This window comes from Roseateles sp. P5_E1 (assembly GCF_054049335.1).
Map to the genome: position 1 here is coordinate 1 of NZ_JBFUMN010000008.1, position 114,788 is coordinate 114,788.

Annotated in this window: 92 protein-coding genes, 7 tRNA genes and 3 pseudogenes (1 of these 102 running past the window's edge); 71 read left to right on the plus strand and 31 right to left on the minus strand. The window is 67.2% G+C overall.

Going from position 1 to position 114,788, the window contains the following annotated elements:
* A pseudogene (locus ACXJKJ_RS10020) lies at positions 1-1,544 on the minus strand (hypothetical protein); the annotation flags it as partial.
* Between the two features lie 318 nt (positions 1,545-1,862).
* Complete coding sequence (locus ACXJKJ_RS10025) at positions 1,863-2,519, minus strand: GntR family transcriptional regulator (RefSeq protein WP_457325842.1); 657 nt, start codon at positions 2,517-2,519, stop codon at positions 1,863-1,865.
* Between the two features lie 83 nt (positions 2,520-2,602).
* Between ACXJKJ_RS10025 and scpA the strand changes: the two genes are divergently transcribed.
* Genes scpA through ACXJKJ_RS10075 form a run of 10 tightly spaced genes read left to right on the plus strand, consistent with a single transcriptional unit; the run spans position 2,603 to position 13,221 of the window.
* Positions 2,603-4,777 (plus strand): methylmalonyl-CoA mutase, encoded by a 2,175-nt coding sequence (gene scpA / locus ACXJKJ_RS10030; RefSeq protein WP_457390005.1) that lies wholly within the window; start codon positions 2,603-2,605, stop codon positions 4,775-4,777.
* 44 nt (positions 4,778-4,821) lie between these two features.
* Positions 4,822-5,205, plus strand: a complete 384-nt coding sequence (locus ACXJKJ_RS10035) for a GNAT family N-acetyltransferase (RefSeq protein WP_457390006.1) — start codon at positions 4,822-4,824, stop codon at positions 5,203-5,205.
* Positions 5,202-6,164, plus strand: coding sequence for a methylmalonyl Co-A mutase-associated GTPase MeaB (gene meaB / locus ACXJKJ_RS10040; protein ID WP_457390007.1), 963 nt, complete (start codon positions 5,202-5,204; stop codon positions 6,162-6,164). The genes ACXJKJ_RS10035 and meaB overlap by 4 nt, the downstream gene beginning before the upstream one ends.
* Positions 6,161-6,556: a VOC family protein gene (locus tag ACXJKJ_RS10045; RefSeq protein WP_056196607.1), complete on the plus strand. Its 396-nt coding sequence runs from the start codon at positions 6,161-6,163 to the stop codon at positions 6,554-6,556. The genes meaB and ACXJKJ_RS10045 overlap by 4 nt, the downstream gene beginning before the upstream one ends.
* 6 nt (positions 6,557-6,562) lie before the next feature.
* On the plus strand, positions 6,563-8,095 hold the full coding sequence (locus ACXJKJ_RS10050) for an acyl-CoA carboxylase subunit beta (RefSeq protein WP_457390008.1): 1,533 nt from the start codon (positions 6,563-6,565) through the stop codon (positions 8,093-8,095).
* The gene (locus tag ACXJKJ_RS10055) at positions 8,092-8,382 is read left to right on the plus strand and encodes a helix-hairpin-helix domain-containing protein (protein WP_457390009.1); all 291 of its coding nucleotides are present in this window, start codon (positions 8,092-8,094) and stop codon (positions 8,380-8,382) included. Before ACXJKJ_RS10050 ends, ACXJKJ_RS10055 begins: the two co-directional genes overlap by 4 nt.
* Before the next feature lie 11 nt (positions 8,383-8,393).
* Entirely contained in the window at positions 8,394-10,439 is a 2,046-nt protein-coding gene (locus ACXJKJ_RS10060) for an acetyl-CoA carboxylase biotin carboxylase subunit (protein ID WP_457390010.1), read from the plus strand.
* A complete protein-coding gene (locus ACXJKJ_RS10065; protein ID WP_457390011.1) occupies positions 10,432-11,637 on the plus strand; it encodes an FAD-dependent oxidoreductase in 1,206 nt (401 codons plus the stop codon). The genes ACXJKJ_RS10060 and ACXJKJ_RS10065 overlap by 8 nt, the downstream gene beginning before the upstream one ends.
* Positions 11,637-12,734, plus strand: a complete 1,098-nt coding sequence (locus ACXJKJ_RS10070; protein ID WP_457390012.1) for a hypothetical protein — start codon at positions 11,637-11,639, stop codon at positions 12,732-12,734. The genes ACXJKJ_RS10065 and ACXJKJ_RS10070 overlap by 1 nt, the downstream gene beginning before the upstream one ends.
* A 13-nt stretch (positions 12,735-12,747) precedes the next feature.
* A complete protein-coding gene (locus ACXJKJ_RS10075) occupies positions 12,748-13,221 on the plus strand; it encodes a VOC family protein (protein WP_056196628.1) in 474 nt (157 codons plus the stop codon).
* Between the two features lie 13 nt (positions 13,222-13,234).
* Here ACXJKJ_RS10075 and ACXJKJ_RS10080 read toward each other — a convergent pair whose 3' ends face one another.
* A complete protein-coding gene (locus ACXJKJ_RS10080) occupies positions 13,235-14,467 on the minus strand; it encodes a YIP1 family protein (RefSeq protein WP_457390013.1) in 1,233 nt (410 codons plus the stop codon).
* Between the two features lie 304 nt (positions 14,468-14,771).
* Between ACXJKJ_RS10080 and ACXJKJ_RS10085 the strand changes: the two genes are divergently transcribed.
* The 24 genes and pseudogenes from ACXJKJ_RS10085 (at position 14,772) to ACXJKJ_RS10200 (ending at position 36,467) form a co-directional block, all read left to right on the plus strand.
* Positions 14,772-16,109: a hypothetical protein gene (locus ACXJKJ_RS10085; RefSeq protein WP_457390014.1), complete on the plus strand. Its 1,338-nt coding sequence runs from the start codon at positions 14,772-14,774 to the stop codon at positions 16,107-16,109.
* Between the two features lie 84 nt (positions 16,110-16,193).
* Entirely contained in the window at positions 16,194-17,087 is an 894-nt protein-coding gene (locus tag ACXJKJ_RS10090; RefSeq protein WP_056196636.1) for a LysR family transcriptional regulator, read from the plus strand.
* Entirely contained in the window at positions 17,084-18,496 is a 1,413-nt protein-coding gene (gene leuC / locus ACXJKJ_RS10095) for a 3-isopropylmalate dehydratase large subunit (RefSeq protein ID WP_457390015.1), read from the plus strand. The genes ACXJKJ_RS10090 and leuC overlap by 4 nt, the downstream gene beginning before the upstream one ends.
* 2 nt (positions 18,497-18,498) lie before the next feature.
* A complete protein-coding gene (gene leuD, locus ACXJKJ_RS10100; protein WP_457390016.1) occupies positions 18,499-19,146 on the plus strand; it encodes a 3-isopropylmalate dehydratase small subunit in 648 nt (215 codons plus the stop codon).
* Position 19,147: 1 nt separating this feature from the next.
* Positions 19,148-20,242: a 3-isopropylmalate dehydrogenase gene (gene leuB, locus ACXJKJ_RS10105; RefSeq protein ID WP_056196644.1), complete on the plus strand. Its 1,095-nt coding sequence runs from the start codon at positions 19,148-19,150 to the stop codon at positions 20,240-20,242.
* An 85-nt stretch (positions 20,243-20,327) separates the two neighbouring features.
* The gene (gene asd, locus ACXJKJ_RS10110; protein ID WP_457390017.1) at positions 20,328-21,440 is read left to right on the plus strand and encodes an aspartate-semialdehyde dehydrogenase; all 1,113 of its coding nucleotides are present in this window, start codon (positions 20,328-20,330) and stop codon (positions 21,438-21,440) included.
* A 339-nt stretch (positions 21,441-21,779) separates the two neighbouring features.
* The gene (locus tag ACXJKJ_RS10115; RefSeq protein WP_457355772.1) at positions 21,780-24,296 is read left to right on the plus strand and encodes a FimV/HubP family polar landmark protein; all 2,517 of its coding nucleotides are present in this window, start codon (positions 21,780-21,782) and stop codon (positions 24,294-24,296) included.
* Between the two features lie 55 nt (positions 24,297-24,351).
* Positions 24,352-25,134: a tRNA pseudouridine(38-40) synthase TruA gene (gene truA, locus ACXJKJ_RS10120; RefSeq protein WP_056196647.1), complete on the plus strand. Its 783-nt coding sequence runs from the start codon at positions 24,352-24,354 to the stop codon at positions 25,132-25,134.
* A pseudogene (locus ACXJKJ_RS10125) lies at positions 25,131-25,709 on the plus strand (phosphoribosylanthranilate isomerase); the annotation flags it as partial. The gene truA and the pseudogene ACXJKJ_RS10125, both read left to right, overlap by 4 nt.
* A gap of 72 nt (positions 25,710-25,781) precedes the next feature.
* Positions 25,782-27,044, plus strand: coding sequence for a tryptophan synthase subunit beta (gene trpB / locus ACXJKJ_RS10130; RefSeq protein ID WP_056196653.1), 1,263 nt, complete (start codon positions 25,782-25,784; stop codon positions 27,042-27,044).
* Positions 27,041-27,844, plus strand: coding sequence for a tryptophan synthase subunit alpha (gene trpA / locus ACXJKJ_RS10135; RefSeq protein WP_056196656.1), 804 nt, complete (start codon positions 27,041-27,043; stop codon positions 27,842-27,844). The genes trpB and trpA overlap by 4 nt, the downstream gene beginning before the upstream one ends.
* A 1-nt stretch (position 27,845) precedes the next feature.
* Entirely contained in the window at positions 27,846-28,718 is an 873-nt protein-coding gene (gene accD / locus ACXJKJ_RS10140) for an acetyl-CoA carboxylase, carboxyltransferase subunit beta (protein WP_056196658.1), read from the plus strand.
* 72 nt (positions 28,719-28,790) lie between these two features.
* Positions 28,791-30,101: a bifunctional tetrahydrofolate synthase/dihydrofolate synthase gene (folC, locus tag ACXJKJ_RS10145; protein WP_457390018.1), complete on the plus strand. Its 1,311-nt coding sequence runs from the start codon at positions 28,791-28,793 to the stop codon at positions 30,099-30,101.
* Positions 30,102-30,116: 15 nt separating this feature from the next.
* Positions 30,117-30,887, plus strand: a complete 771-nt coding sequence (locus tag ACXJKJ_RS10150; RefSeq protein ID WP_457390020.1) for an SPOR domain-containing protein — start codon at positions 30,117-30,119, stop codon at positions 30,885-30,887.
* Between the two features lie 6 nt (positions 30,888-30,893).
* Positions 30,894-31,436 (plus strand): CvpA family protein, encoded by a 543-nt coding sequence (locus ACXJKJ_RS10155; RefSeq protein ID WP_056196668.1) that lies wholly within the window; start codon positions 30,894-30,896, stop codon positions 31,434-31,436.
* An 11-nt stretch (positions 31,437-31,447) separates the two neighbouring features.
* Positions 31,448-32,959, plus strand: a complete 1,512-nt coding sequence (gene purF, locus ACXJKJ_RS10160; protein WP_056196671.1) for an amidophosphoribosyltransferase — start codon at positions 31,448-31,450, stop codon at positions 32,957-32,959.
* A gap of 11 nt (positions 32,960-32,970) precedes the next feature.
* Positions 32,971-34,197 (plus strand): O-succinylhomoserine sulfhydrylase, encoded by a 1,227-nt coding sequence (locus ACXJKJ_RS10165; RefSeq protein WP_457355786.1) that lies wholly within the window; start codon positions 32,971-32,973, stop codon positions 34,195-34,197.
* Entirely contained in the window at positions 34,194-35,597 is a 1,404-nt protein-coding gene (gene gltX, locus ACXJKJ_RS10170) for a glutamate--tRNA ligase (protein ID WP_457390021.1), read from the plus strand. Before ACXJKJ_RS10165 ends, gltX begins: the two co-directional genes overlap by 4 nt.
* A gap of 76 nt (positions 35,598-35,673) precedes the next feature.
* Positions 35,674-35,749: transfer RNA gene (locus tag ACXJKJ_RS10175), tRNA-Ala, on the plus strand.
* A gap of 49 nt (positions 35,750-35,798) precedes the next feature.
* Positions 35,799-35,874 (plus strand) — tRNA-Glu (locus ACXJKJ_RS10180).
* A 52-nt stretch (positions 35,875-35,926) separates the two neighbouring features.
* Positions 35,927-36,003: transfer RNA gene (locus ACXJKJ_RS10185), tRNA-Asp, on the plus strand.
* A 75-nt stretch (positions 36,004-36,078) separates the two neighbouring features.
* Positions 36,079-36,154, plus strand: a tRNA-Ala gene (locus tag ACXJKJ_RS10190).
* 48 nt (positions 36,155-36,202) lie between these two features.
* Positions 36,203-36,278: transfer RNA gene (locus tag ACXJKJ_RS10195), tRNA-Glu, on the plus strand.
* Between the two features lie 112 nt (positions 36,279-36,390).
* Positions 36,391-36,467: transfer RNA gene (locus tag ACXJKJ_RS10200), tRNA-Asp, on the plus strand.
* 483 nt (positions 36,468-36,950) lie between these two features.
* On the opposite strand, the gene ACXJKJ_RS10205 is transcribed toward ACXJKJ_RS10200, so the two are convergent.
* Together ACXJKJ_RS10205 and ACXJKJ_RS10210 are read right to left on the minus strand one after the other, a co-directional pair.
* Positions 36,951-37,040: transfer RNA gene (locus tag ACXJKJ_RS10205), tRNA-Ser, on the minus strand.
* 50 nt (positions 37,041-37,090) lie between these two features.
* Complete coding sequence (locus ACXJKJ_RS10210) at positions 37,091-37,465, minus strand: hypothetical protein (RefSeq protein WP_056196681.1); 375 nt, start codon at positions 37,463-37,465, stop codon at positions 37,091-37,093.
* A gap of 77 nt (positions 37,466-37,542) precedes the next feature.
* Between ACXJKJ_RS10210 and ACXJKJ_RS10215 the strand changes: the two genes are divergently transcribed.
* The gene (locus tag ACXJKJ_RS10215; RefSeq protein ID WP_056196685.1) at positions 37,543-38,259 is read left to right on the plus strand and encodes a helix-turn-helix transcriptional regulator; all 717 of its coding nucleotides are present in this window, start codon (positions 37,543-37,545) and stop codon (positions 38,257-38,259) included.
* 286 nt (positions 38,260-38,545) lie between these two features.
* Here the strand turns inward: ACXJKJ_RS10215 and ACXJKJ_RS10220 are convergent, their stop codons facing one another.
* Together ACXJKJ_RS10220 and ACXJKJ_RS10225 are read right to left on the minus strand one after the other, a co-directional pair.
* Positions 38,546-39,463 carry an SPFH domain-containing protein gene (locus ACXJKJ_RS10220; RefSeq protein ID WP_056196690.1) on the minus strand — a complete coding sequence of 306 codons (918 nt, stop codon included), beginning with the start codon at positions 39,461-39,463 and terminating at the stop codon, positions 38,546-38,548.
* A 30-nt stretch (positions 39,464-39,493) separates the two neighbouring features.
* Positions 39,494-39,922, minus strand: a complete 429-nt coding sequence (locus ACXJKJ_RS10225; protein WP_457390022.1) for an NfeD family protein — start codon at positions 39,920-39,922, stop codon at positions 39,494-39,496.
* Positions 39,923-40,043: 121 nt separating this feature from the next.
* Here ACXJKJ_RS10225 and ACXJKJ_RS10230 point away from each other — a divergent pair, with 121 nt between their 5' ends.
* A complete protein-coding gene (locus tag ACXJKJ_RS10230; RefSeq protein WP_457390023.1) occupies positions 40,044-42,317 on the plus strand; it encodes an Orn/Lys/Arg family decarboxylase in 2,274 nt (757 codons plus the stop codon).
* 82 nt (positions 42,318-42,399) lie between these two features.
* On the opposite strand, the gene fabI is transcribed toward ACXJKJ_RS10230, so the two are convergent.
* Positions 42,400-43,182 (minus strand): enoyl-ACP reductase FabI, encoded by a 783-nt coding sequence (gene fabI / locus ACXJKJ_RS10235; RefSeq protein ID WP_457390024.1) that lies wholly within the window; start codon positions 43,180-43,182, stop codon positions 42,400-42,402.
* A gap of 250 nt (positions 43,183-43,432) precedes the next feature.
* Between fabI and rimP the strand changes: the two are divergent.
* The 21 genes and pseudogenes from rimP to ACXJKJ_RS10340 all read left to right on the plus strand — a co-directional run.
* Positions 43,433-43,939, plus strand: a pseudogene (gene rimP / locus ACXJKJ_RS10240) (ribosome maturation factor RimP); the annotation flags it as partial.
* 116 nt (positions 43,940-44,055) lie between these two features.
* Complete coding sequence (gene nusA / locus ACXJKJ_RS10245; protein ID WP_457355792.1) at positions 44,056-45,534, plus strand: transcription termination factor NusA; 1,479 nt, start codon at positions 44,056-44,058, stop codon at positions 45,532-45,534.
* Positions 45,535-45,580: 46 nt separating this feature from the next.
* A complete protein-coding gene (gene infB, locus ACXJKJ_RS10250; RefSeq protein ID WP_457390025.1) occupies positions 45,581-48,583 on the plus strand; it encodes a translation initiation factor IF-2 in 3,003 nt (1,000 codons plus the stop codon).
* A gap of 101 nt (positions 48,584-48,684) precedes the next feature.
* Positions 48,685-49,065, plus strand: coding sequence for a 30S ribosome-binding factor RbfA (gene rbfA / locus ACXJKJ_RS10255; protein WP_457390026.1), 381 nt, complete (start codon positions 48,685-48,687; stop codon positions 49,063-49,065).
* Positions 49,058-50,014, plus strand: a complete 957-nt coding sequence (gene truB / locus ACXJKJ_RS10260; protein WP_056196710.1) for a tRNA pseudouridine(55) synthase TruB — start codon at positions 49,058-49,060, stop codon at positions 50,012-50,014. The genes rbfA and truB overlap by 8 nt, the downstream gene beginning before the upstream one ends.
* 24 nt (positions 50,015-50,038) lie before the next feature.
* Positions 50,039-51,862: a translational GTPase TypA gene (gene typA, locus ACXJKJ_RS10265; RefSeq protein ID WP_056196714.1), complete on the plus strand. Its 1,824-nt coding sequence runs from the start codon at positions 50,039-50,041 to the stop codon at positions 51,860-51,862.
* Between the two features lie 103 nt (positions 51,863-51,965).
* The gene (locus ACXJKJ_RS10270) at positions 51,966-52,838 is read left to right on the plus strand and encodes a DMT family transporter (protein WP_457326210.1); all 873 of its coding nucleotides are present in this window, start codon (positions 51,966-51,968) and stop codon (positions 52,836-52,838) included.
* Positions 52,835-53,950 (plus strand): enoyl-CoA hydratase/isomerase family protein, encoded by a 1,116-nt coding sequence (locus ACXJKJ_RS10275; protein WP_457355797.1) that lies wholly within the window; start codon positions 52,835-52,837, stop codon positions 53,948-53,950. Before ACXJKJ_RS10270 ends, ACXJKJ_RS10275 begins: the two co-directional genes overlap by 4 nt.
* A gap of 86 nt (positions 53,951-54,036) precedes the next feature.
* Positions 54,037-54,618, plus strand: coding sequence for a lectin-like protein (locus ACXJKJ_RS10280; protein WP_457325510.1), 582 nt, complete (start codon positions 54,037-54,039; stop codon positions 54,616-54,618).
* Between the two features lie 120 nt (positions 54,619-54,738).
* Positions 54,739-55,692: a tRNA dihydrouridine(20/20a) synthase DusA gene (dusA, locus tag ACXJKJ_RS10285; RefSeq protein ID WP_457390089.1), complete on the plus strand. Its 954-nt coding sequence runs from the start codon at positions 54,739-54,741 to the stop codon at positions 55,690-55,692.
* A gap of 50 nt (positions 55,693-55,742) precedes the next feature.
* Positions 55,743-57,197: a serine hydrolase domain-containing protein gene (locus ACXJKJ_RS10290; protein WP_457390027.1), complete on the plus strand. Its 1,455-nt coding sequence runs from the start codon at positions 55,743-55,745 to the stop codon at positions 57,195-57,197.
* The gene (locus tag ACXJKJ_RS10295) at positions 57,194-58,147 is read left to right on the plus strand and encodes an MBL fold metallo-hydrolase (RefSeq protein ID WP_457390028.1); all 954 of its coding nucleotides are present in this window, start codon (positions 57,194-57,196) and stop codon (positions 58,145-58,147) included. The genes ACXJKJ_RS10290 and ACXJKJ_RS10295 overlap by 4 nt, the downstream gene beginning before the upstream one ends.
* A complete protein-coding gene (locus ACXJKJ_RS10300; protein ID WP_457390029.1) occupies positions 58,122-58,712 on the plus strand; it encodes a methylated-DNA--[protein]-cysteine S-methyltransferase in 591 nt (196 codons plus the stop codon). Before ACXJKJ_RS10295 ends, ACXJKJ_RS10300 begins: the two co-directional genes overlap by 26 nt.
* A 15-nt stretch (positions 58,713-58,727) precedes the next feature.
* A complete protein-coding gene (locus ACXJKJ_RS10305) occupies positions 58,728-59,960 on the plus strand; it encodes a DEAD/DEAH box helicase (RefSeq protein WP_457390030.1) in 1,233 nt (410 codons plus the stop codon).
* 3 nt (positions 59,961-59,963) lie between these two features.
* Positions 59,964-60,452 carry a CYTH domain-containing protein gene (locus ACXJKJ_RS10310; protein ID WP_457390031.1) on the plus strand — a complete coding sequence of 163 codons (489 nt, stop codon included), beginning with the start codon at positions 59,964-59,966 and terminating at the stop codon, positions 60,450-60,452.
* 229 nt (positions 60,453-60,681) lie between these two features.
* Positions 60,682-63,126 (plus strand): TonB-dependent receptor, encoded by a 2,445-nt coding sequence (locus ACXJKJ_RS10315; RefSeq protein ID WP_457390033.1) that lies wholly within the window; start codon positions 60,682-60,684, stop codon positions 63,124-63,126.
* Between the two features lie 175 nt (positions 63,127-63,301).
* Complete coding sequence (locus ACXJKJ_RS10320) at positions 63,302-64,879, plus strand: ABC transporter substrate-binding protein (protein ID WP_457390034.1); 1,578 nt, start codon at positions 63,302-63,304, stop codon at positions 64,877-64,879.
* An 8-nt stretch (positions 64,880-64,887) separates the two neighbouring features.
* Positions 64,888-68,097 carry a response regulator gene (locus ACXJKJ_RS10325; RefSeq protein WP_457390035.1) on the plus strand — a complete coding sequence of 1,070 codons (3,210 nt, stop codon included), beginning with the start codon at positions 64,888-64,890 and terminating at the stop codon, positions 68,095-68,097.
* Between the two features lie 105 nt (positions 68,098-68,202).
* Positions 68,203-68,757 (plus strand): hypothetical protein, encoded by a 555-nt coding sequence (locus ACXJKJ_RS10330; protein WP_457390036.1) that lies wholly within the window; start codon positions 68,203-68,205, stop codon positions 68,755-68,757.
* Positions 68,758-68,874: 117 nt separating this feature from the next.
* On the plus strand, positions 68,875-70,950 hold the full coding sequence (locus ACXJKJ_RS10335; protein ID WP_457390037.1) for a TonB-dependent receptor: 2,076 nt from the start codon (positions 68,875-68,877) through the stop codon (positions 70,948-70,950).
* Positions 70,951-71,108: 158 nt separating this feature from the next.
* Positions 71,109-72,179, plus strand: coding sequence for an asparaginase (locus ACXJKJ_RS10340; RefSeq protein WP_457390090.1), 1,071 nt, complete (start codon positions 71,109-71,111; stop codon positions 72,177-72,179).
* A gap of 99 nt (positions 72,180-72,278) precedes the next feature.
* Here the strand turns inward: ACXJKJ_RS10340 and ACXJKJ_RS10345 are convergent, their stop codons facing one another.
* Positions 72,279-73,271 carry a recombination-associated protein RdgC gene (locus ACXJKJ_RS10345; protein WP_457324421.1) on the minus strand — a complete coding sequence of 331 codons (993 nt, stop codon included), beginning with the start codon at positions 73,269-73,271 and terminating at the stop codon, positions 72,279-72,281.
* 104 nt (positions 73,272-73,375) lie between these two features.
* A complete protein-coding gene (locus ACXJKJ_RS10350; protein ID WP_457390038.1) occupies positions 73,376-74,026 on the minus strand; it encodes a DsbA family oxidoreductase in 651 nt (216 codons plus the stop codon).
* A 107-nt stretch (positions 74,027-74,133) separates the two neighbouring features.
* Here ACXJKJ_RS10350 and yghU point away from each other — a divergent pair, with 107 nt between their 5' ends.
* Genes yghU through ACXJKJ_RS10380 form a run of 6 tightly spaced genes read left to right on the plus strand, consistent with a single transcriptional unit; the run spans position 74,134 to position 79,611 of the window.
* Positions 74,134-75,015 (plus strand): glutathione-dependent disulfide-bond oxidoreductase, encoded by an 882-nt coding sequence (yghU, locus tag ACXJKJ_RS10355; protein ID WP_457390039.1) that lies wholly within the window; start codon positions 74,134-74,136, stop codon positions 75,013-75,015.
* On the plus strand, positions 75,012-75,641 hold the full coding sequence (locus ACXJKJ_RS10360; RefSeq protein WP_457390040.1) for a glutathione S-transferase family protein: 630 nt from the start codon (positions 75,012-75,014) through the stop codon (positions 75,639-75,641). The genes yghU and ACXJKJ_RS10360 overlap by 4 nt, the downstream gene beginning before the upstream one ends.
* Positions 75,642-75,677: 36 nt before the next feature.
* Positions 75,678-76,016 carry a hypothetical protein gene (locus ACXJKJ_RS10365; RefSeq protein WP_457390041.1) on the plus strand — a complete coding sequence of 113 codons (339 nt, stop codon included), beginning with the start codon at positions 75,678-75,680 and terminating at the stop codon, positions 76,014-76,016.
* Between the two features lie 60 nt (positions 76,017-76,076).
* Positions 76,077-76,502 carry a hypothetical protein gene (locus tag ACXJKJ_RS10370; RefSeq protein WP_457390042.1) on the plus strand — a complete coding sequence of 142 codons (426 nt, stop codon included), beginning with the start codon at positions 76,077-76,079 and terminating at the stop codon, positions 76,500-76,502.
* Positions 76,499-77,992, plus strand: coding sequence for an RAD55 family ATPase (locus ACXJKJ_RS10375; protein ID WP_457390043.1), 1,494 nt, complete (start codon positions 76,499-76,501; stop codon positions 77,990-77,992). The genes ACXJKJ_RS10370 and ACXJKJ_RS10375 overlap by 4 nt, the downstream gene beginning before the upstream one ends.
* Entirely contained in the window at positions 77,989-79,611 is a 1,623-nt protein-coding gene (locus ACXJKJ_RS10380; protein WP_457390044.1) for a diguanylate cyclase domain-containing protein, read from the plus strand. Before ACXJKJ_RS10375 ends, ACXJKJ_RS10380 begins: the two co-directional genes overlap by 4 nt.
* A gap of 59 nt (positions 79,612-79,670) precedes the next feature.
* Here the strand turns inward: ACXJKJ_RS10380 and ACXJKJ_RS10385 are convergent, their stop codons facing one another.
* The 7 genes from ACXJKJ_RS10385 to ACXJKJ_RS10415 form a co-directional block, all read right to left on the minus strand.
* A complete protein-coding gene (locus ACXJKJ_RS10385) occupies positions 79,671-80,651 on the minus strand; it encodes a succinylglutamate desuccinylase/aspartoacylase family protein (protein ID WP_457390045.1) in 981 nt (326 codons plus the stop codon).
* Complete coding sequence (locus ACXJKJ_RS10390) at positions 80,648-81,499, minus strand: PIG-L deacetylase family protein (RefSeq protein WP_457390046.1); 852 nt, start codon at positions 81,497-81,499, stop codon at positions 80,648-80,650. Before ACXJKJ_RS10390 ends, ACXJKJ_RS10385 begins: the two co-directional genes overlap by 4 nt.
* A 268-nt stretch (positions 81,500-81,767) precedes the next feature.
* Positions 81,768-82,652, minus strand: a complete 885-nt coding sequence (locus ACXJKJ_RS10395) for a DMT family transporter (protein ID WP_457390091.1) — start codon at positions 82,650-82,652, stop codon at positions 81,768-81,770.
* A gap of 2 nt (positions 82,653-82,654) precedes the next feature.
* Positions 82,655-83,815, minus strand: coding sequence for an esterase-like activity of phytase family protein (locus ACXJKJ_RS10400; protein WP_457390047.1), 1,161 nt, complete (start codon positions 83,813-83,815; stop codon positions 82,655-82,657).
* 55 nt (positions 83,816-83,870) lie between these two features.
* Entirely contained in the window at positions 83,871-85,187 is a 1,317-nt protein-coding gene (locus ACXJKJ_RS10405; protein ID WP_457390048.1) for an aminotransferase class III-fold pyridoxal phosphate-dependent enzyme, read from the minus strand.
* 36 nt (positions 85,188-85,223) lie between these two features.
* Positions 85,224-86,141 carry a DMT family transporter gene (locus ACXJKJ_RS10410; protein ID WP_457390049.1) on the minus strand — a complete coding sequence of 306 codons (918 nt, stop codon included), beginning with the start codon at positions 86,139-86,141 and terminating at the stop codon, positions 85,224-85,226.
* Positions 86,138-86,920, minus strand: coding sequence for a ferritin-like domain-containing protein (locus tag ACXJKJ_RS10415; protein WP_457390050.1), 783 nt, complete (start codon positions 86,918-86,920; stop codon positions 86,138-86,140). Before ACXJKJ_RS10415 ends, ACXJKJ_RS10410 begins: the two co-directional genes overlap by 4 nt.
* Before the next feature lie 50 nt (positions 86,921-86,970).
* On the opposite strand from ACXJKJ_RS10415, the gene ACXJKJ_RS10420 reads away from it, so the two are divergent.
* The 4 genes from ACXJKJ_RS10420 (at position 86,971) to ACXJKJ_RS10435 (ending at position 92,833) form a co-directional block, all read left to right on the plus strand.
* Positions 86,971-87,495: a gamma carbonic anhydrase family protein gene (locus ACXJKJ_RS10420; protein WP_457390051.1), complete on the plus strand. Its 525-nt coding sequence runs from the start codon at positions 86,971-86,973 to the stop codon at positions 87,493-87,495.
* On the plus strand, positions 87,492-88,451 hold the full coding sequence (gene hslO / locus ACXJKJ_RS10425; RefSeq protein ID WP_457390052.1) for an Hsp33 family molecular chaperone HslO: 960 nt from the start codon (positions 87,492-87,494) through the stop codon (positions 88,449-88,451). The genes ACXJKJ_RS10420 and hslO overlap by 4 nt, the downstream gene beginning before the upstream one ends.
* A gap of 140 nt (positions 88,452-88,591) precedes the next feature.
* Positions 88,592-92,182 carry a hypothetical protein gene (locus ACXJKJ_RS10430; RefSeq protein WP_056196798.1) on the plus strand — a complete coding sequence of 1,197 codons (3,591 nt, stop codon included), beginning with the start codon at positions 88,592-88,594 and terminating at the stop codon, positions 92,180-92,182.
* 189 nt (positions 92,183-92,371) lie between these two features.
* The gene (locus ACXJKJ_RS10435; RefSeq protein ID WP_056196801.1) at positions 92,372-92,833 is read left to right on the plus strand and encodes a hypothetical protein; all 462 of its coding nucleotides are present in this window, start codon (positions 92,372-92,374) and stop codon (positions 92,831-92,833) included.
* A 3-nt stretch (positions 92,834-92,836) separates the two neighbouring features.
* Here ACXJKJ_RS10435 and ACXJKJ_RS10440 read toward each other — a convergent pair whose 3' ends face one another.
* The 12 genes from ACXJKJ_RS10440 to mutS all read right to left on the minus strand — a co-directional run bounded on the left by ACXJKJ_RS10440 (position 92,837) and on the right by mutS (position 106,792).
* The gene (locus ACXJKJ_RS10440; RefSeq protein ID WP_457390053.1) at positions 92,837-93,352 is read right to left on the minus strand and encodes an AAA family ATPase; all 516 of its coding nucleotides are present in this window, start codon (positions 93,350-93,352) and stop codon (positions 92,837-92,839) included.
* A gap of 136 nt (positions 93,353-93,488) precedes the next feature.
* Positions 93,489-94,097, minus strand: coding sequence for a nicotinamide riboside transporter PnuC (gene pnuC, locus ACXJKJ_RS10445; protein WP_457390054.1), 609 nt, complete (start codon positions 94,095-94,097; stop codon positions 93,489-93,491).
* Entirely contained in the window at positions 94,097-94,390 is a 294-nt protein-coding gene (locus tag ACXJKJ_RS10450) for a septum formation initiator family protein (RefSeq protein ID WP_056196809.1), read from the minus strand. The genes pnuC and ACXJKJ_RS10450 overlap by 1 nt, the downstream gene beginning before the upstream one ends.
* Before the next feature lie 3 nt (positions 94,391-94,393).
* Complete coding sequence (gene eno / locus ACXJKJ_RS10455) at positions 94,394-95,680, minus strand: phosphopyruvate hydratase (protein ID WP_056196812.1); 1,287 nt, start codon at positions 95,678-95,680, stop codon at positions 94,394-94,396.
* Positions 95,681-95,778: 98 nt separating this feature from the next.
* Positions 95,779-97,041, minus strand: a complete 1,263-nt coding sequence (locus tag ACXJKJ_RS10460; RefSeq protein ID WP_457390055.1) for a DUF3999 family protein — start codon at positions 97,039-97,041, stop codon at positions 95,779-95,781.
* Positions 97,022-99,679: a DUF2339 domain-containing protein gene (locus ACXJKJ_RS10465; RefSeq protein ID WP_457390056.1), complete on the minus strand. Its 2,658-nt coding sequence runs from the start codon at positions 99,677-99,679 to the stop codon at positions 97,022-97,024. The genes ACXJKJ_RS10460 and ACXJKJ_RS10465 overlap by 20 nt, the downstream gene beginning before the upstream one ends.
* A 5-nt stretch (positions 99,680-99,684) precedes the next feature.
* On the minus strand, positions 99,685-99,972 hold the full coding sequence (locus ACXJKJ_RS10470; protein WP_457390057.1) for a DUF1330 domain-containing protein: 288 nt from the start codon (positions 99,970-99,972) through the stop codon (positions 99,685-99,687).
* Positions 99,973-99,979: 7 nt separating this feature from the next.
* Positions 99,980-100,837, minus strand: coding sequence for a 3-deoxy-8-phosphooctulonate synthase (gene kdsA, locus ACXJKJ_RS10475; protein WP_457390058.1), 858 nt, complete (start codon positions 100,835-100,837; stop codon positions 99,980-99,982).
* A 3-nt stretch (positions 100,838-100,840) separates the two neighbouring features.
* A complete protein-coding gene (locus tag ACXJKJ_RS10480) occupies positions 100,841-102,472 on the minus strand; it encodes a CTP synthase (protein WP_457390060.1) in 1,632 nt (543 codons plus the stop codon).
* 58 nt (positions 102,473-102,530) lie between these two features.
* Positions 102,531-103,334, minus strand: coding sequence for an alpha/beta fold hydrolase (locus ACXJKJ_RS10485; protein WP_457390061.1), 804 nt, complete (start codon positions 103,332-103,334; stop codon positions 102,531-102,533).
* Positions 103,335-103,406: 72 nt separating this feature from the next.
* Positions 103,407-104,225 (minus strand): substrate-binding periplasmic protein, encoded by an 819-nt coding sequence (locus tag ACXJKJ_RS10490; RefSeq protein ID WP_457390062.1) that lies wholly within the window; start codon positions 104,223-104,225, stop codon positions 103,407-103,409.
* A gap of 5 nt (positions 104,226-104,230) precedes the next feature.
* Positions 104,231-106,792 (minus strand): DNA mismatch repair protein MutS, encoded by a 2,562-nt coding sequence (gene mutS / locus ACXJKJ_RS10495; RefSeq protein ID WP_457390063.1) that lies wholly within the window; start codon positions 106,790-106,792, stop codon positions 104,231-104,233.
* Between the two features lie 362 nt (positions 106,793-107,154).
* Between mutS and ACXJKJ_RS10500 the strand changes: the two genes are divergently transcribed.
* Positions 107,155-108,225, plus strand: coding sequence for a porin (locus tag ACXJKJ_RS10500; RefSeq protein ID WP_162247777.1), 1,071 nt, complete (start codon positions 107,155-107,157; stop codon positions 108,223-108,225).
* Positions 108,226-108,311: 86 nt separating this feature from the next.
* On the opposite strand, the gene ACXJKJ_RS10505 is transcribed toward ACXJKJ_RS10500, so the two are convergent.
* Together ACXJKJ_RS10505 and ACXJKJ_RS10510 are read right to left on the minus strand one after the other, a co-directional pair.
* On the minus strand, positions 108,312-108,626 hold the full coding sequence (locus ACXJKJ_RS10505; RefSeq protein ID WP_056196838.1) for an energy transducer TonB: 315 nt from the start codon (positions 108,624-108,626) through the stop codon (positions 108,312-108,314).
* Between the two features lie 226 nt (positions 108,627-108,852).
* Positions 108,853-109,782, minus strand: a complete 930-nt coding sequence (locus ACXJKJ_RS10510) for an inositol monophosphatase family protein (RefSeq protein ID WP_457390064.1) — start codon at positions 109,780-109,782, stop codon at positions 108,853-108,855.
* 108 nt (positions 109,783-109,890) lie between these two features.
* On the opposite strand from ACXJKJ_RS10510, the gene ACXJKJ_RS10515 reads away from it, so the two are divergent.
* The 3 genes from ACXJKJ_RS10515 to ACXJKJ_RS10525 form a co-directional block, all read left to right on the plus strand.
* Positions 109,891-110,628: an RNA methyltransferase gene (locus ACXJKJ_RS10515; RefSeq protein WP_082532618.1), complete on the plus strand. Its 738-nt coding sequence runs from the start codon at positions 109,891-109,893 to the stop codon at positions 110,626-110,628.
* Positions 110,629-110,668: 40 nt separating this feature from the next.
* Positions 110,669-111,445 carry a serine O-acetyltransferase gene (gene cysE / locus ACXJKJ_RS10520; RefSeq protein WP_056196844.1) on the plus strand — a complete coding sequence of 259 codons (777 nt, stop codon included), beginning with the start codon at positions 110,669-110,671 and terminating at the stop codon, positions 111,443-111,445.
* 160 nt (positions 111,446-111,605) lie between these two features.
* Positions 111,606-114,788, plus strand: partial view of a ligand-binding sensor domain-containing protein gene (locus tag ACXJKJ_RS10525; RefSeq protein ID WP_457390066.1) — the 5' portion only. 48 nt of this gene lie beyond the right edge of the window; 3,183 of the gene's 3,231 nt are visible here — the first part of the coding sequence; its start codon is at positions 111,606-111,608; its stop codon lies off the right edge, out of view.

Genomic DNA, 114,788 nt, shown 5'->3' on the forward strand with positions numbered 1-114,788 from the left:
GCCGAGCCCAGGGCGGCGATCTGGGCGGTGCCCAGGGCCGTCATGTCGCCGGCCGTCAGGCCCTTGACCTGGGCCGTCGTCAAGGCGGCGATCTGGCCCGTCGTCAGGGCGCCCACCTCGTCCGAGGTCAGGGTCTGGATCTGGTCGGAGGAGAGGCCGCGCAGTGCGGCGGTCGTGACGGCGCGCAGGTCGGCCGTCTCCATCGTCGGCAGCTGGTCGGACGTCAGCGCGCTGAACTGGGCCGAGTTCAGAGCGGCGAACTGGGTCGAGCCCATCGCGTTGAGGCTGTCCGTCGTCAGGTGGCTCAACTGGGCGGTCGTCAGCACGGCGACCTGGGCGGTGGAGAGCTTGTTGAACTGGTCGGACGAGAGGCTGTTCAGGTCGTCCGTGTTCAGCGTGCGGATCTGATCGGTGGTCAGGGCATTGATCTGGCCGGAGCTGAGGGCACGCAGCTGGTCGCTGGTCAGCCCGTCCAATTGGGTGCTGGTGAGAGCGCGCAGGGCGACCGTCGTCAGCGACTTCATGTCGGCTGCATCGATGGCGGACAACTGGTCGGTGTTCAGCTGCGCGACCTGGGCCGCGCTCAGCATCGCCACCTGGGCAGTGTCCAGGGCCGTCATGTCGCCGGCCGTCAGACCTTGCACCTGGGCCGTGGTCAGCGCGGCGATCTGGCCGGTCGTCAATGCGCCCACCTCGTCGGAGGTGAGGGTCTGGATCTGGTCCGAACTCAGGCCGCGCAGCGCCACCGTCGTGATGGCGCGCAGATCGGCGCTCTCCATCTTGGGCAGTTGGTCGGAGGTCAGCGAACCGACCTGCAGGGAGGACAGGGTGGCGAACTGCGCCGAGCCCATCGCGTTCAGGCCATCCGTCGTCAGATGGCTGAGTTGGTTGGTTGTCAGCGACTGCACCTGGGCCGTGCTGAACTTGTTGAACTGGTCCGACGTCAGGGTGTTGAGGTCGTCGGTGTTCAGGGTGCTGACCTGGGCGGTGGTCAGCGCGAGGATCTGGCTGGAAGACAGGGCGCGCAGCTGGTCGCTGGTGAGGCCGTCCAGCTGGGTGCTGGTCAGGGCGCGCAGCGCGGCCGTGGACAGGAATTTGATGTCCGCCGCTTCCAGGGCCGACAGTTGGTCCGTCGAGAAGCCCTTGGCCTGCGTCGAGCTCAGGGCGCCGACCTGGGCGGTGGTCAAGGCCACCATGTCAGCGGCATTGAAGCCCTGCAACTGGGCGGTGCTCAATTGCAGGATCTGGCCGGTGCTCAGGGCCTGCAGCTGGTCGGTCGTCAGGACGCCGATCTGGTCGGAATTGAAGCCGCCGATGGACGCGGTCGAAATGGCGCGCAGGTCCTCGGTCTGGAAAGCGCGCAGTTGGTCGCTGCTCAAGACAGAAAGGCCGCTGGAGGTGATCACAGCGGCCTGTACGGTGGTCAGCGCAATCAGCTGGTCGGTGCTGAAGGCGGCCCAGTCTTCGGTCGTGAAATCCCGGATCGACGTGGTCGTGAGGCCAGGGATCTTGGAGACCGGAATGAAGGGGACGATGCTTGCCATGGTTGTACCTGCTGTGCTGACGGCCACGCCCTCATGGAGGTGGCGGCTTGCAACCCGGGGCAGCCGGCCAATGCCGTGGCACGGCCGTATCCCTAGATTTCAAGTGCTTCGATCGGTTATCGGGCCGGCCCCGCTTGACTTGAGGAACAAAGTCTCAAATCGGCCGGAATCAACCCGAACCGAGGCCGCCGCCCACGGCCCGAACACCCGGACCGGGGGTGGTTTTCCCAGTAATTGCCATGCTAGTAAGGACTTAGCGAAGCCACACGCCGATAAGCGCGGGCTTTCGGTGGCAGTTCACGCACCGCCCGTCTGCCTTCACAAAGCTGTCTGGGTGGCGCTCAGTCCGTTACAAAAATGGGCCGTGACAAGCTGCCTGCAGGCTTGCGCATCGCGCGCAAGCAGCGCTTGGACGATGGCGCGGTGTTCCTCCAGCGACTCCGCCAGCCGTCCCTCCCGGAACAGCGAATGGTGGCGATTGAGCTTCATCAGCCGCCGCAAGTCACCGACGATCTGCAGCCGCCAGCGGTTGCCGTCGATCTCCAGCACACGCAGGTGGAAGCGTTCGTTGGCGGCGAAGAAGGCGTCCCGGTCGGGCAACGCCTCCTCCAGCGCGCGATGCAGTTCGCCGAGTTCGTTCAACTCGGCATCCGTCGCCCGAACACAGATTTCGGCGGCGGCGTCACTTTCTAGAAGGGAGAGCAGTTGGTAGGCTTCCCTGACGTCCCGCTCGCTCATCTCCGTCACATAGGCGCCGCGCCGAAGCTTCATCGTTACCAGGCCCTCGGAGGCCAGCACCTTCAGCGCCTCGCGCATGGGCGTGCGGCTGATACCCAGCTCGGCGCAGAGCTTGAGCTCGTCGATCCACGACCCCGGCTCCAGCTCCCGCGCCAGGATCTGCTGGCGAAGGCGGTCGGCCACCTGCTCATACAGAGCCGAGGCGGCGAGGGGGGCGTGGTCGAGGGAACCGGGCATGGCGGCCGAGTGTAGCGATTCTGAATTCATAATTATGAATAATCAGTCGGCTAAGATGCCGGCCCAGTTACAGGAGAGTTTCGATGTCGGACGACAGCCGCGCCGGGGACGCCCCGGAGTTCAAGACTGCCACGCTGGAGCAATGGACCAAGGCCGCCGCCAAGTCCGCTCCGGGCGGTGACGTGGCGGCACTGAACTGGGTGACGCCCGAGGGGCTGACGGTCAAGCCGCTCTACACCGCCGCCGACGTGGCCGACCTGCCGCACGCTGACACGCTGCCCGGCTTCGAGCCCTTCCTGCGCGGCCCGCAGGCGACGATGTACGCCGCCCGGCCCTGGACGATCCGCCAGTACGCTGGCTTCTCCACCGCCGAGGAGAGCAATGCCTTTTATAGAAAGGCACTCGCCGCCGGCGGCCAGGGCGTGTCGGTGGCCTTTGACCTGGCGACCCACCGCGGCTACGACAGCGACCATCCCAGAGTGACCGGCGACGTTGGCAAGGCCGGCGTGGCCATCGACTCGGTGGAGGACATGAAGATCCTGTTCGACGGCATCCCGCTGGACAAGGTGTCGGTCTCGATGACCATGAATGGGGCCGTGCTGCCGGTGCTGGCCGGCTATGTCGTGGCGGCGGAAGAGCAGGGCGTGTCGCAGGACAAGCTGGCCGGGACCATCCAGAACGACATCCTCAAGGAGTTCATGGTCCGCAACACCTATATCTACCCGCCGGAGCCGTCGATGCGCATCGTCGGCGACATCATTGAGTACACGGCGCGGGAGATGCCCAAGTTCAACTCCATCTCCATCTCGGGCTATCACATGCAGGAGGCGGGCGCCAACCAGGCGCTGGAGCTGGCCTTCACGCTGGCCGACGGCCAGGAGTATGTGAAGACGGCCATGGCCAAGGGCCTGAGCGTCGACGACTTCGCGCCGCGCCTGAGCTTCTTCTGGGCCATCGGGATGAACTTCTATCTCGAGATCGCCAAGATGCGTGCGGCGCGGCTGCTGTGGACGCGCATCATGAAGAGCTTCGGCGCGACCGCGCCTAAGAGCCTGATGCTGCGCACCCACTGCCAGACCTCGGGATGGAGCCTGACCGCCCAGGACCCGTACAACAACGTGGTGCGCACCACCATCGAAGCCATGGCTGCCGTGTTCGGCGGCACGCAGAGCCTGCACACCAACTCGCTGGACGAGGCCATTGCCCTGCCCACCGAGTTCAGCAGCCGCATCGCGCGCAACACCCAGCTCATCATCCAGGAAGAGACCCACATCACCAGCGTCGTCGACCCCTGGGCCGGCAGCTACATGATGGAAAAGCTCACCCAGGACATGGCCGACAAGGCCTGGGAGATCATCGAAGAGGTCAATGCCCAGGGCGGCATGATCAAGTCGGTGGACTCAGGCTGGGCCAAGCTGAAGATCGAGGCGAGTGCAGCCGAGAAGCAGGCGCGCATCGACTCCGGCCAGGACGTCATCGTCGGCGTCAACAAGTACAAGCTGGCCAAGGAAGACCCCATCGACATCCTCGACGTGGACAACGTCAAGGTGCGCGACGGCCAGATCGAGCGCCTGAACCGCATCAAGGCGACGCGCGACACCGCCGCCGTGCAGGCCGCACTGGCCGCGCTGACGCAGGCCGCGGAGACTGGCGAAGGCAACCTGCTCGACCTGGCCATCAAGGCCGTGCGCCTGCGCGCGACGGTGGGCGAGGTGTCCGACGCGCTGGAGGCCGTATTCGGCCGCCACCGTGCCGACACGCACAAGGTGAGCGGCGTCTACGCGGCCGCCTACGACTCGGCCGAGGGCTGGGCCAAGCTGCAGGAGGAGATCGCGGCCTTTGGTGACGAGCAAGGCCGCCGCCCGCGCGTGATGATCGCCAAGCTCGGCCAGGACGGCCACGACCGTGGCGCCAAGGTCGTGGCCACCGCCTTTGCCGACCTGGGCTTTGACGTCGACATCGGCCCGCTGTTCCAGACCCCCGAGGAATGTGCCCGCCAGGCCATCGAGAACGATGTCCATGCGGTGGGCATCTCGACGCTCGCGGCCGGCCACAAGACCCTGGTGCCGGCCATCATTGCCGAGCTGAAGAAGCAGGGCGCCGACGACATCATCGTCTTCGTCGGCGGCGTCATCCCGGCCCAGGACTACGACATGCTGTACGCGGCGGGCGTGAAGGGCATCTACGGCCCGGGCACGCCCATTCCGGCCAGTGCCAAGGACGTGCTGGAGCAGATCCGCGCCCAGGTGGCCGCCTGATGACGCCGACGCTGGCGCCTGTTACTGACGCTGACTTCGAAGCCATGCTCAGCCTTCGCATCGAGGCGCTGCGCGAGAGTCTGGAGCGGCTGGGCCGCTTCGACCCCGATGTGGCGCGGGCGCGGCTGAAGAGCCAATTCCGGCCCGAGTGGATGCAGCACCTCGTCGTGGACGGCGAGCGCGTCGGCTACTTCACCGTCGAGCCGCGCGAGGGCGAACTGCGGCTGCATCACCTCTATCTGCGGCCCGCCGCGCAAGGGCAGGGCGTGGGCGCCTGGGTGCTCGACCAGATCAAGTCGCAAGGCCTGCCGATCACGCTGGCCGCATTGCGCGAGAGCCGCGCGAACGAGTTCTATCGCCGCCACGGCTTCAAGGTGGTCGAGGAACAGGACTTCGACATCGAATACCGCTGGGAGACCGCGGCGTGAACCTGGCCGACCCGCTCAAGGCCGGCGACCGCCGCGCGCTGGCCAAGGCCATCACGCTGATCGAGTCCACCCGGGCCGATCACCGCGAACAGGCCGATGCGCTGCTGACGGCGCTGATGCCCGCCACAGGCGGCGCGCTGCGCCTGGGCATCTCCGGCGTTCCGGGCGTGGGCAAGAGCACCTTCATCGAAGCCTTCGGCATGTTCCTGCTGGAACGTGGCCACCGCGTGGCGGTGCTGACGGTGGACCCGTCGAGCACCTTGTCCGGCGGCGCCATCCTGGGCGACAAGACGCGCATGGAAAGGCTTTCCATGGACCAGCGCGCCTTCATCCGCCCCAGTCCCAGCAGCGGCACGCTGGGCGGCGTGGCCGAGAAGACGCGCGAGGCCATGCTGCTGTGCGAGGCGGCGGGCTATGACGTCGTCATCGTCGAGACGGTCGGCGTCGGCCAGAGCGAGACGGCCGTGGCCGGCATGACCGACCTATACCTGCTGCTGCAACTGCCCAACGCGGGCGACGATTTGCAGGCCATCAAGAAGGGCGTCATGGAACTGGCCGACTTGGTCGTCATCAACAAGGCCGACCTGGACGACGTGGCCGCCACGCGTGCCCAGGCCCAGATCACGTCGGCGCTGCGCCTGCTGCCCACCCATGCGCACGCCACGCAGCGCGTCATGAAGATCAGCGCGCTGAAGGCCGATGGCATAGCGCCCGTGTGGGACGCGCTGACTGCACTGCGCACAGCGAGTGAAGGCAGCGGCGGCTGGGCGGCCAAGCGCCGCGAGCAGTCGCTGGCGTGGATGTGGGCGCGCATCCAGTCGGGGTTGAAGCTGGCCTTCGTCACGCATCCCGGCGTACAAGCTCAACTCGACGCCGCCACCGCGGCCGTGCGCGAAGGTCGCACGCCGGCCTCCACCGCGGCACGCCAGTTGTTGGCCACCTTCAGGAGCAACCCATGATCACCGGCCTGCATCACATCAATCTGCGCGCACCCGCCGAGCTGCTTGCAGTGCTGCGCGATTTCTACCGCGACGTGCTCGGCCTCGAGCAAGGGCCGCGGCCGGACTTCGACAGCCCAGGCTACTGGCTCTATGCCAGCGGCCACCCGGTCGTCCACCTGTCCACGCAGCGGGCCAATGAAGCGGTGCGCGGCCCGGTGAACCCCGCCGCCCCGACGACCTACGACCACACGGCCTTCTTCGGCACTGACCCGGTGGGCACCGCGGCGCATCTGCGCGCGCTGGGCGTGAGCTTCCACGAGTCCCGCTCGCCCGTCACCGGCCAGCACCAGTTCTTCTTCCAAGACCCCGCCGGTAATGGCGTGGAGATCAATTTCCCGTTCGAGGGTTGAACCCATATGCAAGACATCCTGCAAGCACTCGAAGCCAAGCGCGCCCGTGCGCGGCTCGGCGGTGGCGAGAAGCGCATTGCCGCCCAGCACGCCAAGGGCAAGTTGACGGCGCGCGAACGGCTGGAGCTGCTGTTCGACGAAGGCAGCTTCGAGGAATGGGACATGTTCGTCGAGCACCGCTGCGTGGACTTCGGCATGCAGGACAACAAGATCCCCGGCGACGGCGTCGTGACCGGCTACGGCATGATCAACGGGCGCCTGGCCTTCGCCTTCAGCCAGGACTTCACGGTCTTCGGCGGCGCGCTCTCCGAAGCCCATGCCGAGAAGATCTGCAAGGTGATGGACCAGGCCATGAAGGTCGGTGCCCCGGTCATCGGCCTGAACGATTCGGGCGGCGCGCGCATCCAGGAAGGTGTCGCGTCCCTGGGCGGTTATGCCGACGTGTTCCAGCGCAATGTGATGGCCTCCGGCGTCGTGCCGCAGATCAGCATGATCATGGGCCCCTGCGCCGGCGGCGCGGTCTACTCGCCGGCGATGACCGACTTCATCTTCATGGTGCGGGACAGCAGCTACATGTTCGTCACCGGCCCCGAGGTCGTGAAGACCGTGACGCACGAGGAAGTGACCGCCGAGGAACTGGGCGGCGCCACCACGCACAACAGCCGCAGCGGCGTGGCTGACCTGTCGTTCGAGAACGATGTCGAGGCGCTGTTGATGCTGCGCCGCTTCTTCAACTACCTGCCGCTGTCCAACCGCGAGAAGGCGCCATGCCGCCCCAGCGGCGACCCGGCCACGCGCCTGGACTATTCGCTGGACACGCTGGTGCCCGAGAACGCCAACAAGCCCTACGACATCAAGGAACTGATCCTCAAGGTCGTCGACGACGGTGACTTCTTCGAGCTGCAGCCCGACTACGCTAAGAACATCGTCACCGGCTTTGCGCGCATGGAAGGCCAGACGGTCGGCATCGTCGCCAACCAGCCGCTGGTGCTGGCCGGCTGCCTGGACATCAAGAGCAGCATCAAGGCCGCGCGCTTCGTGCGCTTCTGCGACGCGTTCAACATCCCGGTCGTCACTTTCGTCGACGTGCCCGGCTTCATGCCTGGCACCTCACAGGAGTACGGCGGCATCATCAAGCATGGTGCCAAGCTGCTGTATGCGTACGCCGAGTGCACGGTGCCCAAGATCACCGTCATCACCCGCAAGGCCTACGGTGGCGCCTACGACGTGATGGCCTCCAAGCACCTGCGCGGCGACGTCAACTTCGCCTGGCCCAACGCCGAGATCGCCGTGATGGGCGCCAAGGGCGCGGTGGAGATCATCTTCCGCGAGGACAAGGGCGACCCTGCCAAGCTGGCGGCCCGCGAGGCCGAATACAAGGCCCGCTTCGCCAACCCCTTCATCGCCGGCAGCCGGGGCTTCATCGACGACGTCATCCAGCCGCACGAGACGCGCAAGCGCATCTGCCGCAGCCTGTCGATGCTGAAGGACAAGAAGCTGGAGAACCCGTGGCGCAAGCACGGGAACATCCCGCTGTGAGCAAGGCAAGCTGCGCCGCTGAAGCCAAGCGCCTCACCGACATCCCCAACATCGGCAAGGCGATGGAAGCCGACCTGATCGGCCTGGGCATCGCGACGCCCGCAGACGTGAAGCGCATGGACCCGATGAAGACCTACGACCGCCTGCGCGACCCGATGGGCCAGCGCCATGACCCCTGCGTGCTGGATACCTTCATGGCTGCCCACGATTTCATGAACGGCGGGCCTGCCCAGCCGTGGTGGCACTTCACCGAACAGCGCAAGAAGCTGCTCGCGAAAACGAAATAACGAGGCACCTCATGTTTACCAAGATCCTGATTGCCAACCGGGGTGAGATCGCCTGCCGGGTCATCGCCACGGCAAGGAAGATGGGCATCGCTACCGTCGCCGTCTATTCCGAAGCCGACAAGGACGCCCGCCACGTCGACCTGGCCGACGAGGCCGTGCTGCTCGGCCCCGCGCCGTCGCGCGAGAGCTATCTTGTCGCCGACAAGATCATTAGCGCCGCCAAGCAGACGGGTGCGCAGGCCATCCACCCCGGCTACGGCTTCCTGTCCGAGAACGAAGAGTTCGCGCGTCGCGTCGAGGAGGAGGGCCTGGTCTTCATCGGCCCCAAGCACGGCTCCATCGCCGCGATGGGCGACAAGATCGCGTCCAAGAAGCTGGCGACCGCGGCCGGCGTCAACACCATTCCCGGGCACAACGAACCCATCCTGTCGGCCGAGGAGGCCGTGGGCATCGCGGCGCGCATCGGCTACCCCGTCATGATCAAGGCCAGCGCCGGCGGTGGTGGCAAGGGCCTGCGCGTGGCCTTCAACGACAAGGAAGCCTTCGAGGGCTTCACGTCCTGCCGCAACGAGGCGCGCAACAGCTTTGGCGACGACCGCGTCTTCATCGAGAAGTTCGTCGAGGAACCGCGCCACATCGAGATCCAGGTGCTGGGCGATTCACAGGGCAGCGTCGTCTACCTGTGGGAGCGCGAATGCTCCATCCAGCGCCGCCACCAGAAGGTCATCGAGGAGGCGCCGTCGCCCTTTATCAGCGAGGCCACGCGCCGCGCGATGGGAGAGCAGGCGGTGCAACTGGCAAAGGCGGTGAACTACCAGAGCGCCGGCACGGTGGAGTTCGTCGTCGGCAAGGACCAGGGCTTCTACTTCCTGGAAATGAACACGCGGCTGCAGGTGGAGCACCCCGTCACCGAGTGCATAACGGGGTTGGACCTCGTCGAGCAGATGATCCGCGTCGCCGCCGGCGAGCCGCTGTCATTCACGCAGGAGCAGATCAAGCGCGAAGGTTGGGCCATCGAATGCCGCATCAATGCGGAAGACCCCTTCCGCAACTTCCTGCCCAGCACCGGCCGCCTGGTGCGCTACCAACCGCCCGAGACGACGATGACGCAGGCCGAGCCGCAGCGCTTTGGCGTGCGCGTGGACACCGGCGTCTACGAGGGCGGCGAGATCCCGATGTTCTACGACTCGATGATCGCCAAGCTCATCGTGCACGGCCGCGACCGGGCCGAAGCCATCGCCAAGATGCGCGAGGCGCTGAACGGCTTCGTCATCCGCGGCGTGTCCAGCAACATCCCCTTCCAGGCGGCGCTGCTGGCCCACCCGGACTTCGCGACCGGCAACTTCAACACCGGCTTCATCGCCCAGCATTACGCCGGCGGCTTCAAGGCCGAGGATGTGCCGCATGACGACCCGCTCTTCCTTGTCGCGCTGGCCGGCTTCATCCGCCGCAAGGCACGTGAGCGCGAGGCCGGCATCAGCGGCCAGTTGCGCGGCCACGAGGTGCAGATCGAGCACGACTACGTTGCCGTCGTCAATCTCGGCGCTGGCCACAGCGAGCGCCATGCGCTGCACATCAGCGAATACGCGGGCGCGCTGGGCGAGGCACGCGTGCAGGTGGGCGGCAAGGACTACCGCATCGTTTCCAGCTCCCGCCTGAACGATGTGCGCATCACCGGCACCGTCAATGGCCTGGCCTTTACCGCCCAGGCTGAGCGCGGCACGGCGAAGAACCCGCTGGCCTATCGCATCCACCATGGCGGCCTGTTGATCGAGCTGACCGTGCTGAGCCCGCGCGCGGCCGAATTGCAGACGTTGATGCCCTACAAGGCACCGCCGGACACCTCCAAACTGCTGCTGTCGCCCATGCCCGGGCTGCTCGTGCACCTGGCTGCGCAGGTCGGCCAGACGGTTCAGGCCGGTGAGCGGCTGGCGGTCATCGAGGCGATGAAGATGGAGAACATCCTGACCGCCGCGCAGGACGTGACCGTCGCCGAGGTGTTGGCCAAGCCGGGCGAGAGCCTGTCGGTAGACCAGCCCATCCTGCGCTTTGCCTGAATCCGTCGCCATCGTCGGCGCCGGTGTCGCCGGCGCGGCCGCAGCGATTCGTCTGGCCGAGCGCGGCGTCGCTGTTGATCTGTACGAGGCCGTGCCCGAGCCCAAACCCATCGGTGCGGGCCTGCTGCTTCAGCCCACCGGCCAGCGCGTGCTCACGGCCATGGGGCTGCTGGACGAGGCGCTGGCGCTGGGTACGCGGGTAGACCGCTTGTTCGGCGACACGCCCTCGGGCCGCGCGGTGCTGGACATGAGCTACCGGCGCTTCCATCCTGAGGCCTATGGCCTGGGCATCCAGCGCGGCGCGCTGATGGGCATGTTGTGGAAGCGGGTGCGCGAGCTCGGCGTCCGCTGGCATTGCGGCGCGCTGGTTGAAGGCTTCGAGCAGGACGAGGCCGGCGTCACCTTGCGTTTGTCCGGCGGAGCCAAGGCTCGCCATGCCGCGCTGATCCTCGCCGACGGCAGCTTCTCCAGGCTGCGCGAAGGCATGAAGGTCAACCAGCATGCGCGCGCCTTTCCCTGGGGCGCCGTCTGGACCGTGCTGCCGGCGCCGCCTGGTTTCCCTCAGATCGAGCTGCGCCAGCGCTTCCGATCGGCCTCGCAGATGATCGGCCTGATGCCGGTCGGCAGGGCCGATCACGCCGATGGCGCACGAGGCATCAACCTGTTCTGGAGTCTGCCCGTCGCCGAACTTGAAGGTTGGCGCGAGCGCGTTGGGCTGGATCGCATCAAGCAGCAGATGGCCGAGCTCTTTCCCGACGTCTTGCCGCTGCTGGCCGGCCTGCGCGATGCCGGGCAGTTGCGTGAAGCCCGCTACGCCGATGTCCACATGGCGCGCTGGCATGACGGCCGCGTGCTGGCCATTGGTGACTGCGCCCATGGCATGAGCCCGCAGCTGGGGCAGGGCGCCAACATGGCGCTGATCGATGCGCACGAGCTGGCGAGCGAGGTCGGTGGCGACTGGCCCGGCGTGTTCGAGCGCTACGGCCGCCGCCGCCGCGCCCACCTGCGCTTCTACGGTCAGGCCAGCAAGGGCCTGACGCCGATGTTCCAGTCCCACGCCGTCCTGGCGCCCTGGTTGCGCGACCGCTTCTTCGGTTGGGGCGGGCGACTGCCCTATGTCCACCAGCAGTCCATCGCGGTGCTGGCCGGCTACAAGACCGGCTGGCTCTGGGGGCGGCTCAAGCTGGCCGGCTGCTGATGCGCTTCGGCCTGTTCGCCCATCTGCGTGTGCTGCGGGCCGCGCTGGCGCCGCTGCGCCAGCGCGGCTTCGGCAAGGCCCAGGCGCTGCTGTGGCAGTTGCCGGCGGCCGTGCTGCTGCGCGCCTGGCGCGCACTTGCCCAGCCCTGCAATGCGGCGCTGCTGAGCGGCACTGCCGGCGCGCGGCGCTGCGCCGAGTTCCAGCAGCGGCTGCCGCAAGACGGCCGGCCGCGGCTTTACGTCATCGTGATGCCGCAGACGCTGCATTTCCTGCAGCCCAGCCTGAGCCTGCTCGTGGACAGCGCACAGCTGGTGCTGCTGACGAACGGCGCCCGGCGCTGGGAACGGCAATGGCTGGCGCGGCGCTTCCCGACGCTGCCCCTGCATGTGCTGCCGACGCTGCCGGCGTCCAGTGCACCGCATGGCGCGGTCGTCAGCCTGCTGCTGCGCACCGAGGGCGCCAGCTTCGGCATCCTCGACCATGACGCCTACGTCTTTGACGGCGGCCTGTTGCCGCGCTTGCTGCCCACGGGGCGGGACAGCATGGTCAGCTGCTTCGAGGCCCGCAGCGAGGGGACCGGCCTGGCCTACCCGCTGACGCATCTGCTCTTCCTCAACGCCCCGGTGCTGCGCGAGCTGATGGAGCGCTGGCAGGTCGACGCGCGCTTGTACCGTCGCGCACCGGCCTCGGTGGCCGAGCCTTTTGCACAACTGCATCTCGGGCCGCGCAGCTACCTGAAGCCCTACCAGGGCTTCTTCGACACCCTGCACGTGCTGCTGATCGTGGCCCAGGCAGAGGGCTGGACGCCGCGCTTCGTGCCCATGGCCAGCGAGGCGCCGGTCTGGCATGTCGGTGGCACCAGCATCGGCAGCCACCACACCAAACCGCTGTTCGCCCTCTACCTGCACCTGCGCTTCCTGGAACTGGTGGGCGACGAGACGCTGAGCCGCCGCTACGCTTTCATGGCGGCACCGCTGACCCACTCCGATGAGGCGCTGCAGCGCTGTATGCCCGGCGATGCCGGCTGGCAAGGATTGCCCATCGCCTTGGCCCTTCTGGACAGGCTGCAGCAGCGCCTCCAGCCCCCCACAACCTGACGCGAGTCACGCCATGACCCAAGCCACGCCCCGTCCCTTCCAAGTCCTCGGCCTGCAGCAGATCGCCATCGGCGGGCTGGACAAGGACAAGCTGCGCCGCCTGTGGGTGGACCTGCTGGGCGTGCCGGTGACCGGCAATTTCAAGAGCGAGCGCGAGAACGTCGATGAGGACATCTGCACGCTGGGGCAGGGCGTGCATGCCGTCGAGGTGGACCTGATGCAGCCGCTGGACCCGGAGAAGAAACCGGCCGTGCATGCCACGCCGTTGAACCACATCGGCCTGTGGGTGGACGACCTGCCAGCGGCCGTGGCTGCCATGACGGCGCAGGGCGTTCGCTTTGCGCCCGGCGGCATCCGCAAGGGCGCGGCCGGTTACGACATCTGCTTCATCCACCCGAAGAGCAACGATGAGTTCCCCATCGGCGGAGAGGGCGTGCTGATCGAGCTGGTGCAGGCACCGCCCGAGGTGATTGCAGCACTGGGTTGAAAGGCGGCTGCGCTCAGCCGGGCTGGCGCGCTGTGGTGGCGAGCTTGTTGAGGTCGACGCCGCTGATGACGCCGCGCAGCTGGTCGATGCCGACCTGCTCGCCCTTGGCCTCGACGATGACGCCGTTGGGCAGCAGCACCGACATCTCGGCGTGCGAGCCATCCTTGCGATAGTCCTCGCGCACCGTGCGGTCGCCCTGCTTGAACACGCGCTCGATGCGGCCATCGGCCTCCTTGTCGAGCGTCATGTTGGCCCAGCCGGCGAGGTTGGCCATGCCGGCGAGGCTGCCCATGTCGGTGATGTCCAGGCTGATGGACTTGTCGCCATTGCCATAGCGGGCCCGGGCGGATGACGAGTTGATGCCGATCGCGCCGCCGCTCTGGGCCTCGACACTGGTGCGCTTGAAGTCGCCGAGAGTCTCAGGCAGCAGCGCCTTGAGGTCCGCGGCCGGCATCGGCTTGGCCCCCCCGGTCGCACCCGTCACAGCGCCCATCATCTCGCTCAGCGCCTTGCCCGCTGCAGCGCTGTCTCCCTTGGCCTGAGCCTCCTCCATGCGTTTGCCCAGCGCCTCCATGCGCTTGGCGGCCGCGTCCATCTTGCTGGTGTCGAGGGTGACGTCGCCGCCCGGGCCCTTGAGCGTCACCGAGCCGCTACCCTGATGCCCGCCGCCCCAGCTGCCCATGCCGAGTACTGCGCTGCTCACCGCGCCCACCACCAACCCGGCCACGATGCCCGCCACCACGACCACGGCGGTGTAGCCGGCGGACTTCTCCGGCGGGTTGCGCATCAGCACTGGCAGCCCGAGGTAGATGAGGTAGATCGAATAGAGCCCGCACAGCAGGCCCAGCACGCTCAGCGAGGGCAGGAGCTGGAACACCCCGCCCACGAAGCCCGCCGTGCAGCCATACGCCACCAGCTTGAGCGCGGTCAGGGGGTCGGGCGTGCCGCCGAAGGTGGGCGCCAGCGCGTTCACCAGCAGCGAAAGCAGGTAGACCATGCCCAGCGACAGCACATAGCCCACCACCATATGCACCAGGCCGCTCACGAAAGGCACGCGGAAGCTGATGCCGAAGCCACCCATTCCGATCACCGACATGCCGATGAAGCCCGCCACCGCCGGTATCGCCGCCAGGATGAGCAGCCATTCCTTGTACAGGGACTGCACCGTGGCGGTCTCCTGGGCGATCTGCGGCCAGGTGTCCTTGGGCTTGAGCAGGATGTCTTGGATGCGCTGAACCAGAATCATGGCGATCTCCGCAGGGGTGCCGCATCGTAGAAGCCGGCACCTGCGTGGCACATGGGGCTTTCATGAAGCCGCTCGCGGCGCTGACGTCTTTGGCGTTGGCGAAGCCGCGCTTCCCGAATCGCCGCTTCTGCGAAACCGTACCCGCCCGTAATCTGCAAGCAGCAAAACTTGCGCGTGCCGCGCTGGGCTCACCGGCCCGTGGCACACCGGAAGGCGAGGGGGCCACAAGCCGTTTCGCGAGTTCGGTCGCAAGGCTTTGCTCAGCACGGGCCAGAATGCGCGGCTTCTCATGCCGCTGCCGCCGATGCGCCTCCTCCACGTCCTGTTCGCCCTGCTGTTGCCGACCCTCGCGCAGGCCTGGGGCAACCACACCCCCATGTGCTACCGCGCCTTCGAGCGCATGCCCGAGGTTGCGAACGTTGCGGTCGTGAAGGCCGAACCTCTCGTCGACTTCCTTCGCGACCAGGAAGTGGCCATCGCCGCTCGGCTCGACGCTCAGGAGGCTTTGCTGCGCGAGCGCCTGAAGGGGCATGCCCCCCGGCCCGACGCGCTGCGCTTTGTGGCCGATGCCAAACGCAGCGACGCCGAGCGACGCGCCGCCTTCCTGCGCGCGCTGCGCCTGTCGCCCCAGGCCAGGCTGGCCCTCTATCTGCAGATCGACCCGCGCAACCCCGACGCCAGCCGCTCTGCACTGGATGTCGGCGTGGTCAGTGCCGCCACCCCGGGCAAGGGCGCGACCCAGCGCTTCGTCACACTGCAGCCCGGCGAGACCGTCGCGCCGCTGGCCGTGCTGGCCTCGGCCTGCGACGAGCCCGACTACGGCCACGACCTCAATCTCTTTGACGACAACCCGGGCAGCCCGGCCGACCCGGCTTACGGCTTCGGCAAGCAGCCTTTCGGGAACGCGGCCGTTGCCATCGGCTCGCAGGCTCCTTTTCACATGGGCTTCTTCCACCAGGGCGCCGTCTTCAACACCCTGGCGCCCAGCTTTGCGCGCACCTTCACCGAGTTGCGCGTGCAGCAGTACAGCGCATTGGCCGCGTTGGCCTGGCAGAGCGGCCATGCCTATTGGGGTTGGCGCTTTGCGGGCATGGCCCTGCACCATGTCGAGGACCTGACGCAGCCTTATCACTCCAGCGCAGCGCCGGGCGCGACGCTGAGCCACATGATGTGGGTCAACCTCAAGGCCCAGCTGGGCGCGCCGGCAGATCGCCAGGGATTGGTCGTGCTGCAAAGCAACCGCCATTTCGTGCTGGAGCAGTTCCAGACGCGCTGGATCATCGACAACGCGCAGCAGCGTCGCGATGGCCCGCTGGAGCTCGCGCTGCGCGACGCCACCCGCGACGGCCGCTACCCGGCCTGGGGTTTCGACTATGTACGCGACATCGTCGCGGCCGAGGCGTTCAAGGCCGGGCCGGCGACGGATGCAGCCGTCGTGGTCGGCGCGCCGGCGAAATTCGTCACTGACCCCAATTTGGACTTTGCTGCCAACGAAGCCCAGTTCGGCCCCGAGCTGGCGCGCGACCTGCAGGGTCAACGCGATGCCTTGCACCGGGCCATCGCTGAGCTGCTGGGCCATTTCGGTGCGCACAGCCGCAACGCGCTGCGTGGGATGTTGAAGCAGGCCAGCGCGCCGCATTGATCTTCGCAAACCACGAAACGCCAGTCGTTTTCTGGCGCAGAATCTCTATCTTCACGAAGGCTATGCTGGAGTTGGACGATCAACATGCGCCACGACCTCACCACTCTCAATCTCGTGCTCGCCATCGAGCAGACCCGCTCGATCACGCGCGGCGCCGCCCAGGAACACCTGGCGCTGGCAGCCGCCAGCAAGCGCCTGTCTGACCTGGAAAGCCGCCTTGGCGTGCAGCTCTTTGAGCGGCGCGCGAGGGGGGTCGAACCTACCGAGGCAGGCCGCGCCTTGGTGCGCCATATCCGTTCGCTGCACGCATCCCTCTATGCACTCGAGACCGAGGTCATGGAGTTTTCGCGGGGCATCAAGGGCCATCTGCGCATCGCCGCCAACAGCAGTGCCATCACCGAGGCGCTGCCACCGCATCTGGTGGGTTTCTCGCAGGCGCACAGCCAGATCCGCATCAGCCTGGAAGACCTGACCAGCGCCGAGGCCCAGGCCGCGGTGGCGGAAGGGCGTGCCGACATCGGTGTGTTCTCGCCGCCTCTGCTGGACAACCGGCTGCAGACGTGGACGTTTGCGCACGGTCGCCTCGCGGCGCTCGTGCCCTTGAAGCACCCGCTGGCCCAGCGCGAGGAAGTCACCTTCGACGACCTGCTGGCTTATGACCTCATCGGCCTGCATGCCGGTGCCAGCGCCCAAGAGCTGATGCGCGAGCAGGCGGCGGCACGCGGCAAGACGCTGAATGCGCGCTGGCAGGTGCGTGGCTTTGATGCCATCGCCCAGCTCGTCGAAGCTGGCCTGGGCGTGGCCGTGCTGCCCGAGCAACCGGCCGAGCGCTTCACGCGCGTCTTCGGCGTGCGCTGCCTGCGGCTTGAAGAGCCGTGGGCCGAGCGCGAATATGTATTGGGTGTGCTGCGCCAGCAGCGTCTGCCCACCGTGGTGCAACGCTTCGTGGACACCCTGATTCCTCGAGAGAAGCAATGACTTTAAGAACCCTCTACGACAAGCTCTGGGATGAGCATGTCGTGCACTCCGAGCCGGATGGCACGGCACTGCTCTACATCGACCGCCACCTCGTCCATGAGGTGACCAGCCCGCAGGCCTTTGAAGGCCTGGACCTGGCCGGCCGCAAGGTCTGGCGCCTGAGCGCCAACCTCGCCGTCAGCGATCACAACGTGCCGACGACGGATCGCTCGCAAGGCATTGCCGACCCGATCTCGCGCCTGCAGGTCGACACGCTGGACGCCAACTGCGACCGCGTCGGCATCACGCAGTTCAAGATGAACGACAAGCGCCAGGGCATCGTGCACGTCATCGGCCCCGAGCAGGGCGCGACGCTGCCGGGCATGACCGTCGTCTGCGGCGACAGCCACACCTCCACGCACGGGGCCTTCGGCGCGCTGGCGCATGGCATTGGCACCAGCGAGGTCGAGCATGTGCTGGCCACGCAGACGCTGTCGGCCAAGAAGGCCAAGAACCTGCTCGTCAAGGTCGAAGGCCAATGCCCCAAGGGCGTCGGCGCGAAGGACATCGTGTTGGCCATCATCGGCAGGATCGGCACGGCTGGCGGCAATGGCTACACCATCGAGTTTGCGGGCGCGGCTATCCGCTCACTCTCGATGGAAGGTCGCATGACCGTCTGCAACATGGCCATCGAGGCCGGTGCGCGCGCCGGGCTCATCGGCGTGGACGAAACGACCATTGCCTACGTGAAAGGCCGCCCCTTCTCCCCGCAGGGCGTGGAGTGGGACCAGGCCGTCGCCTACTGGCGCACGCTGCATTCCGATGCCGGTGCGCATTTCGACAAGATTGTCGAGCTCGACGCCGCGCAGATCCGCCCGCAAGTCAGCTGGGGCACCTCGCCCGAGATGGTGCTGGCCATCGACGACCGCGTGCCCGACCCCGACAAGGAAAAGGACGCCGTCAAGCGCGGCGCCATCGAGCGCGCGCTGACCTACATGGCGCTGGAACCCAACAAGGCCATCAGCGACATCCATGTCGACAAGGTCTTCATCGGCTCCTGCACCAACAGCCGCATCGAGGACATGCGCGAGGCTGCGGCCGTCGTGCGCCGTGTCGGTGGCCGGCTGGCCAAGAACATCAAGCTGGCCCTGGTTGTGCCGGGTTCCGGCCTCGTCAAGGCGCAAGCCGAAGCCGAAGGCCTGGACCAGGTCTTCAAGGCCGCCGGCTTCGAGTGGCGAGAGCCGGGCTGCTCCATGTGCCTGGCCATGAACGCCGACCGCCTGGAGCCGGGCGAGCGCTGCGCGTCCACCAGCAACCGCAACTTCGAAGGCCGTCAGGGCGCCGGCGGCCGTACCCATCTGGTCAGCCCGGCGATGGCTGCCGCAGCGGCGATGACCGGCCATTTCGTTGACGTTCGCACGCTGAGCTGACCATGGACAAGTTCACCATCCACAAGGGCCTCGTCGCGCCCATGGACCGCGACAACGTCGATACCGACGCGATCATCCCCAAGCAGTTCCTGAAGTCGATCAAGCGCAGCGGCTTCGGCCCCAACCTGTTCGACGAGTGGCGCTACCTGGACCATGGCGAGCCCGGTCAGGACCCGGCCAGCCGCAAGCCCAACCCCGACTTCGTGCTGAACCTGCCGCGCTATGCCGGCGCCAGCGTGCTGGTCGCGCGCAGCAACTTCGGCTGTGGCTCCAGCCGCGAGCACGCGCCCTGGGCCCTGCAGCAGTACGGCTTCCGCGCCATCCTGGCGCCGAGCTTTGCGGACATCTTCTTCAACAACTGCTTCAAGAATGGCCTGCTGCCCATCGTCCTGCCGGAAAGCGCCATTGCGCGCCTGTTCGACGAGGTCTATGCCTTTCCCGGCTACCAGCTGGTCGTCGACCTGCCGCGCCAAGTGGTGGTGAAGCCCGACGGCGCCGCGCTGCCCTTCGACATCGAGCCCTTCCGCAAGGAGTGCCTGATCGGCGGCCTGGATGAGATCGGCCTGACGCTGCAGCACACCGACAAGATCCGTGCGTTTGAATCCGCCCGCATCGCCAGCAAGCCCTGGCTGAACAACCGAGTGATTTGAGATGAAGAAGATTGCAGTACTGCCGGGCGACGGTATCGGCCCAGAAATCATGGCCGAGGCCGTCAAGGTGCTGAAGGCGCTGGACCTGCCTTTGCAGCTCGACTGGGCCGACGTTGGCGGCAAGGCCTATGAGACCAGCGGCCATCCGCTGCCCCCGGCCACGCTGAAGCTGGCCCAGGAAGCCGACGCCGTGCTGTTCGGCGCCGTGGGCGATTGGAAATACGACAAGCTGGAGCGTTCGCTGCGCCCCGAGCAGGCCATCTTGGGCCTGCGCAAGGCGCTGGGCCTGTTCGCCAACTTCCGCCCGGCCATCTGCTACGAGCAGCTGACGCATGCCTCGTCGCTGAAGCCTGAACTCGTCGCAGGCCTGGACATCCTCCTGATCCGCGAACTGACCGGCGACATCTACTTCGGCCAGCCGCGCGGCCGCCGCACGGCCGTGGACGGCCACTTCCCCGGCGCCGACGAAGCCTTCGACACGATGCGCTATTCGCGCCCCGAGATCGAGCGCATCGCCCACGTTGCCTTCCAGGCCGCCCGCAAGCGCGGCAAGCGCCTGACCAGCGTCGACAAGGCCAATGTGCTGGAGACCTCGCAGTTCTGGAAGGACATCGTCATCGAAGTCCACGCCCAGTACCCCGACGTCGAGCTGGACCATATGTACGTGGACAACGCAGCCATGCAGCTCGTCAAGGCGCCGAAGAAGTTCGACGTCGTCGTGACCGGCAACATGTTCGGCGACATCCTGTCCGATGAAGCCGCGATGCTGACCGGGTCCATCGGCATGCTGCCGTCGGCCTCGTTGGACGCCAACAACAAGGGCCTCTACGAACCCAGCCACGGCAGCGCGCCGGACATCGCAGGCAAGGGCATCGCCAATCCTCTGGCTACAATCCTGTCCGCTGCCATGATGCTCAAGTTCTCCCTCAACCAAGCCGACGCTGCCGCTCGTATCGAGCAGGCCGTGCAATCGGTGCTGGCCCAGGGCTTGCGCACTGCCGACATCTGGTCCGAAGGCACCTCGAAGGTCACGACCATCGAGATGGGCGACGCAGTCGTCAAAGCCATTACGACCACGAAAACCATCAAGAGCTAAAGCTCCGTCTCGTCTCGCCCCACCAAACCCGGCGAACGAGCCGGGGCCCAAAGTGGATGGGGTTTGGTGAAGCAAAGGAATGATGATGACGACCTTGGTAGGCCTCGTAGGCTGGCGCGGCATGGTGGGCTCGGTGCTCATGGAGCGCATGACCACTGAACGCGATTTCGACCTGATCGAGCCGCTGTTCTTCTCGACGTCCAACGCCGGCGGCGCTGCCCCGGCCCAGGCCAAGAACGAGAAGTCGCTGCAGAACGCCTTCGACATCGAACAGCTCAAGCGCTGCGACATCATCATCACCGCCCAGGGCGGCGACTACACGACCGAGGTCTACCCCAAGCTGCGCGCCGCGGGCTGGGCCGGCCACTGGATCGACGCCGCCTCGACCCTGCGCATGGCCGATGACGCCGTCATCATCCTGGACCCCGTCAACCGCCCGGTCATCGACCAAGCGCTGAGCAACGGCGGCAAGAACTGGATCGGCGGCAACTGCACCGTCAGCTGCATGCTGATGGGCGTGGGCGCGCTGTACAAGGCTGGCCTCGTTGAGTGGATGTCCACCCAGACCTACCAGGCCGCTTCCGGCGGCGGTGCCCAGCACATGCGCGAACTGCTGACCCAGTACGGCACGCTGAACGCTTCGGTCAAGCCGCTGCTGGACGACCCCAAGAGCGCCATCCTCGACATCGACCGCCTGTTGGCCGAGAAGCAGCGCACGCTGTCGCCCGACGAGGTGGCCAACTTTGGCGTGCCGCTGGGCGGCTCGCTGATTCCCTGGATCGACAAGGACCTCGGCAACGGCCAATCCAAGGAAGAGTGGAAGGGCATGGCCGAGACGAACAAGATCCTAGGCTCCGGCGCCATTCCCGTCGACGGCTTCTGCGTCCGTGTCGGCGCAATGCGCTGCCACAGCCAGGCCCTGACCTTCAAGCTGAAGAAGGACGTGCCCCTGGCCGACATCGAGGCCATGATCGCCGCCGACAACGCCTGGGTGAAGGTCGTGCCGAACACGCGCGAAGCCACCATCCGCGACCTGACGCCCGTGGCCGTCACTGGCACGATGACCATCCCCGTCGGCCGCCTGCGCAAGCTGGCCATGGGCCCCGAGTACCTGGGTGCCTTCACCATCGGTGACCAGCTGCTGTGGGGCGCCGCCGAGCCGCTGCGCCGCATGCTGCGCATCCTGCTCGAGCGTTGATAGACCGAACATGCCTTGCGCCCCGCGTGGCGCAAGGCATGATTTGCTTACGGTCTTTTACGGTTTGACCTAGGGTTCACCCGGGCGTCGATATTGGAACGAAGCGACACATCAGGTACCCCTTGAGCATTTCAGCGTATATGCTTGATGCCGTTGTGTTTTTTATTCCAGACTCGACACAGGCTATAACGTGCAGCCCAGCGTGCAAACCAGCGTGCAGACCAGGCTCGTGCCGCGCGTTCTGAAGATCGAGACAGGCGGGGCTTTGTGCCCCGCCTTGTTGCTTTGGGGAATGCCTTGAAAGATTACATCCGCGACGCATTCGAGGGAGTTCGACCCATGGGATTTGCTCGCCATCATCTGGCGCTTGCTGCTGCGCTGCTCGTAGCCGGCGGTGGTGCGCAAGCGCTTGGCCTGGGCAAGCTGAATGTGCAGTCGGCCCTGGGCGAGACCATGCGCGCCGAGATCGACGTCACCAGCCTGACACCCGAGGAGGCGTCGACGCTGAAGGTGCGCGTCGCGCCCCCCGAGTCCTACCGCGCCACTGGCGTGGAATACAACCCGGTGCTGACGTCGACCCAGGTTCAGATCGTGCGCAGCAACGGCCGCACCCTGCTGCGCGTCAGCAGTGATCGCTCGGTCCAGGAGCCGTTTGTCGACGTCATCCTCGAATTGAGCTGGTCCAGTGGCCGCCTGGTGCGCGAATACACGCTGCTGTTCGACCCGCCAAGCCTGCCCAAGCCCGCGCCGATCATTACGGCACCGCCGGCCGTGGCCGCCGCGCCTGCGCCGGCCACCGCTGCGTCGAGCGAGGCTGTTCCCGCACCGGCGCCGGCTGTGACTTCAGCCTTGCCGCGCAACGGTTCCGCATCGGCGCCAGCGCCGGTGGCCGCGGCCCGCCCGCCTGCTGCCGCACCCGCTCCCGTTCGACCACCGGCCACGGCGGCCTCCGAGTACGCCGTGCGCCCTGGCGACTCGCTGTCCAAGATTGCCACGCGCACCCAGGTCAGCGGCATCTCGCTGGACCAGATGCTGGTCGGCCTGTTCCGAAACAATCCCGACGCCTTCATCGACGGCAACATGAACCTGCTGAAGTCGGGTGCCGTGTTGCAGGTCCCGTCCAGCGACTCGCTGGCCGCGGTGCCCGCGCCCGAAGCGCGTCGTGTCATCCTGGCCCAGAGCGCCGATTTCTCGGCCTACCGCCAGCGCCTGGCCTCCGCCGCGCCGACGCTGCAAAACAGCGGGAGCGAGCGCCAGTCCAAAGGACAGGTGCAGGCCGCCGTCGAGGACCGCAAGCCCGCCGCTGCGCCGACGCCCGACAAGCTCACCCTCAGCAAGGCTGGCAGCACCGCCGCCAGCGCCGCCGAGGCCAAGCTGTCCAAGGACACCGAGAAGAAGGACGCCGCCGCCCGCGTGGCCGAGCTGACCCGCAATGTCGAGGAGCTGAAGAAGCTCTCCAGTGCGGCCAAGCCAGCGGCGCCGGCGCCCACCACAGCGTCTGCGCCCGCGCCCGCAACGCCGGTGCTGCCCGCGCCGGTCGTGGCGACTGCCGAGCCCGCATCCGCTGCTGCGTCGACGCCGGTTGCGGCTGCGGCGAGTGCGGCCGCGTCCCGTCCTGCGCCGCGCGCCAGTGCACCGCTGGCACCGCCGCCCGCTGCCGAGCCACCGGGCTTCATCGAGCAATTGCTCGACAGCCCCATCGTGCTGCCCCTGGCCGGTGTCCTCGTCGCCGTGCTGGGCGGCCTGGGCCTGTACCGCCTGCGCTCGCGCCGCCCGGCCCATGCAGCCGAGACCGGCTTCCACGAAAGCCGCCTGCAGCCCGATTCCTTCTTCGGTGGCACCGGTGGCCAGCGCGTCGACACGCGCGACGCGCAGAACAGCGGCCAGTCGTCGATGAGCTATTCGCTCAGCCAGCTCGACGCGATTGGTGACGTCGATCCGGTCGCGGAAGCCGACGTCTACCTGGCCTATGGCCGCGACCTGCAGGCCGAGGAAATCCTCAAGGAAGCGCTGCGCGCCAATCCCACGCGCCTGGCCATCCGCCTGAAGCTGCTGGAGGTCTACGCCAAGCGCCGTGACACCAAGGGCTTCGAGCAGCTGGCCGTGCAGCTTTACGCCGAGACCAAGGGTTCGGGCGAGGACTGGGGCAAGGCCCAGGAGCTGGGGCGCGGCATCGACCCGGACAACCCGCTCTATCAGCCTGGCGGCGCGCCCGCTCATGTCGAGGATGGCCCCGAGCTGCGCCCCGAGCCGATGAATGCCAGCACGCTGCCCCAGACGGCGTTGCCGAGCGGCGCGTCGGCCGCTGCTGCGGCGGCTGCGGCTCATATGGCAACCGATGCGATGCGCGGCGGTCCCGACACCGGGCCGGTCAGCGGCTTCGACCTGGCGCTTGATCTGGATCTGGATGCGCCCGAGCCGGTTTCGCCGAATGCGATGGCGGCCACCCAGGCCATGCCCGCGTCGATTGAGCAGGCGCCGATGACGATGGACTTCGACATCTCCAGTCGCGGCACCCGCACGGCACCCCCCGCGCCGGACCTGAACTTCGATCTCAGCAGCATGGGTGGGCTGCCGCCGTCGCCTGCGGTCCCTGCATCGGCGTCCACCGACCTGGATTTCGACTTCGGCGAGCCCACGCTGCCTGGCGAGACGAATCCCGAGGTGCTGGGGGCGGCTCTCGAAGGGCTGGGTGATGACGAAGGCGACCCGCTGCTGCGTCAGCTCGAGCTGGCCGACGAATTCCGTCAGATCGGTGACACCGAAGGCGCCCGCGAAGTGCTCCAGGAGCTGATCCAGCGTGCCAGCGGCCCGTTGCGTGACAAGGCGCAGGCCATGCTGAACGAGCTGCGCTAAGGCTCAGCCGCGATACTTCAACGCCCGGCTTGCCGGGCGTTTTTACTTGGAGCCCATGAGAGTCGCACTAGGAGTCAGCTACCGCGGTGGCGGCTACAACGGCTGGCAGAGCCAGCCGGACGGCCGCACCGTGCAGGATGCGCTTGAAAAAGGCTTGTCCGCGTTCGCTGCACAGCCCATCCGCACGGTCTGCGCCGGCCGCACTGATGCGGGCGTGCATGGCATCAACCAGGTCATCCATTTCGACACCGAGGTCGAGCGCGAGCTGTTTTCCTGGGTGCGCGGCAGCAACCGCTACCTGCCGCCCGACATCGCCATCCAGTGGTGCCGCTTTCCGGGCGACACCTTTCATGCCCGCAATTCCGCGCGTGGCAGGCGGTACGCCTATCTGCTGCTGGAATCCGCCGTGCGGCCGGCCATCGAATCCGGCCAATGCGGCTGGGTATTCCGCCCGCTCGACCAAGCTGCCCTCGAAGCCGCCGCGGAACGGCTGATCGGCGAGCATGACTTCTCGTCCTTTCGCTCCTCGGAATGCCAGGCCGCTTCGCCGGTGAAGACGCTGCGCGAGATCCGCGTGCAACGGCGCGGCGCCTACTGGCGCTTCGAATTCGAGGCCAGTGCCTTCCTGCATCACATGGTGCGCAACCTGATGGGCTGCATCCTCGCCGTCGGCAGCGGTACGCGCTCGGCGGATTGGGTGTCGGACGTGCTCGCCGCGCGGGACCGCAAAGTGGCGGCTCCGACCTTTGCCCCTGATGGGCTCTACTTTCTCGGCCCGACCTACGATGTCGAACTCGACATCCCGCGCGAGGTCGCGGCTCTGAATTGGCTTCCATGACTCGAATCAAGATCTGTGGCCTGACTCGTGAAGCCGACGTGGAGGCGGCCGTCGAAGCCGGCGCCGACGCTATCGGCTTCGTCTTCTACGCCAAGAGCCCGCGCGCCGTGACGCCCGAGCGGGCGAGGGCGCTGGCCAAGCTGTTACCGCCCTTCGTCACGCCGGTCGGCCTGTTCGTCAACGCGACGGGCGCCGAGTTGCAGGCCGGGCTGGACGCGCTGCCCAATATGCTCGTCCAGTTCCATGGCGACGAGACCCCCGCCGACTGCGACCGGATCAAACGGCCCTACCTGCGCGCTGCCCGCATGGCGCCCGGGGTCGATTTGCTAAACTTCGCCACTCAATTTCCCAACGCCCAGGCCCTGCTGCTCGACGCCCACGTCGACGGTTATGGCGGTGGCGGCAAGGTCTTCGATTGGTCACTCATTCCTCCAAGCGTCAGCTCTCGCCTCGTTTTGTCTGGTGGGTTGAATGCAGCAAACGTCGCCGATGGCATCGCGACGGTACGGCCCTGGGCCGTTGATGTGAGTTCCGGCGTCGAGGTGTCCAAGGGCATCAAGAGCGCCGACCTGATCCATGAGTTCTGCCGCGCTGTTCGTCTCGCTGACAGCCGCGCCGACGCAGAACTGACCCGATTGAGGAAGACCATGTTCCAGTACGACCAGCCCGACGCGACCGGGCATTTCCGCCATGCGGGCACCGCGACCTTCGGCGGCAGCTTCGTCTCCGAGACCCTCGTCCATGCGCTGGACCAGCTCAAGGACGCCTACGCCCACTACCGCAATGACGCCGAGTTCATCGCCGAGTACAAGAAGGAACTCAAGCACTTCGTCGGCCGCCCGAGCCCGATCTATCACGCCGACCGCCTGAGCCGCGAACTCGGCGGCGCGCAGGTCTACCTGAAGCGCGAGGACCTCAACCACACCGGCGCACACAAGATCAACAACGTCATCGGCCAGGCCCTGCTGGCCAAGCGCATGGGCAAGCCGCGCGTCATCGCCGAGACCGGCGCCGGCCAGCACGGCGTGGCCACGGCGACCATCTGCGCGCGCTACGGCCTGGAGTGCGTCGTCTACATGGGCAGCGAGGATGTGAAGCGCCAGTCGCCCAATGTCTACCGCATGAAGCTGCTCGGTGCGACCGTCGTGCCGGTGGAGAGCGGCAGCAAGACGCTGAAGGACGCCCTCAACGAGGCGATGCGCGACTGGGTCACCAACGTCGAGAACACCTTCTACATCATCGGCACCGTGGCCGGCCCGCATCCCTATCCGATGATGGTGCGCGACTTCCAGCGCGTCATCGGGCTGGAGTGCCTGGAGCAGATGCCCGAGCTGGCCGGCCGCCAGCCGGACGCCGTCATCGCCTGCGTGGGCGGTGGCTCGAACGCCATCGGCATCTTCCACCCCTATATCCCGCACGAGGCAGTCCGGCTCATCGGCGTCGAAGCAGAAGGGCAGGGCATCGCCAGTGGCAAGCATGCCGCGACGCTGACCGCTGGCAGCCCCGGCGTGCTGCACGGCAACCGTACCTACCTGCTGCAGGACGAGGACGGCCAGATCATCGAGACTCATTCCATCTCGGCCGGCCTGGATTACCCCGGTGTCGGCCCCGAGCACGCTCACTTGAAGGACATCGGCCGTGCCGAATACGTCGGCGTCACCGACGCCGAGGCACTGTCGGCCTTCCACCGGCTGTGCCGCACCGAAGGCATCATCCCGGCGCTGGAATCCAGCCACGCGGTCGCGCATGCCATCAAGCTCGCCCCGACGCTTGGGCAGGACAAGGTGCTGCTGGTCAACCTCAGCGGCCGGGGCGACAAGGACATCGGCACCGTGGCCGACCTGTCTGGTGCTGCCTATTTCGACCGGCCTTCGCAAGCGGGCGAGATGGTCAAGGGAGGTGCGCAATGAGCCGCATCGCCACCACTTTCGACCAGCTCAAGGCCGCCGGCCGCAAGGCGCTGATCCCCTTCGTCACCGCGGGTGATCCGTACCCGAGTGCAACAGTCGATCTGCTGCTGGCCATGGCCGAGGCCGGCGCCGACGTCATCGAGCTGGGCGTGCCGTTTTCCGACCCGATGGCCGATGGCCCCGTCATCCAGCGCGCCGGTGAACGCGCCTTGAAGAACGGTATCGGCCTGCGCAAGGTGCTTGGCTTCGTGCGCGAGTTCCGTGCTCGTAACAACAAGACACCGCTGGTGCTGATGGGCTACGCCAACCCGGTCGAACGCTATGGCCTGGACGCCTTCGTGGCCGACGCCAAGGACGCCGGCGTGGACGGTGTGTTGATCGTCGACTACCCGCCCGAGGAATGCGAGGAGTTCGCTGCCAAGCTGCGCGCTGCCGACATGGATGCGATCTTCCTGCTCGCCCCCACGTCCACCGAGGCGCGCATGGCCCAGGTCGGCAAGCTGGCCAGCGGCTACGTGTATTACGTGTCGCTCAAGGGTGTGACCGGCGCCGGCCACCTGAACACAGCGGCCGTGGCCGAGGCTGTGCCGCGCATCCGCCAGCACGTCAGCGTGCCGGTGGGCGTTGGTTTTGGCATCCGCGACGGCGCGACGGCACGGGCCGTTGCCGACGTTTCCGACGCGGTCGTCATCGGCTCCAAGCTGGTCGAGCTGCTGGAGCGCCAGCCAGCCGATAATGTCGCCCTGACCGGCGCGGCGTTCATCCAAGACATCCGTGCCGCACTCGACAAGAGGAACTGACATGAGTTGGATCGACAAACTGCTCCCGCCCAAGATCCAGCAGGGCGACCTCGCCGACCGGCGCACGGTGCCTGAGGGCCTGTGGATCAAGTGCCCGAGCTGCGAGACGGTGCTCTACAAGACCGACCTCGAGCAGAACATCAACGTCTGCCCCAAGTGCTCGCACCACCATCGCATCGGCGCCCGTGCGCGCCTGGACGCCTTCCTCGACGGTGAAGGCCGCTACGAGATCGGCCAGGAAGTGCTGCCGGTCGACGCGCTGAAGTTCAAGGACAGCAAGAAGTACCCCGACCGCCTGAAGGAAGCGCTGGAGAACACCGGCGAGACCGACGCGCTGATCGTCATGGGCGGCGCCATCATGAGCGTGCCCGTCGTGACCGCCTGCTTCGAGTTCGACTTCATGGGCGGCTCCATGGGCTCGGTGGTCGGCGAGCGCTTCGTGCGTGGCGTCGAGACCGCCATCGAGCAGAAGACGCCCTTCATCTGCTTCACCGCCACCGGCGGCGCACGCATGCAGGAGGGTCTGCTGAGCCTGATGCAGATGGCCAAGACCAACGCCTCGTTGACGCGACTGGCCAAGGCCAAGTTGCCCTATATCAGCGTGCTGACCGACCCGACCATGGGCGGCGTGTCGGCCAGCTTCGCCTTCGTCGGCGACATCGTGCTGGCCGAGCCCAAGGCGCTGATCGGCTTCGCCGGCCCGCGCGTCATCGAGAACACCGTGCGTGAGAAGCTGCCCGCCGGCTTCCAGCGCGCCGAGTTCCTGATGGAGAAGGGTGCCATCGACATGATCGTGGACCGCCGCCAGCTGCGCGAGACGATTGCCCGACAGCTCGCCATGCTGCAACGCCAGAGCGCGGACGCCGTCGCCTGAACGTCGCCCGCAGAGGTCCAAGCCAGGCCCCGTGCCTGGCTTTTGTTTTTTGTTTCGCCATGACGCTCGACCATGACGCTCGATGAATGGCTCGCTCACTGCGAGCGCCTGCACCCCAAGTCCATCGACATGACGCTGGACCGCGTCGCGACCGTGCGCGAGCGGCTGGGCATTGCCTTCGACTGCCCCACCATCGTCGTCGCCGGCACCAACGGCAAGGGCTCGACCTGCGCGATGCTGGAGTCCATCGCGCTGCACGCCGGCTACCGCGTCGGCCTCTACATCAAGCCGCATCTCGTGCACTTCCAGGAGCGTTGCCGGGTCGGCGGCGCGCCGGTGGCGGCCGAATCGCTGGTGCCGCATTTCGAGGCCGTCGAGGCCGCCCGAGGCAACATCACGCTGACCTATTTTGAGTTCACGACGCTGGCCATCATGCGGCGTCTGCAGCATGAGCCGCTGGACCTGGTACTCCTCGAAGTCGGCCTGGGTGGGCGGCTGGATGCGGTCAACGTCATCGACGCCGACTGCGCCGTCATCACGAGCATCGATCTGGACCACACCGAGTTCCTCGGCAGCGACCGTGACAGCGTGGGCCGCGAGAAGGCCGGCATCATGCGCACGGGCCGGCCCGTCGTCGTCAGCGACCCGATGCCGCCGGCCTCGCTGGCGGAGCGGGCCCTGGAGATCGGCGCCGACCTGCGCCAGCTGGGCCGCGACTTCACCTTCAGCGGTGACCGCACGCAATGGCAATGGGCCGGGCGAGCCAAGCGCTTCTCCGGCATGGCCTATCCGGCGCTGCGCGGCGTCAACCAGCTGCTGAACGCTTCCGGCGTGCTGGCCGCCTTCGAGGCGCTGGCCGACCGGCTGCCCATCAGCGCCCAGGCTGTGCGCACCGGCTTGGCCTTGGTCGAGCTGCCCGGTCGCTTCCAGGTGCTGGCCGGCCAGCCGGCCGTCGTGCTCGACGTCGCCCACAATCCGCACGCCGTCGCGGCGCTGGCCCAGAACCTGGACCAGATGGGCTTTTTCCCGCGCACCCATGCCGTTTTTGGGGCGATGGCGGACAAGGACCTGGCGGGCATCCTGGCCAGGATCGCGCCGCTGGTGGACGTCTGGCATTTCACCGACCTGGCCATTCCCCGCGCCGCCAAGGCCGAGCAGCTCGAAGCGGCCTTTCTCGCTGCCGGGCTGAAGACGCCGCCCGATGTCGCGACGCACACCCATGCCAACCCGCTGGACGCCCTGCATGCAGCGGCGGCCGGGGCGACCACGGCCGATAGAATCCTCGTCTTCGGTTCCTTCTACACCGTGGGCGGGGTGCTTCAACAGGGCCTGCCGCGCGTGACGGCTGGTGCTACCGCACCCCAGCCCCCCACCTTCCACTGACGCCAGACGCTGCCGATGGGCCTGTTTTCCTTTCTCAAGCGCGATGACACCGCCGCCGCGGTGCCGCCCAAAAAGTCGGCCAAGTCCGGCGCCAAGGCGGCCGACGACGTGCAGCAGCTGCGCTTGCGCGCCCGCCGCCGCCTTATCGGCGCGGCCGTGCTGGTGGCGGCCGGTGTGGTCGGCTTCCCGCTGATCTTCGAAACCCAGCCGCGGCCGATTCCCGTCGACCTGCCCATCGACATCCCCCGCAAGGACACCGCGCCGCCGCTGGCCGTGCCGACGCGTGAGCCGCTGGCCCAGGCCGATACGGCTGCCGCGCCCGAAATCACGCCGCCGCCCGCCGCGGCCCCTGCCGTCGTGCCTGCGGAAGCCAAGCCGGCCGAAAAGCCCGCTGAGAAGCCGCCGGTCAGACTTGCCGAAAAGCCTGCTGAAAAACCGGCCGAGAAGCCGGCCGACAAACCTGCCGACAAACCCAAGGCCCACGCCAACGACGGCGCACGCGCCCAGGCCCTGCTGGAGGGCAAGGAGACATCGGCCAGCACGCCTGCTGCTTCTGCCGCACGCTTCATCGTGCAGGTAGGCGCCTACGGTGAGAACAAGACCGCGCAGGACGTACGCAGCAAGGTCGAGAAGCTCGGCCTCAAGACCTATGCCCAGGCCGTGGACACGGCCGATGGTCGCCGCGTGCGCGTGCGCCTGGGGCCGTTTGCAAGCCGCGACGAGGCCGAGCGCGCCGCGTCCAAGCTCAAGGGCGCGGGCCTGCCCGGCGCCATCCTGACGCTGTAGCCCGCCATGGACGTCGCGCTCAGCTGGGTCGACCTCGCGTTCGCGGCAGTGCTGCTGATCTCGATCGGCATCGGCCTGTGGCGCGGCCTGATCTTCGAGGTCATGTCACTCGCCGGCTGGGTGGTCGCCTATTTCGCCGCTTCGCCGCTGGCGCCTGTCGTCGAGGACCTGCTGCCTGCCTCCATGACCAGCAAGTTCGGCCCTGCCGCCCTGCATGTCGTCGCGCTGGCGATCGCCTTCTTTTTCGTGCTGATCGTCTGGAGCCTGGCCTCGCGCCTGGTCAAGACGCTGATTCACGCCACGCCGCTGTCCATCGTGGACCGCCTGGGTGGCGCCGGTTTTGGTGCGCTGCGTGGTGTCTTCATCGCACTGTTGCTTGTGCTCGTCATCGGCGCTTCGCCCCTGGCGGAGTCAAGCACCTGGCGGGCCTCGCGTGCCGCACCCGTGCTCAGTGATGTGCTGCTCGACGTGGCGCCCTTGCTGCCCGAACCACTTGCCCGATTTGTTTCCCGCTCGATGACCCCATCTGAAGCGGAATCGACTGACTAAGGATCTCCGCCATGTGTGGCATCGTCGGCGCTCTTGCTGCCTCCCCCGTCAACCAGCTCCTGTATGACGCGCTGCTGCTGCTGCAGCACCGCGGCCAGGACGCTGCCGGCATCGTCACCATGCAGGGCAACAAGTGCTTCATGCACAAGGCGCGCGGCATGGTGCGTGATGTCTTCCGCACCCGCAACATGCGCGCGCTGCCGGGCAGCATCGGCCTGGGCCAGGTGCGCTACCCGACAGCCGGCAATGCCTACAGCGAGGAAGAGGCGCAGCCCTTCTACGTGAACGCGCCTTTCGGCATCGTGCTGGTGCACAACGGCAACCTGACCAATGCCCATGCACTGAAGGACGAGCTCTTCGACATCGACCGTCGCCACATCAACACCGAGAGTGACACCGAGGTGCTGATCAACGTGCTGGCTCACGAGCTGGAGCTGGCCGCGCGCGACCTGCCACTGACGCCCAAGGAGATCTTCTCCGCCGTGCGTGCGGTGCAAAAGCGCATCAAGGGCAGCTACGCCGTCATCGCGCTGATCGCCGGCCAGGGCCTGCTGGCTTTCCGCGACCCCTTCGGCATCCGCCCGCTGTGCTTCGGCCGCTCGGCCAACGGCGAGGTCATGGTGGCCAGCGAAAGCGTCGCGCTGGAAGGCACCGGCCACCAGTTGGAGCGCGACGTGGCGCCCGGCGAAGCCCTCTTCATCGACATGACCGGCAAGCTGCACACCGAGCAGTGCAATGACAACCCGACGCTGAACCCCTGCATGTTCGAGTTCGTCTACCTGGCCCGCCCGGATTCGGTGATGGATGGCATCTCGGTCTACCAGGCGCGGCTGAACATGGGCGAGACCCTGGCCCAGCGGGTCATCTCCACGATGCCGCCCAACGAGATCGACGTCGTCATCCCGATTCCGGAAAGCAGCCGCCCCTCGGCCATGCAACTGGCCCACCGCATCGGCAAGCCCTATCGCGAGGGCTTCGTGAAGAACCGCTATGTCGGCCGCACCTTCATCATGCCGGGGCAGGGCGCGCGCAAGAAGTCGGTGCGCCAGAAGCTCAATGCCATCGGTGTCGAGTTCAAGGACCGGAATGTGCTGCTGGTGGATGACTCCATCGTGCGCGGCACCACGTCCAAGGAGATCGTGCAGATGGCTCGCGAGGCGGGCGCACGCAAGGTCTACCTTGCTTCCGCCGCGCCGCCGGTGCGCTATCCCAACGTCTACGGCATCGACATGCCGACGACCGAGGAACTGATCGCACACAACCGCTCCGTCGAGGAGATTCGCCAATACATCGGCGCCGATGCGCTGATCTACCAGGACGTGGACGCAATGAAGCGCGTCGTCGCCGCGCTGCGCCCGGGCCTCGCCGGCTTCGAGGCGAGCTGCTTCGATGGCCACTACGTGACCGGTGACGTGAGTCTCGAAGACTTCGCCACGCTGCGCGCGCAACGCACCAGCCAGCCCAGCGAGGAAGACGCCGACGCACGTGGCCGCCTGGCGCTGCAAAGCGACAGTGAGCAATAGAGGCTGAACGCATGAGCGACCCCGCTCGCCGCACCTTGCCCGAGGGCCTGCGCCCGGAGACGCTGGCCGTGCGCACGGCGCTGGCGCCTAGCCAGCATGGCGAGAACTCCGAAGCGCTGTTCCTGACCACGGCCTACGTCCAGCCCGACGCGGAAACGTCGGCGCGCAAGTTCTCCAACTCCGAGGACTTCACCTACTCGCGCACCAGCAACCCGACCGTGCGCAGCCTGGAGGCGCGCCTGGCTGCGCTGGAGGGTACCGAGGCGGCGATCGCTACGTCCACTGGCATGAGCGCCATCCTGCTGCTCGGCATGGGCGTGTTGAAGGCCGGCGATCACGTCGTCTGCTCGCGCTCCGTGTTCGGCTCGACCATCAACCTGTTCGCCAAGGAATTCGCGAAGTTCGGTGTCGAGACCAGCTTTGTCTCGCAGACTGACCTCGCCGAATGGCGTGCAGCCGTCAAGGCGACAACCAAACTGCTCTTCGCCGAGACGCCGACCAACCCGCTGACCGAGGTCTGCGACATCCGCGCCTTGGCGGACATTGCCCACGGGGCCGGCGCCATCCTGGCGGTCGACAACACCTACTCGACGCCAGCGCTGCAGCGCCCCACCGAGATGGGTGCCGACATCGTCATGCATTCGGCCACCAAGTACATGGATGGCCAGGGTCGCGTGATGGCCGGCGCGCTGTGTGGCTCCAGCAAGTTGATCCGCGATGTCTTCGGCCCGGTGCTGCGTACCGTCGGCATGACGCTGGCGCCTTTCAACGCCTGGGTCGTGCTCAAGGGCTTGGAGACGCTGTCGCTGCGCATGAAGGCCCAGAGCGAGCAGGCCCTGGCCGTTGCGCGCTGGCTGGAGGCGCAGCCGGAGGTGGACCATGTCTACTACCCATCGCTCGCATCCCATCCTCAGCATGACCTGGCCATGCGCCAGCAAAGCGGGCAGGGCGGGGCGGTGCTGTCCTTCGACCTGCGCGCCGATACCTCTGAAGCTGCACGCGCAGCGGCTTTCCACGTCATCGACAGCACGCGCGTGCTGTCCATCGCCACCAATCTCGGCGATACGAAATCCATCATCACTCACCCCGCGACGACCTCGCACGGCCGCCTGACCGAGGACCAGCGTCAAGCCGCCGGCATCGGGCAGGGGCTGATCCGCCTGGCCGTTGGCCTCGAGCATGTAGACGACATCACTGACGATCTGCTGCGTGGCCTTTCCACTTTGAAAATCCGATGAGCTCCACTTTCGACAAGGTCCGCACGCGCATCGCACCGTCGCCGACCGGCTTTCTGCACCTGGGCACGGCCCGCACCGCCCTTTTTTCCTGGGCCTATGCCCGGCACCACGGCGGCGAGTTCGTGCTGCGCATCGAGGACACGGATGTGGCCCGCTCCACGCAGGACTCGGTCGACCAGATCATTGCGGCGATGAACTGGCTCGGCCTGAACTACGACGAGGGTCCGATCTACCAGATGCAGCGCCTGGACCGCTATCAGGCCGTCGTCGAACAGTTGATCAGCGAGGGCAAGGCCTATCGCTGTTACGCGACGCCGGAGGAACTGGACGCGATGAAAGAGGCCCAGCACGCCCGCGGCGAGAAGAAGCTCTACGACCGCCGCTGGCGCCCCGAGCCGGGCAAGGTGCTGCCCGCCCCGCCGGAGGGTGTGAAGCCCGTCATCCGCTTCGCCAACCCCGTCGATGGCGACGTGACCTGGAACGACCTGGTCAAGGGGCCGATCACGATCAACAACCGCGAGATCGACGACCTCATCATCGTGCGCACCGACGGTGTGCCGACCTACAACTTCGCCGTCGTCGTCGATGACTGGGACATGCGCATCAGCCATGTTTTCCGCGGCGACGAGCACATCAACAACACGCCCTGGCAAATCAACATCTTCAATGCGCTGGGCGCACCGCTGCCGCAGTTTGGACACCTGCCCATCATCCTGGGTGACGATGGCCAGAAGTTGTCCAAGCGCCGCGGCGCTGTCAGCGTGACGGCCTATGCCGACGGTGGCTACCTGCCCGAGGCCATGCTGAATTACCTGGCCCGCCTGGGCTGGAGCCATGGCGACGATGAGTTGTTCACGGCCGAGCAAATGGTGGCCTGGTTCGATGGCTCGCACCTGTCCAAGAGCCCCGCGCAGTGGGACCCGGCCAAGCTGGACTGGGTCAACGGCCATTACCTGAAGCAGATCGATGAGGGCCGGCTGGCTGATCTTGTCGTCACGCAACTCAAGGCCAAGGGTATTCAAGCCACGGCAGAGCAGGTCCAGCCCAAGGTCGGTCTGTTCAAGGATCGCTGCGCGACGGCCGCCGCACTGGCCGATTGGCTCGCGATGTATTTCGCGCCCGTCATGCCATCGGTCGAGGATCTTGCGGCTTACATCACCGATGCCGTGCGCCCGGCACTGGCTGTGCTGGCAGAACGACTGTCGGCCATGACCGACTGGAACAAGGCCGGCATCCAGCAGGCCTTGAAGGAAACCCTTGCGGCCACCGGACTGAAGATGCCGCAGTTGGCGGTACCGGTGCGCGTGCTGGTGTGCGGGCGTTCTCAGACCCCGAGTGTGGATGCCGTGCTGGAGCACTTCGACAAGAAAAAAGTCCTCGAACGCTTGCATTCCATTTGAATTTCGTCATATACTCTTGGTCTCGCTTGAACAGCGCTGTTAACGAAGAGACTGACAACAGTCAACTCGAAAACACGGGGGTATAGCTCAGCTGGGAGAGCGCTTGCATGGCATGCAAGAGGTCAGCGGTTCGATCCCGCTTACCTCCACCAAAAGGCCTTGGCTTATTGGATGGCGCGCGGTTCAAGTTGCGAAGGTTTCGTCCCCTTCGTCTAGAGGCCTAGGACACCACCCTTTCACGGTGATTACAGGGGTTCGAATCCCCTAGGGGACGCCAAGTTTGATGAGCTTGGATATTGTCGAAAGACGGTATCGAATTCATCCCACGCGGAGTGGTAGTTCAGTTGGTTAGAATACCGGCCTGTCACGCCGGGGGTCGCGGGTTCGAGCCCCGTCCACTCCGCCAAGGATTCCATCGGGTCCACCCGATAAAAGAACGGCCAATTTATTGGCCGTTTGCTTTTTGCGACCGGTTTATACCGGGGGTATAGCTCAGCTGGGAGAGCGCTTGCATGGCATGCAAGAGGTCAGCGGTTCGATCCCGCTTACCTCCACCAAATACTCTTGTGGTTTTTGTGTGGCACGCAGTTTGTTTAAAAAGTTCTGTCCCCTTCGTCTAGAGGCCTAGGACACCACCCTTTCACGGTGATTACAGGGGTTCGAATCCCCTAGGGGACGCCAATATTGGCAATCTCGTCGTATGATGGGAATGCGATTGGCAATCCCGTCGCAAGACGGGCAAGTTTGATGAACTTGGATATTGTCGAAAGACGGTATTGAATTCATCCCACGCGGAGTGGTAGTTCAGTTGGTTAGAATACCGGCCTGTCACGCCGGGGGTCGCGGGTTCGAGCCCCGTCCACTCCGCCAAAAACAGCAATGCCCCGAAACCATAGGTTTCGGGGCATTTTTACTTGGCTGCTTAGGAGACGAGGCCGCGGGCCGGGGCGGGCGCTGTGCCAGCGTCGTCATTCCCGCCGGTGCCATGAATCTGTGGGCTGGCTGGGCCGGCAGGGCGCTGTTCAGCCGGCGCGGCCCGCGGGGCTTCGGCGGGACCGCGCTTGCCACTGACAACGAGGCGAGCGAGCTTGACAACCTCACTGGCTTTTGCCGGCATGCCGCCGATCAGCAATCCGAGCGTCAAGCTCAAGCACCACCATCCCTTTTTCACTCTTGGCATCTCCGGCTCCAGCCTTGCTCATCGGCAGGGCGCAGACTGAAGTGTTGAGCAAGGTCGGACAGCGGGCCACCTTGACGCGACGAACTGCGCTTTCTGTGGGCTGAACTGCGACTGAATGTCGATCAGTCATGAGCCAGAAAAGCAAAACGGGCCCAGTGGGCCCGTTCATACTTTGGCGGAGAGGGCGGGATTCGAACCCGCGGTGGGTATTAGCCCACACACGCTTTCCAGGCGTGCGACTTAAACCGCTCATCCACCTCTCCTGCAAGCCAACAATCATAACCTATTGCGTGCTCACGAAGGCGACATTCCGTCAGTTGCTGCTGCGCCAGTCCAGGGCGCCGCGCCAGTCGAGCTGGTGCACGACATTGTTGAGGTGCAGCATGCGCCGCGAACGCGCCAGCTCATGCCCGTGGCCGTCAATCAGCGCGACGTTGCACAAGATGTTCATCGGGTCGAACAGCGCCACGACGTCAGGCTGGATCTCCGTCCATTCCCATGCAATCTGGATGGCTTCGCCATCGGCCAGTGCAGCCCACACTTCCTGGCCACATCGCAGCCCGGAACGTGCATCGTGCACTCTGACACTGCTTCCGATTTGACGCAGGTCGTCTGTCACTTTTTCAAACTCGTTTACAGTCTTGACGACCGTCTCGCAGGCCATCAGTTGCCAGGCTGCCATCTGCATTCGGATCTCCCGTCATTTGGATGGTTTGCAGTTTGCGTTCGTCGAGGCCGCACTGCGCCTACCAACCCTAGTAGCGCATGAACCTCCAGCGGTACGAACAAGTCAGTCAAGCAGCAGATCTCACGTCTTTTCGACAGGGGCTGATCGCCTTCGCGAATGACCTGGATTTCGGTCTGGTCGTTGGCGTGCTGGCCATCGAGCACCGTGGGCCGGGTGCGAAGACTGAGTACGTCGCCGTAGGTAACACACCTGAGGCTTTCTTGGAGATTTCCAGGGACAACAGCTACGCGCAACGCGACCCCGTGCATCAACGTTTGGCGAGCCTGACCAAACCGCTGATTTACGACCAGGCTTTCTACGTGGACGCCGGTGCAGGCGAGTTGTGGGAGATGTATGCACCGTTCGGCTACCGGACCGGTGTTGCCGTAGGTGTCCAAATGCCTGGCTACCGCCGGTTGCTTCTCGGGCTCGATCGGGACGCACCCTTGCCCAAAGATCCGATCAAGCTGAATCGGATGATCGCGGACTTGCAATTGCTCGCCGTTCATGCACAGGACGCTGCAGGGCGGCTGCTTGTGTCCAAGAGATCGGCACAACCTGCGGTGCAGCTTCCGTCACGACAGCTTGAGATCCTGAAGCTGACGATGGAGGGCAAGAGCGCCTGGGTTGTCGGGAGCCTGCTAGGCATCAGCGAGAACACGGTGAACTACCACATGAAGCAACTGTTCAAGCTGCTCGACGTGTCCACCAAGCACCAAGCCGTGCTGAAGGCTATGGAGCTGGGGCTGCTCTGACCGGCTACCGGCCCTACCAGGGTTTGTAGTTCTCTGTTGTCTGCCCGTCCTACACACTGCGCGCCATCTCAACGCTGCTAGCCGGACGGTGCAAATGGAAAAAGTTTCTTTTTGGGAAGTTCTCGCAGAACTGCTCGGCTTCCCGATTACGGGTAATTGATCCCGATCCTCTGAGCAGATCTTAGGAAAAGCGACACCTCCATCGCTTTCGTTCGGCGCCCCCCGAACGTCTTGCGCCCGCGACTGCCCTTGTTCAGGGCCCTCGCGGGCTTTTTTGTTCTGGGCCTCAGGCCTTTGCGCCGCCTTTGAACAACGCCATGGCGGTGCCAATCAAACCAGCGACTTCCGTCATATTGCCCGGCACGATCATCGTGTTGTTCTTCTGCGCAAGCTGGGCATAGGCGTCGACAGCCTTCTCGGCGACCTTCAGCTGCACAGCCTGATCACCGCCCGGCTGCTGGATGGCCGCTGCGATCTTGCGGATGGCGTCCGAAGTCGCGTCCGCGACAGCGGTGATCGCTGCGGCCTGGCCCTGTGCCTGGTTGATCTCGGCCTGCTTCTCACCCTCCGAGCGTGCAATGGCCGCCTCACGTTCGCCGGTCGCGATATTGATCTGCTCCTGGCGCCGGCCTTCTGACGCCGCAATCAGCGCGCGTTTCTCGCGCTCCGCCGTGATCTGCGCCTGCATGGAATGCAGGATGGCTGGCGGCGGCGTCAGGTCCTTGATCTCGTAGCGCAGCACTTTGACGCCCCAGTTCAAGGCCGCCTCGTCCAGGGCCTCGACGACGGACGTGTTGATGACGGCACGCTCCTCGAAGGTGCGGTCCAGCTCCATGCGGCCGATGACGGAGCGTAGCGTCGTTTGCGCCAATTGCGTGATGGCGACAACATAGTTGCTCGCGCCGTAGCTCGCCCGCATGGGGTCGGTGACCTGGAAGTAGAGGATGCCGTCAACCGTCAACTGGGTGTTGTCCTTGGTGATGCAGACCTGGCTGGGCACATCGAGCGCGATTTCCTTCAGCGAGTGCTTGTAGGCCAGCCGGTCGACAAAGGGCACGAGGAAGTTGAGCCCCGGTGTGAGCGTCCCGTGGTATTTGCCCAGGCGCTCCACCACCCAGGCGTTCTGCTGCGGGACGACCTTGATGGAGCGCGCCACGAAGATGGCCGCGATGACGAGGATGACGAGTGCGATTTGGAACCCCATGAGGCCTCCCGGTGTTGTTGGTTTGCAGGCTCAGCGATCGAGGAGCAGACAACTGCCTTCGACCGCGCGAATCACATGCCGGCCACTTTGGGTCGGCGGACTGCCGATGAAGCGTGCCTGCCAGGCAGCGCCGCGGTATTGCACCTTGGCCCGGCCGTCGGTTGACCAGGTCTCGACCTGGACGGATTGACCGATGTCGAGGTTGACATCTGGGTTGCTTGCAGCGGGAGCGGCTGCGGGCATGCGGCTGCGCCGCAGGTGCCAGCCCACGACCGCTGCGCCGCCCGTGACGGCGGCGGTCAGCACTTGTGCGGTCAAGCTCGCGCCGAGATGAGCCGCCAGCGCACCGGCGATGGCGCCCACGGCCAGCATCAGCAGATAGAAGGTGCCGCTGGCCAATTCGGCCGCGACGAGCGCTCCTGCAGCGATCCACCAGACGGTGGCCCAGTTCCATTCCATCTTGTCTCCCCAGGTAAGTGTTGTCGGGTCAGTTTATAGACTGCGCTGACGCGAGTGGGACATGCTGCGGCCCTACACTTCGCCGCTTCGTTTTTTGATGCCCGCCCGCTGGAGGCCGCCGATGATCCGTTTTCACTTTCCCATCGTCATCATCGATGAGGATTACCGCTCCGAGAACACCTCGGGCCTGGGCATCCGCGCGTTGGCCGAGGCCATCCAGAAGGAGGGCATGGAAGTCCTGGGCGTGACGAGCTACGGCGATCTGTCGCAGTTCGCCCAGCAGCAAAGCCGCGCCTCGGCATTCATCCTGTCCATTGACGACGAGGAATTCACAGCGGGGCCCGAGATGGACCCTGTCGTGCTGAACCTGCGCAAGTTCATCCAGGAGATTCGCAACCGCAACCCGGACATCCCCATCTACGTCTATGGCGAGACGCGCACCAGCCAGCATCTGCCTAACGACGTGTTGCGCGAACTGCATGGCTTCATCCACATGTTCGAGGACACGCCGGAGTTCGTAGCCCGCCACATCATCCGTGAGGCCAAGAGCTATCTCGATGGCCTGGCACCGCCGTTCTTCAAGGCGCTGATGGACTACGCCCAGGACGGCTCCTACTCCTGGCATTGCCCAGGCCACTCGGGCGGCGTCGCCTTCCTGAAGAGCCCGGTGGGGCAGATGTTTCACCAGTTCTTCGGCGAGAACATGCTGCGCGCCGACGTGTGCAACGCCGTTGAAGAGCTCGGCCAACTGCTGGATCACACCGGTCCGGTCGCGGCCAGCGAGAAGAACGCGGCGCGCATCTTCAACGCCGATCACTGCTTCTTCGTCACCAACGGTACGTCCACGTCCAACAAGATGGTCTGGCACCACACGGTGGCGCCCGGCGACGTCGTCGTCATCGACCGCAACTGCCACAAGAGCAATCTGCACGCCATCATCATGTGTGGCGCCATCCCCGTCTTCCTGACGCCGACGCGCAACCACTACGGCATCATCGGGCCCATTCCCGAGAGCGAGTTCAGTCCGGAGACCATCCGCGCCAAGATCGCCGCCAACCCGCTGCTGGCGCACATCGACGCTGCCACGGTCAAACCCTCCATCGTCACGCTGACGCAGAGCACCTATGACGGCGTGCTCTACAACACCGAAACCATCAAGAAGAAGCTCGACGGCTACATCCCGACGCTGCACTTCGATGAGGCCTGGCTGCCGCATGCGGCCTTTCACGATTTCTACGGGCAGTTCCACGCGATGGGCAAGAACCGTCCGCGCCCGAAGGAAGCCATGGTCTACGCGACGCAATCCACGCACAAGCTGCTGGCTGGCATCTCGCAGGCCTCGCAGGTGCTCGTGCAGGATTCGCAAAGCGTCAAGCTGGACAAGCATCTCTTCAACGAGGCCTACCTGATGCATACGTCGACCTCGCCGCAATACTCGATCATCGCGAGCTGCGACGTGGCTGCAGCGATGATGGAGCCGCCCGCCGGTACGGCGCTCGTGGAGGAAAGCATCCGCGAGTCGCTGGACTTCCGCCGTGCCATGCGCAAGGTCGAGTCGGACTATGGCGACGACTGGTGGTTCAAGGTCTGGGGGCCGGACTTCCTGCGCGCGCAGGATGACCAGGGCAGCGAGCCCGTGTCGGCGGACTGGATGCTGCACGCCGACGAGGACTGGCATGGCTTCGGCGCGCTCGCCGAGGGCTTCAACATGCTGGACCCGATCAAGTCCACCATCATCACGCCCGGGCTGGACATGGAAGGGCGCTTTGCCACCACCGGCATCCCGGCCTCGGTCGTCACCAAGTTCCTCGTCGAGCATGGTGTCGTCGTCGAGAAGACGGGGCTGTATTCCTTCTTCATCATGTTCACCATCGGCATCACCAAGGGCCGCTGGAACACGCTGCTGACGGCATTGCAGCAGTTCAAGGACGACTACGACAAGAACGCGCCGCTGTGGCGCATCCTGCCGGAGTTCTGCGCGAAGTTCCCGAAGTACGAGCGCATGGGCCTGCGCGACCTCTGCCAGTCCATTCACCAGGCCTATGCCGAAGGCGACATTGCACGCCTGACGACGGACATGTATCTGTCCAATCTGCAGCCGCTGATGACGCCGACGGAAGCCTATGCCCATATCGCGCAGCGCAAGACCGAACGCGTCGGCATCGACGACCTTGAGGGGCGCATCACGACCTCGCTGCTGACGCCCTATCCGCCCGGCATCCCGCTGCTGATTCCTGGCGAAGGCTTCAACAAGAAGATCGTCGATTACCTGAAGTTCACGCGCAGCTTCAATGCGAAGTTTCCGGGCTTCGCGACCGACGTCCACGGCCTTGTCCATGAAGTGGACGAAGAGACCGGCCGTGGCCGCTATTACGTGGACTGCGTGAAGGCCTGATCAGGCCGTTGCGCCCATCCGCCGGCGCGGTTTCTCGTGGTACGCCAGGTCGCGACGCACGCCATGCCGCGACCTCACTTGATCACTCGCCGCCGGCGAGTGCGACATGGCTGAAGCCGCCATCGACATACATGATCTCGGCGCTGACGCCGGCGGCCAGGTCGGACAGCAGGAAGGCAGCGGCGTTGCCGACGTCCTCGATGGTCACGTTGCGCCGGATCGGCGCCGAGGCGGCGAACTGGCTCAGCAACTTGCCGAAGTCCTTGATGCCGGAGGCTGCCAGCGTCTTGATTGGGCCGGCGGAGATACCGTTGACCCGCACGCCCTTGGCGCCGAGGTCGTGAGCCAGGTAGCGCACGCTGGCCTCCAGCGCTGCCTTGGCCATGCCCATGGTGTTGTAGTTGGGCACGTAGCGCTCGGCGCCCAGGTAGCTCAGCGTGAGCAGGGCGGCACCGGGGCGCAGGCGCGGGGCGGCCAGCTTGGCCATGGCGGGGAAGCTGTAGGCCGAAATGTCGTGGGCGATGCGGAAGTTCTCGCGCGTCATGCCGTCCAGGAAATTGCCGGCAATCGCCTCGCGAGGCGCAAAGCCGATGGAATGGACGAAACCGTCGAACTCCGGCCAGACCTCGCCGAGCTGGTTGAACAACGCCTCCATCTGCTCGTCGCTGGTCACGTCACAGTTGTAAATGAGTTTGGAGCCGAATTCGGCAGCGAACTCGCTGATGCGGTCCTTGAAACGTTCGCCCTGATAGCTGAACGCCAACTCGGCACCTTCGCGGTGGCAGGCCCGGGCAATGCCGTAGGCGATGGAGCGGTTGGACAGCACGCCCGTGATCAGCAGCCGCTTGCCGGCGAGAAAGCCCATTCTTGTCTCCTGTGAGGTCTCAAACAGCCTCAGATTCTGGCACGCGCAGGGCGTAGCGGCTTGCCGGCATAGGACTTGCACAGTACAATCCGAGCTTCACCAGAAATGAGAGAACTCTGCAAAGAGTCTTTCAACGAGCCCCGGACGACATCCCCCGGGGCGCGATATCAGGTGAACGAGTGGGCGGATTCATCCAGCCCATTTTTTTTGCTTTTTCGATTTTCTTTCGACCGAAGACCGCACACCCCGAATGAGTTGGCAAACCGCTGTGGAAACGACCGTGACCGGACTCGGTTACGAACTCGTGGACTGCGAACGCAGTGCCAGTGGTGGAACGCTGCGCGTGACGATTGACAGGCTGAACGCTGGGGCGGATGCCGGCGAGCTGATCGATGTGGATGACTGCGAAAAGGTCACCCGACAGCTGCAGTATGTGCTCGAGGTCGAGGGTTTGGAATATTCCCGGCTCGAAGTGTCTTCACCGGGTCTGGATCGGCCGTTAAAAAAGGCCGCGCATTACGCGCGCTTTGTCGGCCAGGAAATCGATATCACGCTCAAAGCGCCTTTCCAGGGCCGCAAGAAGTACCGCGGCGTGGTCAGCGCGCAGCCGGATGCGGCGGACGACCAAGCCTGGCGCCTGGTGTTCGACGACGGCGAGGCCGATCAGGCGCTTGATTTCACGCTCGACGAGGTGCGCGAGGCACGCCTCGTGCCGTCGTTCAGCTTCAAGGGTCGTGGCGGCGAACCGGCGCCTGACCGCAAGCCCGGCCAGCGTGGTGTCATCAAGCCGAAAAAAGCAGCACTCAAGAAACAAGCGGGCGCGCCCAGTGATGCGGCGCCCGGCCAAGACAAGGTTGACGGAGGTCTCAAGCAATGAACCGCGAAATGTTGATGCTGGTGGACGCGATCTCGCGCGAGAAGAGCGTGGAGCGCGATGTCGTGTTCGGTGCGGTGGAAGCCGCGCTGGCCTCGGCCACCAAGAAGATTTACGGCGCTGAGGCCGACATCCGCGTCAGTGTGGATCGCGAATCGGGTGAGTACGAGACCTTCCGCCGCTGGCATGTCGTGCCCAACGAGGCCGGTCTGCAGAACGCCGACGCCGAAATCCTGCTGTTTGAAGCCCAGGAACAGATCTCCGACATCGAGGTGGACGACCACATCGAAGAACCCGTCGAGTCCCTGCCCATCGGCCGCATCGGCGCACAGGCCGCCAAGCAGGTCATCCTGCAGAAGATCCGTGACGCCGAGCGCGAGCAATTGCTCAACGACTTCATGTCGCGCGGCGAGAAGATCTTCGTCGGCACGGTCAAGCGCCTGGACAAGGGCGACATCATTGTCGAAAGCGGTCGCGTCGAAGGGCGCCTGAAGCGCAGCGAAATGATCTCGAAAGAGAACCTGCGCACCGGTGACCGCGTGCGCGCCGTCATCCTCGGTGTGGACCCGACCCAGCGCGGCCCGCAGATCATGCTGTCGCGCTCCAGCCCTGAGTTCATGAAGGAACTCTTCGCCCAGGAAGTGCCGGAAATCGAACAAGGCCTGCTGGAGATCAAGAGCTGCGCCCGCGACAGCGGTTCGCGCGCCAAGATCGCCGTCATCAGCCATGACCGCCGTGTCGACCCCATCGGCACCTGCGTCGGTGTGCGCGGTTCGCGCGTCAACGGCGTGACGACCGAACTTGCTGGCGAGCGCGTCGACATCGTGCTGTGGAGCGAAGACCCGGCCCAGTTCGTCATCGGCGCGCTGGCCCCGGCCAATGTGCAATCCATCGTCGTGGATGAAGAGCGCCATGCCATGGATGTCGTCGTTGACGAGGAAAACCTCGCCATCGCCATCGGCCGTGGCGGCCAGAACGTGCGCCTGGCGTCCGAGCTGACCGGCTGGCGCATCAACATCATGTCGGCCGAGGAATCGGCTGCCAAGCACGAGGTCGAGGCCGAGAGCGTTCGCAAGCTCTTCGTCGAGAAGCTCGACGTCGACGCCGAAGTCGCCGACATCCTGATCGCCGAAGGCTTCACCAGCCTGGAAGAAGTCGCCTACGTGCCGATGCAGGAAATGCTGGAGATCGAGGCCTTTGACGAGGACACCGTCAACGAGCTGCGCACCCGTGCCAAGGATGCCCTGCTGACGATGGAAATCGCCCGCGAAGAGAAGGTCGAAGAGGTCTCGCAGGACTTGCGCGATCTCGAAGGCGTGACCCCTGAACTGTTGAGCAAGCTGGCTGAAGGCGGCATCAACACCCGTGACGATCTGGCCGACCTGGCTGTCGACGAACTGGTTGAGCTGACCAGCCAAGACGAGGCCGCTGCGCGCGCGCTGATCATGAAGGCCCGCGAACACTGGTTCAACGCCTGATCAACACACGCCGCGCCGCACCGAAAGTAATTTGAAGGATCCCCACATGGCCGTGACTACCGTCGCCCAATTCGCCGCCGAGCTGAGCAAGCCGGCGGGCACGCTGCTGGAGCAGCTGCATGCCGCGGGCGTCAAGAAGTCTTCCGTCGACGACTCGCTGAGCGAGAACGACAAGGAACGCCTGCTCGACCACCTGCGCTCTTCCCACGGCACTGCCGGTGCGGATCGCAAGAAGATCACGCTCGTCAAGAAGTCGACCACCGAGATCAAGCAAGCCGATGCCAGTGGCAAGGCCCGCACGATCCAGGTCCAGGTCAAGAAGACCCGCACCTTCGTCAAGCGTGACGACGAGGTCGCTGCCGGCCCTGACGACGCCGAACTGGTGCGCCGCGAGGAAGAAGCCCAGGCCCAAGCCACCGCGCTGCGTGCCCAGGAAGAGGAACTCGCCGCCAAGGTGAAGGCTCGCGAGGACGCCGAGCGCGCCGCGCGTGAAGCTGCCGAGGCGCGCCGCGCCGAGGAGCAGGCTGCCGCCGAAGCCGCCGCCAAGGCCGCTGCCGAAGCTGCCGCTGCAGCTGCCGCCGCCAAGCCGGAGGTCACGCCCGTCGAGCAGGCCGAGGCCCGCCAGCGCAATGCCGCTGCTGCCGCCGCCGAAGCCGCCGCGATCAACAAGGCCGCCTCCAAGCGCGGTGCCAAGGCCGCCGCGCCTGCGCCCGAGCCTGAAGTCGTTGCGCCGCCGCCGCCCGCACCTGCGCCTGATGTCGTCGCCCCGCCACCGCCCGCGCCCGAAGTGGCCAAGCCGGCGCTGCGCGTCGTCAAGGCCGTCGATGCCGCTGCCGAAGAGAAGCAGAAGCAGGACGACCTGGCCCGCCGCCGCAAGGCCGCCGAGGACGAGGCCGCCAAGATCCGCGCGATGATGAATGCACCCAAAAAGGTGCTGGTCGCGAAGAAGCCCGAAGAGCCCAAGCCGGCCGAAGCCGCCGCGGGCATCAAGGGCACCATCCACAAGAAGGCCGGCACGCCGGGCGCAGCACCTGCTGCAGCCGGCGCAGGCGCCGGCAAGCCGGGCGACAAGAAGTCGGTCAAGTCCGAGAAGCTGTCATCCAGCTGGGCCGATGACGCCGCCAAGAAGCGTGGCCTCAAGACCATCGGCGCCGGCCCCGCCGGCGCGAACCGCCCGGGTGGCGGCGGCAACTGGCGTGCTCCGGCGCGCGGTGGTGCCGGCGGACGTCGTGGTGGCAATGACCGTGGTGGCAATGGCCAAGGCAACTTCCAGGCACCTGCAGAAATGCAGATCCAAGAGGTGCATGTCCCCGAGACGATCTCGGTGGCCGACCTCGCCCACAAGATGTCGGTCAAGGCCGCCGAGGTCATTAAGCAATTGATGAAGCTGGGCCAGATGGTCACCATCAACCAGCAGCTGGACCAAGAGACGGCCATGATCCTGGTCGAGGAAATGGGTCACAAGGCCTTCCCCGCCAAGCTGGACGATCCGGACGCCTTCCTGGAAGAAGAGGGCACCGCCGAGCAGGAGCACGAGTCGCTGTCGCGCGCCCCGGTCGTCACCGTCATGGGCCACGTCGACCACGGCAAGACCTCGCTGCTGGACTACATCCGCCGTGCCCGCGTCGCCGCAGGCGAGGCTGGTGGCATCACGCAGCACATCGGTGCTTATCACGTCGATACGCCGCGCGGCATGATCACCTTCCTGGACACCCCGGGTCACGCGGCCTTCACGGCGATGCGTGCCCGCGGTGCCAAGGCAACCGACATCGTCATCCTCGTTTGCGCGGCCGACGACGGCGTCATGCCCCAGACCAAGGAAGCCATCCACCACGCGAAGGCGGCTGGCGTGCCGATCGTGGTCGCGATGACCAAGATCGACAAGCCCGACGCCAACGTCGAGCGCGTGAAGAGCGAGCTCGTGGCCGAACAGGTCGTGCCGGAAGAATTCGGTGGCGAGTCGCCCTTCATCGGCGTGTCGTCCAAGACCGGCCAGGGCATTGACGACCTGCTGGAGCAGGTGCTGCTGCAGGCCGAAGTGCTGGAACTGAAGGCGCCGGTGGCCTCGATGGCCAAGGGCCTGGTCATCGAAGCCAAGCTGGACAAGGGCCGCGGCCCGGTTGCGACGGTGCTGGTGCAGAGCGGCACGCTCAAGCGCGGCGACGTCGTGCTGGCTGGCTCCACGTTCGGCCGCGTGCGCGCCATGCTGGACGAAGACGGCAAGGCCTGTACCGAGGCTGGCCCGTCCATCCCGGTCGAAATCCAGGGCCTGACCGAAGTGCCGCAAGCTGGCGATGAGTTCATGGTGCTGGGCGACGAACGCCGCGCCCGCGAGGTCGCGACCTTCCGTTCGGGCAAGTACCGCGACGTGAAGCTGGCCAAGCAGCAGGCCGCCAAGCTGGAGAACATGTTCAGCGAGATGGGCGCCGGCGACGTGCAGACGCTGCCGCTGATCATCAAGAGCGACGTGCAGGGCTCGCAGGAAGCGCTGGCCGCTTCGCTGCTCAAGCTCAGCAACGCCGAGGTCAAGGTGCAGATCGTCCACGCGGCGGTTGGCGGCATCAGCGAGAGCGACATCAACCTCGCCATCGCTTCCAAGGCCGTCATCATCGGCTTCAACGTGCGGGCCGATGCCGGTGCGCGCAAGCTGGCCGAAGGCAACGCGGTCGATCTGCGTTACTACAGCATCATTTACGACGCTGTGGATGACGTGACCAAGGCGATGTCCGGCATGCTGGCGCCCGAGCAGCGCGAAGAAGCGCTGGGTACGGCCGAGATCCGCGTCGTGTTCGTCGCTTCCAAGATCGGCACGGTGGCCGGCTCCATGGTCACCAGCGGTTTGGTTCGCCGTGGCGCTCGCTTCCGACTGCTGCGCGAGAACACCGTCGTCTACACGGGCGAGGTGGACTCGGTGCGCCGCGAGAAGGACGACGTCCGCGAAGTCAAGGAAGGCTTCGAGTGCGGTATCAAGCTCAAGAACTACAGCGACATCAAGGAAGGTGATCAGCTCGAATTCTTCGAGATCAAGGAAGTGGCCCGCACGCTCTGACCTCCAATCCCGAGGGTTAACCCCGCCCCTCGGGGCGGGGTTTGTTCTTTGTTGGCTGTCCGCGCGTGAACCGCGCAAACAGCCTGATCAGGAAACCTGCCATGAGACACAAACGCGCCATCCCCAACCGAGCTTTCCGAGTCGCCGACCAGATCCAGCGTGATCTGGCGGAGCTGATCCGCGAGCTCAAGGATCCGCGCATCGGCATGGCGACGATCAATGCGATCGAGGTCACGCCCGACTACGCCCATGCCAAGGTGTTCTTCTCGGTACTGGTCGGTGACCCGAAGGAAACGCAGGAAGCGCTGAACGAGGCCGCGGGTTTCCTGCGCAACGGCCTGTTCAAGCGCCTGCAGATCCACACGGTGCCGACGCTGCACTTTCAGTTCGACCGCACCATCGAGCGTGCCGCCGAGATGAGTGCGCTGATCAACAGGGCCAACGCGACACGCGCAATAGAAGACGAGGAGCCGAATGACTGAGGCTGTCGTCACTGCGAGGCCTGCTCGGGTACGCATCCAGCGTCGCCCGCTGCATGGCGTGTTGTTGCTCGACAAGCCGCTGGGCTTGTCGAGCAACGACGCGTTGCAGAAAGCCAAGTGGCTGCTGCGCGCCGAGAAGGCCGGCCACACCGGCACGCTGGACCCGCTGGCCACCGGCCTGCTGCCGCTGTGCTTTGGCGCCGCGACCAAGTTCAGCCAGGTCAGCCTCGACGCCGACAAGCGCTATCTCGCAACCCTGGCGCTGGGCATCCGCACGACCACCGGCGACGCCGAAGGCGAGGTGCTGGAGCGCCGTGACGCCGACGGCATCACGCAAGCGCAGATCGCTGCCGCCTGCGCCGCCTTCACCGGCGAGATCGACCAGATGCCGCCGATGTACTCGGCGCTCAAGCACGAGGGCAAGGCGCTGTACGAATACGCCCGCGCCGGCATCGAGATCGAGCGCAAGAGCCGTCGCGTGACGATTCATGCCATCGACATCGTCAGCGTGCAGGCTGGTACCGTGACCCTCGATGTCCGCTGCACCAAAGGCACCTACATCCGCACGCTGGCCGAAGACATTGGCACTGCACTCGGTTGTGGCGCTTCGCTTGCCGCACTGCGCCGCACCGGCTCCGGCAGCCTGACGCTGGACGGCAGCATCACGCTCAGCGGCCTGGAAGCCCTGCCCGAAGAACAACGCGCCGCGCTGCTGACCTCACCCGACCGCCTGCTGGCCGAAGCCCCCGAGCTTCGTCTGCCTGCCGACGAGGCCGCACGCTTCCTGTCTGGGCTGCGCCGCCGCGTGACCGCAGCCGACGCCGAGCGCGTGCGTGTCTACGGCCCCGAACCCCGCGCCTTCCTCGGCAGCGCCCACATCTCCTCTGGCGAACTGATCGCCGACCGCCTGTTGACCCCGCCGGAGGTCCAGGCTCTGCTTTCCGCCTGACCCGGTTTTCTTCCAAGCATCACCATGACCACCCCGATCCGCAACATTGCCATCATTGCCCACGTCGACCACGGCAAAACCACCATGGTCGACCAGCTCCTGCGCCAGAGCGGTACCTTCGCCGACCACGAAAAGGTCGTCGACACCGTCATGGACAGCAACGCCATCGAACGCGAGCGTGGCATCACCATCCTGGCCAAGAACTGCGCGGTGTCGTGGGGCGGCACGCACATCAACATCGTCGACACGCCCGGACACGCGGACTTCGGCGGTGAAGTCGAGCGCGCACTGTCCATGGTCGACGGCGTCGTGCTGCTGATCGATGCCCAGGAAGGCCCGATGCCGCAGACGCGCTTCGTGACCAAGAAGGCACTGGCCCTGGGCCTGAAGCCTATCGTCGTCGTCAACAAGGTCGACAAGCCGGGCGCCAAGCCCGACGCCGTCATCAATGCCGCCTTCGACCTGTTCGACAAGCTGGGCGCCACCGACGAGCAGCTCGACTTCCCGGTCGTCTACGCCTCCGGCATCAACGGCTGGACCTCGCTGACCGAAGGCGCGCCCGGCGAGCAATGGGGCCCCGACATGTCGGCCCTGTTCGACACGGTGCTGAAGCACGTGCCCGCCCAGTCGGGTGATCCCGCTGCACCCCTGCAACTGCAGATCTCGGCGCTGGACTTCTCCACCTTCGTCGGCCGCATCGGCGTGGGCCGCATCAGCCAGGGCACCATCAAGACCGGCATGCAGGTCGTCGTGATGGAAGGTCCGGACGGCAAGGCTGTCAATGGCCGCATCAACCAGGTGTTGACCTTCCACGGCCTGGATCGCGTGCAGGTCACCGACGCCGGCCCGGGCAACATCGTGCTGATCAACGGCATCGAAGACATCGGCATCGGCGTGACCGTGACCGACCCGGCCAACCCGTCGCCGCTGCCCATGCTGAAGGTCGACGAGCCGACGCTGACGATGAACTTCTGCGTCAACACCAGCCCGCTGGCCGGCCGCGAAGGCAAGTTCGTCACCAGCCGCCAGATCTGGGACCGCCTGCAGAAGGAACTGCAGCACAACGTGGCTCTGCGCGTGAAGGAGACCGACGAAGACGGCATCTTCGAGGTCTGCGGCCGCGGTGAACTGCACCTGACCATCCTGCTGGAAAACATGCGCCGCGAAGGCTACGAGCTGGCCGTTTCCAAGCCGCGCGTGATGTTCAAGGACGTCGACGGCGAGAAGCAGGAGCCGATGGAGCTGGTGACCGCCGACGTGGAAGAAATCCACCAGGGCGGCGTCATGCAGGCGCTGGGCCTGCGCAAGGGCGAAATGCTCAACATGGAGCCGGACGGCCATGGCCGCGTGCGCCTGGAGTACCGCATCCCGGCCCGTGGCCTGATCGGCTTCAGCAACGAGTTCATGAACCTGACCCGCGGCTCGGGCCTGATCTCGTCGATCTTCGACGGCTACGAGGCCCACAAGGGTGATATCGGCGGCCGCAAGAACGGCGTACTGATCTCCATGGACGACGGCGAAATCTTCACCTACGCCCTGGGCAAGCTGGACGATCGCGGCCGCATGTTCGTCAAGCCCAACGACCCGGTCTACGAAGGCATGATCGTTGGCATCCACAACCGCGACAACGACCTGGTCGTCAACGCGACCCGCACCAAGCAGCTGACCAACTTCCGCGTCTCCGGCAAGGAAGATGCGATCAAGGTCACGCCGCCGATCGAGCTGACGCTGGAGTACGGCGTCGACTTCATCGACGACGACGAACTGGTCGAGATCACGCCCAAGAGCGTGCGGGTTCGCAAACGCTTCTTGTCCGAGAACGAGCGAAAGCGTGCTCAGCGGAGCTGACACGCTTTCGCTGGCGCGGCGCCTTGAGCTCCCCCCAGCCCCCCTTCAGGAGGGGGTTCTAGTCAGTTGATTGCCCGCGCCCCGAAAGGGGCGCTCTTCGTTGATGAGCCACCGGTCTGCTGTTTTGCTGATGCTGCTGGTCACGCTGATGTGGAGTTCGGCGGGCGTGGTCACGCGGCATCTGGATGCAGCGCGTGGATTCGAAATCACGTTCTGGCGCAGTGCCTTCAATGCGCTGGCACTGGTGGCCATCCTCGGCATGATGCGGGGCAAGGCGTTGTGGTCAGCCATGCGTGGCGGTGCGGTCTGGGCCTCAGGCCTGTGCTGGGCCGTCATGTTCACGGCCTTCATGGTGGCGTTGTCGCTGACGACGGTGGCCAATGTGCTGGTCACGATGTCGCTGTCCCCCCTATTCACGGCGATATTTGCGCGGTTCTTTCTGCATCAGCCGATTCCCGCCCGCACCTGGTGGGCGATTGCCGTGGCTGGCGCGGGCATCGCGTGGATGTTCGGTGGTCAGCTGGGCGGGCCGCTGTTGGGCGTCATCGTTGCGCTGGGCGTGCCGCTGGCCGCCGCCAGCAATTGGTGCCTGCTGCAGAAGGTGGGGCAGGGCGACACTGACATGCTGCCCGCGGTGCTGATCGGTGCTGTGATCTCCATGGTGTTCACACTGCCGCTGGCCTGGCCGTTGCAGGCCAGTGCGCACGACCTGTCCCTGCTGGGTTTTCTGGGCGTCTTCCAGCTTGCCGTTCCCTGTCTGCTGGCCGTGCGCCTGGCGCGCGAGCTGCCGGGCCACGAACTGGCCCTGCTCGGCCAGGCGGAAACCCTGCTCGGCGTGCTTTGGGCCTGGGCTTTTGCGGGCGAACACCCAGGCAGCGCGGCCCTGATCGGCGGTAGCCTCGTGCTTGCGGCGCTGATCGCCAACGAAGCGCTGGCGCCTCCTACTGTCAAACCCGCCTCCTTGAATAACGCATGAGTGACCTGATCCCGACCCTGGTGTCTGACGGCCATATCCTGGCCGACGTCAACGGCTGTCTCGGCCTCATCACGCTGAACCGCCCGCAAGCGCTGAATGCGCTGTCGCTGGCCATGATCCGCGACATGACGGCGCTGCTGCGCCACTGGGCGTCTCGACCGGAGATCCAGGCCGTCGCAGTGCTCGGCGCGGGCCGCGAAGGCAAGGCGCCGGCCTTCTGCGCGGGCGGCGACATCCGCTTCTTCCACCAGGCCGCTCATGCCGGTGACCCGGCGCTGGAAGACTTCTTCACTGAGGAATACCGCCTCAACCACCTGATCCACCACTACCCCAAGCCCTATATCGCGCTGATGGATGGCATCGTCATGGGCGGCGGCATGGGTATCAGCCAGGGCGCCAAGCTGCGCGTGCTGTCCGAGCGCTCCAAGCTGGCGATGCCCGAGACCGGCATCGGCCTCTTTCCCGATGTCGGTGGTGGCTACTTCCTCGCCCAATGCCCCGGCCACGTCGGCGAATGGTTGGCACTGACCGGCCAGGCCATTGCGGCCGGCGACGCCATCGAATGGGGCCTGGGCGACGTCTATGTGCCGGCGGCGCAATGGGCCGACCTTGTCGAAGCGCTGAGGGCCAGCCCCCAGCCCAGCGCCGAGCACGTCATCGCGACCGTCATGGAGTGTGCCGATCTCGCCCCCACCGCCGACCCCAAGGCCGCCGCCGAACGCATCGACCGCCATTTTGGCGAGCCGACACTGGCCGGCATCCTGGCATCCCTGGCCGCGGCCGATGACGACTGGGCGCACCAGACCCGCGAGACGCTGTTGACCCGCTCGCCAACCATGATGGCGGTGACGCTGGAGCTTGTGCGCCGCGGCCGCAAGCTCGGCCTGGCCGACGATCTGCGCCTGGAGCGTGATCTGGTGCACCACGCCTTCCATTTGCGCGGCGCGGCCCGCAGCGAGACCGTCGAAGGCATTCGCGCGCTGGCGGTCGACAAGGATCACGCACCGCGCTGGAGCCCAGCCTCGGTCGCCGATCTGGACGCGGGTGAGGTGGCCGCCTTCTTCGTCAGTCCCTGGCCTGCGAACGAGCATCCGTTGCGCGACCTGAGCTGAAGCTGTCGCCCCCTGGATCGGGGGTTGGCCTGGCGCGGGCATCTCCACACACTCGCGAAAATTTTTCACGTTCGACGGAGACAACAATGCGCAAAGTGCTCATGACGGCCTTGCTGGCCACCGGCCTGTTCGGCCAGGCTGCCCAAGCCTCGCCGGTGCTGTGGGATTCCGCCTCCGGCGGCAATGACCACTACTACGAGTTCTTCGACGCCAACGTCAGCTGGGACGATGCCTTCACGGCGGCCCAGAGCGCGAGCTATCTGGGCATGACCGGCTACCTGGCCACCATCACCAGCGCCGGCGAAAACCGCTTCGCTTCCGTCACCGTGGCCGGTGGCATCCTGGCATGGCTGGGCGCTTCGGACGCCGGCAATGAAGGCACTTTCACCTGGCGTGATGGTCCCGAGAACGGCCAGGCCTTGACCTACACCAGCTGGAATCCGGGCGAGCCGAACAACTGCTGCGGTGGCGAGAACTACCTGCAGACCAACTTCGGCGCCGTCATGGGCTGGAACGACCACGGCGGCCCGGGCAATGCTGGCCAGATCAACGGCTATCTGGTCGAGTTCAGCGCCGCCCCCGGCACCGTGCCCGAGCCGGCCAGCCTGGCCCTGGTGATGGCGGCCGCCCTGGCGGGCGTTGGCGTGTCCCGCCGCCGCAACCGCTAAGCCCTCACGGTTCAGCATTTCTCAACGCCCGCGTCAGCCCGACGCGGGCGTTGCCATTTGCGGGCCGGGATAATCCGCTGCGTGACTGCTTTTTCTCCCTGGCGCCTGTCCGTCGCGCCGATGATGGACTGGACCGATCGCCATTGCCGCCATTTCCATCGGCTCATCACCCGCCATGCGCTGCTCTACACCGAGATGGTGACGACCGGCGCCTTGCTGCATGGCGACCAACCCCGTCATCTCGACTTCAACGACACCGAGCACCCGGTCGCGCTGCAGCTGGGTGGCAGCGATCCCGCCGACTTGGCCGCCTGCGCCAGGCTTGCCGAGCGCTGGGGCTACGACGAGGTCAACCTGAACTGCGGCTGCCCCAGCGAGCGAGTGCAGAAGGGCGCCTTCGGGGCCTGCCTGATGGCCGAACCCCAGCTGGTGGCCGACTGCGTCAAGGCCATGCGCGATGCCACCTCGCTGCCGGTCACCGTCAAGCACCGCATCGGCATCGACAAGATTGAGAGCTACGACTTCGTCCGCGACTTCGTCGCCACCGTTGCCGAGGCCGGCTGCGAAGTCTTCATCGTGCATGCCCGCAATGCCTGGCTGCAGGGCCTTTCTCCGAAGGAAAACCGTGAGATCCCGCCGCTGCGCTATGAGCTGGTGGAGCAGCTCAAGCGCGAATTCCCGCAGCTGACCATCGCCATCAATGGTGGGTTGAAGACGCCAGACCAGATCGCCGAGCAACTGGTCGTGCTGGACGGCGTCATGATCGGCCGCGAGGCCTATCACGAGCCCTGGAGCATGGCGCAGTGGGACTCGCGCTTCTTCGGCCAGCCTGACCCGGCGGCGTCGCGCGAGCAGGTTGAAGACGCCTGGCTGGATTACCTGGATCGCGTGCATGCCGCTGGCCGCTCCTGGTCCCATGCGATGCGCCACGCGCTGGGCCTGTGGAACGGCACGCCCGGCGCACGCCGCTGGCGCCAGGTCTGGAGCGACCATCGCCTGAAGACCCTGCCGCCGCGTGAGGTGGCCGAGCGCGCCAACGCGGCGCGTGTGCAAGGCGCGTCGGTCGCGGCATGACGACCGGCCGCGGCGCGGCCCTCGGCGAGCATGTGAGCATGCATCCTTCCATGACCCGAACCGCCGCCCTGGCGCTGTGCCTCGCCGTGGCGGGCAGTGCCCATGCCGCACCCTGCGAAGAGCAGCGGGGCGCCGCCGCCCGCCGACAAGCCGTCGAGCAGGGCCTGCTGCCTGCGGTGGTGTTCGACGGCGAGGAGCAACCGCAGACACTGGCCGCTCGCATGGCCGAGCACGGCGTGCCCGGCCTGGCCGTGGCGGTGCTGCGCGGCGGTGAGGTGGACTGGGTGGCCGTGTACGGCCGCCGTGCGATGCAGGCGCCGGCTGTCAGTTGCGACACGCTGTTCCAGGCCGGCTCGCTGGCCAAGCCCGTCACGGTGCTTGCCGCGCTGCGCCTGCAGGACGCCGGCCGGCTGGACTGGGACCGCGACGTCAACGGCCTGCTCACGTCGCTGCGCCTGCCTGCGGGCCGGCAGGCGCCCGATTACCCCGTCACGTTGCGTGGGCTGCTCGCGCACACCGCGGGCATCACGCCGGGGGGCTACCCCGGCTACGCCCAGGCCGGCCCCGTGCCGACAGTGTTGGAGGTGGCGACCGCGGCACCGGGCACGAACACGCCGCGGCCCGAGGTCGTGCTGCCGCCCGGCGAGCAGCTGCGCTATTCCGGCGGCGGCTACACGCTGGCCCAGATCGCTCTGCAGGATAGCCAGAAGCTGGCCTTCGAGCCGCTGATGCAGCGCTGGCTGTTCCAGCCGCTCGGCCTGCGCCATGCCACGTTCGCACTGCAGCGCCAAAGCGCCGGTGGCGATGTGGCGGCCGGCCACCAGGGCGACGCCGCGCCGGTACCGGGCGGCTGGCTGCACCTGCCCGAAAGCGCCGCGGCCGGCCTGTGGTCCGACGCGGGCGACCTCGCCACGCTGCTGACGGAACTGCGCAAGGGCTGGCAGGGCCGCAGCCAGGTGTTCCGCCAACCCGGCGTGCGCACGCTGCTTGGCACGCCTGTCGAGGGGCATCTCTACGGCTTCCGGCTTATCGGCGAAGGGGAACAGCAGGTCCTCGTCCACTACGGCGGCACGACGGGCTACAACGCCGGCATGGCCATCAACCTGCACACGGGTGATGGTGTCGTCTACCTGGCTAACGCCGATGCGGGCCGGGCGCTGAGCGCTGAACTGCTGGCGGCCGTGTCACGCGCCTATGGCTGGACGCAGTTCCGCGAGACGCGCGTGCGCCGGGCTGCCGTGGACGAGGCGGCTCTGCAAGGCCTCGCTGGGCGCTACCTGTTCGCCGCCATGGGGGTGCGCGTGCAGATTGAACAGGCCAAGGCGCAGCTGACCCTGGTGTTTCCCAACGGTGACCGTCTGGCGCTGACGCCCATCGCCGCCGATGGCGTGCCGCTGCAGTTCATCCATCCCACCGGCGTGCGCGTTGGCTTCCAGCGCAATGAGTCCGGCGCAGTGACGATGCAGCTCTATGGCGACCAGGGCGTGCGCGAGAACTCGCCATGACGAAACTGCGGCGCGCGTGGGCCGCCGTGCTGTGCCTGGCCGCCGCGGCGGCGGTGACGGCGCAGCCGCTCGCGCTCGGCGTCGTCCTGGTGCCCGGTGGTTTCGGGGCTGGCCGCCAGCCCGACGGCAACAGTCTGCTGCTGCAGGGCGATCAGGGCTGGCTGCTGATCGACAGCGGCCGCCACCGCGCTCATGCCGAAGCGGCGCTCGCGGCGGCGGGCGGGCAGGTGAGGGCGGTGCTGAACACGCATTGGCACCTCGACCACCTCGGCGGCAACGCCTGGTTGCGTTCGCAAAGGCCTGGGCTTGAAGCCTGGGCGTCGCCCGCGGTAGCGAAGGCGCTGGCGGCCGATGGCTGGCTGGACCGCTACCGCCGCCAGCTGATGGAGGCCATTCCCACGGCACCGCCCGATCAGGCGGCCGTCATGCGCGTTGACCTCGAACTGCTGAACCAGGCTGCGGCCCTGCGCCCCGATCGTGAGATTGGGACAGCCTCGGCCCGGACCATCGCCGGCCGCCGCCTGCAGATCGGCATCGAAACCGCCGTCAGCGGTGGCGACTTGTGGGTGTTGGACGCGGCCACCGGCACACTGGCCGCTGGCGACCTTGTCACGCTGCCGATGCCCTTCATGGACACCGCCTGCCCACCCGCCTGGCGCGAGGCGCTGGCACGCCTCTCCGCCCAGCCTTTCCAGCGCCTGGTACCTGGCCATGGTCCGGTCATGAGCCGCGCCGATTTCGAGCGCTGGCGTGGCGGCTTCGAGGCCCTGCTGGACTGCGCCGACCAGGGCCTGCATCCCGGAGCCTGCGCCGCCGTCTGGCGCTCGCGTGTGGACAGCTGGCTGGACGATGCCGGCCGAACCCGCGTCAATGGCATGCTTGGCTACTATTTCAAGACCCTGCTGCAAGCACCGACCGAACAACGTGAGCGATTTTGTCGACGACCCTGACATCGGCCCGGTGCTGCCGGCCGGCGAGCCGCTTTGGGCTCACAGCTTCGACACGGCACTGGGCCGCTGCGGCGTTGTCTGGAGCGAGCGGGGCATCGTCGCCTCGCTATTGCCTGAAGCCAGCCCGGCGCGACTGAAGCGCCGACATCCCACCGCCGAACTGACGACGGAGCTGCCCGCCCACATCGCCCATGCCGTCGATGGCATTCGCGCACTGCTGGCCGGCGAGGCGCGTGACCTCGGCGACGTCGTCCTCGACGAGCGCGGCATCCCCGAGTTCCGCCGCCAGGTGCATGCGCTGACCCGCGCCATCCCGCCCGGGCAGACCCGCACCTACGGCGAGATCGCCACGGCCCTCGGCCAGCCCGGTGCGGCGCGCGCGGTCGGCCGCGCCGAGGGCGACAACCCGTTTCCGCCCATCGTGCCCTGCCACCGCGTGATGGGCGCAGGCGGCGAGCCCACGGGATTCTCGGCGCCGGGCGGCGTGGAGACCAAGCGGCGCATGCTGCTCATCGAGGCCCGCGCCGTCGGCCAACTCGCGGGCGATCAGCAGAAGTTGTTCTGACCGCGACAATCGCGCATGTCCTTTTCTTCCCTGGGCCTCTCGCCCGCCCTGCTGCGCGCCGTGCGCGAACAGGGCTATCACGCGCCGACCGCCGTGCAGTCGGCTGCGTTGCCTCCCATTCTGGTCGGCGCCGACGTGCTCGCGCTGGCGCAGACCGGCTCCGGCAAGACCGCTGCCTTTGTGCTGCCGCTGCTGCAACGCCTGGTCGCCGCGCCGCCTCGCCCAGGCCCGCGTGCGTTGGTGCTGGCGCCGACGCGTGAGCTGGCCGCCCAGACGGCCGAGCTGATGCGCAACGTCGCCGCGCTGCTGATGCACCGGCCCAAGGTGGCGCTGGCCTTTGGCGGCGTGTCCATCAACCCTCAGCTGATGGCGCTGCGCGGCGGCTGCGACGTGATGGTGGCCACGCCGGGCCGCCTGCTGGACTTGATCGACCACAACGGCCTGACGCTGGCCGGCGTGGAATGCCTGGTGCTGGACGAAGCCGACCGGCTGCTCAACGCCGGCTTTGCCGACGAGTTGCAGCGCGTGCTGGCGCTGGTGCCCGCACGGCGCCAGACCCTGCTGTTCTCCGCCACCTGCCCGCCTGCCGTGCAGGGGCTGGCCGAGCAGTTGCTGCGCGAGCCGGTGCGCATCGACATCCAGGAGGCACCGCCGCAGATCACGCAGCGTGCCATCCAGCTCGACCGCGCCCAGCGCCTGCCCGCACTGCGGCAACTGCTCAAGGATGAGGCCTGGGATCGCGCGCTGGTCTTCGTCGCCAGCCGCTACACGGCCGAGCTCGTATCGGACAAGCTTTTCGCCCATGGCTTCAAGGCCGGCGCCTTGCATGGCGAGCTGAGCCAGGGTGCACGCAGCGACGTGCTGGCGGCGCTGAAGAACGGCAGCGTCAAGGTGCTTGTCGCGACCGACGTCGCCGCCCGCGGCCTGCACGTCGATGCGCTGGACGCGGTCGTCAACTACGAGCTGCCGCGCTCGGCCGCCGACTACACCCACCGCATCGGCCGCACCGGTCGCGCCGGCGCCACCGGGGTGGCAGTCAGCTTCATCTGCGCAGACAGCGCCGAGAACGCCGAGAGCCATTTCCGCCTCATCGAGAAGCGCCAGGGCCAGCGCGTGCCACGCGAGCGGCTGGAGGGCTTCGAGCCCGAGACAGTCGCCACCGAAGCCCAGGCCATCGGCGGCATCAAGAGCACGACGCGCAAGAGCAAGAAGGACAAGCTGCGCGAAGCCGCGGCGCGTGGGGAATGAGCGATGGGCATTGAGATCGAACGCAAGTTCCTCGTCACCGGCGACGGTTGGCGCCCGCCCACCGAGCGCCAGACCCGCTTCAGCCAGGGCTATCTGAGCCGTGACCCGGCCCGCACGGTGCGCGTGCGCATCGCCGGTGAACGGGCCTTCCTGACCATCAAAGGTGCGACCCAAGGGGCCACGCGGGCCGAGTTCGAGTACGAGATTCCACTCATTGATGCCCGACAGCTGCTGGCGCTGTGCGATGGCCCGCTCGTCGAGAAGATCCGCCACCTGTGCCCGCATGAGGGCATGACCTGGGAGGTTGACGAATTCCTGGGAGCCAACGCCGGCCTCGTGGTCGCGGAAATCGAGCTGGCGGCCGAGGGCCAGGTCTTTGCCCGGCCGGACTGGCTGGGTGCCGAAGTGACCGGCGATGGCCGTTACGTCAATGCCAACCTGGCGGTGAACCCGTTCACGCGCTGGCCGGCCGGCCGGGCCGCGGACTCGTAACACGGCGAGTTCGACACCCATGGCCTGCGCCGGGCCATGACGCAGGTCAAAGCGGACGCTCATCCTCGTCTGGCGCCTCGCCTCTCGCCTGCCTACACTGCAAGAGTTCGGCGATACATCTGGAGACAACGTGAAACACGCTCCAACGCTCCGCCCGAGGCTCCCGCAGACAGTAGTCGCGCTAGCCACTCTAGCGATGGTCGTCGCCGCACACGCGCAGGACACGCCCTTGAGCGCTGGACCTGCCGCCAGCGCCCCCTCGTCCGCAGCGACAGCCCCGTCGACGCCCCCGGCGGCCAACCGCCTGAGCCTGGATCGGATGGTGGTCACCGGCACGGGTGTGGCCCGCCGCAAGTTCGACACGTCTTACGCCGTTTCGAGCCTGTCGGCGTCGGACATCGACAAGCTTGGACCGCTGAACACGGCGGATCTCCTCGGTCAGGTGCCGAGTGTGCAGGCCGAAGCTACCGGCGGCGAGGCCCAGAACATCTATCGCGTGCGTGGCATTCCGAACGAGTCGAACTTCTTCACGTTCCAGGAAGACGGCATGCTCATCTACGGGGAGAACGACGGGTACTTCTTCAAGGGCGACGTCATGCTCCGACCGGACCTGATGACCCAGAGCGTCGAGATCGTCCGCGGTGGCCCAGCGCCGATCTTTGCGGACAACGCCGCCGCCATCTTCAACCTGATCACGCGCCAGGGCGGTGAATCGCCCGAGAGGGGCGCCCGGCTCACCCTGGGCGACACCGGCCTGTATCGCTTCGACGGCTTCGCCTCCGGCAAGCTGGCCGACCGAACCTACTACGCCGTCGGCGGCTTCTACCGCAAGCACAGGGGCTACCGCGACAACGGCTTTCCGAGCGACACCGGCGGTCAGTTGCGGCTGAACATCCGGCACAGGCTGGACAACGGTGAAGCCAGGTTTTTTGCCAAAGTCTTCGACGACAGCAATGTGTTCCTGCTGCCTATTCCCGTGGCAGACCCGCGCGATCCGTCCAAGTCGCTGAACCCCTACATCGACTACTTCAAGGGCACGCTGAATTCGCCCTACCTGCGCAACGTCAAGTTCATCTACCCGACCGTGGGCGGCGCGGGCAGTGCCACCGAATCGCGTGACCTGTCCGACGGCCGGCACCTGCGCTACTTCAACACCGGCGTTGATCTCAACCTCAACCTGGGTGGGTGGCAGCTCAGCGAGAAGCTGAGGCTGACGAAAGGAAAACTCGACTTCGATGCCTTGTACTCGACCGTCAACCCGGCGGACGCCAACGCCTTTGCCGCCAGCTTCCTGACTGCCTCACGCACGGCGTTCGGTGCCGGCGTCAACCGCCTGGGCTACACCTACGCCGGCCAGTCCGCGGCCTACGACCCGTACGCTGCATCGGGCCTGGTTGCGCAGGCGGGCTACCGCTCGATCCAGAACGACTTCAACACCATCGCCAACGACCTGCGCGTGACCCGCGACTTTGAACTTGCAGGCCGGCACAGCCTGACCGGCGGCCTGCTGCTGTCGCGCTACAAGTCCACGATGAACCTGCGCTTCCAGGACTTGCTGCTGGAGTTGGCCGGCAAGCCCCGGCCGCTGGACCTGGTTGCCTATGACGCCGGCGGCGCCGTGCTGGGCCGCGTCACCGACAACGGCGTGCTGCGCTACTCGTCCACGCTGATCGGCGGCGAGTCCACGGTCACCCAGACATCGGTCTACCTGGCCGATACCTGGAAGCCGGCGCCGCAGACCGCGCTTGATTTCGGTGTCCGGCGCAGCGGCTACAAGGGTGACGGCTACAGCAAGAACACGGCCCGGTACGACCTGGGCAACGCCGCCACCCTGGCCGACAACTCGACGCTGGGTTACACCGGCGTCAACGCCCCGCGCCCGATTGACGGCCACCCGACTTCCTGGACCGTCGGTGTCAATCAGGAGCTCACGCGAGCCATGGGCGTGTATGCGCGCGCCTCCGTGGCCTACCGTCTGCCGGGCGAAATCAACGTCTACACATTCGCTGCGCCGACGACGACCAAGGCCAAGCAGTACGAGGCCGGCTTGAAGTACTCGACCGAGCCGTTCTCGGCTTTCGCCACCGTCTTCCTGAGCCAGTTCAAGCCCTTTGCGACGACGGTGGCCGAAATCAACCCCGCCACTGGAACCATCACGAATCAGGTCTTCATCGGCGACGTGAAGAGCCCTGGCGTGGAGTTCGAATTCTCGTGGCGCCTCATTTCAAGTTTCACGTTGGACGGCGCTGCGACCTACAGCCCGGCCAAGTCCGGCAACATGGTCAGCGCCGCCGGCAACCAGTCGCTGACGACCGAAGGCAAGTTGCCCATCCGCCAGCCCAAGGCCTGGGGCAATATCCGTCCCACCGTCCACTTCGCCGTGGCGGACTGGCAGGCCAGCGCCTATGCCCGCTTCAACTTCACTGGAAGGCGCTACGTCGATCTGCAGAACACGACGGCGCTGCCGGCCTACCAGACCCTGGCGCTGGGCACGTCGGCCAGCAGGGGCGGCACCACCGTGCAGCTGATGGTGGACAACGCCACCAACGCCAAGGGCCTGACCGAAGGCAACCCGCGCGCCGATGCGGTGGCCGGGCAGGGTTCGGCCGATGCCATCTATGGCCGACCGCTGTTTGGCCGCAATGTTCGCCTGACGCTGACCCAGGAATGGTGACTCGAGCGGCACAGGGGCCGGTACGGCCAAACACCAATCCGCGGACTGGAGATGTGGAATAGAGTGGGATCGAGGTTGGTGAGCACGGCTTGGCTCGATTCGGTGGGTTGCGCAAGGCCCTCCGATATCGACGCACCCCCGGCCTCATGGAGGCGACATGACTCTGAGCAGGCTCATGGGTGCATGCCTGGTGCTGTTGACCGGCTGGATCCCGCTGGCACAGGCCGCTGACGGCCCGGAGGCCAACGCGCCCGTCAGGCCCGAGAGCACCACCGTCACGGTTGGCCAGGCCAACGATGTCCCCGTGCCGCGTGTGCTGCCAGCCTGCGCGCCGGGTACGTGCCTGTTTGCGGGTCAGAAGGTGACGGTGATCGCCACCAAGAGCGCGATCAGCGTGGCGCTGCTCGAAGTGAAGCAGGAGTTCGAGGCGGCCACCGGTGCTCAACTCGACATCGTGCGCTTGGCCGGTGTGGAGCACTACCCGACCATCATCTCGGACATGACCACCCACACCGGCAAGTACGACGCGTCGATTGCCGCTGCCTGGTGGGTCGGCGACATGGTGGCTGGCGGGCACCTGCTGTCGTATGAGAAGTTCTACAACGACCCGCGATTTCCGAAGTGGGACATCGACGACGTACTGCCCGGCCCGCGCACCCTGCTGTCCTACGGCGGCAAGAAGTACATGGTCGCCTACGACCACGACGGCCAGGTGCTGTACTACCGTCGCGACTTGCTGAACCACCCGCGGCACCAGGCGGCGTTCAGGCAGAAGTACGGCTACCCGCTGGCGGTGCCGCAGACCTGGGCGCAGTTGCGCGATGAGGTCGAGTACTTCAACGGCCAGGACATGAATGGCGACGGCACGCCGGATCACGGCATCGTGCTGGCGCTGCAGCCGGGCAGCCAGGGCATGTTCAATTACATGACGCTGTCGGCGTCGTTCGTCATCGGCCCCACCAGTGCGCGGCTGTACTGGTTCGACCCGCAGACGATGGAGCCGCTGATCAAGAGCCCCGGCCACGTGCGCGCCCTCGAGTTGTTCGTTGAACTGGTGAAGTTCGGCCCGCGCGAGATGCTGACCTGGAACCATGGCCGTGGCTGGGACCATTTCCTGGCGGGCCGCGCGGCGTTTGCGCTCACCTGGGGCGACCTCGGCGCGCTGGCTCAACAACAGGGCAGCAAGGTCAGGGGCAAGACCGGCGCTGCGCCGGCGCCCGGAACGCACGCGTACTACGACATCGCGCGGGGCAAATGGACCAGCACCGCAGGCGTCAACCAGGTCGGCAACACCAGCGGTGCCTCCTGGGCCGGCGTGATTTCCAAGTATTCGAAGGTGCCCGAGGCCGCGTACTTCCTGCTGGCGCTGCTGGCGGCGAAGGAGAAGTCGCAGGTCTATGCGGCGCGGGGCTGGGACGGCGTCGATCCGGGGCGCAAATCCCAGATGCTGCCGCCTGAAGGCACGGGCAGCCTGGCGCCGTATCTGCGAGCGAACTGGGACCCGGCCGACGTCCGCGACTATCTCAGCGCGTTCGAACGCACTTTCAGCAACAAGCAGCAGATCCCCTACCTGCGAATCCCTGGAACCTACAGCTATGTGCTGGCGCTGGATCTGCGCCTCATGCAGGCGGCGGCCGGTCAATTGAGTCCGGCAGAAGCGCTCGAGGCCGCTGCCGTCGATTTCGAAGAGATCACGATCCGGCTCGGCCGCGAGCGGCAACGAGAGGCGTATCGAACTTCACTGGGCTATTGATCACGGGCATGCGCTGGAATTTCCGGGTAGCGTCACTGGGCATCGGCACCAAGCTGACCGTCGGCGTCGGGGTCCTCGTCGGGCTGACGCTGCTGGTGGTGGCACTCGCCATCCTGGCGGGCCGCAACGCCAGCCGGGACATCGAAATCAGCGAAGGCCTGCGGGCGCCGGCCTCGCGGGCGTCGGCCCAGGCGCAGGAGGCGCTGCTGAGCATGCAGCTGCACCTGCGCGGCTTCCTGGTGCTCTCTGACCGCGAAGACATCGGGCACTACCACGCGGCACGCGGGGCGTTCGAGAGTGCGCTGACATCGCTGGAGGAATTGGCCGACGGCTGGGAGGAGGGCGAGCGCAAGCAGGTGCAGGCCTTGAACGAGCGTTACGCGCGCTGGAAACGCCTGCCGCCACAGCTGTTCGAGCTGCACGAGGACACCTTGCGCAACCGGCCGGCGCTGCGACTGTCGAGCATGGACGTGCAGGCGCAGCGGGTGCGTGTGCTGGCCGAGACCGAGGCCATGATCAAGTTGCAGAATTCGCGCCCTGCCGACGCGGTGAACCGCGAAGTGCTGGCGGAGATGCTTACCTTCCAGAGTTCGTTCGATGTGCTGGCCACCAACGTGATGGCGTTCGGCGCCTCGGGCGAAGGCAACTTCAGGCTGACGTACAGCTCGCAGCTGGTCACCAATGCGGCCTTGTGGGACGGGCTCTACGCCCGTCGCCCCTTGCTCACGGCTGCGCAGCGCGCCCACCTGGACCGCATCGCAGCGGCGCGGGCCGCGCTGACCGAGCTGACCCTGCGCATCCGCACGATCCAGGACAGCGCGCGTGCCTACGAGGACCTCTACCTGTATCGGACCGAGGTCGTGCCGCAGGCGCAAGGGCTTCTCGACCTGCTGCACCAGATCACCGCCGAGCAGCAGGCGCAACTGCAGACCGAGCTGTCGCGGGCTCGGGACAGCCTGGCCCGCTCGCGTGCCCAAACGGCTGTCGGTGGCCTGGCCGCGCTGGCATTCGGTGCAGCCTTGGCGTTCCTGCTTCGGCGCAGCATCGTCGGGCCGGTGCAGCGCCTGACCCAGGTGGCGGCACGGATCGCCGCTGGCGACCTCACCGCCCAGGCGCCCGTCGAAGCGCGCGATGAGACCGGCATGCTGGCCACCAGCTTCAATTCGATGACGGCCCGCCTGGCCCACACGATTGCCGACCTGGAAGCCGCCTACAGCGAAGCGCAGCAGGCCAAGAATGTTGCCGAGCTTGCCAACCAGGCCAAGAGCAGCTTCCTGGCCAACATGAGCCATGAGATCCGCACGCCGATGAACGCGATCCTGGGCATGTCCCACCTGGCGCTGCAAAGCGGCCTCAACCCGCAGCAGCACAACTACATCCAGAAGGCGCATGCGGCGGCGGAATCGCTGCTGGTCATCATCAATGACATCCTCGACTTCTCCAAGATCGAGGCCGGCAAGCTCGACATCGAGACGATCCCGTTCAGCCTTGGCGACGTGCTGGACAACCTGAGCAATGTTGTGGGCCTGAAGGCCGACGAGAAGGGCCTGGAGCTGCTGCTGGACTTGCCGCTCGCGGTCCCCCGGGCACTGGTGGGCGACCCATCGCGCCTGGGCCAGGTGTTGCTCAACCTGGGCAACAACGCCGTCAAGTTCAGCGACAGTGGCGAGGTCATCGTCGCCGTGAAGATGGTGGAACGGGACGGCGAATCGGCCCGGCTGCGCTTCACCGTGGGTGATTCCGGCATCGGCATGAGCCCTGAACAACTGCAACGCCTGTTCCAGCCCTTCACGCAGGCCGATGCCTCGACCAGCCGGCGCTATGGCGGCACCGGCCTCGGGCTGGCGATCAGCCGCCACCTGGTGAAACTGATGGGCGGCGAGCTCACCGTCGAGAGCGAGCTGGGCCGCGGCAGCCGTCTGCACTTCGAGCTGCATTTCGGGTTGCAGCCTGGCGCTGCGGACGCGGCCATGGACACCAGCCTGCGCGGCACGCGTGTGCTGGTCGTCGACGACAACGCCGCCGCGCGCGAGCTGCTCGCGACGATGTGCGGCACGCTGGGCCTGCAGGTCGATACCGCCGCAGGTGGCGAAGAAGCGCTGCGCCTGGTGATGCAGGCCGACGCGGGCGACGCACCCTTCCAACTGCTGCTGCTCGACTGGAAGATGCCGGGCATGGACGGCGTGGCCTGCGCGCAGGCGCTGGCCCAGCAGACCGAGCTGCGCCACCCGGCACCCCTGGTCATGCTGGCCACGGCCTTCAGCCGCGAAGAGGTGAGGCAGCGCCTGGCCGAGCGCAAGCTGCGGGCCGGCGCGCTGCTGACCAAGCCGGTCACGCCCTCGACCTTGCTGGATGCCTGCGCTGCCGCACTCGGACGCTCGCTTGCCGTCCCCACGCGCAATGCGCGGCGCGAAGAAGCACAGCTCGACCATCGAAAGGCGCTGGCCGGTGCCCATGTGCTGCTGGTGGAGGACAACGCGATCAACCAGGAACTGGCCGTCGACCTGCTCAGCCGCGCCGGTATCGTCGTCAGCGTCGCCGGCAATGGCGAGGAAGCGCTGCGCAAGCTGGCCAGCGAGCGTTTTGATGCAGTGCTCATGGACTGCCAGATGCCCGTCATGGACGGTTATGCAGCGACGCGGGCGTTGCGCCAGCAGCCGGCGCTGCAGGCGCTGCCCGTGATCGCCATGACCGCCAATGCGATGGTCGGCGACCGCGAAGCCGTCATCGCGGCGGGCATGAACGATCACATCGCCAAACCGATCAAGGTCGATGAGATGTTCGCCACCCTCGCGAAATGGGTCAAACCGAGCGGTTTGGTGGTGGTGGGCAACGACGGCAGCGCCGACGCGTTGCAGGCGCTGAACGGCATCGACGCGCATTGCGGCTTGGCCAATGTCGGCGGCAACGGCGTGCTGTACCGCCGTGTGCTGAGCATGTTCCGCGACCGCGAGGCCGATTTCGCGCAGCGTTTCAACGCCGCACGCCGTGCAGGCGACGCCGACGCCGCCATGCGCGCCGCGCACGACCTCAAGGGCCTGTCCGGAACGCTCGGCATGCATGCGGTGCAGGCCGCTGCCGCTGCGTTGGAGCGGGGGTGCCTGCATGGCGCGCGCGACGCCGAGGTGGACGCCATGGTGCATGACGTGGCGAGCCACCTCGACAAGGTCGTCGACGAGCTCCGGGCCGTCGAGAGTGAGACCGCGCAGGCCGCGTGATCGTCATTGCCAGGCTGCGGCGACGCCTTCAGTGAATCCGGCCACCGATGGCCCACGTAGGACAAGCAAGCGAATGTCATACGCGGGCAATGCTGGTGACCGAAGATGCGTCGCCTGGCCTGCGCCCGCCTCGGTTCCTTTGTCATCACGCCCGTGCCACCCACCCTGTCGTCACTGCTCCATCGAACGCGTGCTGCCGTCCTGGTGCTGCTGCTCGTCGTGTTGCCGCTCCAGGGCGTGGTGCAACTCGTTGCGGGCCTCCAAGGTCACAGGCATGTGCATATCGGCACGGCGACTCGGCATGACGCCGTGCTGGCGGGCCTGACCCAGCCACTGCGCGCCCTGCTGGACCATCTGCACGCCGCACAGGACCCGCGGCTGCAGGGCTCCAAGTTCCCTCGGGTGCTGAGCAAGGGGTCTGGCGCGGAGATGCACGAGCATGGTGGCGTCTTTCACAAGCACGCTCAGCACGACGCCGACGTGCTCGAGGTCGGCGATCCGGCTGACGACACCGCCCAAGGCGCTGTGACGGCCTTCCTCGCCTGGCTGCCGGCCGGCTTGACCCTGCCGGTGGGCGAGGGCGGCGATCACCCTGCCGCGACCCACCTCGATTGGCGCGACCGTGTCGTCGCGCCGCCGTTGACCCCTCCTCGCGGCTGATCGACAGGCGCCTTCGCGTGCCATGGCGCTTGCTGCGCCAATCCGATCCCCTGACTTCCGCCCGTCCTGACCGGACCCAGCGGTGCCTGCGTGCGCGCAGGCTTGCCGAGAGCTCCCATGCCCAAACATTGCCGCTTCCAGCCGACGCTGCTGGCCGCCGCCTGCCTGCTCGCCGCCTCCGCAGCCCAGGCCGAACCCTCAGCCGTGCTTGAAAAGGTCGAGATCACCGGCCGCCACTACGACAACGCCATCGGCAGCACCGATGCCGCGTCGCAGGGCACCATCCGCGCCGAGCTGCTGAAGAGCCGCCCCGCGCTGCGCCCGGGCGAGGTGCTGGAGTTCGTGCCCGGCCTCATCGTCACGCAGCACTCGGGCGACGGCAAGGCCAACCAGTACTTCCTGCGCGGCTTCAACCTTGACCATGGCACCGACTTCGCCACCACCGTCAACGGCCTGCCGGTCAACATGCCGTCCCACGGCCACGGCCAGGGCTATTCGGACCTGAACTTCCTGATTCCCGAACTGGTGGACCGCATCGAGTACCGCAAGGGCCCGTACTTTGCGAAGAACGGCGACTTCGCCGCCGCCGGCTCGGCCGACATCGCCTACCGCAACACGCTGGACGAAAGCTTCGCCGCATTGACGCTGGGCCAGCGCCAGTTCCAGCGCTTTGTCGGCGCCGGCTTTACGCACCTGGGCGACATGCATCTGCTGGGCGCCATCGAGGTGCAGCACAACGACGGGCCGTGGCAGTTGCCCGAACACCTGCGCAAGACAAACGGTGTGCTGATTCTTTCGGGTGGCACGCGCGCCGAGGGCTGGAGCACGAGCCTGATGACCTATGACGCCCGGTGGACATCGACCGACCAGGTGCCCGAGCGTCTCATCACAGCCGGCACCTTCAACGGCCAGCCCTTCGGCCGCTTCGATGCCATCGACAAGAGCGACGGCGGCGAGACGCGCCGCAGCAGCCTGTCCGGTGAATGGCATCGCAATACCGGCACAGAAGCCACCAACGTCGCGGCCTATGCGATGAACTACCGGCTCAAGCTCTTCTCCAACTTCACCTACGCGCTGGAGCGGCCCGACGACGGCGACCAGTTCCTGCAGCAGGACAGGCGCAGCGTCTACGGCGCCAATGCCAGCCACGCCGTCGACCACCGCCTGGGCGACCTGCCGGCCCGCAGCGAGATCGGCCTGCAGCTGCGTCACGACCGCATCCGCGTCGGCCTTTACGACACCGTAGAGCGCCGCATCACCGCAACGACGCGCGACGACGAGGTGCGCGAGACCGAGCTTGGCGTCTACGGCCAGACCTCGGTCGAGCTGACGCCCTGGCTGCGCGGCGTCGTCGGCCTGCGGGCAGACCAGGCGCGCTTCAAGGTGCATAGCTACAGCAACGCCGCCAACTCCGGCAGCGCCTCGGCCCACCTGCTGTCGCCCAAGTTCTCGGTGATCGCCGGGCCGTGGGCCAAGACTGAGTTCTTCTTCAACGCGGGCCGCGGCTTTCACAGCAATGACGCGCGTGGCACGACGGCCACCATCGACCCCAAGACCGGAGACGCGGTCGACAAGGTGCCGGGTCTTGTCGCGGCGCGCGGCCTGGAGCTGGGTGCACGGACCGAATGGATGCCGGGCCTGCAGAGTTCGGTCGCGATCTGGAAGCTGGACTTCGACTCCGAACTCGTCTATGTGGGCGACGCGGGCGCGACCGAGGCCACCCGGCCCAGCAAACGTCATGGGCTTGAGTGGAACAACCGCTATGTCCCTGTACCCTGGTTGCTCATCGACGCCGACCTGGCCTGGACGCGTGCCCGTTTTGCCGATTTCGACCCCGCGGGCAACCGCATTCCCAATGCCGTCGACAAGGTCGGATCGATCGCCGTCACGCTGCGCGACCTTGGTCCCTGGTCGGCCAGCCTGCAGTGGCGTTACCTCGGCTCGGGCTCGCTGGTCGAGGACAACAGCGTGCGCTCGCGCTCGTCGCTGACGACGAATCTGCGCGTCAGCCGCAAGCTGTGGGACAAGGCCGAGCTGACGGTGGACGTGTTCAACCTGATGGACCGCAAGCTCAACGACATCGAGTACTTCTACGAGTCGCAACTGCCCGGCGAGGCGGCGGCGGTGGCCGACCGTCATGTCCACCCGGCCGAGCCGCGCACGGTGCGGGTGACGCTGAAGATGGGGTTCTGAAGAGACGACGCTTTTGCACGCGACCCGGCCCGGGCAATGCACTGGAGTCATGCGCCTTCTGAAAGCACGAATGCCGGATCGGTATTCATGCGGGCCCGTTTCTCGCATCTACTCGCGCTGGTTTCTTTACAACCAGAGGAGAACTCCGCATGCAATCCATGACCTTCGGCCTGCGCGCCGCCTGCGCCGCGCTGCTGGCGGCCAGCGCCTTCGCCGGTTTGCCGGCGCTGGCCCAGACCGCCAAACCCACCGTGGTGATCGTCGCCACCGGCGGCACCATCGCCGGTGCTGGCGCCTCGGCGTTGAACAGCGCCACCTACCAGGCCGCCAAGGTGCCGGTGGACAAGCTGATCGCCGGTGTGCCCGAACTGGCCAGCGTGGCCAACGTGCGCGGCGAGCAAGCCTTCCAGATCGCTTCCGAGAGCTTCACCAACGACAAGCTGGTGACGCTGGGCAAGCGCGTTTCCGCGCTGCTGAAGGACCCGGAAGTGGGCGGTGTGGTCGTCACCCACGGCACCGACACGCTGGAAGAGACAGCCTTCTTCCTGAACCTGGTGATCAAGAGCGACAAGCCCATCGTGGTTGTCGGCTCGATGCGGCCGGGCAGCGCGATGTCGGCCGACGGCATGCTGAACCTGTACAACGCGGTGGTGGTGGCGGCTTCGCCCAGCGCCAAGGGCAAGGGCGTGCTGATCACCATGGCCGACGACATTCTGTCCGGCCGTGACGCAGCCAAGCGCGTGAACATCAAGACCAGCGCCTTTGGCAGCCAATGGGGTTCGCTGGGCATGGTGGTCGAGGGCAAGACCTTCTGGTTCCGCAGCCTGGCCAAGCGCCATACCGCGAACTCCGAGTTCGACATCGACACCATCGACGCGCTGCCGGACGTGTCCATCGTCTACGGCTCGGGCAGCATGAACATGGCGCTGTACGACGCCGCGGCCACGCCGGGCGTCAAGGCCATCATCAACGCCGGCACGGGCAATGGCTCGGTGCCCGACTACGCGGTGGACAAGCTCAAGTCCATCCGCAGCAAGGGCGTGCTGGTCATCCGCTCCAGCCGCGTGGCTGACGGCATCGTGCTGCGCAACGCCGAACAGCCCGACGACAAGTACGACTGGGTGGTGGCCCACGACCTGAACCCCCAGAAGGCCAAGATCCTGGCCGCCGTGGCCCTGACCAAGCCGCAGACCACCGCTGAGCTGCAGCGGATCTTCTGGGAATATTGATCTAGCGGAGCGTGCCGAGAGCTTCGCGGCTGACGGCACCGTTGTGGCGTGCCTGCCGGTGCCGCGCCAAGCTACCCAAGCGATCCGACGCCTGGGGTGTCACCAGGGCGGTGACTCACTGAGCGCGTCCTCAGGCACGTTCGCCGGCAGAGAGGCGATGGCGGGCGCGGGCGCTGAGGCGGGCGCACCGGCCGCGGCGAAGTCATGCTCGCCGCCCAGGCCTTCGATCAGTGCCGGGATCAGCCGGCCCAGTTCGCCTGTGGCCAGGGCCGCGTCGGCATCGAAGGCCTCGTCGCCGCTGGCCTCGGGCCGGCCTTCAAAGGCCAGGTCCAGGAAGCTGATCTTCTTGATCGCGAAGCCTTCGGTCAACGTGAAGGCGACGCGGTCGTTCCAGCTCAGGGCCAGGCGGGTCGGCATCTTGCCGCTGGTCAGGTGGGCGCGGACCTCGTCGATGTCCAGCGGGTGGCGGGCATAGCGCACGACGGGCTTCTCGTCATCGCTGCCCTTGAGTTCGCATTCGCGCTCGATCTGGAAGCCCTCGGGCGTCACGCCGTCCAGCAGCCAGGCGGCCATGCAGGCGGCGGGGCTTTCGGCCGTCTGCACCAGCTGCAACGACAGGCCGTCGGCGGCCTGGATCAGCAGCGTGACGACCTCGTCGGCGCGGCTGGCGGAGCCGGCATCGACGAACAGCAGACGCTGCTCCGGCGCGATCCAGACGCGCGTGGCCGAGGTCTTGGTGAAGGCGCGCGGCAGCAGCTCGTGCGTGGCCTGCTCCTTCATGTCCTTCTTGGCCTTCTTGCCGGGTTTGCGGCCGGTCTGGGCCTCGATCTGCTCGGCGAGCTCGTCGATGCGCTCCTGCACGACGGAGGAGGGCAGCAGGCGCTGCTCGCGCTTGAGCTTGAGCAGCCAGTGGCCGTCGATGACTTCGACCAGGGGCGCGTGCTCGACGTCCCGCGGCGGGGCCCAGCCGACGGCCAGGGGTTGCGTCGGGGCGCAGGACAGGAAGGGTTCCTTGGCCAGCTTGTCGGCCAGCTGGGTGGCGTCGGGCTGCCAGCCCTCGCCGATGCGGTAGACGATGAGGTTCTTGAACATGGGCTCGATACAAACAAGAAGCCCGCCAGCGGCGGGCTTCGGAAATAGGCAGCGATCAGGCCGCGATTGTCTCAGGTCGCGCGGCGGCGCCGGCGAGGGGTGGGTCAGGCCAGGTGCGGTTCGTCCATGACCTGGCGCAGCAGCTTCTCGAACACCTCGACCGATTGGCCGCCCTGGATCAGGTGGCGCTGGTTGACGATGATGGCCGGCACGGCGTGGATGCCCTGGGCGTGCACTTCCGCCTCGGCGGCAGCCACTTCCTCGGTATAGCGCGTGCCCGCCAGCAGTTCGCGCGCCTCGGCCTCGGGCAGGCCGGCGGCGGTGGCCAGGCTCAGCAGCACTTCGTGATTGGATACATCACGGCCATCGGTGAAATAGGCCTTCAGCATCGCCACCTTCAGCGTGCGCTGCACGGCGCCGCCAAAGGCTTCGTCCGCCCAGTGCAGCAGGCGATGGGCGTCGCGCGTGTTGTAGATGCGGCCGCGCGCCTCCATGCGGAACTCGAAGCCCAGCGCCGCACCGCGCTCACGGATGGCCTGGCGCGTGCCGGCCAGCGCCGCCGGGCTGGCACCGTATTTCTCGGCCAGATGCTCCTCGATGTCCTGGCCTTCGGGTTTCATGCCGGGGTTGAGCTCGAAGGGGTGGAAGTGCAGGTCCAGTTCCAGCCCGGGGATGCGGGCCGCCGCCGCTTCCAGCGAATACAGGCCGATGGCACACCAGGGGCAGACGATGTCGGAAATGAAGTCGATACGCATGGGTGGCATTTTCGCGGGCATCGAGATGCCCCTCAGGTTTGCAGGCTTGACCGAGGTGTGACCGGCTTTTGCGCTAGCGTGCCGGGTTTGCATCCTGGAACGCCTGCATGACCGATCCGACAACGACCGACTACATCCCGCCCCAGGTCTGGACCTGGGACAAGGCCAGCGGCGGCCAGTTCGCCAGCATCAATCGCCCCATCGCCGGCGCCACCCATGACAAGGCGCTGCCCGTTGGCCGCCATCCACTGCAGCTGTATTCGCTGGGCACGCCCAATGGCGTCAAGGTCACCGTGATGCTGGAGGAACTGCTGGCGCTGGGCCACACCGGCGCCGAGTACGACGCCTGGCTGGTGCGCATCAACGAGGGCGAACAGTTCGGCAGCGGCTTTGTCGAGGCCAATCCCAATTCCAAGATTCCGGCCCTGGTGGACCACAGCGGGCCAGAACCGGTGCGGGTGTTCGAGTCGGGCGCCATCCTTGTCTACCTGTCGGAAAAGTTCGGCGGCGCCTTCTTGCCCGAAGGTGGTGCGGCGCGCGCCGAGGCGCTGAGCTGGCTGTTCTGGCAGATGGGCAGCGCGCCCTTCCTGGGCGGCGGCTTCGGGCACTTCTACGCCTATGCGCCCACCAAGCAGGAGTACCCCATCGACCGCTATGCCATGGAGGTCAAGCGCCAGCTCGATGTGCTGAACCGCCGGCTGGCTGAAGCGCCGTATCTGGCGGGCGAGGCCTACAGCATTGCCGACATGGCCATCTGGCCCTGGTATGGCGCGCTGGCCAAGGGGCAGCTCTACGGCGCCGGTGAGTTCCTGTCGGTGCACGAGTACAGCCACGTCATCCGTTGGGCTGACGAGGTCGCCCAGCGCCCGGCCGTCAAGCGCGGTCGCAAGGTCAACCGCACCTGGGGCGAACCCAACAGCCAGCTGCACGAGCGCCACGAGGCCAGCGACTTCGATACCAAGACGCAAGACAAGCTGGTGGCGCCATGATCACGCTCTACGACTGCGCCACCGCGCCCAGCCCGCGCCGCGCGCGCATCCTGTTGGCCGAGAAGGGGGCGCCGCACGAAACGGTGCAGGTCGACCTGCGCAATGGCGAGCAGATGGGCGAGGCGTTCCGGCGCATCAACCCGCAGTGCACGGTGCCGGCGCTGGTGACGGAGGAGGGCGTTGTGCTGACTGACAACGCCGCGATTGCGGCCTACATCGAGGCGCGTTTCCCCGAGCCGCCGCTGCTCGGCCGCAGCCCGCTCGACAAGGCCGAGATCGCGGGCTGGCAGTGGCGCGTCGAGTTCGAGGGCCTGCTGGCGATTGCCGAGGCATTCCGCAACAGCAGCCCCGCCATGGTCAACCGCGCGCTGGCGGGGCCGCTGGACTACGCGCAGATCCCGGCGCTGGCCGAGCGCGGGCAGGCGCGGGTGCAGGCCTTCTTTGCGATGCTGAACGCGCATCTGGCGGAGCGCGACTTCATCGCCGCTGGCCAGTTCAGCATTGCCGACATCACGGCCGTGGTGGCGGTGGACTTTGCGCGGGTCGTCAAGGTCAAGCCCGGTGACGAGCATCCCCATCTGCGGCGCTGGCGAGCGGCGATGGAGATGAGAGGCACGATGGCGTAGGCCATCGATCACCGTCAGACATTGAAAGGCAGCACCATGGGAGCGGACGCATTCATCGCCTTCTACGGCATCAAGTTCGAGCTCGACCCTGACGACGAGGAGGGGCTTGACGCCTGCGATACGGGCAGCGATGTCCGTTGCCAGAAGGCGAGGTCGGTCGGGCTGGAAACCTACACGGGACGCATGACGGACGGTGAAGACTACTTCCTGTACATCGGCACAAGGCTGGCCTCACTGGGCATCGAGCATGATCAGTACGTGACGCAATCCGTCGAGCAGCTCTCTTCTCTCGCCGCTAACGTCATGGCCAAGCTGAGGGCGGCGGAGTTTCCGCAGTCGCCCGAGCTTCACTTCCAGTTCATCGGTCAGTACTAGCCACGCGGGGGGGGGGGTACTATCCGTCAGTCCGCATTGCGGCAACTGATGGGGTCGTGCATGTCAACTGGACCGCAACATATCGAAGCGGTCCTGGCACGTCAGCTCGCAGAGGGCGCCAGTGCGGCGGTGATTGCCGACGCATCCTGTGAGGTCTGGCGCCGGATCGACGCCGCCTTGTCACCCATCGTCGGGCGGCATGGCGTCGCAGCGCTGCTCAAGCGCAGCCTGCACCTCACGCGAACCGCTCATCCTGCGCTGGCCGCCGCTGCAAATGCGGATGCCCGCCCTGGCGATTTCCGTGCATTGCGCGCGGTCCTGGCGGGTCAGGTCAGCGCCGAAGCCGCCGCGCTGAATGCCGCGTTGCTGGGTACCTTCTACGACCTCCTGTCCAGCCTGATCGGCGCCACGCTCACGGAGCGGCTGCTGGATCCCGTATGGGCACCCCCTTCCACCGACGCGCCCGCACAGGACTCCCAGACATGACCACCGCCAAAGCAACCATCAACCGCCTGGCCACAGGCGTGCAGGGCTTGGACCAGGTGCTGGGCGGTGGCCTGCCGGAGTTCTCCTTCAACATCATTGCCGGCCCGCCGGGCTGCGGGAAGACAACGTTGGCGCACCAGATGATGTTCGCGCTTGCCACGCCCGAACGACCGGCGCTGTACTTCACCGTGCTTGGCGAACCGCCGCTGAAGATGCTGCGCTATATGCAGCAGTTCGAGTTTTTCGACAGCGACGAGGTCAACCGTTCGATCTACTTCATCAACCTGGCCGACGACACCGCCGCCGGGGATCTGGACAAGGTGCTCGAAAAGATCGTTGCCGCCGTCGAGCAGCATCGCCCCGGCCTGGTCTTCGTCGACTCCTTCCGCTCGGTCATGCTGGCCAGCCAGGGCAACGGCAACAGCTACATCACCTTGCAGCATTTCGTGCAACAGCTTGGCATGTTGATGACCAGCTGGCAGGCAACCACCTTCCTGATCGGCGAGTACTTCACCGACGCTGATCCGAACCCGGTCTTCACCGTCGCCGATGGTCTGATCTGGCTGCGCCAGAGCACCAAGCGCAACTCCGTCGTGCGCAATATGGAAGTCATGAAGTTGCGCGGTCAGGCGACTTCGCCCGGCCTGCACACCTTCCGCATCGGTTCTGACGGCATCACTGTCTTTCCGCCCGTGCTGCAGTCGTTTCCGCCCGTCAATGCGGGCGCTGAAACAGGCGAGCGGCTCAGCATCGGCGTGCCGGACCTTGACGCCTTGATGGGCGGCGGCCTGCCACGCGGCTACTCACTGCTGGTGGCGGGGCCCTCAGGTTCGGGCAAGACCATCCTGGCCTCGGCCTTCCTTGCAGAAGGCGCACGGCACGGCGAGACGGGCGTCATCGCCTCCTTCGAGCAGCGCCCAAATCTCTCGCGCACGCCGGCGGTGGCCGAGCTGGTCGGGAGCGGCCGCGTCGGGCTTGTGGACACGCAGGCGGCCGGCATGTCGGTCGACGAACTGTCGATTTTGCTGATCGCGGAGATCCAACGCCTGGGCGCGAGCCGCGTGGTCATCGACTCGCTGTCGGGCTTCGAGCTGGCGCTCGCGCCGACCTTCCGCGAGGATTTCCGCGAGTCGCTCGCGCGCATGGTCACCGCGCTGGCCAGCACCGGCGCCACGCTGTTGATGACGTCGGAGCTGGAAGACCGCTATGACGACCTGCGCTTCAGCCCCTATGGCACGGCCTTCCTGACCGACGCCATCATCGTGCAGCGGTATATCGAGGTGGACAGCCGCCTGCAGCGCGTGCTGGCCGTCGTCAAGGTCCGCGCCAGCGCGCATTCCAACGAGCTGCGCCTGTTCCACGTCAACGACGAGGGCATCCAGATCGGCGAAATGCTGGAGGGCTATGAAGGCCAGCTGGCCGGCCGGCCCACCCGCCGGGCAGGGGCTCCTGCGCCTCCTGCGTTACTTCGAGCACCGAAGCAGCCGTGAGCGACGACGCCCATCCGCCGCGCGCGCCCCCTGCCCAGGCACAGCAGCCTGACGAAGACGCCGGTGCCATCCGCGCGGAGCTTCTGCGCCTGCGGCAAGACCTGGAACAGGTGCAGCAGCAGTTCAGCGCCACACAGGCCGCGCAGCTGCGGGACGCCAACGAGCAACTGGTGCTGGCCGTCATGCAGGCCGAGGCGATTGCCGAGGCGGCGACGGACAAGTTGATGGCGATGACGCGCATCACCCAGCGCGATGCCCTGACCGACACGCCCAACCGCGCGCTGATGCTGGACCGGCTGCAGACGGCGTTGTCGATGGCCAGGCGCCGGCACACACGCAGTGCGGTGCTGTTTGTCGACATCGATCGTTTCAAGCACATCAACGACAACTTCGGCCATCTGATCGGCGACGAGGCGCTCAAGCTGGTTGCCCTGAATCTTGGCACGGCCGTGCGCGATTCGGACACCGTCAGTCGCCACAGTGGCGACGAGTTCCTGGTGCTCCTTGCCGAGATCTCGAAAGCCGGTGACGCGGCTCAGATTGCACTGAAGATGCTGCACTTGATTGCTGCCATCCGCATCGACAGCCTGCCCGCGTTCAGGGTCAGTGCCAGCGTCGGCATCGCGATCTACCCCGATGACGGTCGTACGGCCACGCAGCTCATCGACAAGGCCGATTCGGCCATGTATCGCGCCAAGAAGATGGGCGGTGCCATGTTCCAGTTCCACGGCGCAGAGGACGTGCCTGACAGCGGGCATGTGCCGGACTTCGGCGACACGCACGGCCTGGGCACGCAGCCTGCGCCGCTGGATGCGACGCCCAGCCCGGATCCCCACCGTCATGCTTTGCGTGACGCCAACGAGCAGTTGCTCTTGTCAGCGCTCGCATCCAAGGTGTTGGAGGAGCGGGCCACGGATGCGCATCAACAGCATGTCATCCATCTGGCGATGGTCGCGCACGAATTGCGCAGCCCACTCGCACCACTGAGCAATGCCGCGGAATTGCTGAGCCGATCCCGCGGTGATGAAAGCCGGCATGCGTGGCTGCAGGAGGTCATCAAGCGGCAGGTGGCGCACATGACCCGAATCGTCGACGACCTGCTGGATGGATCTCGCGCCGAGACGGGCAAGTTCCATCTGGTCCGCGGCAATGTTGACTTGGTGGAGATTCTTGGCGGGGTGGCCCAGGCCTGCCAACCGGCGATGGACGAGAAGCATCAGCGCCTGCGCGTTTCTCTTCCACCAGGCCCGCTGAACGTGCATGGCGATCCAGTGCGGCTCGAGCAAGTTTTTCGGAATCTGATCGACAACGCGGCCAAGTACACGCGTGACCGGGGTCACATCGCTCTCACGGCTGCCGTGATCGATCGCGTGGTCTCGGTCACCGTGTCGGACAACGGCATCGGCATCGTGGCCGAGGCACTGCCGCATGTATTCGACTTGTTCGTGCAAAACGAGCACGCGATAGCCATGCACCACGGCGGCCTGGGCATTGGCTTGGCGGTGGTGCGCGAGCTCGTAGAGGCCCACGGTGGCACGGTGGTAGCCGTCAGCGCGGGCCATGACAAGGGCAGCGAGTTCATCGTCCGGCTGCCCCTGGCCGCGCTTGCCACGCCTTGAGTGGCGACGCCAGGCCGGCATACGGCAGGCGGCCTCGATGGCGGAGCTGCCCGCCGCGTTCAGGCGAGTTTGCGGTCGCTCGGCCGCGCCAGGTAGAACCACTCGGTTCCCGGCGCGGACTTGGTGTTCGGGAACACGATGCGCCCCTCGCTCGGTGCCAGCACGGCCTCGCCGCTGGCGCGGGTGCCGATGCGCTGGCCCTTCGCGATGGCGTCGAAGCTGGCCCAGCTCTGCTCGAACTGATCGCCATCGGCTTCGCGGTCGATGACGTCGTAGAGCTGCAGCAGCTCAGGCGCCTGTGTGGGGCGGTGTGGCTCGACGGCGGTTTCATGGAGCATGCCCAGGAACACCAGCGAGCGCAGGATGGCCAGGCGCGCGACCTCCGGGCCGTTCGGGTCCAGATGCTGGCCGCACTCCAGCGTGATGGCCCAACCGCCGGTGGAGCGCATGTATTCGGTGGTGCCGACACCGTAATGCGGGTCCGAGATCAGCGCGGCGCGGCGCGAGCCGTCGTGCTCGCGCTGCTGGCGGCGCTGCAGGCCCAGGGCATAGGTCGACAGCCAACCCTCGACGATGCGGCCCACGCCCAGGCGCGCGGCCAGTGCCGATTCGGTCGCCTCCTGCGAGAAGGGCTCCAGCTCGCCGCTGTTGTTGCGCGGGCCGATCATCGCGAACGCCGGGCCCTGGCCCTGGAAGCTGTGCAGATCCAGGATGCCGTCGTGCTGGGCGATCAAGGCACAGAGCTGGCGGGCGATGCGGTCCTCGAAGTCGTGCGCGATGACGGGCGGGCGCAGGTTGCGGTTGAGGTTGCGGTCGCCTTCGCGGCGGTTCAGCTGATGGGCCAGCGGGTTGACGATGGGCACCAGGGTCAGCGTGCCGCGCAGCAGCGTCAGCTCGCCGGCATCGAGCTGGCGAATGATCTCGGCCATGGCTTTGGTGCCATGGATTTCGTTGCCATGCACAGCGCCGGTGACGAGGAAACGCGGGCCAGGTTGGAGGCCGGCGAACTGGTGGACACGGATGTGGGTGGGCTGGTTCATGACTGGAGCAGGGCGGAAGACAGGGCCTTGTCGGCAGGGAAGACGCGGCGCGGCAGTTCGGCGGCGGGCTGGCCGGCGCGGTAGGCAACGAGGCGGTAGAGGGTGGCGAATGCGAAGTCGGGCGCGGCCTCGCCGGCCCCCTGCACCAACTCGCCACCGCGGCGCACGGCGTCGGCCAGGAAGGCGGGCAGGCGCAGGTGATAGGGGTTGCGCTCGATCTCGCCGGTGTGGCGCTCCAGCGCGGCGATGAGGCGGGCGGTGTCGGCGATATTGGTCTGCACCAGCGCATTGGGTGCCGACTGCGTGGACCAGAACTCGGTGTGGGCCAGCACCGCGTCCAGGCGTGCGGCGGCCAGCGCTTCGGCGACGAGACGGTAGACGCCGCGGTGGCTGGGGTTGTCGTCCAGCGCATGCGGTGCCAGCACAAGGGCCGGGCGATGCCGGGCCAGCAGCGCGGCGATGGTGTCGACATGGGCCCGCCACAGCTGCGGCTCGCGTTCGGCCGTGTCGGCGCGCACGTCCGACAGGCCGTCCTCGCCAACGCGGATGCAGTCGAAGCCGAGCACGCCGCAGGCGTCCTGCAATTCGACCCAGCGCGACTCGCGGCGTTCGGGGTTGCTGCCCAGGGTCACGGCGACATTGCCGACTCGCCAGCCGGCCTCCTGCTGAAGCCGCAGTGGCAGCGCGCCGACGATGCATTCATCGTCGGGGTGGGGCGCGAAGATCAGGCAATGGCCGGGGCTTGGCTCGCGGCCGGGCGCGGTCACGCGGTCGGGCGGGTTGCCCAACAGCTCGGCAAAGCGGGAAAGGTGCTCACGCCAGCGCGCGAGGTCTGCATCCAGGGACATGCCGGCATCCTACAGAGAGTAGGAGCCAGCGAGGCCGTGAGCGTGGCCCGCGTTGGGTCTGGCGTGGGGGCAGGCAAGGCGCGAGGAGGCCGCGGGCTCGCGCCCACAACGACGAGCAACGCCGCATGCGCCCACGCCAGACCCAACCCGGAGGGCCGGGGCGATTTTGCGGCACCCGGCGGCGTTGCCGGCTCCTTGCGTGGCGCCCGCCACGCCGCGTCACCTGCGCCTTGCCGGCCACCGCAACTCGCCCCGGCGCGGGCCGCGCTCACGGCCTCGCTGGCTCCTTGGCCGGCCATGTCGCCAGCAGCACACCCAATAAGGCCAGGCCATAGGCCAGGGCCTGAAGGGCGGAGATGGATTCACCGAGAGCCAGGCCGATCAGGGCCGTGCTGATTGGCAGAAAGACCATGAAGACTCCCGCCTTGGCCGCAGGCAGGCCCTTCAGGCCAGCCATCCACAGCCAGACGGTGATGACGCTGGCCGTGGCGGCGTAGTAGCCCAGCAGCGCCCAGTCCAGCACGCGCGGCGCGCCGAAATCGAAGCTTAGGGCCTGCCAGATGGCCAGTGGCGCGACGAGCACCAGGCCCCAGAGGTTGATCAGGGCGCTGATGCGCTTCGGGCCCAGGCCGGCGGTCAGCTTCTTGCCGATGACGACATAGCAACCCTCGCAGAACACGGCCGCGAGCAGCAGCAGCGCGCCCACCGGCGTCGTCTCAGCGCCGCCACCCTGTTTGCCGCTGGCCACCAGCGCAATGCCGCCGACCGCGCAGGCGATGCCGGCCAGCACGCGGCCGCCCAAGCGCTCGCGCAGGAAGGCCCAGCTCAACAGCGCGACGGCCGCCGGGATGCCGGCCATGATGACGCCGGCGACCACGGCCGAACTCTGCCGCAGGCCGAACAGCATGCAGATGGAGAACAGGAAGTTGCCGAGGAAGGATTCGAGGAAGAGCAGCCAGCGCGAACGCGCATCCAGCGGCGCTTCGTGGGCGGGCTTCTTCAGCCAGGGCAGCATCAGCACGGCCGCGAAGCCGAAGCGCAGGCCGGCGAGCAGGAAGATGGGAAAGGCCGCGACCAGCAGCTTGGACAGGCCGACATAGCTGCCGACCAGGCTGGTGCTGGCCGCCAGCAGGGCATACGCCCGCCAGGGCACCGTCACGGCAAGTTGCCGTCGATGGTGAAGGCCAGGAACTGCGTGAACTGCGCGGGATTGAAGTTGTTGTCGGACACCAGGATCAGCGTGCGCTTGCCTTCCAGCATCGGACCGAACGTGATGCCTTCGATGTTGTCCAGGGCCAGCACGCTGCCGTCGTCGTTCTTCAGCGACGACAGGTCCAGCAGCATGGTGCGCTTGACGGGCACGACCTCGTGGCCCTTGATGCTGGACCAACCCGACACATCGGTCGCGCCGCGCGTGTCGATCAGGTAGAGCTTGATGGTGTTGCTGGTGGGCTGCTTGGTCAACGCCGCAATGCCCGGCGTCACGGCGCCGACGGCGAAGGCGCGCTCGATGACGATGAACTCATGGGCCGACAGGGCCAGCATGTCGGGCACGCCGTTGGTGGCGAAATCGCCCTGGCGCGCCGGCGGGAAGGGCACCGGGCCGACGTCGTAGATGTATTCGGCGCCGGCCTTGCCGCTGTCCAGGTCGAAGGACAGCATGCGCGCGCGGCTGCCGCGGCCCACGGCCGTGGGCAGGCTGTCCTGGGCCAGGCCGTTCTCGCTCATCGTCCACAAGGTCTTGCCGTCGGGCGTGATGGCGATGCTCTCGAAGGCGAGGTTGTTATAGACGCCCACGTCGCCGGGCGTGATGCCGCCGGCGCTGCCCAGGGGGTTGTAGTAGCCCGGCACCGGGAATTCGCCGGCCGGCTTGCCGTCGGGGCTCATGCGGCGCACGGTCGGGTTCTGCAGGGAGCTGGAGACGCGCTGGCCCTCGTTGGCCCAGTAGATGAGGTTGCGCCTGGCGTCCAGGCGCAGGCTCTCGGGGTCGACCTGGTTGCGGCCAAAGGGCTGGCCGTCGAGGTCGAGGATGGTGGTCATGCCGACCCAGGCCACGCCGGCCTCACCGGGGTTGGCGCTGCGGCGGAACTTGGACAGGTCCAGGCTCAGCTCGTAGTAGCGCGCCGGCGCGCGGTCGCTGCGGTCATCGCAGATGGCCAGGTAGCGGCCGGTGGCGGGCACATAGTCGATGCTGGACAGGCCGCCGACCGGCACCCCGCGGAAGCTCGCACTCGTCGGCACGATCTGCTGGCCGACGTAGTTCAGGGTCTGTGCGTGGGCGGACCCTGCAAGCAGCAGGGCGAGTAGCCATTTCATTGGGAAAACTCCAGGGCGGGGCCGCGGCGCCGGTACTGCCGCCACGGGGCGCGGATTATGCGGCGCGACGCAGGGCGCCTCTGAGCGTGTCGACGATGCGTTCGATGTGGCCACTCTCGATGATGAGCGGCGGCGACAGCGCCACGGTGTCACCGGTCGTGCGGATCAGCAGGCCCTTGTCCCAGCAGTCCAGGAAGACGTTGAAGGCGCGCTTGGCCGGCTGGCCGTCCAGCGGCTTCAGCTCGACGCCGCCGACCAGGCCGATGTTGCGCACGTCGATGACATTGGGCTCCTCGCGCAGCGAGTGCAACGCCTTGGCGAATTCGCCTTCCATGCGTGCGGCGCGGGTCAGCAGGTCGTCGTCGGCGTAGGTGTCCAGCGTCGCAATGCCGGCCGCGCAGGCGAGAGGATGGGCCGAGTAGGTGTAGCCGTGGAAGAACTCGATGAGGTGCTCGGGCCCGGTCATGAAGGCGTCGTGGATCTTCTGCTGCGCGAACACGGCGCCCATGGGCACGCAGCCGTTGGTGATGCCCTTGGCCACCGTCATCAGGTCGGGCGTGACGCCAAAGGTCTGGGCGGCAAACGGCTTGCCGGTGCGGCCGAAGCCGGTGATGACCTCGTCGAAGATCAGCAGGATGCCGTGCTTGTCGCAGATCTCGCGCAGGCGCTGCAAATAGCCCTGGGGCGGCAGCAGCACACCGGTGGAGCCGGCGACCGGCTCGACAATGACGGCGGCAATCGTCGACGCATCATGCAGGGCAACCAGGCGCTCCAGGTCCTCGGCGAACTCGGCGCCATGCGGCGGGACGCCGACCGAGAAGGCGTTGCGCGCCGGGTCGTGCGTGTGGCGGATGTGGTCCACACCGGCCAGCAGGCTGCCGAACATCTTGCGGTTGGCCACCATGCCGCCGACCGAGATACCGCCGAAGTTGACACCGTGGTAGCCGCGCTCACGGCCGATCAGGCGGGTGCGGGCGCCTTCGCCGCGCACGCGGTGGTAGGCGATGGCCATCTTGAGCGCGGTGTCGACCGACTCGGAGCCCGAGTTGGTGAAGAACACGCGGTTCATGCCCGTGGGCGCGATGGCCGCCAGCCGCTCGGCCAGCTCGAAGGCTTTGGGGTGGCCCATCTGGAAGGGCGGTGCAAAGTCCAGCTCCGCGGCCTGCTCCTGGATGGCCTTGACGATCTTGGCGCGGTTGTGGCCCGCGTTGACGCACCACAGGCCGGCGATGCCGTCGAGGATCTCGCGGCCCTTGTCGTCGCGGAAATACATGCCATCGGCCTGCGTCAGCAGACGCGGCGCCTGCTTGAACTGCCGGTTGGCAGTGAAGGGCATCCAATAGGCGTCAAGCTTGGAAACGTCAGCGCTCATGCGGGGCTCCTCGACAAAGGAGCCCAAAGTCTAGAGTCAATTTGACGGGTTGGTCAGAATTTGCCGTTGCTTCAGGGTTCTCACCAGCGGCGTCAGCTGCACGAGCAGGATGCAGGCGAGCATCAGGCCGCAGCCGATCAGCCCGGCGGTGTTGAGCCGTTCGCCGAGCAGCGCATAGCCGAAGGCGGCGGCGAACAGGGTCTCGGCCGACAGGATGATGGCCGCGTCCGCCGCGTGGGCGTAGCGCTGGGCCACCACCTGGGCCGTGAAGGCGATGCCGACCGAGACGATGCCGGTGTAGGCGATGGGCCAGGCGGCAGCGACCAGGCCGCTCCAGTGCACCGGCTCCATGCCGAAGGCCGCGATCAGCGACAGCACGCCGCAGACAGCGAACTGGCCACTGGCTACAAGAAAGGGAGCGCCCATGCGGTCGGCCCAGCGGCCCACCATCAGCACATGCACCGCCCAGGGGATGGCCGAGCCGGCCACCCAGAGGTCGCCCAGGCCGATGCGCAGCTCATGCGCGCCCGACAGCAGGAAGGCACCCACCAGGCAACCCGCCGCCGCCGGCCAGACCGACCAGTGCGCCACCTGCCTCAGCAGCAGCCAGGCCAGTACCGGCACCAGTGGCACATAGACGGCGGTCAGGAAGCCGGCGTTGGTCACGCTGGTGTATTGGATGCCGACCTGCTGCATGACAGCGCCAAGCGTCATCAGGAGGCCCAGGCCGGCAATGTGAATGCCGTCCAGCTTCACCAGCGGCCGGCCTTCGCGGCCCAGGCGGCGCCACTCCAGCACGGCCAGCGGCAGCACGACCAGAGAGCCGATCAGGAAGCGCACGCCGGTGAACAGCAACGGGCCGACGTCGGCCATGCCGCGGCTTTGCGCGACGAAGGCCGAGCCCCAGATCAGCGCGACGAAGGTGAGCAGCAGATTGGCATGGAACCGCGTCATGGGCGAGCCAGCGCGGCGAGTTCCGCTTCGTCGAAGCCGGCCGCGCGGCGGGCTTCGAGATTGAAGGGCGCGCGCAGCTTGGGCGCCTGATGAAGGGTGGCGAGTTCGGCGTAGGTCGCGATCGGGTCCAGCCCGCGTTGCTCGCACAGGAAGCGGTACCAGCGGTTGCCGGCCAGCACATGGCCGATCTCGTCGTGCAGGATGACGTCGAGGATCTCGCCGGCTTTTTTGTCACCGGCACCGACGAGCTTGCGCTTGACGGCGGGCGAGGCGTCCAGCCCGCGTGCTTCCAGCGTGCGCGGCACGAGGGCAATGCGGGCGAGCAAATCGCGTTTCGTCCGCTCGGCCATGTCCCACAGCGCGTTGTGGGCGTCGAAGTCGCCGTAGTCGAAGCCCAGCGTCAGCAGATGCTCGCGCAGCAGCGTGAAGTGCTTGGCTTCTTCCTGGGCGATGCGCAGCCAGTCGCGGTAGAAGGCCTCGGGCATGCCGGGGAAGCGCCAGCAGATGTCCAGGGCCAGGTCGATGGCATTCAGCTCGATGTGGGCGATGGCGTGCACCAGGGCCGCGATGCCGGCCGGCGTGCGCAGCGACGGACCTTTGAGCGTGATGTGCTCGACCAGGCGCGGGCGTGCGGGCCGCCCCGGAATGCCGCCGGGCTCGGGAATCAGCGCGCCGGTATCGACCGGCAGGGCGGCGTCAAGCGCCAGCGTGGCGGCGGCCTTGGCGGGCGCATCGGCAATCAGGAGGGGGCCGAGCGTGGCCAGGCGGAGGTCGGACATTGCCCGGGATTCTAAAATCCGCCCTTTTGCGCGTTTTGCGCGAGGCCGCGATGGCGATTTACCAGCTCGACGAGCACCTCCCCGACGTGGCTGATTCCGCCTGGGTGGCCGACAGCGCCGAGGTCATCGGCCGTGTGACGCTGGGGGAGGGGGTCAGCATCTGGTTCAACGCCGTGCTGCGCGGCGACAGCGACACGCTGACGATTGGCGCGGGCAGCAACGTCCAGGACGGCTCGGTGCTGCATGCCGACCACGGCTTCCCGCTCGTCCTCGGCGAGAACGTCACCGTGGGCCACCAGGTCATGCTGCATGGCTGCACGGTCGGCGACGAAAGCCTCATCGGCATCGGCGCGGTGGTCTTGAATGGCGCCCGCATCGGCCGCAATTGCATCGTCGGCGCCGGCGCGCTGGTGACCGAAGGCAAGGAATTCCCGGACGGCTCGCTGATCGTCGGCGCGCCGGCCAAGGTCGTGCGTGAACTGAGCGAAGCGCAGATCGCCGGGCTCAAGGCCAGCGCGGCCCATTACGTCAACAACGGCCGCCGTTATGCGGCCGGCCTGAAAAGAATCCGATGAGTGAACTGCACAAATTCCTGTTCGACGGCCTGCCGGTGCGCGGCATGCTCGTGCGCCTGACCGAGGGCTGGCGCGAACTGCTGAGCCGCCGTGAGCCCGGCCAGGAGTACCCGCCCGAACTGCGCGACCTGCTCGGCCAGATGAGCGCCGCAGCGGTGCTGATGCAGGCCAACATCAAGTTCAACGGCGCGCTGGTGCTGCAGATCTTTGGCGACGGCCCGGTCAAGCTCGCCGTGGCCGAGGCTCAGCCCGATCTGAGCTTTCGCGCGACGGCCAAGTGCGTCGGCGAGCTCGCTCCCGGGGCCGACCTGCCCAGCATGCTGAACGTGCACGGCCAGGGCCGCTGCGCGATCACGCTGGACCCCAAGGACAAATTCCCCGGCCAGCAGCCCTACCAGGGCGTCGTGCCCCTGCACGGCGACCACCGCGAGCCCCTGTACAAGCTCTCTGAAGTGCTGGAGCACTACATGCTGCAGTCCGAGCAGCTCGACACCCGGCTGGTGCTGGCCGCCAATGGCGACATCGCCGCCGGCCTGTTGATCCAGCGGCTGCCGGTCGAAGGCGAGGGCAACCTCGAAGGAAAACGCAACGAGGATGACATCGGGCTGTCCGAGGGCTTCAACCGCGTCGCCATCCTCGCGGGCACGCTGACCGCCGAAGAGCTGCTGACGCTGGACGCCGACACCATCCTGCGCCGCCTGTTCTGGGAGGAGACGGTGACCCGTTTCGAGCCCCAGGCGCCGCATTTCTCCTGCACCTGCTCGCGGGAGCGTGTGAGCCAGATGCTGCGCGGCCTGGGCCGCGACGAGGCCGACAGCGTGCTGGCCGAGCGCGGCGAGATCGAGATCGGCTGCGACTTCTGCGGCCGGCACTACCGCTTCGACGCGGTGGATGTCGGCGCGCTGTTCACGCCCGCCGGACGCCAGCCGGACGGCGCCGAAGGCACGCTTCAATAGTTCTGAGGTCGTTCAGCGTTTCCATTGCGCAACGGGCCTCATGCCTTCTGAGGATGCCCGGCAGCCTAGTGATTGACGCCACTGCCCCGAGCTGAGACTTTCGCCTTTTGGCCCCTTCTTGAAAGGGCCAGGAGGCGACAGTGGCCGACAAGGGCGGATTTGGCAGCTTCCCGTGGGCAAGTGCCGCGGTGCTGGTGGCCTTCGTGGCCAGCACCCAGCTCGTGCCCCATGCCTTCGAACCGCTGCGGCCCGCCGAGAAGGCCCGCGCCCAGGCGCCGCTGGACCCGGATCTGGACGTCAACGCCCGCCTCTGGGAAGACCCGTTCACTGCGCTGCGCCGCTACGAGACGGAACGGGCGGAGCGCTGCGAGCGCGTGCGCAAGCAAACCTCGCAAACCCTGGACATCGACTGCCGCGACCGCGTGGCCGAGGTGCGTGACCCGCAGCGCATGCTGGCCAAGCTGGACCGCGACCACGACCAGCGCCTGGATGACACGCTGATCATCATGGGCCTGCTGCCCGGCGCCGATTTCGTGGGTGCCGAGGAGGCGCGGCGGCGTGTGCGCTACGCGACGCTGGCCGGCCTGCTGGCCCAGGACTATGTGCCCGACAACGCGGAGCGGCTCAGCCTGCTGGAGTTCAACCTGCTGGAGGCGGCCGCTCCGGCCGAGGCGGCGTCAGTGGCTTCAGCAGCATCGGCGGCCTCCCGGCCCGCTGCCGCCGACAAGCAGGCGCGCGCGGCCAAGGACAACTTCGTCGTGCCCTACGAGCTGCTGTCGGCGCGCTCGGAGCACCGCCGCAAGCCCGACGGCGAGGGCGATGCCAAGGCCGACAAGCCGCGCCGCTATGGCCAGATCGCCTTGCTGTGGGTGGACGAGAATTCCCTGCCCAACCGCAAGCTGGATGCCCTGGCCCGGCTGACCCAGCAGCTGATGGGCAGGCCGGCCCGCGACCTTGCGGCACCGGGTGGATCAGACGGGCAGCGCCTGCCCAGCCTGGCCGTCATCGGCCCTTCGTCGACCGACGCGCTGCGCGCCGCACTGATGGACCTGCGCTGCGCGGCCGACCGCAAGAACGCCGCCGCCGATGCCCTCAGCCCTGCGGCCAGCGCGGCGGCCGCACGCTGCAGCTCGGGCGTGGCGGGTGCCGTGCGGGGTCTCGCGCCCGACCTGCAGGAGGGCTACGAGCTGCTGTCGCGTGCCGAGTTCTACAACTCGGCCTCGACGGCGCCCAACAGCATGATCGCGGAGCTCAGCGACCAGAAGCTCGAGTCCTTCGTCACCGACCAGTTCAACCGCATCACCGGCGTCAACCCGGTGCGGCCGGTGCAGATGGTGCGCACCATCGGTACCGACGCCGAGCTCATCAAGCGCATCGTCGCCGAGCTCGGCCTGCGCCTGCCGCATGAGGGCCGGCGCGTCGTCATCGTTGCCGAGCGGGATTCCCTCTATGCCCAGTCCCTGGTCAGCGAGCTGCGCTACCGCCTGCCCGAGGGGCGGCCGCAGAGCCAGCCGCTGAAGATCGAGGTCATCTATTTCTTCCGTGGCATCGACGGCATCACGACGCGCGAGGCCGGCACCGCCGCCGCAGCCGGGCCGGCGGCCAAGAGCGCGCCGCTGGAATGGCCCGAGAGCCGTGACCAGCTCGACTATCTGCGCCGCCTCGGGGCCGGGCTCAAGCGCAGCGAGGCCGACTCAAGCCGCCTGCCCATCGGTGCCATCGGCATCTTTGCCAACGACGTGCACGACAAGCTGCTCGTTCTGCAGGCCCTGCACGAGGATTTCTCCGACCGCATGTTCTTCACGACGGACATGGATGCGCGCTATCTGCACCCCCGCACCCAGGCCTTCACGCGCAACCTGGTCGTTGCCAGCAGCCTGCCGCTGGCCTTCTACCCGCCCGCGGCAGGGGCACCGCACGGCGCCGTCGACCTGCAGGCCGGCACGCCGCCGCTGCGCGACATCTACCAGGCCAGCACCTATGCCGCCGCCCGCCGGGCCGGCTGCCGCAGCGAGAGCTGCAAGCGCGACGAGAGGCTGTCGCTGGAGCCGGCCCTGCAGAAGCCCTCGCTGTACGAGGTGGGCCGTTCCAGCGCAGTGCCGCTGGCTGGCTATGCGCTGGAGGCCCAGCCGACGCCACCGAGCGCGGGGCGCCACGGCCTGGCCGTGCTGATGGTGGTCGTGATGAGTTGCGCGCTGCTTGTCTGGCCGTCCACGCCGGCGATCCGGCAGGCGCGCCGTGTCTTCCTGCGCGAGCCGACGATGGACAACCAGCCGCAGATGGACATGACGTCCATCGTGCTGGTGGCCCTGCATGCCGGCGTGTTCGCCTACGTGCTGGCCAGCCTCATCGAATTCCTGCTGCCCAGCCAGCTCGGTTTCGTTCATGCCCTGCTGCTGGCCAGCCTGGCTGCTTTCGGGGCACTGCTGGCCGTGCTGCCGGCTTTGCTGCTGGCGCGGCGCGAGCAGCCAGCGCCGCCCGACCAGCGCGCTGGCGTCGACCGCCTGCATCTCGTCGTCGTGCTGCTGGTGGTGGGGGTCTGGCTGTGGCTGGCCTGGCCGGCCGGCGGATGGAACCAGGCCGGCGTCTGCGACAGCTGCGAGCCGGTGGCCTGGCTGGAAGGCGTCAGCGCCTGGCCTTCGCATCTCATCCACCTGCTGGCGCTGTTCGCCATCCTGTGGACGCTGGACTGGGCCTGGGCCGACTCGCTCAACCAGCTCCGCCACGACTCCGACTGGCTGCGGCTGCCGCGGCCCGTGCCCAAGCCCGTCGTGCGCAGCGACATGCGCCAGCTGTTGCGCGGCTGGTTCGAGCATGTCAGCGTGTTGTTCTGGAAGCCCGGCGTCGGCTACAGCTGCGACTTTGACGAGCTCTGGCAGGAGTACGGCGAGCGCGGCGAGGCCCGCCCGCGCGCCGCACGCACCCTGGTCTGGTACGGGCTCACGCTGAGCTGCGTCGGGCTGCTCTTCCTGTGCCTGTCCGAAGGGCAGATTCCCGAGGTGCCCGTGCGCGGCGACGAGCACCGCCAGATGGTGAGTGCCACGCTCTACGCCATCCTGCTGCTGCTGCCGCTGCTCATCGTCGCGGTGGCCGACGCGACGGTGCTGCTGGTGCGCTTCGTGCATCACATGAATGCCGGGCGCACTTTCTATCCCGAAAGCACTATCGAGATGTTTGCCAAGTCCCTGGGCGAGGAGCACAGGGCCTTGTGGGCGCAGCGCTTCAGCGCCCGGCCCGAGGACCGCAGCAAGGACGGCGGCGGCTTCGCGGTGCACACGCTGCTCGACGACTGGATCGACATCCAGGTCGTGGCTCGGCGCAGCACGCCGGTGGCCCGCCTCGTCATCGGCCCCTTCGTCGTGCTGGCCCTGCTGGTCGTCGCGCGCAGCCGGCTGTTCGACAACTGGTCGCTGACGCCGGCCATCGCCGTCGGCGTCAGCTTCTACATCGCCGCGCTCATCGGCCTGACGCTGCTGCTCAAGCGCGCCGCCGAGACGACGCGCCGCCGGGCGCTGGCGTCCATGCAGGCCGATCTGCGCTGGCTGGCGGGCAGCGGCAAACCGCTGTCCGACCTCGTCGAGCCCTACAAGCGGCTGATCGTGTCGGTCGAGAACGAGCAGTGCGGTGCGTTCGCCTCCTTCTTCGACCAGCCCCTGCTCAAGGCCATCCTCGTGCCCCTGGGGGGAGCGGGCGGTACGCAGCTGTTCGACTACCTGCTGCTCGGCCGCTAGAACAGCGGCGCTGATGCGATCTGGCAATTTCAAGCCCTAGAACCGCGGGCCGACCGGTCTGCACTTCCCCCCTCCATACGATGGTGTTTGCGGTCAGGGCGACTAGCCTGTTAGAGCGGCCGCCCCGATTCGAGGCCCCCGTCGGGCGCTCCCGGCATCGCCGTTCCATGCCGGTCACTGGAGTGAAGCATGACATCCGATCAACGACTGCTGGCCCTGATCGGCCGCCGGCTACCGGCCATCTTCGACGTCATCCCACGCGGGCCCCAGGGCCTGTCCGTGCATGATCGCGTCAGCGCCGTGGCATTGAATCCCCAGCCGCTGCCGCCCGAGCACATAGGCGCGGCGCTGGCGCAGGAGTTCGCCCACATGGCCTGGGTGAGCGACCGACTGGGCCTGAACTGGAAGACCATGGGCCAGGATCTGGACGACTGGTGCCCCACGCAACCGCGCAAGATCAAGTTCCCCGTTGGTTGGCCGCCCGTGCCCGAGCCCGATCCGCATCCGAACTGGCTGGCCGAGTTGCACCTGGGCTTTGCGGCCAAGCTGTCGGCGATCTCCGCCGAAAATGCCGGCACGCCACTGGCCGCCACGCTGGACCGCGCCGTCAATCGATCCATCGACGCGCTGTCGCAGTTGCAGGCGAAGTGAAGCTCAGCGGGCCGGTGCGCCCACGGCCTGCGCGGCCTGAGCGAGACGGCTCGCTTCGTCGCCGCAGATGTCGACCCAGGGCAGGCCCTGGGCCGACAGTGCTGCGCGCAACCGGCCGTCGAAGCGCGACCGCACCTCGGGGCCGTCGCGCTGGATGCCGTCGGCCAGCCAGGGGAGGTCAGGCGCGCACAGCAGCGTCAGCGCGCACCGGCGCTGGAAGGCCAGCGCGGGGACGAGCAGGCTGTCGTCGCCGAAGTAGTGCTGGCTGCACAGTGCCGTGATCAGCGGCGTGGTGTCGCAGAAGACCAGTTCATGCGCCCGCGCCGCGGCCTCGATGCGCGCGGCCTGCTCGGCAGCGATGTGGGCCTGCTCGTGCTGCAGCGGTGTGCGGCCATGGGCGTCGCACCATTCGCGCAGGTATTCGCTGACGAGCCCGGCATTGAATTGCCGTGCCAATGCCTCGGCCAGCGTGGACTTGCCGGTGCATTCGGCACCCAACAAGCCAATCATCCTTGCCATGAAGGCTCCGCAAATTGTGCGTGGCCAAGTTCGCCGTGTGGTGGCTGGCCAAGCGACTGCCGTGGAACCGGCTTTGCCGGGCCACTGACAGTGCCCCCTCGAAGGGGGCGCGCGCAGCGCGGCGTAGGGGGTGAGCTCATTTTCTCCAGGCGCGCCAGCCGATCACGCTCATCGGGATGAAGCCCGCGTAGAGGATCACGGTCAACCAGTAGCCCTTGAGGCCAAAGAGCACGACGCTGACCACGTTGACGACGATCCAGGTCGGCCAGTTCTCTTCGTACTTGCGCGCCAGCAGCCATTGGCCAAGCAGACTGGCGACGGTGGGGAAAGCATCCCAGTAGGGAAGGGGGCTGTCGGTGTTCTTCGCGAGAAAGACGCCGAGCAAGGGCCAGGCGGCCAGCGTCAGCAGCGCGGGCTTGACGAGGCCTTGCAGGCCGAGGCGGCGTACCTTCAGCGCCTCGCCCTCGCGCGTGCGGCCAAAGCGCCATTGCCACCAACCCCACAGCGCCAGTGCTGCGAACACCAGCTGCAGCCCGGCCTCGCCGTAGAGCTTGCCGTCCAGAAACAGCGCGAAATACATCAGCGAGCTGATGAGGGCCAGCGGCCAGGCCAGCAGGTGGACGCGCATATTGCAGACCACCATCCAGACGGCCAGCACGAAGGCGACCAGCTCCAGCCAGGAGATGGGGCTGCCGAATGCTGTGAAGGCCGGCGCAAGAAGCGCCGCCCAGGTGGTGGCGAGCATCAGCGCTTGATGGAAGACGCTGCAGCCGGCGCCAGCGGCACGAAGACTTCGTCGGACTTGATCATGCCCAGCTCGAAGCGGGCCTTCTCCTCGACCATCTCCAGGCCTTCGCGCAGATCACGCAGTTCGGCCTGCAACTGGGCGTTGCGGGCCCGGGCCTTGTCGTTGTCGGCCTGGGCCTGGCTCAGCTCCTCCCGGAGCTGAGCGACGTGCGGAATGCTGCCCCGGCCCACCCAGAGCTGGGCCTGAATAGCGATCAGAAAGATCGCCAGGACCGCGGCAAGCGCCTTCAAGCTTTACTTGAGGTTGTAGAAGGCGGCACGGCCGGGATAGAAGGCGACGTCGCCCAGGTCTTCCTCGATGCGCAGCAGCTGGTTGTACTTGGCCATGCGGTCCGAGCGCGACAGCGAACCGGTCTTGATCTGGCCGGCATTCAGGCCGACGGCGATGTCGGAGATGGTGCTGTCCTCGGTCTCGCCCGAACGGTGCGAGATGACGGCGGTGTAGCCCGCGCGCTTGGCCATCTCGATGGCGGCGAAGGTCTCGGTCAGCGTGCCGATCTGGTTGATCTTGATCAGGATCGAGTTGGCGATGCCCTTGGAAATGCCTTCCTGCAGGATCTTGGTGTTGGTGACGAACAGGTCGTCACCAACGATCTGCACGTTCTTGCCCAGGCGGTCGGTCAGGATCTTCCAGCCGTCCCAGTCGCCTTCGGCCATGCCGTCTTCGATGGAGATGATGGGGTATTTATCGACCCAGGTGGCCAGCATGTCGGTCCACTCCTGCGCGGTCAGCTGGATGCCGCCTTCGCCTTCGAGCACGTACTTGCCGTCCTTGTAGAACTCGCTCGCGGCGCAGTCCAGGGCGATGGCGATCTGGTCGCCGGCGCGGTAGCCGGCCTTGTCGATGGCCTGCAGGATCAGCTGGATGGCTGCTTCATGGCTCTCGACGCTGGGCGCGAAGCCGCCTTCGTCGCCGACGGCGGTGGAGATGCCCTTGTCGTGCAGGATCTTCTTCAGCGCGTGGAAGACCTCGGCACCCCAGCGCAGCGCTTCACGGAAGCTCGGCGCGCCCACGGGGACGATCATCAGCTCCTGCAGGTCCAGCGAATTGTTGGCGTGGGCGCCGCCGTTGATGACGTTCATCATCGGCACCGGCAGCTGGCAGCCGTTCATGCCGCCGAAGTAGCGGTACAGCGGCAGGCCCGACTCTTCCGCCGCGGCGCGGGCCACGGCCATTGACACGGCCAGCATGGCGTTGGCGCCCAGGCGGCTCTTGTTCTCGGTGCCGTCCAGGTCGATCAGCGTCTTGTCCAGGAAGGCCTGCTCGGAGGCGTCCAGGCCCAGCACGGCCTCGGAGATTTCGGTGTTGATGTGCTCGACGGCCTTCAGCACGCCCTTGCCCAGGTAACGGCTCTTGTCGCCGTCGCGCAGCTCGATGGCCTCGCGCGAACCGGTGGACGCACCCGACGGCACGGCCGCGCGGCCCATGACGCCGGACTCCAGCAGCACGTCGCATTCGACGGTGGGATTGCCGCGGCTGTCGAGGATTTCTCGACCGACGATGTCAACGATTGCGCTCATGGGGTTGTCTCCAGGAAGTGAAAAATTCGGGCGGGCGCAAGTGTGCCAAGCGGGCGTTACCGTGTCACAACAAGCGGCCGGTGCGTTGAGGCGGGAGTTTAAGTGCTGGGCTGCGTCGGTCCCTGGCGCCATAGCCGCCAGGTGACGGCCGCGAGCAGCACGACGCCCACGCCCAGCACGGCCCACAGCAGCAGGCGGCGCGGGGGTAGAGCGGGGTCCGCGGCTGGCATGGCCTGGGGTGTGAAGGCGCCGAGCTGGGCTCGGCCCAGGCGGGCCTGCTCACGCTGCCAGTCGGGCACCACTTCGGCCAGCGAGCGCGGGCCGGTCTCTGGCGCTGCGGCGCCCACCTGCAGGCTGAAAGGCGGTTCGCCCTGGGCAGCCCACACGAGGCGGGTGACGCGCACGGCCCAGTCCAGGCGCAGGCTGTCGGCGGGCGGCAATGCGGTGCCGCGCGGCGGCAGCAGACGCAGCTCGCTCGCTCCCACGTTCAGCGGCAGCGCCGGTGCGGCGTCGGCCGGGGCATCGCCGCGGTCCACGCGGTAGAACACGCTGCGGGCCACGGTCTGCCACGGTGCTTTCGCGCTTGAGCGCGTCTGCACCTGCACGGGCAGGATCCAAGTGCCCTGCGTGCCGGCCAGCGTCAGGCTCAGCAGGGGCTGCGGGCCGCCGAGCGGGATGACCCAGCCGCCATCGGCATCTGGCGCGGGCAAGGCCGAGCTGCGAACCAGCTGCTGCGGCGCCGCGCCAGCGGGTTGGGCCAGCAGGGAGGCGGCCTCGGGCTGCACGGCGCGCGTGGCGTCGTCCCACACCAGGCGCAGATAGCGTTGCGGACGGCCCGGCAGGGTGACCAGCGGCTGGGCCAGCGGCGCGCCGTCGGTCGTGCGCAGGCCCAGCAACTGACCGGTTCCCAGCACTTGCCAGGCTTGCAGGTCGGGGCTGGTCTCCAGCCGGTAGCCGGCCTGGAAAGCTGCGGCGTCGGTGGGCCAGCGCAGCCGCAGTTGGCGGGGCTCGGCCGGCCATTGGGCCGGCTCGCCCAGGTCCAGCAGCCAGCCGGCGGGAAGCCGATGACGTGGTGCCGACGCGGCGACCGGGGCCGGCGGCAGCGCGGCCAGCTTCAGCTCGCGCTCGGGCATGGTCAGCAGCTCGTCCGGCAGCAGCGCGAAGGGCACGCGGCGGCCCTGGGCGTCAAGCAGCTGCCAGTCGCGCAGGTCGCTGCCCAGGCTGTGCTGCCAGGCTTCGGCCGTGGCATCCAGCGTCAGGAAGGGCGCGGGTTGGGTGATCTGCACCGGCGCGCGGTGCGGGCTGGCTGTGGCCGATGTGGCGGCCAGCAGCACCAACAGCTCAAGAAGGCTTTTTCTCATCTTGTGTAGAGCCCGGCAAAGGCGCGATATAGCCGATGACCAGCATCAACACACCCACGCCGATGAAGGAGACGATGCGCAGCACGGTGCCGCTGCCCTGCAGGTCGAACAGCATCAGCTTCAGCACGACGGCACCCAGCAGCACGGCGCCGGCCAGCCAGGGCGCGCGCTGGTGGCGGCGCGTGCCCAGCAGCATCAGCACCAGAGCCAGGGCGCTCCACAGCAGTGCCAGGCCGGTCTGCACGCCGCGGGACTCGAGCCAGCCGTCGACGTGATAGGGCACATCGCCCCAGTGATGGAAGCAGCGGATCAGCATGCCGTTGAGCCAAAGGAAGGCCAGGGCTGCCGGCACAGCCAGCGAGGAAGGCGGCAGCTTGAGCGCGGCAGCAGCCGGGCTGCGCAACCAGGCAACGACGGCCAGCAGCGCGGCGGCGATGCCGAGGTCGAGCGGGTTCAGTACCGGGATGTAGGGCAGGGGTTGGGCGTTGCCGGGGCTGGCCCAGTTGGCGATCAGCACCCAGGCCGAAAGTGCCAGGCTCAGCACGGCAGCGCCCACCTGGGCATAGGCCGAGGGCGCCAGGCGCAACGGCCAGGCCTGTTGATCAGCAGGGCGACGCTGCTGGCGCAGCACGGCAGCCAGCAGCAGTGCCGGCACCAGCAGCCAGCCCAGCCAACCCCAGGCACTGCCGGGGTCGCCGAGGTCGGCCGTCCAGTGGCGGCCTTGCAGAGCGCCGAGCAGCGCAAATGCCAGCAGGCTGCCGGCATGCGTGGCGTTGCGCAGCAGCGCGGGCCAGTGCGGCGCCGTGCGTTGCAGCACCAGGCCCTGTGCCACCCAGGCCAGCGGCAGCGCCCACAGCCCACCGGCCGACAACGGCGCGCCGTGCAGTACGGTGCCCAGGATGCCCAGCAAGCCCCAAGCCGGCAGCAGCAATGCCGTCGGCCACGCGACCGTGGGCCAGCGCCACAGCGCCTGTAGGCCCAGCAGCAAGAAGCCGATGGCGGCGATCAGCGCGACGCTGACGGCCCACTCGTGCGGTGCCGTCACCCACTGGTCAAGCACGATGCCTGCCGCGACGGCGAGCCAGGCGGTGCCCCAGCCGACCAGTGTGAACGCGACCGCCGAATGCCACGACCGGCTGTCGTCACGGCCCAGGAAGCGCGAGGCGCCCAGCCCGGCGGCGGCGATCAAGAGCGCATTCAACAGCTGCGACGGCGCATGGAGGCCGTCGGGGTCGCCGCGGGACATCGACCACAACAGCGTGAAGCCGCCCAGCGCCATCAGTGCCAGGCCGCTGGCGAGTACGCGCAGCCGGCCTTGGCGCAAGCCCAGCCAGACGGCGCCGACACCTTCCAGTGCCCAGGCACCGGCGGTGGCCTCGGCGCTGAGCGCGAATGGAATGACCAGCGTGCCGAACACGGCGCCGAGCGCAATGAAAGCCTCGAACACCAGGGCATGGGCCGGGCGGCGCCGCACCCAGGCGGCCAGGCCCGCGTAGGCCGCGCCGATCAGCAGCGCAGCAAAGGCGATGGCCATCGAGTCGGGCTTGAGCAGCGCGTACTGCATCGCCGAAGCGAAGACCGGCACGCCGAACAACAGCGTGGCTTGCAGCCAGACCTCGGGTGCTTGTGCGCGGCGGCCCGGCATCAGCAGCACGGCGGTGAACAGCAGCCAGAAGGCGATCAGGAAGCCCTGGGCGACGGCGTAGTCGGCGGGCGTATAGGCCGTCAGTCCCCAGGCACTCGTGATGAGGGCGGTGAAGCTGAAGGCGATCAGGTTCAGGCGCGGCCAGTGCTTGAACCAGGCGACGAGCGCCACGCCCAGGCCCAGCACGAAGTCATAGCCGAGCAGCATGGCGATGGCGCCGCCGCCGGTGGACAGCAGCAGCGGCGTGGCATAGCCGCCCAGGGCGGCGACGACGGCCAGCGCCTGCGCGTCCTGCTTGACGGCCAGCAGTGCCGCCAGCAGCGAGACGGCCAGCATCAGCGCGAACACGAGTGCGAGCGGCTCCAGGCCGGCCAGCTTCACGGCGGCAAACAGCGTCAGGTAGACAACGGCCACGCCGCCGCCTTGCAGCAGCAGCCCGTAGCCGCGCGAGCGCAGCCTCAAGCGCCAGCCAATGACCAGCAGCGCAATACCGGTGGCACCGATGCCGGCCAGGCGCACTTCCAGTGGCACCGTGACGTTCTCTGCCGCGAAACGCGCGAGGAAGACGAGGCCGAGGAAGAGCATCGCCAGCCCGACCTTGACGATGGTGTTGGCCGCAGCGAGGCGCTGGGCCCAGACGGGCATGGGGATGGGACGGCGCGGGACGGGCGCCGAGGCCGGTGGTTGGGGTGCCGGCCTGGGCGGCGGCGGTGCAGCAACCGGCGTCGCGACGGTAGGTGGCAACGGCGCGACAACTGCTTCGGTCCGCTGAGGCACGGCCACAGGGGGCGTTGAAGCGGGTGGTTGAGCGGGCAGCGGCGCCGGCGCCGGTCCGCGGGCTGTGAGCTGCTTTTCCAGGTCGGCGATGCGCCGCCCCTGTTGCATCTGCTGCCAGCCCAGCCAGCCCACCGCGGCGCCGAGAAACGCGCCGATCAGACTCTCCGAGGCGAAGCCGCCGAACAGCGCGCCCAGCAGCAATGCAACGACGGCCACGGGGCTCAAACGCCTTCGATCAACACCATGCGCATGACGGCGATGCCCTCGCGGGCCTCACGCGCCACACCGTACTCGGGCGAGTCATAGAAAGCCTGTGCGGCTTCCGGCGTGGGGAACTTCAGCAGCACGACACGCTCGGGTGTCCAGTCGCCTTCGAGCACCGTGGTCTTGCCGCCGCGCACCAGCACCTCGGCGCCGTGTTCCTTCATCGCCAGCGTCGAGAGTCGCCGGTAATCCTCGTACTGCGCTGGGTTGGTGACCTTGACGTTGGCGAGGATGTAGGCAGACATAGGTCTTTCAGCAGGAAAAGTCGTTCTCCAACAGAGGCTGCTTCTTGACGACGCGATCCAGCGCCACCAGTTGCTCCAGCAGCGTCTTCATGTGCTTGAGCGGCACGGCGTTGGGGCCGTCGCTGAAGGCCTCGGCGGGGTTCGGGTGCGTCTCCATGAACAGGCCCGCCACGCCCACGCCCACGCCGGCCCGGGCCAGCACGGGCACCATCTCGCGGGCACCGCCGCTGGAGCCGCCGAGGCCACCGGGCTTCTGCACCGAGTGGGTGACGTCGAAGACCACCGGCGCGCCGGTGTTGCGCATTTCGGCCAGGCTGGTCATGTCGGCGACCAGGTTGTTGTAGCCGAAGCTGACGCCGCGCTCGCAGGCGAGGAAGAGGTCTTCGGACAGGCCCACCTCGCGCGCGGCGGCGCGGGCCTTGTCGATGACGTTCTTCATGTCCCAGGGCGCGAGGAACTGGCCCTTCTTGATGTTGACCGGCTTGCCCGACTGCGCGACCGCGCGGATGAAATCCGTCTGGCGGCACAGGAAGGCCGGGGTCTGCAACACGTCCACCACGCTGGCGACCTCGGCCACTTGGCCAGCATCGTGCACGTCGGTCAGCACCGGCAGGCCGGTCTGGCGACGCACCTCGTCGAGGATCTTCAGGCCGGCTTCCATGCCGACACCGCGCTTGGTGGTGCCGGAGGACCGGTTGGCCTTGTCGAACGAGCCCTTGTAGATCAGCGGAATGCCGAGGGCCGTGCACGCCTCTTTCAACAGGCCGGCGACGTCGAGCGACATCTGCAGGCCCTCGATCGAGCAGGTCCCGGCGATCAGGAAGAAAGGCTTGTCGATGCCGACATCGAATCCGCAAAGCTTCATGGATCAGACCTTTTGATGATGTTCCAGCGCAGCCTTGATGAAGGCCGTGAACAGCGGGTGGCCGCCCCAGGGCGTGGACTTGAATTCGGGGTGGAACTGCACGCCCACGAACCAGGGGTGCACCTCGCGCGGCAGCTCGACCATCTCGGTCAGCTTCTCGCGCTGGGTGATGGCCGAGATGACGAGGCCGGCCTTCTGCAGGCGTTCGAGGTAGTGCTCGTTGGCCTCGTAGCGATGGCGGTGGCGCTCGGTGACGATCGGGCCATAGATGTCACGGGCCAGCGTGCCGTCCTTGACGTCGGAGCTCTGCGCGCCCAGGCGCATCGTGCCGCCGAGGTCGCTTTTCTCGTCACGCTTCTGGATGCTGCCGTCGGCGTCCTGCCACTCGTCGATCAGCGCGATGACGGGGTGGGGCGTCTCGGGATCGAACTCGGTGGAGTTGGCGTTCTCGAGGCCTGCCATGTGGCGGGCGTACTCGATGGTCGCGACCTGCATGCCCAGGCAGATGCCCAGGTAAGGCAGCTTGTGCTCACGGGCGTACTGGGCGGCCAGGATCTTGCCTTCCACACCGCGCTTGCCGAAGCCGCCGGGCACAAGGATGGCGTCGAACTTGGCCAGCGTGTCGACCGTCTCGGGCGTCAGCGTCTCGCTGTCGACGTACTCGATCTTGACGCCGGCATGGTTGTGGATGCCGGCGTGGCGCAGCGCCTCGTTGAGCGACTTGTACGAATCCGACAGGTCGGTGTACTTGCCGCACATGGCGATGGTGATCTCGGTCTTGGGGTTTTCGACCTCGTAGACCAGCGTGTCCCAGCGCCTCAGGTCCGTGCTCTTGGTGTTGAGCTGGAGCTTGGTGCAGATGAGCTGGTCCAGGCCCTGCTCATGCAGCATGCGCGGCACCTTGTAGATGGTGTTCACGTCCCACATCGAGATCACGCCGTACTCGGCGACGTTGGTGAACAGCGAGATCTTCTCGCGCTCGTCGTCGGGGATGCGGCGGTCGGCGCGGCACAGCAGCGCGTCGGGCTGGATGCCGATCTCGCGCAGCTTCTGCACCGTGTGCTGGGTCGGCTTGGTCTTCAGCTCGCCAGCGGCGGCGATCCAGGGCACATAGGTCAGGTGCACATAGGCCGTGTTGGTCGGGCCGGCGCGCAGGCTCATCTGGCGCACGGCTTCGAGGAAGGGCAGGGACTCGATGTCGCCCACCGTGCCGCCGATCTCGACGATGGCCACGTCAACGCCCTCGGCGCCGCGCTTGATGTATTCCTGGATCTCGTTGGTGATGTGCGGGATCACCTGCACCGTCTTGCCGAGGTAGTCGCCGCGGCGTTCCTTCTCGAGCACGGTCTTGTAGATCTGGCCGGTCGTGAAGTTGTTGGCCTTCTTCATCCGCGTGGTGATGAAGCGCTCGTAGTGGCCGAGGTCGAGGTCGGTTTCGGCGCCGTCGTCGGTGACGAAGACTTCACCGTGCTGGAAGGGCGACATCGTGCCGGGGTCGACGTTGATGTAGGGGTCCAGCTTGATCAGGGTGACTTTGAGGCCGCGCGATTCGAGGATGGCAGCCAGGGAGGCCGACGCGATGCCCTTGCCCAGGGAGGACACCACACCGCCGGTGACGAAGACGAATTTGGTCATGTCTTGCAGCACGCAGAACAGCATGCTGAGGTGGGAAATTGCGATTGTACGAGACCCGTCAATTGGGCCCCAGCAACTCCAGCACCAAGTCGGCCGTTTCCTCAGGTTTCTCGAAAGGGAACAGGTGCGAGCCCTCCATCCAGCGCCAGTTCTCCCCAGCCAGTTTCCTGGACGCCGCGGCACCGGCCTGGCGCAGCTCGACCGAGCGCGTACCGCCGACGAAAGCCACCGGGCACTGTGGCGGGCGCAGACGCAGCAGCAGGGGCAGGTGGTGGGGCAAGGTACGGTAGATGTGGGCCTCGACCTCGCGCGTGAAGCGCAGCCTGACCTGGCCGTCTTCCGACTCTTCGAAACCGGCGTCGATGTAGTCGGCCAGCACCCGCGGGTCCCAGCGGGCGAAGAGCTTCTTGGCTGAGAAATGCTTGTAGACGGCCTCGCGAGCCGGCCAGACATGGCGACGCTCGCGGGCGATCTTGGACGGGCCGTAGCGGTGGATGAGTCCCGTCGTCTTGGCCATCGCAACGACCGCGGCCTTCATGCCCGATACGACGGGTGAGTCCAGCATGACAAGGCGGCTGACGAGATCGGGTCGGCGGCAGGTGGCCATCAAACTCAGCATGCCGCCCAGCGAGTGGCCGACAAGGGCGACCTGGCCTTGCGGGCGCACTTCATGCTCGATGAAATGCAGCAGCTGGTCACGCAGGCGGCGCCAGTCGCCAGTCACGGGGAAGCGCGGGTCGTGGCCAAAGCGATCCAGCGCCTCGACGTGCCAGCCGGCGGCGCGCCAACGCTCGAACAGCACGCGGTAGCAGCCGGCGGGATAGCTGTTGGCGTGAGAGAAGACCAGCGTGCGAGTTGTCATGGGCGCGCAGTTTGCCTGCGTCGGGCGACCTGTTCAGCGTCAGTTTTGGAGTGCCGAGTCCAGACGTGGCCGTCAGTCGGGCGGCAGCTCAAGCTCCAGCACGCGGCGCCTGCCGGCGTGGATCTCATCAAGACTGCGCCTGAAGCCGGGAATGCTGCGGAACAGGCGGTCGAAGCTGCCGTCGGCCAGGGCCGCGCGCAGGCCGCGCTCGATGCGGTCGGCCAGGGCGGGGTTGTCGCGGCTGGTGAAAAAGTAGAAGGGCACGCCGTAGTGCAGGAACAGGGTCTGCTCGATGGCCAGGCCGCTGTGCTGTTGCTGCTCGTACCAGGCCTCATAAACGCCGCGCGGCATGTAGTCGAAGCGCCTGGCGCCCAGCATCGCGAAGAGCTGTTCGTAATTGACGGACGTGACCACGGGCAGGCCGTTGGCGCGCAGCACGTCGGTCGATGGCCAGCCCTCGCCGGCCCCGGCCGTGAAGCGGCTCAGGTCGGTCAGCGTGCGCACGGCCCGGAAACGCGCCTGGTCGCCCCTGCGGATCAGGAAGACGCGGTAGTCGTTGAGTTCGCGCAGCAGCGAGAAGCGCACGGGAAGGAGCTCGGCCTCGCGCCTGGTGTTGCTGCCATCCCAGATGACGTTGATGGCGCCATTGTTCTTCAGCTCGACGAACTGGCGCTGGCCGCTCATCGGCTGCTCGTAGTGCTGGATCTCGAAGGCCCCGTCGCTGGCCTGCGTCTTCTCCAACGCCAGGCGCAGCAGTTGCGGGAAATAGCTTGCGTGCTCCTGCGAGCTGGGCGACAACTGCGGGATGGTGACGCGCAGGGGCTCCGCAGCCAGGGCGGCGGAGGGGCCTATCGTGGACAACAGCGCCAAGGCGGCGCGGCGCCGGTTCATGGCGTTCAGCTGGCCGCCAGGCGCTTGAGTTGGTACAGCGCTTCCAGTGCCTCGCGCGGCGACAGCGCGTCGGGGTCGACCTTGGCCAGCGCCTGCAGCAGCTCGCTGGGCTCGGGCAGGGGCGGCGGCGCGGGCGGGGCGGCGAAGAGGTCGAACTGGTCATCGGCCGCGTTCTGGCGGGCCTCCAGGGCCTCCAGCGTCGCGCGGGCCTGGCGCACGAGGCTGGCGGGCATGCCGGCCAGCTTGGCGACCTGCACGCCATAGCTGCGGCTGGCCGGGCCGGGCTGCAGCTCGTGCAGGAAGACGATGTCCTCACCGCTCTCCACGGCCGACACGTGCCAGTTCTGCGCCTGCGCATGCTTGGCAGGGAACTCGGTCAGCTCGAAGTAGTGCGTGGCGAACAGGGTGAACGCGCGGGTCTTGTCGTGCAGGTGGCTGGCGATGGCCGACGCCAGTGCCAGGCCGTCGAAGGTGGAAGTCCCCCGCCCGATCTCGTCCATCAACACGAGGGATTGGTCGGTGGCCGAATGCAGGATGGCCGCGCCTTCGGTCATCTCCAGCATGAAGGTGGATTGAGCGTTGGCGAGGTCGTCCGCCGCGCCGATGCGGGTGTGGATGGCGTCCATCGGCCCAAGGCGACAGCTCGTCGCCGGCACATAGCTGCCTATTGATCCCAGCAAGGCGATCAGCGCCACCTGGCGCATGAACGTGCTCTTGCCGCCCATGTTCGGGCCGGTGATGACGAGCAGCTTGGTACGCGCATCGAGCTTGCAGTCGTTGGGCATGAACTCCGTGCCGCCGGTCTCGTGCAGGCGGGCCTGCACGACGGGGTGGCGGCCGGCTTCGATCTCCAGGCAGGGTTGGGTGACGAACTCCGGCCGGCACCAGTTCAGCGTGACGGCGCGTTCGGCCAGCGCCGCCAGCGCGTCCAGACCGGCCAGCGTGCGGCCCAGCGCCGTCAGCGGCTCCAGGCGGCTGATCAGGGCGTCGATGACCTGCTCGTACAGCAGCTTCTCGCGCGCCAGCGCCCGCTCGTTGGCGGACAGGGCCTTGTCCTCAAAGGTCTTCAGCTCCGGCGTGATGTAGCGCTCGGCGTTCTTCAGCGTCTGGCGGCGCTGGTAGTCCATCGGCACCTTGTCGACCTGGCCCTGCGTCACCTCGATGTAGAAGCCATGCACGCGGTTGAACTGCACGCGCAGGTTGGCGATGCCAGTGCGGGCGCGCTCGCGGGTTTCGAGGTCGAGAAGGAAGCCGTCGCAGTTCTGCTGGATGCCGCGCAGCTCGTCCAGGTCGGCGTCGAAGCCGTCGGCGATGACGCCGCCGTCGCGCGTCAGGATGGCCGGCTCCAGCGCGATGGCGCGCTCCAGCAGCTCCTGGATGTCGGCGGGCGGGTTCAGGCTGGCGTCGCGCAACGCGGCGGGTGTCACAGCGCGCAGTTGCGGCAGCACCTGAAGCGTCGCGCGCAAGCCGGTCAGCTCGCGCGGGCGCACCTGGCGCAAGGCGATGCGGGCGGAGATGCGTTCCACGTCGCTGACCGATTTCAGCGCTTCGCGCAGGGGCTCGAAGCCTTCGTCGTGCAGGGCGGCGATGGCGTCGTGGCGCGAGACGGCTTCCGCCCGGTCACGCTTGGGATGCAGCAGCCACTGGCGCAGCGTGCGGCTGCCCATGCCGCTCTTGCAGGTGTCCAGCAGCGAGAAGAGGGTGGGACTCGGCTCGCCGCGCAGCGTCTGCGTCAACTCCAGGTTGCGCTGGGTGGCGGGCGGCAGGTCCAGCAGCTCGCCGCTGCGCTGCACGCGCAGGGAGCGCACGTGGGCGAGAGCCCGGCCCTGGGTGTGTTCGGCAAACGCCAGCAAAGCGCTGCCGGCCGCGTGAGCCAGCGTCAGCTCATGCGCGTTGAAGCCCTGCAGGCCGGCCACGGCCAGTTGTTCGCACAGCTTGCGCTGGCCCAAAGCGGCGTCGAACTGCCAGCTCGGCCGGTTCGTGACCGGGAAGCGCGCCTTCATGACGCCCGATGGCTGCTGCTCGCGATTCACCAGCACCTCGGCCGGCGACAGGCGGGCCAGCCAGGCGGGCAGCTCCACGTCGCTGCATTCGGCCAGGCCGATCTCGCCCTGGGTCAGCGACAGCCAGGCCAGTCCATGGCGGCGGCCGTGGCCGGAGACGGCCAGCAGCACGGCGTCCTGCTTGTCGGCCAGCAACTCGGTGTCGGTGATGGTGCCGGGCGTGACGACGCGCACGACCTTGCGTTCGACCGGCCCCTTGCTCGCGCCGACCTCGCCGACCTGTTCGGCAATCGCCACGGCCTCGCCCAGCTTGATCAGCTTGGCGAGATAACTCTCCAGCGCGTGCACCGGCACGCCGGCCATGACGACGGGCTGCCCCGCGCTCTGGCCGCGCTGCGTCAGCGTGATGTCCAGCAGTGCGTTGCACTTGCGCGCGTCATCAAAGAAGACTTCGTAGAAATCGCCCATCCGGTACAGCAGCAGCGTGTCCGGGAAATCGGCTTTCAGGCCCAGGTACTGGGCCATCATGGGCGTGTGGGCGCTGAAGTCAGCGGGCTGGGTCATCGGCGTCGAGCAAATAACAAAGCCCCCCGGCGGAGGGCTTCAGAATGGGCGACAGTTTACGCGGCGGCCAAGTAGGCTGGCCCGTCGGTTGAGCGGCCGACGGCCACGGAGCCTTCGCTGTGCTCCTGGCTTGCCGACGAGGCGCGCCGGCTGCCAACCTCCGTCTGGACAAGGGCGAACCGCTGGAGCGCTGGAATCGGCCTTCGCGACGGACAAAGCGCCATCAGTCCCCCACGGAACGAGCGCTGGCGAACGATGCCTACCGATATGTTTTATGTTGCTGTGGCGGTGTATTTGGTGCTATGAATACCCGTCCCACCAGGTGGGCCCCGGATCCTGCACAACAACACATGGAGACCGCCATGAAGACAGGACGTTGGAGGGTGGGCTTTGTGGCCCTGGCCACTGCGGCTGTGGGCGTGCAGGCGCAGCAGGCGGGGAGCGTGCAGCTCTTTGGCCTGATGGACATCGGCGTACAGCAGCTGAAGGCCGACGGTGTCGGCAAGCGCCACCTGGTCACCAGCGACGGCAACGCCTCCAGCCGCTTGGGCGTGCGCGGTAGCGAGGATCTGGGCGGCGGGCTCAAGGTTGGCTTCTGGCTGGAGTCGGCCCTGTTGGTGGACGACGGCAGCAGCGGTGCGACGAGCACCAACAACAAGGACTCCATCAGCGGCGGCCTGACCTGGGCGCGCCGCGCGACGGTGCAGTTGTCCGGTGACTGGGGCGAACTGCGCCTGGGCCGCGACTATGTGCCGTCCTTCATCAACCTGACGATGACCATGCATCCCTTCGGCCCCAATGGCGTCGCCAGCTCGGGGCTGTTGTTCTATCCCGCGCCCGCCAATGGCACGACGCCGCGCACCAATGCGCGGGCGTCCAACTCCATCGGCTACTTCCTGCCGCCGGGCCTGGGTGGTGTCTATGCCCACGTGATGCTGGCCTTGGGCGAGCAGGGCGATGGCCCGACGCACAGGGACGGCCAGTTGCAGGGCATGCGCATCGGCTGGCGCAACGAGGCCTTCAACGCCGCGGTCGCGATTACGCGCACCCGCTACGCGACGGGCGACTACAAGCAGAGCAATGTCGGTGCGGCCTGGCAGTTGGGCCCGGTCAAGCTGATGGGACTGTGGGGCGAGAACAAGGTCGGCACGACGAAGACGACGGCGCGCATGGTGGGCACGCGGTGGCAGGTGGGCCCGCAGGGGGAGGTCCGCTTTGCCTACACGACCTTGAGCGCCAAGGGCGTGGCCAGCGACGCGAGTCATATCGCGCTCGGCTATGTGCACGATCTGTCCAAGCGCACCGCGCTGTATGGCAACGCCGCCCGCGCCGACAACAAGGGCACTGGCGTGCGCTTCAACGTGGGCATGGCGACGACGGTGCCGGGCGGCAACTGCAGCGGTGCCGAACTCGGCGTTCGCCACAGCTTCTGAGCGGCGCAAGAAACACCCATAAAGAGCAAGGCCCGCAACGCGGGCCTTGTTGATTCAGCGAAGCGCTTGGCTAGCGAAGCGTCTAATTAATCTTCCGACTTGAACACCAGCTTGACTTCGTGGGTCTGGGCGGCGCCGGTGCCTTCGAACTTCCACTGGCTCAGGGCTTCGGTGGCGGCACGGTCGAACACGCGCTTGGGTTCGGCTTCGACGATGGCGACATCCGAGACCTTGCCGTCGCCGGCAATGGTCATCTTGGCGCGCACGCTGCCGGCGCTGATGTTCTTCTTGACGGCCTCATTGGGGTACTCGGGAGCGACCTTCTTCAGAACCTTGGCATCGGCGTGGGCCAGGGAGGCAGCGGCGACGAGGGCGAGAGCGACAGCGGAGCGGGCAAACATCAGTAGCGTCTTTCGGGCGGTTTGATTGGGGGAACAGAGCGGCTCTGGCCGCGTTGCAGCACGCATTCTGGCGAGCCCGCCCCCCACGGGTAAGGGGTGCGGCCGTGCAGAAATCACGCACGCATGACCGGGTTAGCCCTTGGTCACCGCTGCTGCCAATTCCTTCACAGCCAGGAAATGACAAAGCCCTCGCGAGGAGGGCTTCGAAGGGGGCGGGTGGCGCTGATCAGGGCGCTGCGTCGCCGCTTTCATCCTTCTTGATGCGCACGGCGCCACGCTTCTTCGGCTCGGCCGGCGCAGGCGCTGCATCACCATTGAGCGTGGGCGCTGCGGCCTCTTCTTCCTTGATGACGCGGGTGTAGGGCGCCAGCATCGTCACCAGCTGCGCGTAGATCTTGGGGTTGCCGGCCACCACTTCACGCTGGTGCAGGAAGTCGGCCTCACCCGTGAAGTTGCCGATCAGGCCACCGGCTTCCGTGATGATGAGCGAGCCCGCCGCCACGTCCCAGGGCTGCAGGCCGGTCTCGAAGAAGGCGTCGTAATAGCCGGCGGCGACATAGCAGAGGTCCAGCGCCGCGGCACCCGGGCGGCGCAGGCCGGCGCAGTGCTGCATGACCTCTTCGAACATCTTCACGTAGCGCTTGAAGTTGTCGCCACGGCGGAAGGGGAAGCCGGTGCCGATCAGCGCGTCGCTCATGCGGGTGCGCTTGGACACGCGCAGGCGGCGGTCGTTGCAGAAGGCGCCGCGGCCCTTGCTGGCGTAGAAGAGGTCGTTGCGGGTCGGGTCGTAGACGACGGCCTGCTGCACGACGCCGCGGTGCGCCAGCGCGATGGACACGCAGTACATCGGCAGGCCGTGGATGAAGTTGGTGGTGCCGTCCAGCGGATCGATGATCCAGACGAACTCGGAATGCTTGGCGCCGTGGGTGCGGCCCGACTCTTCGGCGAGGATGCCGTGGTCTGGATAGGCGCCCAGCAGCGTCTCGATGATCACCCCTTCTGCGGCGTGGTCGACCTCGGTGACGAAGTCGTTCGGGCTCTTGGTGTTGATGCGCAGAGCTTCGAGGTCCAGCGAGGCGCGGTTGATGATGGCGCCAGCCGCACGCGCCGCCTTGATGGCGACATTGAGCATGGGATGGTGAGACGTTTGCAGCATGCGTGGCACTCGCTGGGAAGAAGGGGCTGACGGGAGGAAAGAGCGGCGGGACCCATGGAGGCGGCCCGGATAATCGCGCGATTCTAGCCGCAGCCTCCGTACAAACCCGTGGAATCCACACGCTTCGTTCTCATCAACACCAGCCACGCCGGCAACGTGGGCGCGACGGCGCGGGCGATGAAGGTGATGGGTTTCCAGGACCTGGTGCTGGTGGCGCCGCGCTTTGCCGACGTGCTCTGCCACGAAGAGGCGGTGGCCATGGCCAGCGGCGCGGCCGACATCCTGGCACGCGCCCGCGTCGTGCCCACGCTGGCCGAGGCGCTGGACGACGTGGACTTCGCCTGCGCCACCGCGATGACGCCGCGCGACTTTGGCCCGCCGACGCGTGAGCCACGTGCACTGTTCGGCGAGCTGGCCGCGCGTGAGGCCGCGCCCCGCCTGGCGCTGGTGTTCGGCTCCGAGCGCTACGGCATGAGCAACGAGGACGTCTACCGCTGTCATGCGGTGCTGAGCATCCCGACCCATCCGGACTACGGCTCGCTCAACCTTGCCCAGGCCGTGCAGTTGCTGGCCTACGACCTGCGCCAGGCCCTCGGCGGCTTCGGCGTGCAGGCGCGCACGCCTGACCCGCAACTGGCCGACGCGCGTGCCGTGCAGGGCCTGCTGGATCATCTACAGGCAGCGCTGGTGCACATCGACTACCTCGACCCCGCGGCGCCCAAGAAGCTGATGCCCCGCCTGAACCAGCTCTTCAACCGCGCCGGGCTCACGAACGAGGAAATCCACATCCTGCGCGGCATTGCGCGACAGATGCAGAAGACCGTAGTGCCAGCAGGCTCAAAGTAGCCCCACCTAAACTGGCCTGCCTTTCTCCCCTGGCTGCACCATGTTCCAGCGCCTGCGCGAAGACATCGCCCTGATCCTCGAACGCGACCCGGCCGCCCGGTCGGCGTGGGAGGTGCTGACCTGTTACCCGGGCCTGCATGCGCTGATGTTCCACCGCCGTGCTCACTGGTTCTGGCAGCGTGGCTTCAAGTGGCTGGCGCGCTGGGTCTCGCACTGGAGCCGCTTTCTGACGGGCATCGAGATCCACCCCGGCGCGCGCATCGGCCGCAAGGTCTTCATCGACCATGGCATGGGCATCGTCATTGGCGAGATGGCCGAGATCGGCGAGGGCTGCACCATCTACCAGGGCGTCACGCTCGGCGGCACCTCGCTCGTGAAAGGCGCCAAACGCCATCCGACCCTGGGCCCGGGCGTCATCGTCGGCGCCAATGCCAGCGTGCTGGGCGGCTTCACGGTCGGCGCCGGTGCGCGCATCGGCTCAGGTGCCGTCGTCACCAAGCCGGTGCCGGCAGGTGCGACAGCCGTGGGCAACCCGGCGCGCATCATCGAGGCCGCCAGCGAACAGGCCCGCGAGGAGGCGGCCGCCAAGATGGGTTTCTCGGCCTATGGCGTGACCCAGGGTGACGACCCGGTCGCGATGGCCATGCGCGGCCTCATCGACAGCGCCTCGGGCCACGAGCACCAGATCGCGCTGCTTTGGAGCGCGGTCTGCAAGTTGTCGACCCAGGCCGGCCGGCCGATCGGTGACTGCGTGCCCGATGACGCCCAGCGCGACGAGGCCTTCGATGCGGCGCAGATGAACCGGCTGGTCAAGTAGCGGCCGCGCCGGCGAAATAGACCGTCAGCCGGCCACGTCTTTGCCGCCGGCCGGCCCGGCGTGAATGAGAATCGCCGGTTCCGGGCCGCGATGGCCCGCCCTGTGTCGGCCTGCTGTGTTCCTGCGCGAGTTACGACTGCGGCTTTCCACTGGCTGGCGCATGGCGCTGTGCCTGGTCATGGCCCTCTGCCTGGCTGAGGCAACTGCGGCACCGGCGCCCAAGCGCTGGTCCAGCCTCGCCGACATCAGCTTCCAGCATCTCAGCCAGGAGCAGGGCTTGCCCAACGCCATCGCGACGGCCGTGGCCGAAGATGGCCAGGGTTTTCTGTGGGTGGGCACGCTCGGCGGTCTGGCGCGCTGGGACGGCTACCACTTCAAGGTCTACAAGGCCGATGCGCAGCGCCCCGGCGCCCTGCCGGACAACTATGTGCAGTCCTTGCATGGCGATGCCAAGGGGCGGCTCTGGGTGGGCACGAGCGCGGCAGGGCTGCTTCGGCATGACCCGACGACGGACCGTTTCGTCGCCATCCCGGTCGGTGGCGCCGCGGGCCTGAGCCATGTCAGCGTGCGGCAGATTGCCGACGACGGCGCGGGTGGGCTGTGGGTCGTGACCGACGGCGGCCTGGACCACCTGGATCCCGACAGCGGGCGCATCGAGCGTGCCAGCACCGTGGGCGGCTGGGCGGCCGGTGCCGGCACCCAGGTCTGGACCCTGCTGCTTGATCGCCGCGGCCAGCTCTGGATCGGTAGCGCCGCGGGCCTGTTCCGCCGCGCGGCCGCGGGCGCGCCGCTGCAGGCCGTGCCACTGGCGGTGGGCCGCGTCGTCCAGCCCCAGGCCCTGGCCCAGGACAGCGCCGGGCGCATCTGGGCCGGCGGCAAGCACGATGGCGTCTTCGTGCTCGCCGACAACGGCGAGGCGCCAGCCGTCGAAATGCGGGAGGCCGGCGTCGCCGCGAACGAGGACCTGCTGGGCAACAGCCAGATCACCAGCCTGCTCGAGACACAGCCGGGGGAGATGTGGGTGGCGACCCTGGGGCAGGGTGTCGTGGCCGTCGACGTCGAGCGGCGCGACAGCCGGCGCATCCGCCACGTGCCGGCCTGGCCGGTCAGCCTGGCGGACAACGCGTTGCGCACCCTCTACCGCGACCGGTCCGGGCTGATCTGGGCTGCGTCGAACCGCGGCCTGAGTCGCCACGACCCCCGCCAGGGCGGGGTGCTGACCCGCCTGGGCGCCAGCGCCGAGGTTGGCGATGCACTCGACTCCCGTTTCATCAGCGCCGAGATCAGCTGGATCCTGCCGATGCCCGAGGGCCGCCTGTGGCTGGCCACGCACAAGAGCGGCATCGACATCCTCGACGCCACCGGTGCCCGCGCCGGTGCATTGCGGCCCGATGCGAGCCGGCCCGAGGCCGCGCTGCCGCCGGACATCGTGCTGGGCATGGCGCGCGTGGCGGATGGCAGCGTCTTCGTCGCCACCAAGCGCGGTCTTTATCGCTGCGATGCGAATGGGCGCCATTTGCGTCGCGTGAGCCTGGCGGGCCGCAACCCTGCCGCATCCACCTGGGCCCTGCTGGTCGATGGCGGCACGCTGTGGATAGGCGGCCAGTTCGACGGCCTGTGGCGGTTGGACATTGCCAGCGGCAGCGCCGCGCCCGTCACCCTCCCGGCACCGGGCTTGACCGACCAGCGCATCATGGTGCTGGCCCGCGGCGCGGCGGGTGAGCTGTGGGTCGGAACGCGCAACGGCCTCAACCGGGTCGATCCCCTGAGCGGTGGTGTCGTGCAATACCCGGCCGGCCCGACGCTGGCGCGCGGCCTGTCGGCCGGCTTCGTCACGGCGCTGATGCTGGATGCCGAAGGCCGGCTCTGGGTGGGCAGCTATGGCGGCGGCATCGATGTGCTGCCGGCGCCGGGCCAGGGTGAAGCCATCCTGCGCGTGGGCGTTGCCCAGGGCCTGCCGGACGGCACTGTCAACGCGCTGCTGCCGGACCTGCAGGGCCAGGTCTGGGCCAGCACCGACAACGGTCTGGCGCGTATCGACCCGGCCCGCATGACGGCGCGCGCGCTGCGCCGGGCCGAGGGCGTGGTCTTCCCGACCTACTGGACGGGCTCGGCAGCGCGCACCGAGCGCGGCGAGCTGCTGTTCGGCGGTGCCGGCGGCATGACCGTGGTGCTGCCCGAGAAGCTGCAGGCCTGGACCTACCGGCCCGACGTGCTGGTGGCGGACGTGCAGATCGGCGGGCGCTCTGTGGCGCTGCCCCCGGGTGGTACGGCGCTGCTGGACGTGCCGGCCGACGGCAACAGCCTGGCCGTGGAGTTCGCGTCCACCGACTTCTCGGCGCCGGAACGCAATCGCTATGCCTACAAGCTCGAAGGCTTCGATGCCAGCTGGATGGCGGCCGACGCGGCGCGCCGGGTGGCCGCCTATACCAACCTGCCACCGGGTGACTACCGGCTGCGCCTGCGCGCCTCCAACCGCGACGGCCAATGGGGCGAGCGCGAACTGGCCCTGGCGGTGACGGTGAGGCCTGCCTGGCACCAGACCTGGTGGTTCCGCGCTGCCCTGGTGTTTGCGCTATGCCTGCTCGTGCTCGCGGCGGTGGCCGGGCGCACGCGGCTGCTGCGCCACCGTCAGCTCGAGCTGGAGCACAAGGTGCGCGAGCGCACGGTCGAGTTGCGGGCGATGCACCACGCTTTGCAAGAGAAATCAGAGCAGCTTCAGTTGAGCAGCGTGACCGACCCGTTGACGGGCCTGCACAACCGCCGCTTCCTGAGTGACCACATCGAGCAGGACCTGGCAGCCAGCCTGCGCCGATCACAGGAGACGCTTGCCGCCGGGGGCCAGCCGCTGGATACGGACAACGTCTTCCTGCTGCTCGACATCGATGCCTTCAAGCGCATCAACGACCGGCACGGCCATGCCGCGGGCGACGCGGTGCTGGTGCAGTTCGGCGCCCGGCTGCGTTCGGTGATGCGCGAGTCCGATTACCTGGTGCGCTGGGGTGGCGAGGAATTCCTGGCCGTGGCGCGCGACACCGATCGCCTGCGCGCTGAGGAGCTGGCCGAGCGCATGCGCGCCGTCATCGCCGCCACGCCGTTTGAGCTCGACGACGGCGGCCGCCTCGATGTCAGCTGTTCCGTCGGCTTTGCCTGCGTGCCCTTCGAGCCGGCGCGGCCACAGGCACGCAGCTGGCAGCAGGTCGTCAACCTGGCCGACGTTGGGCTTTATGCCGCCAAGCGCGCCGGCCGCAATGCCTGGGTTGGCGTGCACACCGCCACGGCGCGCGGCGCCACCGGTCAGCGCGTCGTGGGCGGGTTCGGCCTGAGCAGCAATCGCAGCCTG

What these genes read in the sequence shown, in the direction of transcription:
- trpA (WP_056196656.1), top strand. Translation starts at nt 27,041, where the DNA reads ATGAGCCGCATCGCCACCACTTTCGACCAGCTCAAGGCCGCCGGCCGC.
- ACXJKJ_RS10320 (WP_457390034.1), top strand. Translation starts at nt 63,302, where the DNA reads ATGGGTGCATGCCTGGTGCTGTTGACCGGCTGGATCCCGCTGGCACAG.
- ACXJKJ_RS10360 (WP_457390040.1), top strand. Translation starts at nt 75,012, where the DNA reads ATGATCACGCTCTACGACTGCGCCACCGCGCCCAGCCCGCGCCGCGCG.
- ACXJKJ_RS10410 (WP_457390049.1), bottom strand. Translation starts at nt 86,141, where the DNA reads ATGACGCGGTTCCATGCCAATCTGCTGCTCACCTTCGTCGCGCTGATC.
- ACXJKJ_RS10070 (WP_457390012.1), top strand. Translation starts at nt 11,637, where the DNA reads ATGCGCTTCGGCCTGTTCGCCCATCTGCGTGTGCTGCGGGCCGCGCTG.
- ACXJKJ_RS10510 (WP_457390064.1), bottom strand. Translation starts at nt 109,782, where the DNA reads ATGCTGCAAACGTCTCACCATCCCATGCTCAATGTCGCCATCAAGGCG.
- ACXJKJ_RS10305 (WP_457390030.1), top strand. Translation starts at nt 58,728, where the DNA reads ATGTCCTTTTCTTCCCTGGGCCTCTCGCCCGCCCTGCTGCGCGCCGTG.
- trpB (WP_056196653.1), top strand. Translation starts at nt 25,782, where the DNA reads ATGTTCCAGTACGACCAGCCCGACGCGACCGGGCATTTCCGCCATGCG.
- infB (WP_457390025.1), top strand. Translation starts at nt 45,581, where the DNA reads ATGGCCGTGACTACCGTCGCCCAATTCGCCGCCGAGCTGAGCAAGCCG.
- mutS (WP_457390063.1), bottom strand. Translation starts at nt 106,792, where the DNA reads ATGACCCAGCCCGCTGACTTCAGCGCCCACACGCCCATGATGGCCCAG.
- ACXJKJ_RS10075 (WP_056196628.1), top strand. Translation starts at nt 12,748, where the DNA reads ATGACCCAAGCCACGCCCCGTCCCTTCCAAGTCCTCGGCCTGCAGCAG.
- cysE (WP_056196844.1), top strand. Translation starts at nt 110,669, where the DNA reads ATGTTCCAGCGCCTGCGCGAAGACATCGCCCTGATCCTCGAACGCGAC.
- leuC (WP_457390015.1), top strand. Translation starts at nt 17,084, where the DNA reads ATGACTTTAAGAACCCTCTACGACAAGCTCTGGGATGAGCATGTCGTG.
- ACXJKJ_RS10150 (WP_457390020.1), top strand. Translation starts at nt 30,117, where the DNA reads ATGGGCCTGTTTTCCTTTCTCAAGCGCGATGACACCGCCGCCGCGGTG.
- ACXJKJ_RS10385 (WP_457390045.1), bottom strand. Translation starts at nt 80,651, where the DNA reads ATGAACCAGCCCACCCACATCCGTGTCCACCAGTTCGCCGGCCTCCAA.
- scpA (WP_457390005.1), top strand. Translation starts at nt 2,603, where the DNA reads ATGTCGGACGACAGCCGCGCCGGGGACGCCCCGGAGTTCAAGACTGCC.
- gltX (WP_457390021.1), top strand. Translation starts at nt 34,194, where the DNA reads ATGAGCTCCACTTTCGACAAGGTCCGCACGCGCATCGCACCGTCGCCG.
- ACXJKJ_RS10280 (WP_457325510.1), top strand. Translation starts at nt 54,037, where the DNA reads ATGCGCAAAGTGCTCATGACGGCCTTGCTGGCCACCGGCCTGTTCGGC.
- ACXJKJ_RS10505 (WP_056196838.1), bottom strand. Translation starts at nt 108,626, where the DNA reads ATGTTTGCCCGCTCCGCTGTCGCTCTCGCCCTCGTCGCCGCTGCCTCC.
- rbfA (WP_457390026.1), top strand. Translation starts at nt 48,685, where the DNA reads ATGAGACACAAACGCGCCATCCCCAACCGAGCTTTCCGAGTCGCCGAC.
- ACXJKJ_RS10340 (WP_457390090.1), top strand. Translation starts at nt 71,109, where the DNA reads ATGACCTTCGGCCTGCGCGCCGCCTGCGCCGCGCTGCTGGCGGCCAGC.
- ACXJKJ_RS10115 (WP_457355772.1), top strand. Translation starts at nt 21,780, where the DNA reads ATGGGATTTGCTCGCCATCATCTGGCGCTTGCTGCTGCGCTGCTCGTA.
- ACXJKJ_RS10270 (WP_457326210.1), top strand. Translation starts at nt 51,966, where the DNA reads ATGAGCCACCGGTCTGCTGTTTTGCTGATGCTGCTGGTCACGCTGATG.
- ACXJKJ_RS10460 (WP_457390055.1), bottom strand. Translation starts at nt 97,041, where the DNA reads ATGAGAAAAAGCCTTCTTGAGCTGTTGGTGCTGCTGGCCGCCACATCG.
- ACXJKJ_RS10420 (WP_457390051.1), top strand. Translation starts at nt 86,971, where the DNA reads ATGGCGATTTACCAGCTCGACGAGCACCTCCCCGACGTGGCTGATTCC.
- accD (WP_056196658.1), top strand. Translation starts at nt 27,846, where the DNA reads ATGAGTTGGATCGACAAACTGCTCCCGCCCAAGATCCAGCAGGGCGAC.
- ACXJKJ_RS10365 (WP_457390041.1), top strand. Translation starts at nt 75,678, where the DNA reads ATGGGAGCGGACGCATTCATCGCCTTCTACGGCATCAAGTTCGAGCTC.
- dusA (WP_457390089.1), top strand. Translation starts at nt 54,739, where the DNA reads ATGATGGACTGGACCGATCGCCATTGCCGCCATTTCCATCGGCTCATC.
- ACXJKJ_RS10310 (WP_457390031.1), top strand. Translation starts at nt 59,964, where the DNA reads ATGGGCATTGAGATCGAACGCAAGTTCCTCGTCACCGGCGACGGTTGG.
- kdsA (WP_457390058.1), bottom strand. Translation starts at nt 100,837, where the DNA reads ATGAAGCTTTGCGGATTCGATGTCGGCATCGACAAGCCTTTCTTCCTG.
- asd (WP_457390017.1), top strand. Translation starts at nt 20,328, where the DNA reads ATGACGACCTTGGTAGGCCTCGTAGGCTGGCGCGGCATGGTGGGCTCG.
- ACXJKJ_RS10400 (WP_457390047.1), bottom strand. Translation starts at nt 83,815, where the DNA reads ATGAAATGGCTACTCGCCCTGCTGCTTGCAGGGTCCGCCCACGCACAG.
- ACXJKJ_RS10295 (WP_457390028.1), top strand. Translation starts at nt 57,194, where the DNA reads ATGACGAAACTGCGGCGCGCGTGGGCCGCCGTGCTGTGCCTGGCCGCC.
- ACXJKJ_RS10080 (WP_457390013.1), bottom strand. Translation starts at nt 14,467, where the DNA reads ATGATTCTGGTTCAGCGCATCCAAGACATCCTGCTCAAGCCCAAGGAC.
- ACXJKJ_RS10220 (WP_056196690.1), bottom strand. Translation starts at nt 39,463, where the DNA reads ATGGGGTTCCAAATCGCACTCGTCATCCTCGTCATCGCGGCCATCTTC.
- ACXJKJ_RS10165 (WP_457355786.1), top strand. Translation starts at nt 32,971, where the DNA reads ATGAGCGACCCCGCTCGCCGCACCTTGCCCGAGGGCCTGCGCCCGGAG.
- ACXJKJ_RS10345 (WP_457324421.1), bottom strand. Translation starts at nt 73,271, where the DNA reads ATGTTCAAGAACCTCATCGTCTACCGCATCGGCGAGGGCTGGCAGCCC.
- ACXJKJ_RS10440 (WP_457390053.1), bottom strand. Translation starts at nt 93,352, where the DNA reads ATGGCAAGGATGATTGGCTTGTTGGGTGCCGAATGCACCGGCAAGTCC.
- ACXJKJ_RS10090 (WP_056196636.1), top strand. Translation starts at nt 16,194, where the DNA reads ATGCGCCACGACCTCACCACTCTCAATCTCGTGCTCGCCATCGAGCAG.
- ACXJKJ_RS10085 (WP_457390014.1), top strand. Translation starts at nt 14,772, where the DNA reads ATGCGCCTCCTCCACGTCCTGTTCGCCCTGCTGTTGCCGACCCTCGCG.
- ACXJKJ_RS10225 (WP_457390022.1), bottom strand. Translation starts at nt 39,922, where the DNA reads ATGGAATGGAACTGGGCCACCGTCTGGTGGATCGCTGCAGGAGCGCTC.
- yghU (WP_457390039.1), top strand. Translation starts at nt 74,134, where the DNA reads ATGACCGATCCGACAACGACCGACTACATCCCGCCCCAGGTCTGGACC.
- ACXJKJ_RS10025 (WP_457325842.1), bottom strand. Translation starts at nt 2,519, where the DNA reads ATGCCCGGTTCCCTCGACCACGCCCCCCTCGCCGCCTCGGCTCTGTAT.
- truA (WP_056196647.1), top strand. Translation starts at nt 24,352, where the DNA reads ATGAGAGTCGCACTAGGAGTCAGCTACCGCGGTGGCGGCTACAACGGC.
- ACXJKJ_RS10290 (WP_457390027.1), top strand. Translation starts at nt 55,743, where the DNA reads ATGACCCGAACCGCCGCCCTGGCGCTGTGCCTCGCCGTGGCGGGCAGT.
- ACXJKJ_RS10050 (WP_457390008.1), top strand. Translation starts at nt 6,563, where the DNA reads ATGCAAGACATCCTGCAAGCACTCGAAGCCAAGCGCGCCCGTGCGCGG.
- ACXJKJ_RS10370 (WP_457390042.1), top strand. Translation starts at nt 76,077, where the DNA reads ATGTCAACTGGACCGCAACATATCGAAGCGGTCCTGGCACGTCAGCTC.
- ACXJKJ_RS10405 (WP_457390048.1), bottom strand. Translation starts at nt 85,187, where the DNA reads ATGAGCGCTGACGTTTCCAAGCTTGACGCCTATTGGATGCCCTTCACT.
- ACXJKJ_RS10350 (WP_457390038.1), bottom strand. Translation starts at nt 74,026, where the DNA reads ATGCGTATCGACTTCATTTCCGACATCGTCTGCCCCTGGTGTGCCATC.
- leuB (WP_056196644.1), top strand. Translation starts at nt 19,148, where the DNA reads ATGAAGAAGATTGCAGTACTGCCGGGCGACGGTATCGGCCCAGAAATC.
- ACXJKJ_RS10470 (WP_457390057.1), bottom strand. Translation starts at nt 99,972, where the DNA reads ATGTCTGCCTACATCCTCGCCAACGTCAAGGTCACCAACCCAGCGCAG.
- ACXJKJ_RS10480 (WP_457390060.1), bottom strand. Translation starts at nt 102,472, where the DNA reads ATGACCAAATTCGTCTTCGTCACCGGCGGTGTGGTGTCCTCCCTGGGC.
- ACXJKJ_RS10490 (WP_457390062.1), bottom strand. Translation starts at nt 104,225, where the DNA reads ATGAACCGGCGCCGCGCCGCCTTGGCGCTGTTGTCCACGATAGGCCCC.
- ACXJKJ_RS10035 (WP_457390006.1), top strand. Translation starts at nt 4,822, where the DNA reads ATGCTCAGCCTTCGCATCGAGGCGCTGCGCGAGAGTCTGGAGCGGCTG.
- fabI (WP_457390024.1), bottom strand. Translation starts at nt 43,182, where the DNA reads ATGGGCTTTCTCGCCGGCAAGCGGCTGCTGATCACGGGCGTGCTGTCC.
- hslO (WP_457390052.1), top strand. Translation starts at nt 87,492, where the DNA reads ATGAGTGAACTGCACAAATTCCTGTTCGACGGCCTGCCGGTGCGCGGC.
- ACXJKJ_RS10155 (WP_056196668.1), top strand. Translation starts at nt 30,894, where the DNA reads ATGGACGTCGCGCTCAGCTGGGTCGACCTCGCGTTCGCGGCAGTGCTG.
- purF (WP_056196671.1), top strand. Translation starts at nt 31,448, where the DNA reads ATGTGTGGCATCGTCGGCGCTCTTGCTGCCTCCCCCGTCAACCAGCTC.
- ACXJKJ_RS10230 (WP_457390023.1), top strand. Translation starts at nt 40,044, where the DNA reads ATGATCCGTTTTCACTTTCCCATCGTCATCATCGATGAGGATTACCGC.
- ACXJKJ_RS10390 (WP_457390046.1), bottom strand. Translation starts at nt 81,499, where the DNA reads ATGTCCCTGGATGCAGACCTCGCGCGCTGGCGTGAGCACCTTTCCCGC.
- pnuC (WP_457390054.1), bottom strand. Translation starts at nt 94,097, where the DNA reads ATGCTCGCCACCACCTGGGCGGCGCTTCTTGCGCCGGCCTTCACAGCA.
- ACXJKJ_RS10485 (WP_457390061.1), bottom strand. Translation starts at nt 103,334, where the DNA reads ATGACAACTCGCACGCTGGTCTTCTCTCACGCCAACAGCTATCCCGCC.
- ACXJKJ_RS10210 (WP_056196681.1), bottom strand. Translation starts at nt 37,465, where the DNA reads ATGCAGATGGCAGCCTGGCAACTGATGGCCTGCGAGACGGTCGTCAAG.
- ACXJKJ_RS10500 (WP_162247777.1), top strand. Translation starts at nt 107,155, where the DNA reads ATGAAGACAGGACGTTGGAGGGTGGGCTTTGTGGCCCTGGCCACTGCG.
- ACXJKJ_RS10335 (WP_457390037.1), top strand. Translation starts at nt 68,875, where the DNA reads ATGCCCAAACATTGCCGCTTCCAGCCGACGCTGCTGGCCGCCGCCTGC.
- ACXJKJ_RS10325 (WP_457390035.1), top strand. Translation starts at nt 64,888, where the DNA reads ATGCGCTGGAATTTCCGGGTAGCGTCACTGGGCATCGGCACCAAGCTG.
- leuD (WP_457390016.1), top strand. Translation starts at nt 18,499, where the DNA reads ATGGACAAGTTCACCATCCACAAGGGCCTCGTCGCGCCCATGGACCGC.
- ACXJKJ_RS10415 (WP_457390050.1), bottom strand. Translation starts at nt 86,920, where the DNA reads ATGTCCGACCTCCGCCTGGCCACGCTCGGCCCCCTCCTGATTGCCGAT.
- ACXJKJ_RS10330 (WP_457390036.1), top strand. Translation starts at nt 68,203, where the DNA reads ATGCGTCGCCTGGCCTGCGCCCGCCTCGGTTCCTTTGTCATCACGCCC.
- ACXJKJ_RS10215 (WP_056196685.1), top strand. Translation starts at nt 37,543, where the DNA reads ATGAACCTCCAGCGGTACGAACAAGTCAGTCAAGCAGCAGATCTCACG.
- truB (WP_056196710.1), top strand. Translation starts at nt 49,058, where the DNA reads ATGACTGAGGCTGTCGTCACTGCGAGGCCTGCTCGGGTACGCATCCAG.
- nusA (WP_457355792.1), top strand. Translation starts at nt 44,056, where the DNA reads ATGAACCGCGAAATGTTGATGCTGGTGGACGCGATCTCGCGCGAGAAG.
- typA (WP_056196714.1), top strand. Translation starts at nt 50,039, where the DNA reads ATGACCACCCCGATCCGCAACATTGCCATCATTGCCCACGTCGACCAC.
- ACXJKJ_RS10375 (WP_457390043.1), top strand. Translation starts at nt 76,499, where the DNA reads ATGACCACCGCCAAAGCAACCATCAACCGCCTGGCCACAGGCGTGCAG.
- ACXJKJ_RS10060 (WP_457390010.1), top strand. Translation starts at nt 8,394, where the DNA reads ATGTTTACCAAGATCCTGATTGCCAACCGGGGTGAGATCGCCTGCCGG.
- ACXJKJ_RS10435 (WP_056196801.1), top strand. Translation starts at nt 92,372, where the DNA reads ATGACATCCGATCAACGACTGCTGGCCCTGATCGGCCGCCGGCTACCG.
- ACXJKJ_RS10045 (WP_056196607.1), top strand. Translation starts at nt 6,161, where the DNA reads ATGATCACCGGCCTGCATCACATCAATCTGCGCGCACCCGCCGAGCTG.
- eno (WP_056196812.1), bottom strand. Translation starts at nt 95,680, where the DNA reads ATGAGCGCAATCGTTGACATCGTCGGTCGAGAAATCCTCGACAGCCGC.
- folC (WP_457390018.1), top strand. Translation starts at nt 28,791, where the DNA reads ATGACGCTCGATGAATGGCTCGCTCACTGCGAGCGCCTGCACCCCAAG.
- ACXJKJ_RS10275 (WP_457355797.1), top strand. Translation starts at nt 52,835, where the DNA reads ATGAGTGACCTGATCCCGACCCTGGTGTCTGACGGCCATATCCTGGCC.